This is a genomic window from Streptomyces sp. NRRL F-6492, assembly GCF_001280125.1.
Taxonomy (GTDB): Bacteria; Actinomycetota; Actinomycetes; order Streptomycetales; family Streptomycetaceae; genus Streptomyces.
In genome coordinates this window covers 1-115099 of the sequence record NZ_LGEG01000255.1, presented here as the reverse complement: position 1 = coordinate 115099, position 115099 = coordinate 1, and the positions used below count along the sequence as shown (strand labels likewise).

General features: G+C 72.9%; 95 protein-coding genes, 1 tRNA gene, 2 pseudogenes and 1 riboswitch (1 of these 99 cut by a window edge). Of the genes and pseudogenes, 59 read left to right on the top strand and 39 right to left on the bottom strand.

Going from position 1 to position 115099, the window contains the following annotated elements; genetic code table 11:
• Positions 1 to 3828, bottom strand: partial view of an HYD1 signature containing ADP-ribosyltransferase family protein gene (locus ADL08_RS29165; RefSeq protein ID WP_159043148.1) — the 5' portion only. 3210 nt of this gene lie to the left of the window's left edge; the window shows 3828 of its 7038 coding nt (coding positions 1-3828); its start codon is at positions 3826 to 3828; the stop codon falls past the left edge of the window.
• A 354-nt stretch (positions 3829 to 4182) separates the two neighbouring features.
• On the opposite strand from ADL08_RS29165, the gene ADL08_RS29160 reads away from it, so the two are divergent.
• Together ADL08_RS29160 and ADL08_RS29155 are read left to right on the top strand one after the other, a co-directional pair.
• Positions 4183 to 7506 (top strand): hypothetical protein, encoded by a 3324-nt coding sequence (locus ADL08_RS29160; protein ID WP_159043149.1) that lies wholly within the window; start codon positions 4183 to 4185, stop codon positions 7504 to 7506.
• Between the two features lie 145 nt (positions 7507 to 7651).
• Entirely contained in the window at positions 7652 to 9388 is a 1737-nt protein-coding gene (locus ADL08_RS29155; RefSeq protein WP_107092152.1) for an FG-GAP repeat domain-containing protein, read from the top strand.
• Positions 9389 to 9479: 91 nt separating this feature from the next.
• Here the strand turns inward: ADL08_RS29155 and ADL08_RS29150 are convergent, their stop codons facing one another.
• Genes ADL08_RS29150 through ADL08_RS29140 form a run of 3 tightly spaced genes read right to left on the bottom strand, consistent with a single transcriptional unit; the run spans position 9480 to position 11073 of the window.
• Positions 9480 to 10085, bottom strand: a complete 606-nt coding sequence (locus tag ADL08_RS29150; protein WP_053648245.1) for a GNAT family N-acetyltransferase — start codon at positions 10083 to 10085, stop codon at positions 9480 to 9482.
• A gap of 38 nt (positions 10086 to 10123) precedes the next feature.
• A complete protein-coding gene (locus ADL08_RS29145; protein ID WP_053648243.1) occupies positions 10124 to 10705 on the bottom strand; it encodes an HAAS signaling domain-containing protein in 582 nt (193 codons plus the stop codon).
• Positions 10702 to 11073: a PadR family transcriptional regulator gene (locus tag ADL08_RS29140; protein ID WP_053648242.1), complete on the bottom strand. Its 372-nt coding sequence runs from the start codon at positions 11071 to 11073 to the stop codon at positions 10702 to 10704. The genes ADL08_RS29145 and ADL08_RS29140 overlap by 4 nt, the downstream gene beginning before the upstream one ends.
• Positions 11074 to 11134: 61 nt before the next feature.
• Between ADL08_RS29140 and ADL08_RS29135 the strand changes: the two are divergent.
• Positions 11135 to 11638, top strand: a pseudogene (locus ADL08_RS29135) (GNAT family N-acetyltransferase); the annotation flags it as partial.
• Between the two features lie 230 nt (positions 11639 to 11868).
• Positions 11869 to 12465 carry a VanZ family protein gene (locus ADL08_RS29130; protein ID WP_053648239.1) on the top strand — a complete coding sequence of 199 codons (597 nt, stop codon included), beginning with the start codon at positions 11869 to 11871 and terminating at the stop codon, positions 12463 to 12465.
• Here the strand turns inward: ADL08_RS29130 and ADL08_RS29125 are convergent.
• Complete coding sequence (locus ADL08_RS29125; protein WP_053648237.1) at positions 12419 to 14728, bottom strand: YfhO family protein; 2310 nt, start codon at positions 14726 to 14728, stop codon at positions 12419 to 12421. The two genes, ADL08_RS29130 and ADL08_RS29125, sit on opposite strands and share 47 nt — an antisense overlap.
• Before the next feature lie 125 nt (positions 14729 to 14853).
• Here ADL08_RS29125 and ADL08_RS29120 point away from each other — a divergent pair, with 125 nt between their 5' ends.
• From ADL08_RS29120 to ADL08_RS29065, 12 genes are all read left to right on the top strand, one after another.
• Entirely contained in the window at positions 14854 to 15849 is a 996-nt protein-coding gene (locus ADL08_RS29120; protein ID WP_053648282.1) for a glycosyltransferase family 2 protein, read from the top strand.
• Positions 15850 to 15929: 80 nt separating this feature from the next.
• Entirely contained in the window at positions 15930 to 16610 is a 681-nt protein-coding gene (locus tag ADL08_RS29115) for a SurA N-terminal domain-containing protein (RefSeq protein WP_053648235.1), read from the top strand.
• Between the two features lie 19 nt (positions 16611 to 16629).
• Positions 16630 to 17589: a nucleoside triphosphate pyrophosphohydrolase gene (locus ADL08_RS29110; RefSeq protein ID WP_053648232.1), complete on the top strand. Its 960-nt coding sequence runs from the start codon at positions 16630 to 16632 to the stop codon at positions 17587 to 17589.
• 125 nt (positions 17590 to 17714) lie between these two features.
• A complete protein-coding gene (locus ADL08_RS29105; protein ID WP_078970590.1) occupies positions 17715 to 19130 on the top strand; it encodes a cytochrome P450 family protein in 1416 nt (471 codons plus the stop codon).
• A 94-nt stretch (positions 19131 to 19224) separates the two neighbouring features.
• Entirely contained in the window at positions 19225 to 20340 is a 1116-nt protein-coding gene (locus tag ADL08_RS29100) for a transglycosylase family protein (protein WP_053648231.1), read from the top strand.
• Positions 20341 to 20554: 214 nt separating this feature from the next.
• Positions 20555 to 20772: riboswitch (cyclic di-AMP (ydaO/yuaA leader) on the top strand.
• Positions 20773 to 20775: 3 nt separating this feature from the next.
• Positions 20776 to 21501, top strand: a complete 726-nt coding sequence (locus ADL08_RS29095; protein WP_053648229.1) for a transglycosylase family protein — start codon at positions 20776 to 20778, stop codon at positions 21499 to 21501.
• A gap of 364 nt (positions 21502 to 21865) precedes the next feature.
• A complete protein-coding gene (gene eno, locus ADL08_RS29090) occupies positions 21866 to 23152 on the top strand; it encodes a phosphopyruvate hydratase (protein ID WP_053648227.1) in 1287 nt (428 codons plus the stop codon).
• 90 nt (positions 23153 to 23242) lie between these two features.
• The gene (locus ADL08_RS29085) at positions 23243 to 23713 is read left to right on the top strand and encodes an FtsB family cell division protein (protein ID WP_030215997.1); all 471 of its coding nucleotides are present in this window, start codon (positions 23243 to 23245) and stop codon (positions 23711 to 23713) included.
• Positions 23714 to 23759: 46 nt separating this feature from the next.
• On the top strand, positions 23760 to 24374 hold the full coding sequence (locus tag ADL08_RS29080; protein WP_053648224.1) for a DUF501 domain-containing protein: 615 nt from the start codon (positions 23760 to 23762) through the stop codon (positions 24372 to 24374).
• Entirely contained in the window at positions 24371 to 25285 is a 915-nt protein-coding gene (locus ADL08_RS29075; RefSeq protein WP_053648223.1) for a Ppx/GppA phosphatase family protein, read from the top strand. The genes ADL08_RS29080 and ADL08_RS29075 overlap by 4 nt, the downstream gene beginning before the upstream one ends.
• A 401-nt stretch (positions 25286 to 25686) precedes the next feature.
• On the top strand, positions 25687 to 27066 hold the full coding sequence (locus ADL08_RS29070; protein WP_078968552.1) for an NAD(P)/FAD-dependent oxidoreductase: 1380 nt from the start codon (positions 25687 to 25689) through the stop codon (positions 27064 to 27066).
• 167 nt (positions 27067 to 27233) lie between these two features.
• Positions 27234 to 28535, top strand: a complete 1302-nt coding sequence (locus tag ADL08_RS29065; RefSeq protein ID WP_053648218.1) for an SAM-dependent methyltransferase — start codon at positions 27234 to 27236, stop codon at positions 28533 to 28535.
• Positions 28536 to 28599: 64 nt separating this feature from the next.
• Here ADL08_RS29065 and ADL08_RS29060 read toward each other — a convergent pair whose 3' ends face one another.
• Together ADL08_RS29060 and ADL08_RS29055 are read right to left on the bottom strand one after the other, a co-directional pair.
• A complete protein-coding gene (locus ADL08_RS29060) occupies positions 28600 to 31131 on the bottom strand; it encodes an ABC transporter permease (protein WP_053648216.1) in 2532 nt (843 codons plus the stop codon).
• Between the two features lie 76 nt (positions 31132 to 31207).
• Entirely contained in the window at positions 31208 to 31978 is a 771-nt protein-coding gene (locus ADL08_RS29055) for an ABC transporter ATP-binding protein (protein ID WP_053648214.1), read from the bottom strand.
• A gap of 388 nt (positions 31979 to 32366) precedes the next feature.
• On the opposite strand from ADL08_RS29055, the gene ADL08_RS29050 reads away from it, so the two are divergent.
• The 4 genes from ADL08_RS29050 to ADL08_RS29035 all read left to right on the top strand — a co-directional run bounded on the left by ADL08_RS29050 (position 32367) and on the right by ADL08_RS29035 (position 35664).
• Positions 32367 to 32451 (top strand) — tRNA-Leu (locus ADL08_RS29050).
• A 229-nt stretch (positions 32452 to 32680) separates the two neighbouring features.
• Positions 32681 to 34153 carry a DUF2079 domain-containing protein gene (locus tag ADL08_RS29045; RefSeq protein ID WP_078968553.1) on the top strand — a complete coding sequence of 491 codons (1473 nt, stop codon included), beginning with the start codon at positions 32681 to 32683 and terminating at the stop codon, positions 34151 to 34153.
• 183 nt (positions 34154 to 34336) lie between these two features.
• The gene (locus ADL08_RS29040; protein ID WP_053648211.1) at positions 34337 to 35221 is read left to right on the top strand and encodes a Bax inhibitor-1/YccA family membrane protein; all 885 of its coding nucleotides are present in this window, start codon (positions 34337 to 34339) and stop codon (positions 35219 to 35221) included.
• A 113-nt stretch (positions 35222 to 35334) separates the two neighbouring features.
• Positions 35335 to 35664, top strand: a complete 330-nt coding sequence (locus tag ADL08_RS29035; protein ID WP_053648209.1) for a hypothetical protein — start codon at positions 35335 to 35337, stop codon at positions 35662 to 35664.
• A 27-nt stretch (positions 35665 to 35691) separates the two neighbouring features.
• On the opposite strand, the gene ADL08_RS29030 is transcribed toward ADL08_RS29035, so the two are convergent.
• The 3 genes from ADL08_RS29030 to ADL08_RS29020 all read right to left on the bottom strand — a co-directional run bounded on the left by ADL08_RS29030 (position 35692) and on the right by ADL08_RS29020 (position 39240).
• Complete coding sequence (locus ADL08_RS29030) at positions 35692 to 36510, bottom strand: hypothetical protein (RefSeq protein WP_199837110.1); 819 nt, start codon at positions 36508 to 36510, stop codon at positions 35692 to 35694.
• A 248-nt stretch (positions 36511 to 36758) separates the two neighbouring features.
• The gene (locus ADL08_RS29025; protein WP_053648205.1) at positions 36759 to 37979 is read right to left on the bottom strand and encodes an acetyl-CoA C-acetyltransferase; all 1221 of its coding nucleotides are present in this window, start codon (positions 37977 to 37979) and stop codon (positions 36759 to 36761) included.
• A 172-nt stretch (positions 37980 to 38151) separates the two neighbouring features.
• Positions 38152 to 39240 (bottom strand): SGNH/GDSL hydrolase family protein, encoded by a 1089-nt coding sequence (locus ADL08_RS29020; RefSeq protein WP_234352303.1) that lies wholly within the window; start codon positions 39238 to 39240, stop codon positions 38152 to 38154.
• A 103-nt stretch (positions 39241 to 39343) separates the two neighbouring features.
• Here ADL08_RS29020 and ADL08_RS29015 point away from each other — a divergent pair, with 103 nt between their 5' ends.
• Both ADL08_RS29015 and ADL08_RS29010 read left to right on the top strand, forming a co-directional pair.
• Positions 39344 to 40732 (top strand): cystathionine beta-synthase, encoded by a 1389-nt coding sequence (locus tag ADL08_RS29015; protein ID WP_053648203.1) that lies wholly within the window; start codon positions 39344 to 39346, stop codon positions 40730 to 40732.
• A gap of 373 nt (positions 40733 to 41105) precedes the next feature.
• Complete coding sequence (locus tag ADL08_RS29010) at positions 41106 to 41963, top strand: MurR/RpiR family transcriptional regulator (protein ID WP_053648201.1); 858 nt, start codon at positions 41106 to 41108, stop codon at positions 41961 to 41963.
• A gap of 22 nt (positions 41964 to 41985) precedes the next feature.
• On the opposite strand, the gene ADL08_RS29005 is transcribed toward ADL08_RS29010, so the two are convergent.
• From ADL08_RS29005 to ADL08_RS28980, 6 genes are all read right to left on the bottom strand, one after another.
• Positions 41986 to 42357, bottom strand: coding sequence for a hypothetical protein (locus ADL08_RS29005; protein ID WP_053648199.1), 372 nt, complete (start codon positions 42355 to 42357; stop codon positions 41986 to 41988).
• 104 nt (positions 42358 to 42461) lie between these two features.
• The gene (locus ADL08_RS29000; protein WP_053648197.1) at positions 42462 to 42962 is read right to left on the bottom strand and encodes a roadblock/LC7 domain-containing protein; all 501 of its coding nucleotides are present in this window, start codon (positions 42960 to 42962) and stop codon (positions 42462 to 42464) included.
• Between the two features lie 41 nt (positions 42963 to 43003).
• Complete coding sequence (locus ADL08_RS28995; protein WP_053648195.1) at positions 43004 to 43786, bottom strand: hypothetical protein; 783 nt, start codon at positions 43784 to 43786, stop codon at positions 43004 to 43006.
• Entirely contained in the window at positions 43783 to 44190 is a 408-nt protein-coding gene (locus ADL08_RS28990) for a hypothetical protein (RefSeq protein ID WP_053648193.1), read from the bottom strand. The genes ADL08_RS28995 and ADL08_RS28990 overlap by 4 nt, the downstream gene beginning before the upstream one ends.
• 161 nt (positions 44191 to 44351) lie before the next feature.
• Positions 44352 to 44831, bottom strand: a complete 480-nt coding sequence (locus ADL08_RS28985; RefSeq protein ID WP_053648191.1) for an SRPBCC family protein — start codon at positions 44829 to 44831, stop codon at positions 44352 to 44354.
• Between the two features lie 4 nt (positions 44832 to 44835).
• Complete coding sequence (locus ADL08_RS28980) at positions 44836 to 46284, bottom strand: diaminopimelate decarboxylase (RefSeq protein WP_078968554.1); 1449 nt, start codon at positions 46282 to 46284, stop codon at positions 44836 to 44838.
• Between the two features lie 197 nt (positions 46285 to 46481).
• Here ADL08_RS28980 and hutU point away from each other — a divergent pair, with 197 nt between their 5' ends.
• The 5 genes from hutU to ADL08_RS28955 all read left to right on the top strand — a co-directional run bounded on the left by hutU (position 46482) and on the right by ADL08_RS28955 (position 52554).
• The gene (gene hutU / locus ADL08_RS28975; protein WP_053648189.1) at positions 46482 to 48215 is read left to right on the top strand and encodes a urocanate hydratase; all 1734 of its coding nucleotides are present in this window, start codon (positions 46482 to 46484) and stop codon (positions 48213 to 48215) included.
• Between the two features lie 17 nt (positions 48216 to 48232).
• Positions 48233 to 49453: an allantoate amidohydrolase gene (locus tag ADL08_RS28970; protein WP_063885372.1), complete on the top strand. Its 1221-nt coding sequence runs from the start codon at positions 48233 to 48235 to the stop codon at positions 49451 to 49453.
• Positions 49444 to 50784 (top strand): formimidoylglutamate deiminase, encoded by a 1341-nt coding sequence (locus ADL08_RS28965; protein WP_053648185.1) that lies wholly within the window; start codon positions 49444 to 49446, stop codon positions 50782 to 50784. The genes ADL08_RS28970 and ADL08_RS28965 overlap by 10 nt, the downstream gene beginning before the upstream one ends.
• Before the next feature lie 17 nt (positions 50785 to 50801).
• Positions 50802 to 52049: an imidazolonepropionase gene (gene hutI, locus ADL08_RS28960; RefSeq protein WP_053648183.1), complete on the top strand. Its 1248-nt coding sequence runs from the start codon at positions 50802 to 50804 to the stop codon at positions 52047 to 52049.
• A 79-nt stretch (positions 52050 to 52128) separates the two neighbouring features.
• The gene (locus ADL08_RS28955; RefSeq protein ID WP_199837107.1) at positions 52129 to 52554 is read left to right on the top strand and encodes a hypothetical protein; all 426 of its coding nucleotides are present in this window, start codon (positions 52129 to 52131) and stop codon (positions 52552 to 52554) included.
• On the opposite strand, the gene ADL08_RS28950 is transcribed toward ADL08_RS28955, so the two are convergent.
• Both ADL08_RS28950 and ADL08_RS28945 read right to left on the bottom strand, forming a co-directional pair.
• A complete protein-coding gene (locus ADL08_RS28950) occupies positions 52529 to 52879 on the bottom strand; it encodes a VOC family protein (RefSeq protein ID WP_053648181.1) in 351 nt (116 codons plus the stop codon). The two genes, ADL08_RS28955 and ADL08_RS28950, sit on opposite strands and share 26 nt — an antisense overlap.
• A 28-nt stretch (positions 52880 to 52907) precedes the next feature.
• Positions 52908 to 53261, bottom strand: coding sequence for a hypothetical protein (locus ADL08_RS28945; RefSeq protein ID WP_053648179.1), 354 nt, complete (start codon positions 53259 to 53261; stop codon positions 52908 to 52910).
• 251 nt (positions 53262 to 53512) lie between these two features.
• Between ADL08_RS28945 and ADL08_RS28940 the strand changes: the two genes are divergently transcribed.
• The 6 genes from ADL08_RS28940 to ADL08_RS28915 all read left to right on the top strand — a co-directional run bounded on the left by ADL08_RS28940 (position 53513) and on the right by ADL08_RS28915 (position 60332).
• Positions 53513 to 54589 carry a GNAT family N-acetyltransferase gene (locus ADL08_RS28940; RefSeq protein ID WP_053648177.1) on the top strand — a complete coding sequence of 359 codons (1077 nt, stop codon included), beginning with the start codon at positions 53513 to 53515 and terminating at the stop codon, positions 54587 to 54589.
• A gap of 52 nt (positions 54590 to 54641) precedes the next feature.
• Positions 54642 to 55934, top strand: a complete 1293-nt coding sequence (locus ADL08_RS28935) for a glycosyltransferase (RefSeq protein ID WP_053648175.1) — start codon at positions 54642 to 54644, stop codon at positions 55932 to 55934.
• Positions 55931 to 56764, top strand: a complete 834-nt coding sequence (locus ADL08_RS28930; protein WP_234352302.1) for a polysaccharide deacetylase family protein — start codon at positions 55931 to 55933, stop codon at positions 56762 to 56764. Before ADL08_RS28935 ends, ADL08_RS28930 begins: the two co-directional genes overlap by 4 nt.
• Before the next feature lie 138 nt (positions 56765 to 56902).
• Positions 56903 to 58831, top strand: a complete 1929-nt coding sequence (locus ADL08_RS28925) for a hypothetical protein (RefSeq protein WP_078968555.1) — start codon at positions 56903 to 56905, stop codon at positions 58829 to 58831.
• Positions 58828 to 59277: a hypothetical protein gene (locus tag ADL08_RS28920; protein WP_053648172.1), complete on the top strand. Its 450-nt coding sequence runs from the start codon at positions 58828 to 58830 to the stop codon at positions 59275 to 59277. The genes ADL08_RS28925 and ADL08_RS28920 overlap by 4 nt, the downstream gene beginning before the upstream one ends.
• On the top strand, positions 59274 to 60332 hold the full coding sequence (locus ADL08_RS28915; RefSeq protein WP_053648170.1) for a glycoside hydrolase family 26 protein: 1059 nt from the start codon (positions 59274 to 59276) through the stop codon (positions 60330 to 60332). Before ADL08_RS28920 ends, ADL08_RS28915 begins: the two co-directional genes overlap by 4 nt.
• Before the next feature lie 12 nt (positions 60333 to 60344).
• Here ADL08_RS28915 and ADL08_RS28910 read toward each other — a convergent pair whose 3' ends face one another.
• The 3 genes from ADL08_RS28910 to ADL08_RS28900 form a co-directional block, all read right to left on the bottom strand.
• On the bottom strand, positions 60345 to 62432 hold the full coding sequence (locus ADL08_RS28910) for a lipopolysaccharide biosynthesis protein (protein ID WP_053648169.1): 2088 nt from the start codon (positions 62430 to 62432) through the stop codon (positions 60345 to 60347).
• The gene (locus ADL08_RS28905) at positions 62429 to 63628 is read right to left on the bottom strand and encodes a DegT/DnrJ/EryC1/StrS family aminotransferase (protein WP_234352301.1); all 1200 of its coding nucleotides are present in this window, start codon (positions 63626 to 63628) and stop codon (positions 62429 to 62431) included. Before ADL08_RS28905 ends, ADL08_RS28910 begins: the two co-directional genes overlap by 4 nt.
• Positions 63629 to 63814: 186 nt before the next feature.
• Positions 63815 to 64714, bottom strand: a complete 900-nt coding sequence (locus ADL08_RS28900; protein ID WP_053648165.1) for an RNA polymerase sigma factor SigF — start codon at positions 64712 to 64714, stop codon at positions 63815 to 63817.
• Positions 64715 to 64933: 219 nt separating this feature from the next.
• Here ADL08_RS28900 and ADL08_RS28895 point away from each other — a divergent pair, with 219 nt between their 5' ends.
• The gene (locus tag ADL08_RS28895) at positions 64934 to 65302 is read left to right on the top strand and encodes an STAS domain-containing protein (protein WP_053648163.1); all 369 of its coding nucleotides are present in this window, start codon (positions 64934 to 64936) and stop codon (positions 65300 to 65302) included.
• Between the two features lie 100 nt (positions 65303 to 65402).
• The gene (locus ADL08_RS28890) at positions 65403 to 65825 is read left to right on the top strand and encodes an ATP-binding protein (RefSeq protein ID WP_053648161.1); all 423 of its coding nucleotides are present in this window, start codon (positions 65403 to 65405) and stop codon (positions 65823 to 65825) included.
• 151 nt (positions 65826 to 65976) lie between these two features.
• Here ADL08_RS28890 and ADL08_RS28885 read toward each other — a convergent pair whose 3' ends face one another.
• Positions 65977 to 67482, bottom strand: a complete 1506-nt coding sequence (locus ADL08_RS28885) for a peptide MFS transporter (protein ID WP_053648160.1) — start codon at positions 67480 to 67482, stop codon at positions 65977 to 65979.
• Between the two features lie 427 nt (positions 67483 to 67909).
• On the opposite strand from ADL08_RS28885, the gene ADL08_RS28880 reads away from it, so the two are divergent.
• Both ADL08_RS28880 and ADL08_RS28875 read left to right on the top strand, forming a co-directional pair.
• Complete coding sequence (locus tag ADL08_RS28880) at positions 67910 to 68587, top strand: response regulator transcription factor (RefSeq protein WP_053648158.1); 678 nt, start codon at positions 67910 to 67912, stop codon at positions 68585 to 68587.
• A 20-nt stretch (positions 68588 to 68607) separates the two neighbouring features.
• Entirely contained in the window at positions 68608 to 69879 is a 1272-nt protein-coding gene (locus ADL08_RS28875; protein ID WP_053648155.1) for an ATP-binding protein, read from the top strand.
• A gap of 21 nt (positions 69880 to 69900) precedes the next feature.
• Here ADL08_RS28875 and ADL08_RS28870 read toward each other — a convergent pair whose 3' ends face one another.
• Complete coding sequence (locus tag ADL08_RS28870) at positions 69901 to 70416, bottom strand: GtrA family protein (protein ID WP_053648153.1); 516 nt, start codon at positions 70414 to 70416, stop codon at positions 69901 to 69903.
• A 232-nt stretch (positions 70417 to 70648) separates the two neighbouring features.
• On the opposite strand from ADL08_RS28870, the gene ADL08_RS28865 reads away from it, so the two are divergent.
• From ADL08_RS28865 to ADL08_RS28855, 3 genes are read left to right on the top strand one after another with little or no spacing between them, the layout of a single operon-like run.
• Complete coding sequence (locus tag ADL08_RS28865) at positions 70649 to 71767, top strand: 5-(carboxyamino)imidazole ribonucleotide synthase (RefSeq protein ID WP_234352308.1); 1119 nt, start codon at positions 70649 to 70651, stop codon at positions 71765 to 71767.
• Positions 71764 to 72291 (top strand): 5-(carboxyamino)imidazole ribonucleotide mutase, encoded by a 528-nt coding sequence (gene purE / locus ADL08_RS28860; RefSeq protein WP_053648149.1) that lies wholly within the window; start codon positions 71764 to 71766, stop codon positions 72289 to 72291. The genes ADL08_RS28865 and purE overlap by 4 nt, the downstream gene beginning before the upstream one ends.
• Positions 72288 to 73490, top strand: coding sequence for a dipeptidase (locus ADL08_RS28855; RefSeq protein WP_053648147.1), 1203 nt, complete (start codon positions 72288 to 72290; stop codon positions 73488 to 73490). Before purE ends, ADL08_RS28855 begins: the two co-directional genes overlap by 4 nt.
• A 6-nt stretch (positions 73491 to 73496) precedes the next feature.
• Here ADL08_RS28855 and ADL08_RS28850 read toward each other — a convergent pair whose 3' ends face one another.
• Positions 73497 to 73877: a VOC family protein gene (locus ADL08_RS28850; RefSeq protein ID WP_053648145.1), complete on the bottom strand. Its 381-nt coding sequence runs from the start codon at positions 73875 to 73877 to the stop codon at positions 73497 to 73499.
• Between the two features lie 46 nt (positions 73878 to 73923).
• Positions 73924 to 74244, bottom strand: a complete 321-nt coding sequence (locus ADL08_RS28845) for a hypothetical protein (protein WP_053648143.1) — start codon at positions 74242 to 74244, stop codon at positions 73924 to 73926.
• Here ADL08_RS28845 and ADL08_RS28840 point away from each other — a divergent pair.
• Positions 74234 to 74425 (top strand): hypothetical protein, encoded by a 192-nt coding sequence (locus ADL08_RS28840; protein WP_053648141.1) that lies wholly within the window; start codon positions 74234 to 74236, stop codon positions 74423 to 74425. The genes ADL08_RS28845 and ADL08_RS28840 overlap by 11 nt on opposite strands.
• Positions 74426 to 74448: 23 nt before the next feature.
• On the opposite strand, the gene ADL08_RS28835 is transcribed toward ADL08_RS28840, so the two are convergent.
• Both ADL08_RS28835 and ADL08_RS28830 read right to left on the bottom strand, forming a co-directional pair.
• Positions 74449 to 75330, bottom strand: a complete 882-nt coding sequence (locus ADL08_RS28835; RefSeq protein ID WP_053648139.1) for an SGNH/GDSL hydrolase family protein — start codon at positions 75328 to 75330, stop codon at positions 74449 to 74451.
• Between the two features lie 292 nt (positions 75331 to 75622).
• A pseudogene (locus ADL08_RS28830) lies at positions 75623 to 75862 on the bottom strand (SMP-30/gluconolactonase/LRE family protein); the annotation flags it as partial.
• A gap of 118 nt (positions 75863 to 75980) precedes the next feature.
• Between ADL08_RS28830 and ADL08_RS28825 the strand changes: the two are divergent.
• Entirely contained in the window at positions 75981 to 76499 is a 519-nt protein-coding gene (locus ADL08_RS28825; RefSeq protein ID WP_053648135.1) for a cupin domain-containing protein, read from the top strand.
• Positions 76500 to 76566: 67 nt separating this feature from the next.
• On the opposite strand, the gene ADL08_RS28820 is transcribed toward ADL08_RS28825, so the two are convergent.
• The gene (locus ADL08_RS28820; protein WP_053648133.1) at positions 76567 to 77892 is read right to left on the bottom strand and encodes a UDP-glucose dehydrogenase family protein; all 1326 of its coding nucleotides are present in this window, start codon (positions 77890 to 77892) and stop codon (positions 76567 to 76569) included.
• Positions 77893 to 78199: 307 nt separating this feature from the next.
• Entirely contained in the window at positions 78200 to 79486 is a 1287-nt protein-coding gene (locus tag ADL08_RS28815) for an LCP family protein (protein ID WP_078968557.1), read from the bottom strand.
• A 130-nt stretch (positions 79487 to 79616) separates the two neighbouring features.
• Between ADL08_RS28815 and ADL08_RS28810 the strand changes: the two genes are divergently transcribed.
• Positions 79617 to 80150, top strand: coding sequence for an acyl-CoA thioesterase (locus tag ADL08_RS28810; RefSeq protein ID WP_053648131.1), 534 nt, complete (start codon positions 79617 to 79619; stop codon positions 80148 to 80150).
• A gap of 137 nt (positions 80151 to 80287) precedes the next feature.
• On the opposite strand, the gene ADL08_RS28805 is transcribed toward ADL08_RS28810, so the two are convergent.
• A complete protein-coding gene (locus ADL08_RS28805; protein ID WP_053648129.1) occupies positions 80288 to 81670 on the bottom strand; it encodes an LCP family protein in 1383 nt (460 codons plus the stop codon).
• A 263-nt stretch (positions 81671 to 81933) separates the two neighbouring features.
• Between ADL08_RS28805 and ADL08_RS28800 the strand changes: the two genes are divergently transcribed.
• The gene (locus ADL08_RS28800) at positions 81934 to 82953 is read left to right on the top strand and encodes a glycosyltransferase family 2 protein (RefSeq protein ID WP_053648127.1); all 1020 of its coding nucleotides are present in this window, start codon (positions 81934 to 81936) and stop codon (positions 82951 to 82953) included.
• A 79-nt stretch (positions 82954 to 83032) separates the two neighbouring features.
• Here the strand turns inward: ADL08_RS28800 and ADL08_RS28795 are convergent, their stop codons facing one another.
• The 4 genes from ADL08_RS28795 to ADL08_RS28780 form a co-directional block, all read right to left on the bottom strand.
• Positions 83033 to 84757 (bottom strand): LCP family protein, encoded by a 1725-nt coding sequence (locus tag ADL08_RS28795; RefSeq protein ID WP_420709671.1) that lies wholly within the window; start codon positions 84755 to 84757, stop codon positions 83033 to 83035.
• Positions 84758 to 84849: 92 nt separating this feature from the next.
• A complete protein-coding gene (locus ADL08_RS28790; RefSeq protein ID WP_053648125.1) occupies positions 84850 to 86613 on the bottom strand; it encodes an LCP family protein in 1764 nt (587 codons plus the stop codon).
• A gap of 300 nt (positions 86614 to 86913) precedes the next feature.
• The gene (locus ADL08_RS28785; protein ID WP_053648123.1) at positions 86914 to 88176 is read right to left on the bottom strand and encodes an LCP family protein; all 1263 of its coding nucleotides are present in this window, start codon (positions 88174 to 88176) and stop codon (positions 86914 to 86916) included.
• 221 nt (positions 88177 to 88397) lie between these two features.
• Positions 88398 to 89150 carry a TIGR03089 family protein gene (locus ADL08_RS28780; protein ID WP_053648121.1) on the bottom strand — a complete coding sequence of 251 codons (753 nt, stop codon included), beginning with the start codon at positions 89148 to 89150 and terminating at the stop codon, positions 88398 to 88400.
• A 137-nt stretch (positions 89151 to 89287) separates the two neighbouring features.
• On the opposite strand from ADL08_RS28780, the gene ADL08_RS28775 reads away from it, so the two are divergent.
• The 3 genes from ADL08_RS28775 (at position 89288) to ADL08_RS28765 (ending at position 93362) form a co-directional block, all read left to right on the top strand.
• Positions 89288 to 90985 carry a peptidoglycan recognition protein gene (locus ADL08_RS28775; protein WP_053648119.1) on the top strand — a complete coding sequence of 566 codons (1698 nt, stop codon included), beginning with the start codon at positions 89288 to 89290 and terminating at the stop codon, positions 90983 to 90985.
• Positions 90986 to 91090: 105 nt separating this feature from the next.
• On the top strand, positions 91091 to 92173 hold the full coding sequence (locus ADL08_RS28770; RefSeq protein ID WP_053648117.1) for a nucleotidyltransferase family protein: 1083 nt from the start codon (positions 91091 to 91093) through the stop codon (positions 92171 to 92173).
• A 214-nt stretch (positions 92174 to 92387) separates the two neighbouring features.
• The gene (locus ADL08_RS28765) at positions 92388 to 93362 is read left to right on the top strand and encodes a DNA-3-methyladenine glycosylase family protein (protein ID WP_053648115.1); all 975 of its coding nucleotides are present in this window, start codon (positions 92388 to 92390) and stop codon (positions 93360 to 93362) included.
• Positions 93363 to 93378: 16 nt separating this feature from the next.
• Here the strand turns inward: ADL08_RS28765 and ADL08_RS28760 are convergent, their stop codons facing one another.
• The 3 genes from ADL08_RS28760 to ADL08_RS28750 are packed head-to-tail and all read right to left on the bottom strand — an operon-like array spanning position 93379 to position 96174.
• Positions 93379 to 94683, bottom strand: coding sequence for a coenzyme F420-0:L-glutamate ligase (locus tag ADL08_RS28760; RefSeq protein ID WP_053648114.1), 1305 nt, complete (start codon positions 94681 to 94683; stop codon positions 93379 to 93381).
• On the bottom strand, positions 94680 to 95636 hold the full coding sequence (cofD, locus tag ADL08_RS28755; RefSeq protein ID WP_053648112.1) for a 2-phospho-L-lactate transferase: 957 nt from the start codon (positions 95634 to 95636) through the stop codon (positions 94680 to 94682). The genes ADL08_RS28760 and cofD overlap by 4 nt, the downstream gene beginning before the upstream one ends.
• A gap of 13 nt (positions 95637 to 95649) precedes the next feature.
• Positions 95650 to 96174 (bottom strand): cysteine dioxygenase, encoded by a 525-nt coding sequence (locus ADL08_RS28750; RefSeq protein WP_053648109.1) that lies wholly within the window; start codon positions 96172 to 96174, stop codon positions 95650 to 95652.
• 681 nt (positions 96175 to 96855) lie between these two features.
• On the opposite strand from ADL08_RS28750, the gene ADL08_RS28745 reads away from it, so the two are divergent.
• The 3 genes from ADL08_RS28745 to ADL08_RS28735 all read left to right on the top strand — a co-directional run bounded on the left by ADL08_RS28745 (position 96856) and on the right by ADL08_RS28735 (position 102875).
• Positions 96856 to 97119 (top strand): WhiB family transcriptional regulator, encoded by a 264-nt coding sequence (locus tag ADL08_RS28745; RefSeq protein WP_015033978.1) that lies wholly within the window; start codon positions 96856 to 96858, stop codon positions 97117 to 97119.
• 510 nt (positions 97120 to 97629) lie between these two features.
• Complete coding sequence (locus ADL08_RS28740; RefSeq protein ID WP_053648107.1) at positions 97630 to 101349, top strand: glycosyltransferase family 2 protein; 3720 nt, start codon at positions 97630 to 97632, stop codon at positions 101347 to 101349.
• Positions 101346 to 102875, top strand: a complete 1530-nt coding sequence (locus ADL08_RS28735; RefSeq protein ID WP_053648104.1) for a DUF5719 family protein — start codon at positions 101346 to 101348, stop codon at positions 102873 to 102875. Before ADL08_RS28740 ends, ADL08_RS28735 begins: the two co-directional genes overlap by 4 nt.
• 133 nt (positions 102876 to 103008) lie before the next feature.
• On the opposite strand, the gene ADL08_RS28730 is transcribed toward ADL08_RS28735, so the two are convergent.
• The gene (locus ADL08_RS28730) at positions 103009 to 103464 is read right to left on the bottom strand and encodes a metallopeptidase family protein (RefSeq protein ID WP_053648102.1); all 456 of its coding nucleotides are present in this window, start codon (positions 103462 to 103464) and stop codon (positions 103009 to 103011) included.
• Positions 103465 to 103783: 319 nt separating this feature from the next.
• Here ADL08_RS28730 and ADL08_RS28725 point away from each other — a divergent pair, with 319 nt between their 5' ends.
• The 8 genes from ADL08_RS28725 (at position 103784) to ADL08_RS28690 (ending at position 112546) form a co-directional block, all read left to right on the top strand.
• Positions 103784 to 104218: a DUF3499 domain-containing protein gene (locus ADL08_RS28725; protein ID WP_078968558.1), complete on the top strand. Its 435-nt coding sequence runs from the start codon at positions 103784 to 103786 to the stop codon at positions 104216 to 104218.
• A 196-nt stretch (positions 104219 to 104414) separates the two neighbouring features.
• The gene (locus ADL08_RS28720) at positions 104415 to 105782 is read left to right on the top strand and encodes a phosphomannomutase/phosphoglucomutase (protein WP_053648098.1); all 1368 of its coding nucleotides are present in this window, start codon (positions 104415 to 104417) and stop codon (positions 105780 to 105782) included.
• A 193-nt stretch (positions 105783 to 105975) separates the two neighbouring features.
• Positions 105976 to 106158 (top strand): Trm112 family protein, encoded by a 183-nt coding sequence (locus ADL08_RS28715; protein WP_053648096.1) that lies wholly within the window; start codon positions 105976 to 105978, stop codon positions 106156 to 106158.
• Positions 106159 to 106424: 266 nt separating this feature from the next.
• A complete protein-coding gene (locus ADL08_RS28710; RefSeq protein ID WP_053648094.1) occupies positions 106425 to 107573 on the top strand; it encodes an SIS domain-containing protein in 1149 nt (382 codons plus the stop codon).
• Between the two features lie 171 nt (positions 107574 to 107744).
• Entirely contained in the window at positions 107745 to 108896 is a 1152-nt protein-coding gene (manA, locus tag ADL08_RS28705) for a mannose-6-phosphate isomerase, class I (protein ID WP_053648091.1), read from the top strand.
• Between the two features lie 66 nt (positions 108897 to 108962).
• Positions 108963 to 109931, top strand: a complete 969-nt coding sequence (locus ADL08_RS28700; protein ID WP_053648090.1) for a cation diffusion facilitator family transporter — start codon at positions 108963 to 108965, stop codon at positions 109929 to 109931.
• Between the two features lie 415 nt (positions 109932 to 110346).
• Complete coding sequence (ahcY, locus tag ADL08_RS28695) at positions 110347 to 111801, top strand: adenosylhomocysteinase (RefSeq protein WP_053648088.1); 1455 nt, start codon at positions 110347 to 110349, stop codon at positions 111799 to 111801.
• Between the two features lie 130 nt (positions 111802 to 111931).
• Positions 111932 to 112546: a hypothetical protein gene (locus ADL08_RS28690; protein WP_053648085.1), complete on the top strand. Its 615-nt coding sequence runs from the start codon at positions 111932 to 111934 to the stop codon at positions 112544 to 112546.
• Positions 112547 to 112589: 43 nt separating this feature from the next.
• Here the strand turns inward: ADL08_RS28690 and ADL08_RS28685 are convergent, their stop codons facing one another.
• Positions 112590 to 113552, bottom strand: coding sequence for an RDD family protein (locus ADL08_RS28685; protein WP_053648082.1), 963 nt, complete (start codon positions 113550 to 113552; stop codon positions 112590 to 112592).
• A gap of 122 nt (positions 113553 to 113674) precedes the next feature.
• On the opposite strand from ADL08_RS28685, the gene ADL08_RS28680 reads away from it, so the two are divergent.
• Entirely contained in the window at positions 113675 to 114682 is a 1008-nt protein-coding gene (locus ADL08_RS28680; protein ID WP_053648080.1) for a stage II sporulation protein M, read from the top strand.
• The last annotated feature ends 417 nt before the right edge of the window (positions 114683 to 115099 follow it).

Sequence of the window (115099 nt, the reverse complement as noted above, 5' to 3'; positions counted from 1 at the left end):
CACCGCGGCTGTCCAGTAGTCGCCGTACGTGTGGGTGGTCTTCCACTGCGGGGCGTTCAGGGAGAGCTGGATGCTCTCCCTGACGCGGCCACGGCCGTCGTACGTCGTCTGAAGCGCTTGCGGTACCTGGTTCGGAGTGACGACGAACATCGCGGTCGTTGACAGGGCACTGCTGTTGTAGTAGGGCGCATTGGTGAGGTAGGCGCGGCCGTGCGTGTCGTAGAAGGTGTCGGTGACGACGCGGCCTGTCACACCGATGGCGTCGGACTGGGTCTGACGCGCGCGCAGGAGGGAGTCGTAGAAGGACACGCTGGTGCCCCACAGACCGTCTTCGTGGAGCTTCTTGGTGATGACGGTGGAGGGGACGGTGGCCGAGAGGTTGTAGGTGAAGGTGGCGTTGGGCTGGAGTGTCTTTGCCCGGCCGGTGCTCCACGCCTTGGTGACGCGACCCAGCGCGTCGTACTCGCTGGTGGCGGTACGACCGTTCACGTCGGTGGTGGTGAGGACGAGGCCGCGGATGCCGTCGAACGTCGTGGAGCTGTCGTGTCCCTTGGCGTTGGTGACCTTCACCGTGGTCGGCTGGGCGCCGGAGGCTGGCGTGTATGCGGTGGTGACGGGCTGGCCGTCCTGACCCTTCGCGACGAGAACGCGTCCGTACTGGTCGTAAGTGGCCTCGGAGATGGTCTCCCACGCTTGAGTGCTGTCGCTCTCGTAGCGCGCGAGTTGTTCGGCCTTGGTGACGTTGGCCTTGCCCGCGTTCGGAGCGGCGTCGAGGGCCTTTCCGTCGTAGTAGGTACGGGCGCGACTGGTGACTTCGCCGGGCCGGGCTAGGCAGGCGGCGTTGTCGGTGGTGGTGATCTCGCTGGGGTAGGAGATCAGCCAGTCGGTGGTGTCGGGGCTGACGTAGTCGGTGAGGGTGCAGCGTGCTTCGACGGTGCCGGCACCGTCGTCGGTCTCCTTGGTGAGGAGACCGTAGGTGGTGTCGTACGTGCGAGTGATGGTGAGGGTGCGCCAGCTACTGCCGTTGTCGAGGAGAGTGGCGCTTTTCTGGACTTCGGTGCCGGACAGTCGCGCCGTCTTCGCCGGAAGAGTCGGTGCTGGTGTGCCTGGCTTGTCCGGATCGGTGATGCCTTTGACGCTCTGGGTGGCCGTAGCCGCGGACTGCCAGGGGACGTACGTGGTCTTGGCGACGATTTTTCCGTTGGCGACCTCGGCGTCGTAGACGTCGGAGGTGGCGACGCGGCCGGCGAAGTCCTCGCGGTCGACGATGCCGTTGATGCTGGTGACAGCGCGGGCACTGCCGTCCGCCAGGGTGTCGCCGGCCATGCCCAGGTAGTAGGTGTTGACGGTCTTGACCCGGCTGGTATCGCCGCCGTTGTAGGTGTGGACGGTGGCGTAACCGCGGAAGACGTTCCAGGTGCGGTGCTTGTCGAGGGTGAACTCGCCGGTGTCACGGCGCCAGTGCGGACCGCTGGAGTAGGTGTAGGAGGTGACCTTGGTCTCGGAGCCGCTTCCGCCCGTGGTGTCGTTCTCGTCGATGCGGGTGACGAGGTACTTGTGGAACCAGTCCTTGACCGGGTCTACGGCGCCGTCCGGGGTCCACCAGGACGGGTAGCACCGCTTGTTGTTGCCGTCCGCTGCGGGAAGGTTCGCCGGGGTGCATTCCCTGTTGCTGTAGGTGACGAGGGTCTGGCCGCCGGTCTCGTTGGTGATCTTCGTGATGCGCTTGCGGTTGAGCGCGGGCCGGCCTTCGGCGGCGTCGACCCGGTTGGGCATGAGTTCGCCCTCGAAGAAGACCTCGTTCAGCTTGATGTCCGTGGCCGGTCCGGCCTTGGCGGTGCGCTGGATGGAGTCGAGCCACATCGAGGGGGTCGATGTGTCGCCGGTCGACGGGAAGGACTGGCTGAGAGACCAGGTGTCGACTTCCACCATGCTGGTGTCGACCAGGGAGAGGGTGTTGATGCCGGTCAGGCGCTGCTTGGACCAGAACGACGGTGAGCCTTGGAGACATTTGCCGCTGGAGGAGCAGTTCAGGTCGACGGGGGCGTCGGGCCAGTTCTCTGCGTTGGTTTCGGTGAAGGCGCAGTCGGTCGCGGTGCACCGGTTGGCGGTGGTGAAGGTGACACGACCGGCCGGGGTGGCGGTGGTGTGGGCGGCGCCTGCGCGCAAACCGTAGTCGATGCGGTTGAGATATCCGCCGCGGGTGTAGGGCTTGGGAGCGTCGGTCTTGTTGTTCTGTGCGTAGTAGCCCTGTTCCTTGGTGTAGTAGAGGGCCATGGCGTTGCCGTGGGGGTCGACGACGTAGTCGAGGTTCCAGCGCCAGCCCTGCTGCTTGGCGGAGGAGGCGAAGTCAGTGGCGTGACCCGGCTCACCGGTGTGGTTTCCGTAGACGGGCGTGGAGAAGACGGAGTTCGTCTCCTCCTTGCCGGTCGACCAGCCCGGAAGGTGGTTCTTGCCGAACCAGTACTGAGTGCCGTCGAGGGAGGTCACCTTCCAGTACTCGGAGTCCTCGTCACCGGAGTTGTTCGGCTCGGTGTCGTAGATCCGCTCGATGCGGGAGCCGTCGTCGCTCGCCAGCTTCCAGGTCTTTTGCGCGGAATCCCAGACGAGCTCGTTGGAGGAGCCGTTCAGTGAGAGGGTGGCGTTCTCCGACTTCCAGCACAGGTCGCCGGTCTTGGCGGTGTTGTTGCCGCCCTGCTTGTCGTTCTCGCAGGAGGCGTACCGGCGCTCGATGAAGCCGGGCGAGTACTCCCAACCCTCACCGATCCAGGAGGACTGGTTGTTCGTCGAGGCGGTACGGCCGTCGACCGAAGAGGAGTTGTAGGAGAGGGCGACCTTCGGCGCAAGGCCACCGGGCACAGCGGGGACATCGATGGGTACGTTCCAGCCGAAACCACCTGAGTTCCCACCCGCCGACCAGGACCCGGACAAGCCGAGCGAGCTCGCCTCGAACGACCCCTCACTGCCGCTCGTACCGGCGGTGGCCGCCAGCACGGTCGCTCCGGCCGAAGCCGCAGCAGGAACGGAAGAGACCGAGGCCGCCGCCTTCGACGGGGTGCCGATGGGCTTCACCGGGGAGACCGGGACAGGAGCGGTGAGGCTGGCGGTGAGGGTGTGAGTGGTGGTGTCGTTCTCTGTGGCCAGTGGGGTCTGCCGGCGGCACTCGGCCTTCTCCGGCGTAGTCAGCGCGCAGGCGGGCAGGGTCACCAGGCGCAGGCGCGAGGACCAGCCGGCCGCGTAGGCGCCGCGAATGGAGCTGTAGTCGACTTCCACCTCGACCGGCCTGTCGGCAGACACGGCAGTGGCGGTCGGGCGCAGGGTCATCAGGAGGCCCTCGACACCGGCGGCGCGGGCGGCGGCGCGGTCCTTCACCGCGACCTCTACGCGGGCAGGTGCGCCGGCGGTCTTCTGTGCGGTGCGAGGGGAAGAGGCTGTGAGGCGGACGAGCAGCCCGCCCACCGCAACGGCTTCCGCCGCCGCAGGGCGGAGTACGAGTTCCTCGGTTGCGGGTGCGGGCCAGGCGACAGCTGGAGCCTTCCACGAGGGAGACGGCTGTGGTCTTCGTTTCAGGCCCTTGGGTATGAAGTCGGTACCCGCGACGGACTTGGTCCGGGGCACGGACGGAGGGCCTGGGGTCTCGGCGGCGGCGGTCCATGTGGGCGCGGTGAGCAGGGAAACGCTCAGCGCCGCCGAAAGGGCGCCGATGATTCCGGTTCGCGCAGACTTCGTCAGTTTCTTTTTCCTGCGCCTGTAAAAGGGCATGGCGAAGCTATTGCGAAACAACATTGAGATCCCCACCCAGGTCTTGCGTGAAATTTTGATGATCACGCGAATCAAACACTTCCCGCGGGTGGCCGACAAGCATGATCGGGAGAAGGGTGGTCAAGTTTGTCAGGTTGGGGAACCTGCTTCTGGGTGTGACGCTCACCAAGGCGACTCAATCATCTGACCAGCGCGTTTATGGGTCATGGATGTATAAAAGCCGCATCTTCGCGTTGTTTCGCATGCGGACCTGCGGATTCCATTTTTTCTGCCGGGGGAGTCTTCTGTGTGCTGCCGAGAGTGAGTTGGGATCTGTCATGCAGGGATGTCCACTCTTCGGGTTAGAGTCCCCGCCAAAGAGAAACAGAGAGTCTTTCTCGCCCCTTGTGAAAAGCCATGCACTCCGGAAGGCACCAGTACATGCGCACCACCAGACTCAGACGTGGCAGCAGAGCGATGGCTCTGGCGATGGCCGCGACCGTGGCCCTGCCGGTCTCCGCAGCCGTCGCCCGGACCACTCTGCCCGTGGCCTCGCCCTCGGCCTTGCCCGCAGTAGCGGAGAAGACGGACGCGTCGCGGACGCCATCTGCGCTTTTCGAGGAGGCCGCGTTCGGCGAGGCTGCCAGGACGGGCAAGCAGGTCGAGATTCTCGACCGCCGGCAGGAGAACACCGAGTTCTTCGCCAACTCCGACGGTTCCACCACCCGCCGCTCTTACGGCATCCCGAAGTGGACGCGATACGACGGCATGTGGCGCCAGACTGATCCATCGCTCATACGGCAGCCGGACGGCTCGGTCGGACCGACAGCGCCCACCTTCCCGATCACCTTCTCCGGCGGTGGCAACCAGCCGCTGGCCACGATGGTCAAGGAGGGCAAAAAGCTGGCCCTCACCTGGCCCGCCGCGCTTCCCGAGCCGGTCCTGGACGGCGACAGCGCCACGTACCCGTCGGTCCTGCCTGGCGTCGACCTCAAGCTCATCGCTGAGGTCAACGGCTTCGCGCAACATCTGGTCATACACACGCCCGAGGCGGCGGCCAATCCCGCCCTGCGCAGCATCGAGCTTGGGCTGGAAACCGACGGCGTCACCCTGAGCGAGACCTCCGACAACCGGCTGCTGGCCAAGGACGAGAAAGGCGAAACGGTCTTCAGCGCTCCCGTCCCGAAGATGTGGGAGCAGCCCGCCCTCCCGGCCGAAGAGCAGCAGACCGTCGTCGCCTCGAAGACGGCCGCGCGCTCCGCTGCCGCCGGGTCCGCGCAACCCGACAGTGCGCCCGTGGCCGTGGATATCAGCGGAAACTCGCTCACGCTCGTACCGGACTCGGGCCTTCTGGCCTCGGCCGACCAGTTCCCGCTGGTCATTGACCCGGTCTTCGAGGACGGGAACCGCGAGAAGTGGGCGGTGGTCTACTCGGCCACGCCCAACGCCACCTACCCCAACGGTTCGGGATGGAACTCCTCCAACCCCGCCGACGAGCCCCGGGTCGGGTACAACGGGACCGGTGACACCGCCTCGTTCTTCGCCATGAACACCAACGGCCTGGAGAACGCGACCATCAGTGACGCCAAGTTCGCCGTCATCCAGACCCACTCCTACGTCTGCGACTCCTCGGTCGGCCCGACCGAACTGTGGTCGACGGGCAGCATCGCCACCACCCCCACCTGGAACAGTCAGCCTTGGGGCAGCAAGCTTGCCTCCGGTTCGTTCTTCGGCGGAAACGACCAGTACTGCCCCGGCGACAAGGGACACGACTTCGCCAGCGCCGCACTGACGGCCTACGTCCAGCAGGCCGCCAACAGCGAACTGGGCACCCTTTTCCTCGGGATGAAGGCCCCGAGCAACTATGCGGGCAACACCAACGCCTACAAGCGGTTTCGCAACAACCCCGTTCTCGAGGTCGACTACAACTACAAGCCCGTCGTCACCGGCAAGTCCGCCTACGAGGGCTACTACGTAGAGTCCGGCGACGGCAATGTTCCGGTCGGCTGCGGTGGACGCATCGGCAACAGCGGCATCACCCTGAACGCGAAGATCAAGGACGAGGACGGTGGGAAGGTTACGGCCCACTTCACGGTCAAGAACTCCAGCGGCACCGCCGTCTCCTTCGCGCCCAACTCCGACAGCGTGAGCGGTTCAGGCGAAACCAGTGTGCTGGTGCCCTATACGAAGTTGGGCAACGGCACCTACACCTGGAGCGTCTACGCCAAGGACAACGAGAACACGACCAGTGCCGCCACCGCATCCTGCTCCTTCAGCGTCGACCTGGTAGGCCCCAACAAGCCTGTCACCGTTCTCGACGCCGACGGAACGAAGGCTGGCCAGGCCACTGACAGCTACGCGGCCCGGGTGCCTCGCCAGTTCAAGTTCACCAACACCGTCAGCGACGTCGACGGCTACTGCTGGGCCATGGACCGCCCTCTGTCCTCTGCGACGACCCCCCGCTGCCCCAACGGCACCTGGGTCGACGCCGGCACGGATGCCAACCACACCGCGACCGTGACCATCACGCCCTTCGCCCACCCCGTCGCCAAGCTGAACGTCGTCGCCTATGACAAGTTCGGCAACCGCTCCATGCTCGCAGGAGGCGATGACCAGGTTCACCTCACCACAACGTCACCGACATTCGTATATGAAAAGGAAAATTCCGACCCCTCTATCGGCAGCAGCAAGCACGATCGGCCTGGGGACCTCAGCGGTGACGGTTTCGCAGACTTCGTTGCCACCGATCCCGACGGAAAGCTCTGGTTCTACCCCGGTAACGGCACTCTCGGTTCCATGGGGACCCGCCAGAATGCCGGCAGCGGCGGTTGGAGCGGAGCGCTCATCGCCCACCGCGGCGATTTGAAGGGCATGTCGTCCAAAGACTCGACGCCCGACGGCTACGAGGACTTCCTCGTCCGCCTGTCCGACAACAAGCTCTATGTCTACCCCGGCAATGGAGTGGGATCCCCCTGGTACTACACCCGCAAGGAACTCGCCCATCCTTCCCGGGGATCGAACTGGAGCGGTCTGCGCCAGATGCTTCTCCCCGGCGACATCGACGGCAATCAGGGCAATGACCTCATCACCGTCGAATGCATCTACGACGCGAGCAAGAACTGCGGCAACGCTCGGCTCATCCTCTACAGCGGCATCGCCGTCGGCGGCGGTGGCCAGAACCAGGCACAGCCCTTCGACTGGGGTAACCCGGTCGTCCTGGGTACCGGTGGCTGGCGCGACCTCACCAACCTCGCCGTCGACGACGTCAACGGTGACTCCTACGCAGACCTTGTCACCCGCGATCCCGGCGACGGCAAGCTCTACCTCTACCCCGGCTGCCTCAACGACGCGTCTAAGTGCCCGGGCAGTGACTACAAACTCCTTCAGCGCAGTGTCTACGGCACCGCTGGATGGACCCAGCGGCCCTTCCTGACTTCCCCCGGCAACATGCAGGGTGCCCTTGCGGACGCCACGGTCACCGTTGGACCTTCCCCCGACGCTCCGCCTGGCCCCGGCAATGAGGCCAAGACCTATGACTTCAAGCGGTTCATATCTACCGCCGGCCAGGAACAAGGCGACTTCTGGGCCACCACGCCCGCCGACCCGAACACCCCGGTTCAGTACGTTGATTCGGCGGGAAGCTGGACGAGTACGCTCTGCCCCACTGGATGCCTCCTCACTTACCCCGGTACGCCCACCGGTCACGGGTCACCCCGTCTCTCGGGTACTGCCGGGTGGGCCACTGCGATCACCGGCATCTTCTAGTCGGCCCTGATCCATTCGTCGGACGGCCGGCTTGCCGTACCTCTCAGGAAGTACGGCAAGCCGGTCCGTCTCCCGCTCCGCCACCGCCCGACCTTGCCAGGGCACCCCGACGCACCGGCATGACCACACCTTTCGTGAAGGACGTATGAGACACATAACCCGCCGGACGGCCATGCTCAGCGCGGCCACCGGACTCCTCACCGCGGCGACCCTCCTCGCCCCGCACTCCGCGACCGCCGCCGACGAGTTGCGGCTGTCCGGTTATGACGTGGTGGCGGCGCCGGGATCCGTGCCGCGCTTCTATCCCGCCGTGGAATCCGGGAGCGTCATCGGCAAGGTGGTCGTCGCCGTCGGCACGCAGCCGATGGCCGATCCCGCCGGCGCGGGCGCGGGCCTCCCCGAGGGATACGCGCTGAGGGGCAACGAGTGTGCGCAGCCCGCGGGTTACACGGGCGTCTTCGTCTGCGACGGGCCGACGTACCAGAAGCCCGACGTTCTCGTTCCCCGGGGTGCCGGGGACGCGACCCTCTACTGGGGTTTCGCCCACATGCCGACCGGTGGTGACCTCGCCGCGGCCGTGAAGGAGGCCCGCGGCGCGGGCGCCCTCCCGGCGGACGGGCGGCACGGCACCGGCAAGGTCACCGTCAAGTCCCGCGCGCACGCGCTGCTGAACACGGTCGGCTTCGACCTCCCGGCCGTTCCGGACGGCGGCACGGTCCGCCAGCAGCTCCGCGTCCACGCCAACGACACCGGGAGGCTGACCCTCCGCTTCGCCCGCGCCGAGAACCAGCTGACCCGTGACGCGCCGCCCCTCCGCATCGGCCGTGTCACCACCGGCTCCGGCGCCACCTGCGAGATTCGCTACGCGACCCTGCCCGACGACCTTCCCAACGTCGCCTGCGCGCTCGAACCCGGAGACCACGTCATCGGGTACGAGCTGACCGCCGGTCCGGGGCAGTACGCCCAGAAGCTCCAGGCCCACACCCGCTACGACATCTACGACCTGGGCGTCTGGGACGAGTCCGACGTCAAGCGGATCAGCGCTCCCTTCCTCGCCCGAGGCCGTACCGTCCAGCCGTGGCACGGTCTGCACGCCCGCGACACCACCGGCAGGCTGTGGGAGTACGACGGCACCCGCGCCGCCACCGCCCCCCTCTCCCCGCGCGACGAAACGGGCTCGGGCTGGCAGACCTACAACGCGATCAGCTCCCTCTCCCCCTACGCGCAGGGGCCCTTCTCCCGGGACGCCGTCCGTCCGTCCGCCGCCACCCGGGGCCTGGGCGACCTGGTCGCCCGTGACGCGTCGGGAACCCTCTGGTACTACGACCGCCAGTTCGTCGACGGCAAGCCGCACGCACCCCGCGTCCGCGTCGGCTCCGGCTGGAACGCCTATGACAGGGTCACCGGGGCCGGAGACCTCGACGGTGACAGGCTCGTGGACCTCGTGGCCCGTGACAGGTCCGGCGTCCTGTGGTTCTACGGGGGTACCGGCAGGCTCACCGACGGCAACCGCTTCAAGGCACGCGTGCGCGTGGGCGGGGGCTGGCAGGGCTACGACCGGCTGGCCGGCGGCGCGGACCTGAGCGGCGACGGGCGGGCGGACCTGCTGGCCCGTGACACGTCCGGGGGTCTGTGGCTGTACGAGGGCACGGGCAAGGCCACCGCCCCGTACGCGGCTCGCGTCCGGGTCGGCGGGGGCTGGCAGGGATACGACCAACTCGTCGTGACCGGAGACCTCACCGACGACGGGCGGGCCGACGCCGTCGCCCGCGACAGGACCGGGGTCCTGTGGTTGTACAGGGGCACCGGCAAGCCCACCGTCCCCTTCGCGGCCCGCACGCGCATCGGCGGCGGCTGGAACACCTACGACCTGCTCTTCTAGGGGCGTTGCCGGGGGCTGAGACGGCCTTCGTGCCGGAGTGCGGAATCGGCGCTCCGGTACGAAGGCCACAGGAAGCGGGTGTCGCGAAGGATCAGGCCCGCGGCGCGCGCCGCATCGCCCACAGGACCGGGCCGCCGCCCGGCAGGCGGAACTCGTCGCGGACGACGAAGCCGAAGTGCTCGTACACCGGGAGGTTGTCCGGCTTGGAGGACTCCAGGTACACCGGCAGGCCCGCCGCGTCGGCCTTGGCGAGGCCCGAGCGGAGCAGGGCGGAGCCGTGGCCCCGGCCCCGGGCGGCGGGGTCGGCGCCGACGACGGCGAGGTACCAGTGGGGTTCGGCCGGGCCGTGCCCGGCGGCGGCCGTGACCGCGTCGCGGAAGGCCCCGGCCCGGTCGCCCAGGATCTCCTGGAGCTCCCGGACGGTCTCCGCGTCGGGGACGGCCTTGTCGGCGCCCTCGGGCGACACCCAGAAGGCCGCCGCCGCGTCGGTCCGCTCGCACACGCCGTGGAGGCCGTACTGGCGGGTGAAGAGGGTGGAGAAGTAGCGGCCGAGGGCCGCCTCGCGGGTGGTGTCGTCGGGGAAGAACCAGCGCATCATCGGGTCGTCGCCGAAGGCGGAGGCCAGCGTGCGGCTGACCGCCGGTGCGTCCTCGATTACGGCCGTCTTCGGTGCGTTCGTCAGGGGCATACGGGTCATTCTGCACCCGTGTCGATCTTGGTCGGCCGGGGGGTGCCTCACGCGCGGGCGGTCCGGCGGGCCGCGCGGATCAGGCGGATCGCCGCCGTGACGGGGAGGACGGTCCCGGCCGCGAGGAGGACGAGCAGCTCGATCACGCCGATGCGTCCCGCCCCGCCGAGCACGACGCCGAAGACGAGCGTGAGGGGGGTGAGGGAGGTGAGGACGGTCGCGAAGACCTTGGTGCCCCGCTCCCACGCGTCGGACGTCCACAGCATGACCAGGCCCGCGATCAGCGCGACCATGCCGAGGAAGGGGTGGGCGTACCCGGCGACGCCGGTGACGCCGAGGACGACGGCCGTGTGGGTCGTACGGCTCTTGGCCGTGCCCTCGGGCCGGGGCGCGGCGACGGCGGCCTCGGGCTCCTCCGCGCGGGCGGCGGCGACGATCGCGGCGGGGCTGCCGAGCCGTTCGAGGGCGGCGCGGACCGTCTCCGGGGCCCGCTCCTCGCCGACGGCGACGTCGAGGTGTTCGCGCAGGTCCGCGACGAGCTCCTCGCGGCGCCCGGCCGGCAGGAAGGACGCCTCCCGCTCGACCGTGGCCAGGTAGTCGGTCACGAGGGGGTGCGCGGTGCGGGTCATGCGGAACCTCCGGGAGATGCGGTCAGGAAGTGGTCGACGCCGTCGCGGAAGCGCGGCCAGTCCTCGGTGAACTCGGCGAGCGCGGCCCGGCCGGACGAGGTGAGCGTGTAGTAGCGGCGGGCGGGCCCGGTGGCCGACTCGCGCAGTTCGGTGTCGACGAGACCGTCGCGGCGGAGCCGGGACAGCAGGGGGTAGATCGTGCCCTGGCTGGTGGTCATGACGCTGACGGCGGCCAGTTCGTCGAGGATCTCGACGCCGTAGCGGGGGCCGCCCCGGAGGAGCGCCAGGACGCAGTACTCCAGGACGCCCTTGCGCAGCTGTACGGCGACCTTGCCGGCCGCCTCTGACCTTGCTTCGCCAGGAACCATGTAATGCAAGATACTCCGGAGGAGGGGGTTCGATCAACGGTCCTCGTGCGACGATCCCCCGATGAGCGAACCGACCCCGGGGCCCGGCACCGTACGGACCGCACGACTCGACCTCGTCCCGCTCGCCGTCGCGCACGCCGGGGAGATGGCGGAGGTCCTGGCCGATCCCGCCCTGCACGCCTTCATCGGGGGCGCCCCGCTGAGCCCGCCCGAACTGCGGGCGCGCTACGAGCGGTTGACCGTTGGGTCACCGGACCCGGCCGTGACCTGGCACAACTGGGTCGTACGGCTCCGCGCCGAGGACCGGCTCGCCGGCACCGTGCAGGCGACCGTCACCGACGGCGGCCGGACCGCCGAGGTGGCCTGGGTCGTCGGCACGGCCTGGCAGGGGCGGGGCATCGCCCGCGAGGCGGCCGGGGCCCTGGTCGCCCTGCTCACGGCCCGGGGCGCGCGGACCGTCGTCGCCCACGTCCACCCCGGCCACGCGGCCTCCGCCGCCGTCGCCCGCGCGGCCGGACTCGCCCCCACCGACCGGGTCGAGGACGGCGAGGTCCGCTGGGAGCTGCGGACGGCCCGACCGGATGCGCCCCGACCGGACGTACCCCGACCGGACGCGCCCCGGCCAGACGCGCCCCGACCGGATGCGCCCCGACCGGATGCGCCCCGACCGGATGCGCCCCGACCGGACGTACCCCCGTCGGACCCGGTCCGGTCCGACGCGTCCCGGCGGGGGCTTGGGAGCCGGACGTCCGGGTAGCCGCCGGAGGAGAACGTTCCGGGAGGGCTGTGGTGGGAATGCACGGAGGCGAGATCCTCCTCTCCGTCTGTCTGACGGTGATCGCCGTCGTGATCGGCGCCCGGCGGGCGCGGCGGGAGGCGGAACACCCGCCGTACGCCGGCCGGGGGAGGAGCAGGGCGGTCTTCGCCGCCGTGGCGCTCCTCGCCCTCGTGCCGTTCCTGCTCGTCACGCTCTCGCACGGGTACGGGACGGAGGGCAGGATCTCGGCGGTCCCGTTCCGGGAGATCCTGGACGCGTCGGCCCACGCCGACGTGGACCTCTCGGACGTGCGGGCCGTCAACCTCGTCGGCAACGTCCTCCTGCTCGTCCCGTTCGGCGCGGCCGCCGCGTTCGTCTGGCCGGGCCGCCGCCGCGTGCTCAAGACCGCCCTCACCGGGGCGGCGCTCTCCCTCACCGTCGAGGTGGCGCAGTACGCGCTCGCCCTGGGCCGCGTCACCTCCGTCGACGACGTCCTCCTCAACACCTCCGGCGCCGCCCTGGGCGCCGTCCTGGTCCGGCGCTGGAACCGGCGGGCGCGGCCGGAGCGGCCGGGACGGCCGGGGCGGCTCAACCTGCCGATGTCCTCCGGCGCCGGAGGAAGGACCCGGGTCTGACGCGGAACAGCAGCGCCAGCCCCGCCACCGCCCCCGCCGCGAGCCCCGCCCGCAGCCCCGGCGGGCGGAAGGAGCAGGCGAGTTCCGTGCGGCCGGCCCCGAGGGGGACCGCGAGGAAGCCGCCGTACGCGCGCGCTCCGGCGCCCTCGCAGCGCCAGCCCGCCGTGCGCGGGACCGCCACGACCGCCGTGCCGCCGCCCGGCGGGAGGACGGCCCGCACGCCGGACGGGGTGACCTCGACCGAGGTCGCCGCGCGGGCGCGCAGCGCCGTGACCGCCGCGCGCAGACGGGCGTGGTCCAGACAGCCGAGCTCGCCGGGGCCCGGGAGGACCGGCCGCAGGCCGGGGGTCCGCTGGAGGCCCAGGGACACCATCGCCGCCTGCCGCTTCGGACGGCCGCCCAGGAGGCGGACCTCGCGGTCGCCCAGGCGGGCCGGGCCCGTGGCGTCCGGGGCCCAGAGGAAGACCTCCGTGCCGACCCGGCACGCGCCCGCGTGCGGAGCCTCGTACACCCGGGAGCCGAGCAGGAGTTCCTGGTTGCGGAAGGGCGAGGGGCCGTAGGCCGGGGGCGGGCCCGGCGGCCGCACCGTCACCAGCGGCAGGAACACGTCCGTACGGACCACCGCGCCGTCCCGCCAGCGGGCCCCCACCCCGGACAGCGCGTCCGTCACCGGGTTGTCCGGGCCGAGCAGGTTCCGGCCCCGCGAGGTCCAGCCGCCGCCGAGCGCGGTCAGCGTGGCCGTGAGGACCGCCGGGGTGTGGCTGCTGTAGTACGCGGCGCCCTGGCCGCCCAGGAGCAGCGGGTCGTTGCCCGCGACCCGGGGCAGGCCCGGGTCCGTGCGGTACGCGGGCCAGCCGTCCGCCGCCGCCATGGCCGCCGCCCGCCGCTCCTGCTCCGCGCCGAGCGGCGGGTAGTCGTCGAGCCGCGCGAGCCGCTCCCGGTCCGCGTACGCCGTCGTCGCCGACGCCTGCCCGAGCAGCGTGCCCGCCACCAGGAGCGCGGCGAGCACGCCGTACCGGCCCCGGCGGGGGAGGAGCAGCGCCGCCGCCACGGCCGCGAGGCCCGCGCCCGCGAGGACGAGCGCCCAGGAGGTGAGGACCGGGCTCGGCAGCGCCGCGAGCGCCAGGGCCAGGACGACCGCCGAGCCGCCCGCCACCGCCCGGCGGCCGGGCCGCCCGTGCGTCAGGGTCGTCCAGGCGGTCAGGACCAGGACCCCGGAGAGGACGAACGTCTGCCGGTACGGGCTGCCGTTCGGCGTCGCGAAGGCGTGCCAGAGCAGGTGCGTCGGGCCCCACTGCATCGACGCCGCCACCGCCGCGCACAGGCCCGGCCACAGCCACCGCTCCCGGCCCGGCACGTCCCGGCGGAACGGCAGCGCCCCCGCGAGCAGGAGGACCGCCGTGCAGACGAAGGCCGCCGGGGTCGCGAAGCCGTACGTCACCGGGAGCAGCCGGGCGAGGAAGTCCGTCCCGGCCACCGGGGCGAACTCCCGCACCAGGCCCGGGTGGGCGTGCCGGGAGCCGAGCAGGACCGGGAGGAGGAGCGGGGCCGCCAGACCCACCCCGATCCCGGTCGTCACCGCCGCCCGCGCGAGCGTCCGCCCCCGGAAGGAGCCCGTCGCCGCGAGCCGGACCAGCAGGACCAGGGCGGCGCCCAGCGTCGCCATGTACGCCGTGTAGAAGTTCGCGGTCCAGCAGACCGCCACCACCAGCGGGCCGAGCAGCGGCCGGCGCCCCTCCCGCACCCACTCGCCCACCAGGCAGAGCAGCGGGAGGGCGATCAGGCCGTCCAGCCACATCGGGTTGTACGTGCCCTCCGCGAGCGACCAGCCGCACAGCGCGTACGAGGCGCCGAGCACGGCCGCCCACCACCACGCCCCCGGACCGAGGCGGCGCAGCAGGAACGTCATCGCGGCCGCCGCGACCGCCGTCTTCAGGACGGTGATCGCGTACACCGCGTACTCGACGTCCCCGCGCGGGAAGAGCGCCACCAGCGGGGCGAACGGGCTCGACAGGTAGGTGCCGTAGTCGGGCAGGAAGGCCGTCCCCCAGCCCGCCCGCCAGTCGAGGAGGAGACCGCCGTCCGCCCGGCCCCGCAGCAGGTCCCACAGGTGCGCGTGGAACGGCGTGAACTGGTTGGCGAGGTCGTTGACGGCCCGGTGGCGCGGCCCGAAGGGGAAGACCCGGGCGACGGCGTCCCCGCCGCAGACGGCGGCGGCGGAGAGGAGGGCGGCCAGCAGGCAGGCGCGTCTGGTGTTCGGCATGACGGGTCGAATATGCCAGCGAAAACGGGTGAGGCCGGGGCCCGGAAGGGCAGTTCACGCGATGGCCTCCTGGAGGCCATCCGTCCGGACCGGTCGGGTCACCGCGCTCCGTTGTCGTGGTCCGCGTGCTGCTCTCGATCGTCGTGCCGTGCTTCAACGAGGAGGACGTCCTCGCCCGCTTCCACGACCGCGTGACCGACGAACTCGACCGCTTCGACGGCGAGTTCGAGATCGTCTACGTGGACGACGGCAGCCGGGACGGGACCCTCCCGCTCCTGCGGGAGCTCGCCGCGCACGACCCGCGCCGGACCCGCTACCTCTCCTTCAGCCGGAACTTCGGCAAGGAGGCCGCGATGCTCGCCGGGCTCCGGCACGCCTCCGGCGACGCGGTCGTGATCATGGACGCCGACCTCCAGCACCCTCCCGAGCTGGTCCACCGCATGGCCGCGCTGCACGCCGAGGGGTACGACCAGGTCGTGGCCCGCCGCACCCGCGACGGCGACCGGGTCACCCGCACCCTCACCGCCCGCCTCTACTACCGGGCGATCAACCGGCTCGTGGACGTCGAGCTGGTCGACGGCGTCGGGGACTTCCGGCTGCTGTCCCGCCGGACCGTCGACGCCGTCCTCGACCTCGGCGAGTACAACCGCTTCTCCAAGGGCCTCTTCGCCTGGGTCGGCTTCCGCACCACGACCTTCTCCTACGAGAACGCCGTCCGCGAGCAGGGCCGCTCCAAGTGGTCCTTCGGCAAGCTCCTCAACTACGGCCTCGACGGGCTCCTCTCCTTCAACAACAAGCCGCTGCGCGCCGCCGTCCACCTCGGCCTCCTGCTCCTCGTCGTCGCCCTCGGCTACGCGGCCTGGATCGTCGGCGACGCCCTGGCCCACGGCGTCGACACCCCCGGCTACGTCACCCTCCTCGTCGCCGTCACCGCCCTCGCCGGCGTCCAGATGGTGATGGTCGGGCTCATCGGCGAGTACGTCGGCCGCATCTACTACGAGGTGAAGCGCCGGCCCCACTACCTGCTGAAGGAGACCGGGGGCGAAGGAGGGGAACGCGCGGGGCGGGCCGACACCCGGGTGACGGGTGAGTCGTTGTGGGAAACAGTCGCTCCGAAGTAGTGGCTCCGGCCCCGGCGACTCCCTACCATCGATCACCGCAAGGTCGTTCAACTGACGCACGACCAGCCCGGGAGGCTCCTTTGCACCGCCGCACGCTCCGCCGCACGCAGCCCCGCCCGCACCGCCGCACGGCGCTCGCCGTCTCCGCCGCGCTCCTCGCGGCGGCCCCGCTGCTCACCGCCTGCGGCGGCGACGCCCACCCGGGGGCCGCGGCCGTCGTCGGCGGCGAGCGCATCGACGTCGCCAGCCTCCAGGCGCAGGTGAAGGACGTCCGGGCCGCGCAGGCGGCCTCCCCGGAGTCCGCGCAGCTCGTCGCCGCCACCGGCGACCTCGGCCGCCGCAAGCTCAACAGCATGATCTTCGACCGGGTCGTCGAGAAGGTCGCCCGCGACAACGGCGTCACCGCCAGCCGCGCCGAGCTCCAGCAGACCCGCACCGCCTTCGTCCGCCAGAGCGGCGGCGAGGACCGGCTCGCCGCCGCCCTCCTCCAGGAGCAGGGCGTCGCCCCCGGCCAGATCGACGGCGTCGTCCGCCGCAACGTCCTCCTCACCAAGATCGCCGCCAAGGTCGGCGCCGACGACAGCCCCGCGGGCCAGAAGAAGCTGACGGACGTCTTCACCGCCGCCTCCAAGGACCTCGCCATCGACGTGAACCCGCGCTTCGGCGCCTGGGACGACGCCCAGATCCGGCTGGCCGCCGCCTCCACGCCCTGGCTGCGGCAGATCAGCAAGGCCCCGGAGGCCGTCGGTACCGGTGCCTGAGGCCGGGTAGGTTCGAGGGGTGACTTCCGAAAGCCCCGGCCGCGTCGTCCTGCTCACCGCCAGCCACCGCGTGGCCCCCGGACTCCTGTCCTGGCCCGCGTGGCAGGCGCTGCACGCCGCGGACCGGGTGCTCTGTCCCGACGAGCACCACCCCCAGCTGCCGTACCTGCGGGAGGCGGGCGTCGCCGTCGAGCACGCCCTGCCCACCGCCGAGGAGCTGGTCGAGGCCTGCGCCGGGGGCCGCACGGTCCTGCTGCTGCCCTCCGGCGAGGGCGACCGGCGCCTCACCGACGGCCTCGCCCGGCTCGCCGGCTCGGGCCGGGTCGCGATGCCGGAGCTCGAACTGCTCCCCGGCTCGTACGACCTGCCCGGCGCCCGCCTCCTCGACCTCGTCCAGGTCATGGACCGCGTCCGGCGCGCGTGCCCCTGGACCTCGGCGCAGACCCACGAGGGGCTCGTGAAGTACGCCATCGAGGAGGCGTACGAGCTGGTGGAGGCGATCGAGGACGGGGACAGGACCGCGCTCCGGGAGGAGCTGGGCGACGTCCTCCTCCAGGTCGTCTTCCACGCCCGGATCGCCGAGGAGGACCCGGAGGAGCCGTTCTCCGTGGACGACGTGGCCGGGACCCTCGTGGAGAAGCTGATCCACCGCCACCCGCACGTCTTCGGGGACGAGACCGCCGAGACCCCCGAGGAGGTCCACGCGCACTGGCAGCGGACCAAGGCGGTCGAGAAGCGGCGGGAGTCCGTCACCGACGGCGTGCCGCTCGGCCAGCCCGGCCTCGCGCTCGCCGCGAAGCTCGCGGGCCGGGCCCGGTCGGCCGGCCTCGACGTGCCCCTCCCGGCGGACGGGGACGTCGGCCGCGAACTCCTGGCCCTCGCCGCCCGCGCGGAGGCGGCGGGCGTCGACCCGGAGACGGCGCTGCGGGCCGCCGCCCGGACGTACCGGGACGCGATCAGGGCGGCGGAGGGGCTGTGAGGCCGTAGGGCCGTACGAGGGGGAGGGGCCCCGCCCGCCGGCGTTCCGCCGGACGGGGCCCGGGGGCCCGGGCGGTCGTCCGTACGGCCGCCGGGGCGCGCCGGCGCGCGCTGTACCGTCGGGGGGTGAGTGACAGCACCGCCCCGGCGCCCGAGCCGGACCCCGCGCCGAGCCCCGTACCGACCTCCGTACCGGACCCCGCCCGCGCCCCCGGCCAGGACCCCGCCCGCGCCCCCGGCCAGGACCCCGCCCGCGCCCCCGGCCAGGACCCCGCTCCCGAGCTCTTCACCTGGGAGTTCGCGACCGATCCGTACCCCGCCTACGCCTGGCTGCGGGAGCACGCGCCCGTGCACCGGACGACGCTGCCCAGCGGGGTCGAGGCGTGGCTCGTGACGCGGTACGCGGACGCCCGGCAGGCCCTCGCGGACCAGCGGCTGTCCAAGAACCCGGCGCACCACGACGAGTCCCCGCACGCCAAGGGCAAGACGGGCATTCCGGGCGAGCGCAAGGCCGAGCTGATGACCCATCTGCTCAACATCGACCCGCCCGACCACACCCGGCTGCGGCGGCTCGTGTCGAAGGCCTTCACCCCGCGCCGGGTCGCCGAGTTCGCCCCGCGCGTCCAGGAGTTGACCGACCGGCTCATCGACGGCTTCGCGGAGCGGGGGAGCGCCGACCTCATCCACGAGTTCGCCTTCCCGCTCCCCATCTACGCCATCTGCGACCTGCTCGGCGTGCCCGAGGAGGACCAGGACGACTTCCGCGACTGGGCCGGGATGATGATCCGGCACGGCGGGGGCCCGCGCGGCGGGGTCGCGCGGTCGGTCAAGAAGATGCGCGGCTACCTCGCCGAGCTGATCCACCGCAAGCGCGAAGGCCTGCGGCAAGAAGGGGGCGACGACCTGATCTCGGGGCTCATCAAGGCCTCCGACCACGGCGAGCACCTCACCGAGAACGAGGCCGCCGCCATGGCCTTCATCCTCCTCTTCGCCGGCTTCGAGACCACCGTGAACCTCATCGGGAACGGTCTGTACGCGCTTCTCGGGAATCCGGAACAAAGGGGACTCCTCCAGGCCTCCCTCGCCGCCGGGGAGACCGGCCTCCTGGAGACCGGGATCGAGGAGCTGCTGCGGTACGACGGACCCGTGGAGATGGCGACCTGGCGGTACGCGACGCGGGCGCTGACCATCGGCGGGCAGGAGATCCCGGCGGGGGACCCGGTGCTCGTGGTGCTCGCCGCCGCCGACCGGGACCCCGAGCGGTTCGACGGACCCGACGTGCTCGACCTCGCCCGGCGCGACAACCAGCACCTCGGGTACGGCCACGGCATCCACTACTGCCTCGGCGCGCCCCTCGCCCGCCTCGAAGGACAGGCGGCGCTCGCCACCCTCCTGACCCGTCTGCCGGACCTGCGACTGGCCGCCGACCCGGCCGAACTGCGGTGGCGCGGAGGGCTCATCATGCGCGGTTTGCGCACGCTTCCGGTGGAGTTCTCCCCGTCCGTACCCCTCTCGCCCACTGACGGACCGTCAGAAATGTGATCTTCATGTGATCGAGTGGCCATCGACTTGTGACGAGCGTTCGAATGCCGCTACGTTTCGCCGCAGTCTCAGCCGTCACGCGAAAGGCGTACCTATGCGTTCCGGGAACGGACGACACCGTCGCCCCCGTCAGGCCCCCGCCCTCGTCGTCGCCGCGGGCGTGACCGGATCCGCCATGGCGCTGCCCCTGCTCGCCACCGGATCCGCGTCCGCCGCCGACGCCGCCACGTGGGACCGCGTCGCCGAGTGCGAGTCCGGCGGTCAGTGGAGCGCCAACTTCGGAAACGGGATGTACGGCGGCCTCCAGCTCACCCAGGGCGACTGGGAGCGTCACGGCGGCCTGTCGTACGCGCCCAGCCCCGACCTGGCCAGCCGCGCCCAGCAGATCGCGGTGGCCGAGAAGGCCCTCGCCAAGGGCAGCGACGCCTGGGCCACCTGCGCGCCGATCGCCGGCCTGAAGAACGACGGGAAGCCCACCGGGGTGAACCCGGGTCCGGCCGCCGCCCCGACGACCTCCGTGGCGCCCGTCCCCGAGTCGAGCTGGAACTCCGGCTCGCCGGCCGCCTCCGCGACCACGCCGTCCGCCGGGACGCCGAAGGCCTCCGTCCCGTCGACGGCCCCCGCCGCGCCCACGGCGCCGGCCACGCCGACGGCCCCCGCCACCCCGGCGGACCCGACCGTGCCGACCACTCCCTCCACCCCCTCCGCGTCGACGGGGTCGACCGACCCGGCGGACCCGACGCTCCCGGCCGGTCCGTCCGGCCCGACGGTCCCCGTCGCCCCCGAGGGGTCCGCCACGCCCGGTACGCCCGTCACGCCCGGCCTTCCGGGAGACGAGGGAACGCCGGCCACGCCCGGCACGGGCAAGCACCGGGGCGAGGCCGCCCCGGAGGAAAGCGGCAAGCCGGACAGTTCCACTGAATCCGGTAGACACGCCTCGGACAAGGACAAGCTCTCCGAAGAGGCTGATTCAGCCCCGATTGCTGACGAAGTGAAGAATCCGGGCTCGACGGACAGTCAGGGCTCTTCGGGTGAATACGTCGTGCGTCCGGGTGACAGCCTTTCGGACATCGCCCAGGCGAACGAACTGCCCGGAGGCTGGACCGCCCTCTATGACGCGAACAAGCGGACCGTGGGCACCGATCCGGACCTCATCCTCCCTGGTCAGAACCTCGAACTGACGGCGGATTCGACCCCGACGGCGGGGTAGTTCGCGGGCGTATGTCCGGTTCTGGGCGAGTGAGACATGGGTCTCTTTGCCCCAACTGGCCCACCACGCCCGCAAACTCCGCTTCCGTCACCCCTCACCTGCGCAAACAGACCCCTCCGAAGGGCAAGAAGAGGCGAAATTCGTCATATGAGCCTCTTTGAACTTCGGGGGGGTCTGTGTCTACGGTCGTCATCGCTCGCCACCGCGGGCCCCGTCGACCGAAACGCCGAATCCTGCCGTCGGCCGATGGGAACAGTCGTCGCGCAAGCGCCGTAGGCAGGAGCGGGGGACCCAAGGTAAGTGCCGGCCCCGGCCGTCGAGACAGACGGCCGACGACCGGCTTGGGGTGAAGCCGCGTGCTAGGACACGCGGCCGGGCAACTCTTCGGCCCGAACCCGACAGCTCACCTCGCAGGCGTCGGTGAGGAGAATCCCCATGCTGTTTTCCGTCAAGGGCAAACACCGCCGTCCCTCCAAGGCCACCCAGCTCGCCGCGCTCGTCGGCGTCACCGGCATCGCCGTCGCCGCCCCGCTGATGACCGCGGGCACCGCCTCGGCCGCCACGACCTCCGAGTGGGACCGCGTCGCCCAGTGCGAGTCCGGCGGCGACTGGTCGATCAACACCGGCAACGGCTACTACGGCGGCCTGCAGTTCTCGTCCTCCACCTGGGCCGCCTTCGGTGGCACCGCCTACGCCCCGAACGCCCACCAGGCGTCGAAGTCCCAGCAGATCGCCGTCGCCGAGAAGGTCCTCGCGGGCCAGGGCAAGGGTGCCTGGCCGAGCTGCGGCGTGGGCCTCTCCGGCGCCTCGTACGACGGCGGCGCCGCCGAGAGCGCTCCGCAGGAGCAGCCGAAGCAGGAGCAGCCGCAGCAGCAGGAGCGCGAGGCCGAGCAGCCGACCACCCGCAGCGAGCAGCGCCAGGCTCCGGAGGAGTCGCAGCAGGCCGGCCCCGAGGCCGCCGGGAAGACCGTCACCACCCCGACCGGCAAGACGGTCAAGAAGGGTGACGGCGAGTACGAGGTCACGGCCGGCGACACCCTCAGCAAGATCGCCGAGGCGCAGGGCGTCGAGGGCGGCTGGGCCGAGATCTTCGAGCTCAACAAGGACGTCGTCGAGAACGCCGACCTGATCTACCCGGGCCAGCAGCTCCACCTGAAGTGAGCCCGGCGGGTCGCGTGAGTCCGGCGGCTCACGCGCCCCCGACGACCCTCCCGCGGTGACCGCCCCGGTCCGGCGCGCCCTTCCCCCGTGCGCGCCGGACCGGGGTTCTCCCCTTTACGGGTCCCCTTCTTCAGGGCCGCCCTTCTTCGAGGCCCCCTTCCGGAGCCCCCGCGGCCCACCTGATGGTTACCACTCAGTAGATCTGGGGTCCTTCGTCCCCTTGTGCGTGCCCTCGGGTCCTTTTTCGTCCCAGGGGGCGGGCGCCCGGCCGGTCGGAGCCCCCGGGGCGGTTAGGCTCTTGTCGCAAGGCCGAGCGACCCCGCACCGACCTTGCGTCACATCCAGCGTCACATCCCAGAAGGAGATGCTCGTGCCGTCCATCGACGTCGTCGTAGCCCGGGAAATCCTGGACTCCCGAGGCAACCCCACGGTCGAGGTCGAGGTCGGCCTCGACGACGGCAGCACCGGCCGTGCTGCCGTTCCGTCCGGCGCCTCCACCGGTGCGTTCGAGGCCCTGGAGCTCCGTGACGGTGACCCCAACCGTTACCAGGGCAAGGGCGTCGAGAAGGCCGTCCTCGCCGTCATCGAGCAGATCGGCCCGGAGCTCGTCGGCTACGACGCCACCGAGCAGCGCCTGATCGACCAGGCCATGTTCGACCTGGACGCCACCCCGGACAAGTCCTCGCTCGGCGCCAACGCCATCCTCGGCGTCTCCCTCGCCGTCGCGCACGCCGCCTCCGAGGCCAGCGACCTCCCGCTCTTCCGCTACCTGGGCGGCCCGAACGCGCACCTGCTGCCCGTTCCGATGATGAACATCCTCAACGGTGGGTCGCACGCCGACTCCAACGTCGACATCCAGGAGTTCATGATCGCCCCGATCGGCGCGGAGTCCTTCTCCGAGGCCCTCCGCTGGGGCACCGAGGTCTACCACACCCTCAAGTCCGTCCTGAAGGCCAAGGGCCTCTCCACCGGCCTCGGCGACGAGGGCGGCTTCGCCCCGAACCTCGGCTCCAACCGCGAGGCGCTCGACCTCATCCTGGAGGCGGTCAAGCAGGCCGGCTACGTGCCCGGCAAGGACATCGCGCTCGCGCTCGACGTCGCCGCCTCCGAGTTCTACAAGGACGGCACGTACGAGTTCGAGGGCAAGTCCCGCTCGGCCGCCGAGATGACCGAGTACTACGAGGAGCTCGTCGCCGCGTACCCGCTGGTCTCCATCGAGGACCCGCTGTTCGAGGACGACTGGGCCGGCTGGAACGTCATCACCGAGAAGCTCGGCGAGAAGGTCCAGCTCGTCGGCGACGACCTGTTCGTCACCAACCCGGAGCGCCTGGCCCGGGGCATCGAGGAGAAGTCCGCGAACGCCCTGCTCGTCAAGGTCAACCAGATCGGCTCGCTGACCGAGACCCTCGACGCCGTCGAGCTCGCCCAGCGCAGCGGCTTCAAGTGCATGATGTCCCACCGCTCCGGCGAGACCGAGGACGTCACCATCGCCGACCTGGCCGTCGCCACCAACTGCGGCCAGATCAAGACCGGCGCCCCGGCCCGCTCCGAGCGCGTCGCCAAGTACAACCAGCTGCTGCGCATCGAGGAGATCCTCGACGACGCCGCGGTGTACGCCGGCCGCAGCGCCTTCCCGCGCTTCAAGGGCTGACACCTTCCGCAGAGCAGCTTCCGTACGTCCCCGTACTCGGTCCCGTACCGTGTGCGGGGACGTCCGCGTGAACAGGGGAGGCGACACGACATGGCCGTGAAGGACCGGGACCGGTTCTCGACCGCGACCCGGCTCAGGCTGCTCGGCGAGCAGACCGCCGCCCGTGTCTACCGCTCCCAGACCCGCCGTCAGGCCCGCCGCTCCCGGCTCACCGGCCGCGCGGCCTTCCTCGCCCTCGTCGTCTGCTCCCTGGTCGTGGCCCTCGCCTATCCCATGCGGAGCTACGTCTCCCAGCAGGGCGAGATCGCCGAGCAGGAGCGCCGGGCCGCCGAGGCCGCCCGGCGGGTGCAGGAGCTGAGGGACGAGAAGGCCCGCCTCCAGGACCCGGCCTACGTCCGCCGCCTCGCCCGCGAGCACCTGCACTACGTGCTCCCCGGCGAGACCGGCTTCACCGTGAACGACCCCGGCGCGGAGCAGCGGCCCCGCGCCGACCAGGGAGCGGCGGACCGCCCCTGGTACGACAACCTCTGGGACGGCGTGGACAACGCCGACCGCCGCTGACCTCCCGTACGACCGACGACCGACGACCTAGGCAACCAAGGCAGACATGCAAACGCCCCCTCCGCAGACCGAACGCACCGAGCCCACCGAGGCGGACGTCGCCGCCTTCGAGCTCCAGCTCGGCCGGCCGCCCCGCGGCCTGCGCGCCATCGCGCACCGCTGCCCCTGCGGGCAGCCGGACGTCGTCGAGACGGCGCCCCGGCTCCCCGACGGCACCCCCTTCCCCACCACGTACTACCTGACCTGCCCCCGGGCGGCCTCGGCCATCGGCACCCTGGAGGCCAACGGGGTCATGAAGGAGATGCAGGCCCGGCTCGCCACCGACCCGGAGCTCGCCGACGCCTACCGGGCCGCGCACGAGGACTACCTCGCCCGCCGCGACGCCATCGAGGTCCTGGAGGGCTTCCCGAGCGCCGGCGGCATGCCGGACCGGGTCAAGTGCCTGCACGTCCTCGTCGGCCACTCGCTGGTCGCGGGCCCGGGCGTGAACCCGTTCGGCGACGAGGCGCTCGCGATGCTGCCGGAGTGGTGGGCCAAGGGCCCCTGCGTCACCCCGTGCGCGGCGCCGAAGGAGGAGGACGGCTGGACCGTCGAGGGCGACCGGGACGGCCACTTCGCCTTCAAGCCGGTCGACGACACCGACGGCGAGGAGCGGAAGTGACCAGGGTCGCCGGAATCGACTGCGGTACGAACTCCATCCGCCTCCTCGTCGCCGACGTGCACCCGGAGACGGGCGAGCTGATCGAGCTGGACCGGCGGATGACGATCGTCCGGCTCGGCCAGGACGTCGACCGGACGGGCCGGCTCGCCCCCGAGGCCCTGGAGCGGACCTTCGCCGCCTGCCGCGCGTACGCCGCCGTGATCGAGGAGCTGGGCGCCGAGCGGATCCGCTTCGTCGCCACCTCCGCCTCCCGCGACGCCGAGAACCGCGACGACTTCGTGAACGGGGTCGTGGAGATCCTCGGCGTCGAGCCCGAGGTCATCACCGGCGACCAGGAGGCCGCGTTCTCCTTCGCCGGCGCCACCGGCGAGCTGCCCGGCACCGAGACGTACCTGGTCGTGGACATCGGCGGCGGCTCCACCGAGTTCGTCACCGGCACCGACCACGTCCAGGCCGCCCGCTCGGTCGACATCGGCTGCGTCCGGCTCACCGAGCGGCACGTCCGCCACGACCCGCCGACCGCCGAGGAGGCCGACGCGATCCGCGCCGACGTCCGGGCCGCGCTCGACCTGGCCGCCGGGTCCGTGCCCATCGGCACGGCCGACGTCCTCGTCGGACTCGCCGGTTCCGTCACCACCGTCGCCGCCATCGCCCTCGGCCTCCCGGAGTACGACTCCGAGAAGGTCCACCACTCCCGGATCACCGCCGAGCAGGTCGCCGAGGTCACCGACCGGCTCCTCGCCTCCACCCATGACGAGCGGGCCGCGATCCCCGTGATCCACCCCGGACGCGTCGACGTGATCGCCGCCGGAGCGATCGTCCTGAGGGAGATCGTCGAGCGCGTCGGAGCCCGCGAGGTGGTCGTCAGCGAGCACGACATCCTCGACGGGATCGCCCTGTCCGTCGCGTAGACCTCGATGGGAAGCCCCTATCCGTCGCATAGAGGGTCGCTATCGAGGCTTCCCGCGGGGTTCCGCCGGGAAAGTTCGTGAAGTTCTTCACAAGGAAAAGGGCCCCGAGGGTGTCCGAAGGGGGTCATTGGGCCCTCCGAGGGGCACCCCGGGGCCCTTTCGCAGGCGCGGAGGCCGATCGGCCCGGTGTTTCCATCGCGTGAACGGGGCCTCCGGTTCAGGGTTGACGGAGGCTCTCCGGTCCAGTTCACGGGGGGTGAACAACGTTCGCCACTGCACCCCGGTTCCTTTGCAGGAACATGACCTGGATCACGTGGGCGGCGGAGTGTAGCAGAGGTGTCCACCAAGCTTGTGAAGGGGCGCACGAACACACCCCCCGGGAGGGGTGGATACTCGATGGCATGAGCACCACGGAGCGTCCCAGGATCCTCGTAGTAGGCGGCGGGTACGTAGGCCTGTACGCAGCTCGGCGCATCCTCAAGAAGATGCGCTACGCGGAGGCGACCGTCACGGTCGTCGACCCGCGGTCGTACATGACCTACCAGCCCTTCCTCCCCGAAGCCGCCGCCGGCAGCATCTCGCCGCGCCACGTCGTCGTCCCGCTGCGACGCGTCGTCCGCGGAGCCGAGGTGCTCACCGGCCGGGTCACCACCATCGACCAGGACCGCAAGGTCGCCACGATCGCGCCGCTCGTCGGCGAGGCGTACGACCTGCCCTTCGACTACCTCGTCATCGCGATGGGCGCGGTCTCCCGGACCTTCCCGATCCCCGGCCTCGCCGAGCAGGGCATCGGCATGAAGGGCATCGAGGAGGCCATCGGCCTGCGCAACCACGTCCTCGAGCAGCTCGACAAGGCCGACTCGACCACCGACGAGGAGGTCCGCCGCAAGGCGCTGACCTTCGTCTTCGTGGGCGGCGGCTTCGCCGGCGCGGAGACCATCGGCGAGGTCGAGGACCTGGCCCGCGACGCCGCGAAGTACTACCAGAACGTGTCGCGCGAGGACATGCGCTTCGTCCTGGTCGACGCGGCCGACAAGATCCTTCCCGAGGTCGGCCCCAAGCTCGGCCAGTACGGCAAGGAGCACCTGGAGAGCCGCGGGATCGAGATCTACCTCGAGACCTCCATGGACTCCTGCGTCGACGGCCACGTCGTGCTGAAGAACGGCCTGGAGGTCGACTCCAACACGATCGTGTGGACCGCCGGCGTGAAGCCGAACCCGGCGCTCTCCCGCTTCGGTCTGCCGCTCGGTCCCCGCGGCCACGTGGACTGCAACGAGAAGCTCCAGATCAACGGTCTCGACTACGCGTGGGCCGCGGGCGACAACGCCCAGGTCCCGGACATGGTCGGCCGCCGCGCGGGCAACCCGAACGCCTGGTGCCCGCCGAACGCCCAGCACGCCCTGCGCCAGGCCAAGGTCCTCGGCGACAACGTGGTGGCCGGCATGCGCGGCTTCCCGCAGAAGGAGTACAGCCACGCCAACAAGGGCGCGGTGGCCGGACTCGGTCTGCACAAGGGCGTCGCCATGATCGTCATGGGCAAGGTGAAGATCAAGCTCAAGGGCCGTCTCGCCTGGTACATGCACCGCGGCTACCACGGCATGGCGATGCCGACCTGGAACCGCAAGATCCGCGTCTTCGCCGACTGGACCCTGGCGATGTTCCTCAAGCGCGAGGTCGTCTCCCTCGGCGCCATCGAGTCGCCGCGCGAGGAGTTCTACGAGGCCGCCAAGCCCGCCCCCGCCCCGGCCGCCCCGGTGCAGGAGAAGGCCAAGGCCTCCTGACGTCCCGTCCGCAGCAGTGACCCGAAAGGGCCGTCCGCCATCCGTGGTGCGGACGGCCCTTCGGTGTTTTGCCGACTCGTTGCGCCGCGACGGGACTGCGGACGCCCACGCACGGTGTTCCCCTGGTGACGGACGTTCCTGGGGAACGGATCACGGAGGTGGGCACCATGGCCGACGCCGCGCCGCGGCTGACGACTCTCGCGCAAGAGCTCCTCGGAGGACCGCTCCCGGTCCGGCTGCGGGCCTGGGACGGCAGCGAGGCCGGTCCCGCGGACGCTCCCGTACTGATCCTCCGCGACCGCCGCGCCCTGCGGCGGATGATCTGGAAGCCCGGCGAACTCGGCCTGGTCCGCGCCTGGGTGGCCGGGGAACTCGACGTCGAGGGGGACCTGTACGAGATCCTGGACCGGGTCTCCGGCCTCCTCTGGGACCGCGACGCCGGGGGCGGGGGCCTGCTCGCCGCCGCCCGCGACCCCCGGCTGCGCGCCGCCGCCCGTGAGCTGCTGCGGCTCGCCGGACCCGTCCCCCCGCCGGGGCCGCCGGCCGAGGAGGTCCGCGGCCGCAGCGGCGGCCGGCACACCCGGCGCCGCGACCGGCAGGCGATCAGCCACCACTACGACGTCGGCAACGACTTCTACGCACTGGTCCTCGGCCCGTCGATGGTCTACTCGTGCGCCTACTGGACCCCCGGCGGCACCCTGGAGGAGGCCCAGCGCGACAAGCTCGACCTCGTCGCCCGCAAGCTGGCCCTGAAGGAGGGCGACCGGCTCCTCGACGTCGGCTGCGGCTGGGGCTCCATGGCCCTGCACGCCGCCCGGGAGTACGGCGCCCGGGTCGTCGGCGTCACCCTCTCCCGCGAGCAGGCCGCCCACGCCCGCAAGCGCATAGCCGAGGAGGGCCTGGCGGACCGGATAGAGATCCGCGTCCAGGACTACCGGGACGTCGCCGACGGCCCGTACGACGCGATCTCCTCCATCGGCATGGCCGAGCACGTCGGCGCCGTGAGGTACCGGGAGTACGCCGACGCCCTGTACGGGCTCCTCAGGACCGGCGGGCGGCTGCTCAACCACCAGATCTCCCGGCGCCCCGAGCCCGACGAGGCCGCCTACGCGATCGACCCCTTCATCGACGCGTACGTCTTCCCCGACGGCGAACTCGCCCCCGTGGGCCGCACCCTGACGACCCTGGAGGACGCGGGCTTCGAGGTCCGGGACGTGGAGGCCCTCCGCGAGCACTACGCCCTGACCCTGCGCCGCTGGGTGGCCAACCTGGAGGCCGACTGGGACCGGGCCGTCCGGCTCGTCTCGCCGGGCCGGGCCCGGGTCTGGCGGCTCTACATGGCCGCCTCCGCCGTCTCCTTCGAACGCAACCGGATCGGCGTGAACCAGCTCCTCGCCGTGAAGACCCCGGCGCCGGGGACGAGCGGGGTGCCGCTGCGGACGCGGGTGTGGACCGGGGGGACGGACTGACGTACGTACGGAAGGGGCCGGCCTCCCGGGTGGGAGGCCGGCCCTTCGCCGGTGGTGCGGGCGGCTACTCGGCCTTGATGGCGGCGAGCATGTTCAGCCGGGCCGCGCTGCGGGCCGGCCACAGCGAGGCGAGGACGCCGACCAGGCCGGCAAGCAGCAGGAAGACGCCGATCCGCTCCCAGGGCAGCACCAGGGCGTAGCCCGGCAGGCTGCTCTTGAAGGTCTCGCCGATCGCCCAGCCGAGGAACGCGCCGAGGCCGATGCCGACGATCGCGCCGAACACCGAGATGACCACGGCCTCCAGACGCACCATCCGCTTCACCCGGCGCCGGTCGAGACCGATCGCCCGGAGCATGCCGATCTCCTGCTGGCGCTCGAAGACGGACATCGCGAGGGTGTTGACGACGCCGAGGACGGCGATCACCAGGGCCATGCCGAGCAGGCCGTAGACGATGTTCAGGAGCAGGTTGATCGGGCCGCCGAAGGCGTCGCGGATGTCCTTGTGGTTCATCACGGTGATGCCGGGGTTGTCACCCATGGCCTTCGACAGCGCCTCGGCGTTGGCGTCGGAGGCGCCGCCGTCCATCGCGACGTAGACCTCCCGCGTGTAGGGCTGCTGCTCGTGGGCGTTGATCAGCTTGCGGTCGATCATGACGGGGGAGACGAACTCGCTCTCCTCGTAGATCGCGCCGACGGTCAGCCTGCCCTCGGCCTTGTCCAGGTACTCGACCGGGACCGTGTCGCCGACCTTCAGGCCGCGCTTCTCGGCGGTCTTGTCGGCGACCGCGATCCGGCCCTTGCCCAGCGAGGCCAGCGAGCCGTTCACGACGTGGAGGTTGAGGACCTTCTCGATGTCGCCGGGGGTGACGCCGGAGGCCGAGACGAACGAGCCCTTCAGCTCCAGGGCGCCGGCCTGCTGCGGGGAGACGGCCGTGACGCCGGGGGCCTTCGCGAGGGCGGTGATGGCCTCCTCGCCCAGGCTGTCGCCGCTGGCCATGGTGACCATGTAGTCGGCCTTGATCTGGTCGACGGTCATCTTGTCGATGGCCGCGCCGACGGTCGCGCCGAGCACCGAGAGGCCGGTGACCAGGGTCAGGCCGATGGCGAGCGCGGAGGCGGTGGCGCCGGTGCGGCGCGGGTTGCGGACCGCGTTCAGCCCGGCGAGCTTGCCGGAGATCCCGAAGAGGCCGACGAACAGCGGGCGGATCAGGGCGATCACGGGCCGCGACAGCATCGGGATCAGGATGATCACGCCGATGAGGGTGAGGAACGCGCCGCCCGCGATGAGCATCCGGCCCTCGTCCCCGCCCTGGCCCGCGCCGAGCACGATCAGGACGACGCCGAGCGCGGTGAACGCGGCACCGACGGAGTTGCGCACGACGAGCGACTTGGTGCTCGCGGTGGCGTGCACGCTGTTCATGGCGGCGACCGGCGGGATCCTCGCGGCGCGGCGGCCGGGCAGCCAGGCGGCGAGCATGGTGATCAGGACGCCGACGGCGAACGCGGAGACGACGGGCGCGGGGCCGATGACCAGGCCGCCGGCCGGGATCTTCAGGTCGAAGGCGTTCATGGCCGACCGGAGCGCGACCGCGAGGCCGACGCCCAGGACGAGGCCGACGGTCGAGGCGACCAGACCGACCAGACCGGCCTCGGCGAGGACGGAGCGGGTGATCTGCTTGCGCGAGGCGCCGACCGCGCGCATCAGGGCCAGTTCCTTGGTGCGCTGGGCGACCAGCATCGTGAAGGTGTTGGCGATCAGGAAGACGCCGACGAAGAGCGCGATGCCCGCGAAGCCCAGGAGGACCTGGTTGAGCGCGCCGAGCCCGGCCTCGATGTCCTCGGCCTGCCGGTCGGCGAGGGCCTGCCCGGTCTGGGCGGTGGCCGCCTTCGGGACCACCTTCAGGACCTCGTCGAGCAGCTTGTCCGCCTGCGCGCCGGGGGCGGCCGTGACGGTCAGCTCCTGGAAGAACCCGGGCTTCAGGTACAGCTTCTGGGCCACGGAGGTGTCGAAGAGGACCAGGCTGCCGCCGGCGTTGACGGCGCCGTCCTCGGTGGTGAAGACGCCGGAGAGGACGTACTCCTTCACCGGGCCGTTGGTGGCCACCCGGACGGTGTCGCCGACCTCGTAGCCGCCCTTGTCCGCGGAGGCCCTGTCGAGGGCGATCTCGCCGTCGCGGGTCGGCCCGTCGCCCGTGGCGAAGGCGTACGCGCGGTCCTTGCCGTCCTTGCCGGGGGCGAAGTTGGTGCCCTTGTTGGACCAGCCGACGCCGATCAGCTTGCCGTTCTTGTCGGGCACGCCCGCGAAGCCGCCGACGCGCGGGGCGACGGAGGCGACCCCGTCGAGCCCGGCGACCTCGTCGACGTCCTTCTGGGAGAGGCCGGGGGCCTGCCGGGCCTGCTCGGGGTCGGGGTGCATCTCGACGGCGACGGCGACGTCGTCGTAGCTCTTCGCCGACTGGTTGCGGAAGGCCTGGGAGAGGGTGTCGGTGAAGACGAGGGTGCCGGAGACGAAGGCCACGCCGAGCATCACGGCGAGGACGGTCATCAGCAGTCTCGCCTTGTGCGCGAGCACGTTGCGCAGGGCGGTACGGAACATGGGGTGTCCTGAACGGAGGGTGGGACGGACGGAGGTCGGGGGCGCGGGGCGCGCTACGGGGCCGCTCCTCGCGGCGTCAGCTCGTACGGCCCTTGGCGTCGAAGGCCTTCATGCGGTCGAGCACGCCGTCCGCCGTCGGGCTCAGCATCTCGTCGACGATGCGGCCGTCGGCGAGGAAGATCACGCGGTCCGCGTAGGAGGCGGCGACGGGGTCGTGGGTGACCATGACGACGGTCTGGCCCAGCTCCCGCACCGAGTTGCGCAGGAAGCCGAGGACCTCGGCGCCCGAGCGGGAGTCCAGGTTTCCGGTCGGCTCGTCGCCGAAGATGATCTCGGGGCGGGAGGCGAGCGCGCGGGCCACGGCCACGCGCTGCTGCTGGCCGCCGGAGAGCTCGGTGGGGCGGTGGGTGAGCCGGCCGGAGAGGCCGAGCATGTCGATGACCTGCTGGACCCACTGCTTGTCGGCCTTACGGCCCGCGATGTCCATCGGCAGCGTGATGTTCTCCATGGCCGTCAGCGTCGGCAGCAGGTTGAAGGCCTGGAAGATGAAGCCGATCTTGTCCCGGCGCAGCTGGGTGAGGTGCTTGTCCTTGAGGGTGGACAGCTCGGTCTCGCCGATCCGCACGGAGCCGGAGGAGAAGGAGTCCAGGCCGGCGACGCAGTGCATGAGCGTCGACTTGCCGGATCCGGAGGGGCCCATGATGGCGGTGAACTCGCCCTGCCGGAAGTCCACGGTGACGTGGTCGAGCGCGACCACCTGGGTCTCGCCCTGCCCGTAGACCTTGGAGAGATCCGTGGCGCGGGCGGCCACCGCGGTGGCGCGGGACACGGTGGGGGAGGTGGTCACGAGGGGGACTCCTGTCACTGCGGGGCTGTTTCGGGAACCCCTCCATCGTGTCGAGCGTTCCGCCCCGGGACGTCCGTCCACGTGCCCGTTCCCGGGACAGTCTGGAGTCGGACCGGGGTCCCGGGGTCTCCTCCTGAGGTATGACCGGGCCCCTGAGAGCCGCCGGGCCGGGGGCCCCGGTCGGAGGTGACACAAATGCGACGACTTTTCGTCATTCCCCGGGGTGCGGGTTTGCGCCTGCGACCCCCATCACACTTCGGGGAAAAGGCCCTCACCTGCACTGACGCACCCTCAGGCCTCAATAAAATAAGACAACATCAGGGGCGATGTTCCGCTGAACGAGGGAAGCGCCCCGATAGGCTCACGTGCCAACGCGGAGCTTCGCGACGCCCGGATGGTGGAATGCAGACACGGCGAGCTTAAACCTCGCTGGCCTTCGGGCCGTACCGGTTCGAGTCCGGTTCCGGGCACCACCGTCGACCGTGCCGCCGACCGGCGGGACCGCCCGTTCGGCACCGGCCCCTCCGCGCCCTCCGGGAGGTCGGGACGTGCGCCGGACGCCCCGCGCGTACGGAGCGGACCGTTCCGTTTCCCCCGCCCGCGTACCCGCCCGTCCGGAGGCCCGCAGCGCCCCCGGGGCCCGCCGATCGCCCCTGTTACCCTATAGGGCCCCTCCGCCTCCTGTTAGGTTCTCATGTCGACATGAACATCCTGAACCTTTCGGTAGTGCCCTCCCAGCGGCGCGCACCGGAAGGCGGTGGCGCGGCACCCGCGGGGAATGTACCGAAACCGGCGGAGCGGTATTCGAAGAAGCCCGCACTCCTCCTTTCCGGGATTTTCTTCCTGGTCTATCTGACGCTGTCCGCCCGGCGGCACGCGATACACCTCACGACCGGATACGACCTGGGGATCTTCACCCAGATAGCGAAGTCCTACTCGGAGTTCACCGCCCCGTACGCCCCCCTCAAGGGAACCGGATACAACGCGCTCGGGGACCATTTCCACCCGATCCTCGCGGTACTCGGGCCCGTGTACAAGGTGTTCCCGTCGAGCTATACGCTCCTGGTCTGCCAGGCGGCCCTGGTGGCGGTCTCCGTCCTTCCGATCACGAGGTGGGCCCACGAGGTCGGGGGCCGGAAATTCGCCTATTGGATCGGAATCTCCTACGGCGCCTCCTGGGGGATCGCGGAACTCGTCCAGTTCGACTTCCACGAAGTGGCCTTCGCGGTCCCGCTGCTCGCGTTCTCCGTGTGCGCCGCCGGCCGCGAGAAGTGGCGCGCGGCCGTCCTCTGGGCGATCCCCCTGGTCCTGGTCAAGGAGGACCTCGGGCTCACGGTGGCCGCGGTCGGCGCGTACGTCGCGTGGAAGGGGCCCCGGCGCACGGGAATCCTGCTGGCCCTCTTCGGGATCGTGGCGACGGCCCTCGCGATGTTCGTCGTCCTCCCCTCCGTCAATCCGCTCGGCGAGTTCGCCTACTGGCCGCCCGCGGAACCCGAGGAGAAGGGCCTCCTGGTGAAAGCCGTGGCCACCTTCTGGCCGCCGGTCAAATGGCTCACGCTCCTCATGCTCGTCGCCCCCACCGGATTCCTGGCGGTCCGTTCCCCGCTCCTGATCGTCATGCTCCCCACGCTCGCCTGGCGCTTCACCTCCGATTTCCCCAACTACTGGGGAATGGACTTCCACTACAGCGCGATCCTGATGCCCGTCGCCTTCGCCGCGGCGGTCCACGCGGTCGCCTCGGGACGGATGATCACCCGCAGGCTCCTGCACGCCGCCGTGATCGGGGCGGTCGCCACGGGCGTCACCTTCTTCACCTCCCCGTTCCACGAACTCGTGCTGCCGCGGACATGGGTCGCGTCCGAGCACGTGCGCGTGACCGGCGAAATCCTCGGGAAGATCCCCGACGGCGCCACGGTGGCCGCGTCCAATCGCCTCGCGGCCCAGCTGGCGTACCGGACCACCGTCAGCGAGGTGTGCCTCTTCCCGCGTTCCTTCGAGCCGAAGGAACGGCCCCGCTGGATGGTCTACGACAACGCCGATCCGTCCGATCCGGAATGCGCCACCGGGAAGTCCCTGGAGTCCGGCGCTCCGCACGTCCCCGGCTACCGGCTCGTCGAGCGCCGGAGCGGGATCTCCCTGCTGGAACGGGTCGACGCCCCCGGCGAGCGGCCCTGAGGACCGGCCCCCGGGACCGGCCGCCCGGCCGGTCCCGGCGGAGGGGGCGTACACCCCGCGACTCCGGAGAGGAAGAGCGGGAAGATGAGGGAAAGATCCTCCCCGAGCACTAGGGAGTTTCTTTTGCCTACGCATTACCCTTGACGCAAGGCCGCGCCGTGCGGTCTGCCATGGAGGAGTGAGATGAGGAGCAGCAACCCGGTCTTCTCGCGACGGGGGTTCAGCCGCGACAACGGCTACGCGGGCTTCAACGCGCAGCAGCCGCAGGCCGGGGGCCCCGCCGTCGGAACCAACCCGTACGCCGAGGGCGCGACGAACCCGTACGCGACCAACCCGTACGCCCCGCAGGACACGCAGCTCGGAGCCCCGCAGCAGGCCCGCGGCAACGTGATGACGATCGACGACGTCGTGAGCCGCACGGCCATGACGCTCGGCACGGTCGTGCTCACCGCCGTCCTGTCCTGGCTGCTGCTGCCGGTCGACCCGGCGAACCTGGGCAAGTCCTACGGCATCGCCATCGGCGCCGCCCTGGTCGCCCTCGTCCTGTCGCTCGTGCAGTCCTTCAAGCGCAAGCCGTCGCCCGCGCTGATCCTGGGCTACGCCGCCTTCGAGGGCGTCTTCCTCGGAGTGATCTCGGCCGCCGTCTCGACGTACATCGCCGACGGCGTCGTCATCCAGGCGGTCCTGGGCACCATGGCGGTCTTCGCCGGTGTGCTCATCGCCTACAAGATGGGCTGGATCCGGGTCAACCGGCGCTTCTACGGCTTCGTGATGGCCGCCGCGATGGGCTTCATGCTCCTCATGGTGACCAACCTGCTGTTCGCCGTCTTCGCCGGCGGTGACGGCCTCGGCTTCCGCAGCGGTGGCCTCGGCATCCTGTTCGGCGTCATCGGCATCATCCTCGGCGCCTGCTTCCTCGCCCTCGACTTCAAGCAGGTCGAGGACGGCGTGAACTACGGCGCGCCGCGCGAGGAGGCCTGGCTGGCCGCCTTCGGTCTCACCATGACCCTGGTGTGGATCTACCTGGAGATGCTGCGTCTGCTGTCGATCCTCCAGGGCGACGACTGACGCACGACCCCCTGACTCGGGGGGAAGGGCCCGTCCGGCTGCGTGCCGGGCGGGCCCTTCCGCGTTCCCGGGCCCGTTGGCGGGGGGCCCCGGGCGGCGCGTAGGGTCACGGGGTGCTTGATACGAGTGACCTGACCGCCGCCGTGGAGCGGTTCGCCGACCGGCTGCGGGCCGCCCCGCAGAGCCGTCTCCAGCGGGGCGCGGCGGCCGAGGGGCTCGCCCTCGCCCGCGAGCTCGCGGTGCGCGCGCAGCGCGCCGAGGAGCCGGACCGGGAGCCGAGGACCATGCCGGACGCCGGGGTCTTCGCCGTCGCCGACCAGCTCGTGGTGGCCGGGAGCGACCTGGCCGAGGCACTGCGAACGGCCCCGGCCGGTCCCCGCGCGGGGGAGCTGGACGAGGCCGTGGGGCTCGTACGGGAGGCGGCGGAGCGCTCGGGGCTGTAGAGCGGCCCGCCGGGGCCGCTCGCGGCCCTACAGGGAGGCGATCACGCGGTCCGCGAGGATGTAGACGTTCTCCTCGTCCGTGTCGCCGTACGAGAAGGTCAGGGCGAAGGCGCCCGAGACGCCCGAGCCGCCGAGCAGGACCGGGGCGCGACCCGCGCGCAGGGCCTCCGCGAGGCGCTCCGCGGTCTCGCGGTGCCCCGGGGTCATACAGAGCGTGGTGCCGTCCGCGAAGACGTACACGTCCAGCGTGCCCAGCGGGCCCGGGCGGACGTCGGTCAGGGCCGTGCGCGTGTCGGCCAGCTCCTCCAGGCGCGCCACCGTCCGCTCGTGGTCGGTGACGACCGGGGTCTGCACCGGCACGAAGTCCGGGTGCGAGGGGTGCCGGCGCCGGGCCGCGGCCAGCTCCGGGGAGTCCTCGGGGAACTCGTCCAGCGGGTCCGCGGCGCCGTCCAGCGACGCCGCCTCGGCCTCCATGGCCTCCAGGGCCATCGCCTCCAGGCCCGCGAAGTCGGCCTGGCGCGGCACGAAGAAGGAGCCGTCCTCGGCCGGGCCGCCGAGGCCGCCGAGCAGGGACGGGGCGTCGGCCGCGTCCCGGGCCTCCTGCGCCGCCCAGAAGGCCCGCGCCTCGGCGAGCTCGCGCTCGCGCTCCTCGGCCAGGGCCTCCGCGACCGCGGCCCGTATCTCGGCCGCGGGCGTGGCACGGGCCGCGGGAACCGTGACCCCGCGCCCGGCGGCCAGCTCGCGCCGCAGGGCGGTGACCTGCCTGCGGAGACCGTGGACGGCGTGCAGGGCGGCAGCGCCCACGGCCGTGGCGGCGGCCGTGGTCAGCAGCAGGGCAAGAGGCATGGCGCTCACTGACGTACTCCCGATTCCGAGTCGATCCCCCGACTTCCTACCTCAGCTTGTCGTGAGGTGGGGGCCGCTGTCAGTGCATTACGTCACGAATTGGACAGGTATTTCTACCAGGCGTTTAGTCCCGAAACCGCTCTGACCTGGGAAAACGAACTCCCCCGGGATGTAGGTCACATCCTGGGGGAGATTCGGTCACGGCTGGGACGCGACGTGGTTGGACGCCGCTCGTGAGGAGAGCGGGATCAGCTGAGGCGCTCGATCACCATGGCCATGCCCTGGCCGCCGCCGACGCACATGGTCTCCAGGCCGAACTGCTTGTCGTGGAACTGGAGGCCGTTGATCAGCGTGCCGGTGATCCGGGCGCCGGTCATGCCGAAGGGGTGGCCGACGGCGATGGCGCCACCGTTGACGTTCACCTTGTCCAGGTCCAGGCCCAGCTCCTGGTAGGACGGGATCACCTGGGCGGCGAAGGCCTCGTTGATCTCGGCCAGGTCGATGTCGCCGATGGTCAGGCCCGCGCGCTTGAGGGCCTGCTTCGACGCCTCGACCGGGCCGAGGCCCATGATCTCGGGGGAGAGGCCGGAGACGCCGGTGGAGACGATCCGGGCGAGCGGGGTCAGACCGAGCTCGCGGGCCTTGGTGTCCGACATGATCACGAGCGCGGCGGCGCCGTCGTTGAGCGGGCAGCAGTTGGCGGCCGTGACCAGGCCGTCGGGGCGGAAGACCGGCTTGAGGCCCTGCACGCCCTCCAGGGTGACGCCGGCGCGCGGGCCGTCGTCCGCGGAGACGACCGTGCCGTCCGGCAGCGTGACCGGGGTGATCTCGCGCTCCCAGAAGCCGTTCTTGATGGCCTGCTCGGCGAGGTTCTGCGACCGTACGCCGAACTCGTCCATCTCCTGGCGGCCGATGCCCTTGAGGCGGGCCAGGTTCTCCGCGGTCTGGCCCATCGCGATGTACGCGTCGGGGACGAGGCCGTCCTCGCGCGGGTCGTGCCAGGTGGAGCCCTCGGAGGCGGCGACCTCGGCGGTGCGGGCCTCGGCCTCGGCGAAGAGCGGGTTGTGCGTGTCGGGCAGCGAGTCCGAGTTGCCCTTGGCGAAGCTGGACACCATCTCGACGCCGGCCGAGACGAAGACGTCGCCCTCGCCCGCCTTGATCGCGTGCAGCGCCATGCGGGAGGTCTGGAGCGAGGAGGAACAGTAACGGGTGATCGTGCAGCCCGGCAGGTGGTCCATGCCCATCTGCACGGCCACGATCCGGCCCAGGTTGTTGCCCTGCTCGCCGCCGGGCAGACCGCAGCCCAGCATCAGGTCGTCGATGTCGCGCGGGTCCAGCTCGGGCACCTTCGCCAGGGCGGCCTGGACGATGGTCGCGGTGAGGTCGTCCGGGCGCAGGTCCTTCAGGGAGCCCTTGAAGGCCCGGCCGATGGGGGAACGGGCGGTCGAGACGATCACGGCTTCGGGCATCACGGCTCCATGAGGGTGCGGAGTGGGCGGACTGAAAGGGAAGTTACCCGTACGTACCGCACGGGGTCACCGGGACGGGCGTGTGATGCGGACCTCTTTTCTAAGCGGTTGCTCAGGAGGCGGGGTCTCCGACGAGAACGGCGCCCGCCGGAGCTTTGTTCCCGGCGGGCGTTCACCCCGCCGGGGTCTCCGACGAGGGGACGCTGTCCGCCCGTACCTCCGGTGTCCCTCCGGCCCCTTCCGGGCCTTCCGCCGCTCCCGTAGCTCCCGTCGCCCCGGCGGCCTCCGCCGCTTCGGGCGCGACCGGCAGCCGCCGCCTGCGGCGGTGCTTGAGCAGCGCCCACGGCGCCCGGGCGCCCGTGACCTCGGTGCCCGCCTCCCGCGCCGCCTCGGCCGCCGCCTTCGCCACCGGCAGCATGTTCTCCCGGCGCGCCGGCTCCAGCCGGTCGGCCTCCGGCCACGCGCCGAGCACCGCGCAGACCGTCGGCAGGACGGCCATCGCCGCCGTCGCGTACCCCTCGGCCGACGGGTGGAAGCTGTCCACCCCGAACATCTCGCGCGGGTTCGCCGCGAACTCCGGGCCGAGCAGGTCGCCGAGCGACACCGTCCGCCCGCCCTGCTCCACCACCACGATCGTCTGCGCCGCCGCCAGCTGCCGCGACGCCCGCCGCGCCAGCCAGCGCAGCGGCTGGTAGACCGGCTCGATCGTGCCCAGATCCGGGCAGGTGCCGACGACCACCTCCGAGCCCGCCGTCCGCAGCCTCCGCACCGCCGCCGCCAGGAGCCGCACCGACTCCGTCGGCGGCATGCGGTGCGTCACGTCGTTCGCCCCGATCATGATCACGCACACGTCCGGCGGCCCCAGGGGCTGCGCCAGCAGCAGCGACACCTGCCGCTCCAGATCGTCCGAGCGCGCCCCCGACAGGGCCGCGTTCCGCAGCAGCACCGGCCGCTCCGCCACCGCCGCGAGCCCCGAGGCGAGCAGCGCGCCCGGGGTCTGGCCGGTGCGCCGCACCCCCTGGCCCGCCGCCGTGGAATCACCCAGAAGGGCCAGTCGCAGCGGGTCCTCCGTCCCGAACGCCCGGCCGTAGAGCCCGTCCGCCGCGGGCGGCATCGGAGCCGCGCCGCCCCCCACGGTCCGCTTCGCGATGTGCGCCTCGGCGAGCAGGACCCCCACCGTCGCGACCCCGAGGAGTCCGATGCTCCCGCCGCCGTACGCCGCACCCGCCGCGATCCGCCGCGCCACCCTCGCCCTCGACATGGGGCCGTCACCTCCTTCAAGCCGTTCACGGTGTAACTGCCCCGTAACCCGCTCCGACTACGCATACGCTGGCCACACCATTACGGAGACCCCGGAGATTACGGTGCAATTCCACGACTCGATGATCAGCCTCGTCGGCAACACCCCGCTGGTGAAGCTCAACCACGTCACAGCGGGCATCCAGGCGACCGTCCTGGCCAAGGTCGAGTACTTCAACCCCGGCGGCTCGGTCAAGGACCGGATCGCCCTGCGGATGATCGAGGCGGCCGAGCGCAGCGGCGAGCTGAAGCCCGGCGGCACCATCGTCGAGCCCACGTCCGGCAACACCGGCGTCGGCCTGGCGATCGTGGCCCAGCAGAAGGGCTACAAGTGCATCTTCGTCTGCCCGGACAAGGTGTCGCTGGACAAGATCAACGTGCTGCGCGCGTACGGCGCCGAGGTCGTCGTCTGCCCCACGGCCGTCGACCCCGAGCACCCGGACTCGTACTACAACGTCTCCGACCGGCTCGTCCGCGAGACGCCGAACGCCTGGAAGCCCGACCAGTACTCCAACCCGAACAACCCGCGCTCGCACTACGAGACCACCGGTCCCGAGCTGTGGGAGCAGACGGACGGGAAGATCACCCACTTCGTCGCGGGCGTCGGCACCGGAGGCACCATCTCCGGCACCGGCAACTACCTCAAGGAGGCCAGCGGCGGCGCCGTCAAGGTCATCGGCGCCGACCCCGAGGGCTCCGTCTACTCGGGCGGCTCGGGCCGTCCGTACCTGGTCGAGGGCGTCGGCGAGGACTTCTGGCCCAGCGCGTACGACCGGAAGGTCGCCGACGGGATCGTGGCCGTGTCCGACAAGGACTCCTTCCAGATGACCCGCCGCCTCGCCAAGGAGGAGGGCCTCCTCGTCGGCGGCTCCTGCGGCATGGCGGTCGTCGCGGCCCTGGAGGTCGCTCGCGGCCTCGGCCCCGACGACGTCGTGGTCGTGCTGCTCCCGGACTCCGGCCGCGGCTACATGTCCAAGATCTTCAGCGACGAGTGGATGGCCGACTACGGCTTCCTGGAGCACACCTCCTCCGCCACCGTCGCGGACGTCCTGCGCCACAAGGAGGGCGGCCTGCCCTCCCTCGTCCACATGCACCCGGACGAGACCGTCGGCCAGGCCATCGAGGTGCTGCGCGAGTACGGCGTCTCCCAGATGCCCATCGTGAAGCCCGGCGCCGGCCACCCCGACGTCATGGCCGCCGAGGTCGTCGGCTCGGTCGTCGAGCGCGAGCTGCTCGACGCCCTCTTCACCAAGCGGGCCTCCCTGGAGGACCCGCTGGAGCGCCACATGAGCGCGCCGCTGCCGCAGGTCGGCTCCGGCGAGCCCGTGGCCGACCTGATGTCCGTCCTGGGCGAGGCCGCCGACGCGGCGACCGTCCTGGTCGAGGGCAAGCCGACCGGCGTCGTCAGCCGCCAGGACCTGCTGGCCTTCCTGGCGGGCGGCGACGCGAAGTAGGTCCCGGCGCTCGCCGCGCGGGCGAGTTCGCGCAACTGGTACGAGCGCGTCACGTCCGCGCAGCACCCGCTTAACACGCGTCCGGCAGATTGTTCCTCGTCGGCGTCACGGACTTCCGGAGCGGCTCCCGGGCCTCCACAGACGCCGCGGACGCGGACCGGCCCTGACCCGGGCCCGTGTCCCTCGCGGGGACCGCCGTCGTCCCGCCCCCCGGCAACGGGGGTGCGGCGGTCCCCGCGCCAAGCTCCACGAAGGGCCCCCCGCCATCGCGGGGGGCCCTTCGCGCCTCCTCTTTCCAGGACCGCCCGCACCGGATCGTGCATATCCTTATGCAGAGTGATGTGCGAGTGAATAGGTGAAAGGGGAGGGCGACGTGAGCGACAGCCCGGCCGGCCGGCTCCAGGCCCTCTTCGAGGGGCACCGGCTGACACCGACCCAGCGGCGGATCGCGCACTGCATGGTGCGGCGCGCCGGGGACGTGCCGTTCCTGTCCAGCGTGGAGCTGGCCGAGCTCGCCGGGGTCAGCCAGCCCTCCGTGACCCGCTTCGCCGTCGCCCTCGGCTTCGACGGGTACCCGGCGCTCCGCCGCCACCTGCGCGAGGTCGCGCCCCCGGAGACCGGCGCCGGGGCCGGGACCGGCTCCGGCGGGGGCGAGGCGTTCAACGAGTACCAGCAGGCCGTGCTCGCCGAGATCGAGAACCTCCGGCACCTCGCCGGACTGCTCGCCGACCCCGGGCCCGTCGAGCGGGCCGGCCAGCTGCTCGCCCGCTCCCGCCCGCTGCCCGTGCTCGGCCTGCGGGCCGCCTCCTCGCAGGCGCGCGGCTTCGCCTACTTCGCCGCCAAGGTGCACCCGGACGTGCGGCTCCTCGACGAGGGCGGCTCGATGCTCACGGACCGCGTCGACGCGGCCGTACGGGCCGGGGCCACGGCCCTGCTCTGCTTCGCGCTGCCCCGGCACCCGCGCGAGGTCGTCGAGGCGCTGGAGTACGCGCGGGCGGCCGGGCTCGCGGTCGTGACCGTCGCCGACTCGGCGTTCGCGCCCGTCGCCGCCCACAGCGACCTGCTGATCCCGGCCGCCGTCGGCACCGGGCTCGCCTTCGACACCGCCTGCGCCCCCATGATGCTCGGCCGGGTCCTCCTGGAGGCCATGGCCGACGAACTCCCCGACGCGCAGGCGCGCCTGGAGGAGTTCGACGCGAAGGCGGCGGCGCGGGGCCTGTTCGTCGAGTAGGCGGCGGGCGGCCCTCCGGCCGTCAGACGTCCAGTTCGGCCTCGATCTTCTTCAGCTGGTGGCGGGCCATCGCCAGGTTCGCCCGGTCCTTGTGCAGGGCCAGGTAGAGGAAGAGGCCGTTGGTGTTGCGCCCCTTGAGCAGCCGGATCAGGTGGTAGTGGGTGCCGAGGGTGATGAGGATGTCCTCGATCTCGTCGTTGAGCCCCAGCATCTCCATCGCCCGGACCTTGGCCCGGACGACGTCGGTGTTGCCGGCCGCGGCCACGTTGAGGTCGAGCTCCTTGCCGCCGCCGATCGTGCCGAGCGCCATGCCGCTGGTGTAGTCGACGAGGGCAGCGCCGATCGCGCCTTCGATGGAGGCCGCTTCCTTGAGGGAGGTCTCGGTGTTCGCCATGGTGTCGTACTTCTTCCTTCTGGGGTGACGTGCTTCTCGGGTGATGGCCTCTCGGGCCGTGGGGCTGTGGGGCTGGGGGCTTCCCGGGCTACGGGGTCCCCGGGCTACGGGCTCCTCGGGTGGCGGACCTCGCGGGCCGGGGGCCTCCCCGGCAGCGGAGGGCTCCCGGGGTGCGGGGGCTTGCCGGGATACGGGGGCGGGAGCTGCCCCAGCCGGTTCGGCTCCCTGCGCTCCAGCGCGCCGTCCACCAGCTCGCCTATCCGGGCGCTGGACCTGCGGGCCTCCAGATGGAGCCGCCCCACGTTGATCCTGGGCTCCGCGAGCAGCGTCAGGACGGCCGAGCCGCCCGCCGCGTACGTCGCCACGTAGCCGCTCTCGCCGCGTACGAGCAGTTCGCGGAAGCGGCCCTGACCGGTGGCGTCGGTGAGCCGCTGGCCGACGCCGAGCGCCGCCGCGGTCAGCGCGGCCACGCTCTCCGCCTCGCCGTCCACGGTGTCGTGGGCCAGGACGAGTCCGTCGGCGCTGGCCGCCAGGGCTCCGGTGAGCTGGGGCAGCCGCGCCCGCAGCCGTCTCAGCTCGCCGAGGACCTCGGCTTCTGCCGTCATGAGCTGTCTCCTCTCGGCGCGCATGCGCAGGGCACGCCTCATCACAGGTGTGCCTCCAGGGCGTCACGGAGCCGGCGCAGCAGGGCGATGTCGGGATCGGGCACCGGCAGGACGGGTAGGAGCGCCGGCGCCGGTGGCACGGGGTCGGGGTCGGGGTCGGGCGTGAGCGGGGTCTCGACGAGCCCGGCGGCGGCGAGCCGCCGCACGTCGAGGAGCGTGTGGAAGGCGGGGCGGCCGAGCAGCCGGGCCAGCTCCGCCGGGGTCCGCTCGCCGTCGGCCGCCGCGAGCAGGGCGCGCTGCCGCGACCCCACGGTCTGGCCGGGGGCGGCGGGGCGGGGGACGACCGGGGCGGTGTCCACGGTGGGGTACGGCCAGACGGCGTCGAGGAGTTCGCGGCGGCGCACGGTCTCGCGCTCGACGGCCTCGGCCGAGACCGGCCGCACCGTGCCGAACCAGTGCCCCACCCCGTACCGGAAGCGGGTCGGGCCGCTGGTGGGGGAGAGGGCGAAGAAGGCGGCGTCGAAGACGGCGCCGAGGTGGCAGATCTCCAGCTCCCCGTCCTGGAGCCGGCCGCTGTCGACGAGGAAGCGGCCGACCGCGCGGTGGGCGCCGGCCCGGTCGACGGCCTCGTCCCAGTTCTCCCGGGGCAGCCGGCCGCCGGTGGTGAGGAGGACGTCGACGCCGGGGGCGGCGGGGCTCTCGGCGTGCACGACCCGCCCGTCCACGAGGTAGAGCGTGCCGTGGTCGCGCAGCAGGGCCCCGGTGGCCTTCTCGGCGGCGAGCCGGACCAGCATCGGGGAGACGGGGGTGGCGACGGCGCTCATCCGAGGACCAGCTTCTCGGCTATGTCGCGGAGCCTCATGCGGGCGAGGGCGAGGTTGCCGGTGTCGCGGTCGAGCCAGAGGTGGAGGAAGACGCTGCTGTCGAAGGAGGTCTCGACGAAGCGGAGGACGTGGTAGCCGGCCCGGGTGGTGACGATCAGGTCCTCGACGGGGGGGCCTTCGTCGTCCCCGGCGCCTCCGGCGTCCTCGTCCGTGGCCAGGAAGGTGTCGAACTCGGCCGCCGAGCGGGCCAGTTCGGCGGTCTCGGCGGCCGTGGTCTCGTGGTCCCCGACGGGGGAGTCGCCCGCCGTTCCCAGCGCCAGCCCGCTGGTCCAGTCGACCAGGGAGGCGCCCCGGGCACCCGGCAGGGTCATGGCCTCCGTCAGGCACTCGTCGATTCCGGGCACGCGGATTCCCCTCCCGATGCGGCGTGCGAACGTGCGGCAGTAACGGTGACGCTACTGAACGTTCCGGTCCGGGGGAGGTGTTCTGGCATTTTCCATCGGAACATGCCCGGGTCTGACGGAAATTGATCCCTTGCCCGGGGCGGAGGGATGTGGTGGGCCCGTCAGGCCCGGGACTCCACGGCGTTCGCGACGTCCGCCAGGTCCTTCGCGAGCGCCCTGGCGACGGCCTTCGCCCCGAAGCGGGCGAACAGCCGGCCGAGGAGGCCGGGGGCGCGCCCGTGCGCGGGCCGGGCGGAGAAGGTCGTCCGCAGGACGGTGGACCCGTCCCCGCCGGGTGCGAGGGTGAGTTCGGAGACGTAGTGCATGCCGTGGGAGTCGGCGGCCGTGACGTACCGGTCGGGCGGCTCGCACGCGGTCACGGTCATCTCCTCCGTGGCCTCCCGGCCCAGCATCCGCCGGGTCTCGCGCCAGCGCGTGCCCACGCCGAAGCCGCCGGGGGTGAGCACCTCCACCTTCCGGACGCCGGTCAGGACGCGGGGCAGGCCGGGCAGGTCGGTGATCGCCTCCCAGACCCGCCCGGCGGAGGCGGCGACCCGGCGCTCGACGACGACGGAGGTGGTGCCCGTACCCGTTCCGGTCATGTCTTCATGGAAGCCGGGGAGCGGGGGCGGCGCTACCGGACGACCGGCCCTCTTTCTGTTCGACCGGCGGGCGCGCCGGCGCGTCCTGTCCGGCCGGCGGGCGCGCCGGCGTGTCCTGTCCGGCCGGCGGGCGCACCAGTGCGTCCGCCAGGTCCCCGCCCGCCTCGGCGACGATCTCGTCGAGCGTCTGGGCCCCGCGCACGGTCGTGAACGCCACCGTCCCGTCGTCGGCGGTGGTGAAGCCGTGGATCCCCGGCCGGGGCAGGCTGTTGTACGCGTAGTGGTGGGCGAAGTAGTACGCGCCGGTGTCCGGCACCGCCACCACGTCCCCCGGGCGCAGCAGCGGCAGCTCGCGGCCCGTGGCGATCAGGTCCCCGGCGAAGCAGGCGGGGCCCGCCACGTCCTGGACGGCGCTCTCCCCGGTGCGGGGCCGGCCCCGCGCGTCGTACGCGAGGACGCGCAGCGGCCAGGAGTCGGGCGCGTAGACCGTACGGGTGGCGAGCTGCACGCCCGCGTGGGTGACGGCGATCGGGCGGCCCCCGGAGGTCTTGGTGTACTCCACCCGGGCGAGGACCGTTCCGTGTTTGGCCAGAAGTGAGCGCCCGAACTCGGTGACGAGGCGGTAGCGGCCGTCGAAGAGCCCGGGGACGGTGTCGGCGAGCAGCCGCGCGTACTCCGCGTAGGTCGGCGTCTCCTCGTCGGAGGCGAAGTTCACCGGCAGGCCGCCGCCGATGTCGAGGGTGTCGACCTGCCGCCGTCCCGCGGCCCGGTTGATCTCCTCGGCCAGCGCGTACGCCTCCCCGACCCCCTCCGCCATCAGGGTGAGCGGCACGCCCTGGGAGCCGGTGTGGGTGTGCAGCCGGGTCAGCCACGGGCGGTCCAGGTAGGCCTGGACGACGGTCTTGCGGGCGCCCTCGTCGCGGAGCGCCACGCCGAACTTGGAGGTGGCGGTCGCGGTGGAGAGCGCGCCGATGGAACCGGCTCCGACCTGCGGGTTCACCCGGAGGCCGAGGGTCGAGGCGGTGGGCCCGGCGGCCACGAGGGCGTCGATCCGGTCCAGCTCCTGGAGGTTGTCGGCGTTGACCGCGATCCCGAGCGCGAGGGCCCGGCGCAGCTCGTCCGGGGTCTTGGCGGGGGAGTCGAGCACGGTGCGGGAGGGCGGGATCCCGGCGGCGCGGGCGAGGGCCAGCTCGCCGGGGCTCGCCACCTCGGCCCCGATCCCGGCCTCGTGCAGCAGGCGCAGGACGGGGACGAGCGGGGCGGCCTTCACGGCGAAGGCGTGCAGCACGGGCGCGTCGGTGACGGCGGCGAAGGCGCTGGTCAGGGCGGCGGCGGAGACGCGGATGCCGGCGGTGTCGAGGAGGGCGACGACCGGTTCGGCGGGGGAGAGGAGTCCTTGGTCGACGGAGGCGCGGACGGCGAGATCGCGACGGGGGGAGGCCATGGGGTCCATCGTCGTCCATCGGGTGCGGGAGCGGGAGGGGGCCGGCTTTCGTCCGGCGGGAGGCGCGGGAGGGGGTCCGGCTTTCGTCCGGCGGGGGAGCGGGAGGGGGCGGGTCCCCTCCCGCGCCTCCCGCCCGGCCCTGTTGACTACAACTATTCATACCGCCAGGATGTGAATATCCGAACGACATTCGAGGAGGCACCGCCATGTCAGGACCCCGCCCCGTACGGGCCCCGCGCGGTACGGAACTGAGCGCCCTGGGATGGCAGCAGGAGGCCGCCCTCCGGATGCTCCAGAACAACCTGGACCCCGAGGTCGCCGAGCACCCCGACAAGCTCGTCGTCTACGGCGGCACCGGCAAGGCCGCCCGCGACTGGCGCTCCTTCGACGCGATGGTCCGCACCCTGCGCACCCTCAAGCAGGACGAGACGATGCTCGTCCAGTCCGGCCGTCCGGTCGGCGTCATGCAGACCCACGAGTGGGCCCCGCGCGTCCTCATCGCCAACTCCAACCTCGTCGGCGACTGGGCGAACTGGGAGGAGTTCCGGCGCCTGGAGCAGCTCGGCCTCACCATGTACGGCCAGATGACGGCCGGCTCCTGGATCTACATCGGCACCCAGGGCATCCTCCAGGGCACCTACGAGACCTTCGCCGCCGTCGCCGCCAAGAAGTTCGGCGGCACCCTGGCCGGCACCATCACCCTGACCGCCGGACTCGGCGGCATGGGCGGCGCCCAGCCGCTCGCCGTGACGATGAACGACGGCGTCGCGATCTGTATCGACGTCGACCCGCGCGCCATCGAGCGCCGCATCGAGCACCGCTACCTGGACGTCAGGGCCGACTCCCTGGAGCACGCCCTCGCGCTCGCCACCGAGGCCCGCGACGCCCGCCGCCCGCTCTCCGTCGGCCTCCTCGGCAACGCGGCCGAGCTGCTCCCGCGCATGCTGGCCGAGGGCGCCCCGATCGACATCGTCACGGACCAGACCTCCGCCCACGACCCGCTCTCCTACCTCCCCGTCGGCGTCGCCTTCGAGGACATGGCCGACGCGGCGGCGAAGGACCCGGCCGGCTTCACCACCCGGGCCCGCGAGTCGATGGCCCGGCACGTCGAGGCCATGGTCGGCTTCATGGACGCGGGCGCCGAGGTCTTCGACTACGGCAACTCGATCCGCGGCGAGGCACAGCTCGCCGGCTACGACCGCGCCTTCGCCTTCCCGGGCTTCGTCCCGGCGTACATCCGCCCGCTGTTCTGCGAGGGCAAGGGCCCGTTCCGCTGGGCCGCCCTCTCCGGCGAGGCCTCGGACATCCACAAGACCGACAGGGCGATCCTCGACCTCTTCCCGGAGAACGAGTCGCTGCACCGCTGGATCAAGATGGCCGGCGAGCGCGTCCACTTCCAGGGCCTGCCCGCCCGCATCTGCTGGCTCGGCCAGGGCGAGCGCGACAAGGCCGGCGACATGTTCAACGACATGGTCGGCAACGGCACCCTCGCCGCGCCCCTCGCCATCGGCCGCGACCACCTGGACTGCGGCTCGGTCGCCTCCCCGTACCGCGAGACCGAGGCCATGCTCGACGGCTCCGACGCCATCGCGGACTGGCCGCTGCTCAACGCCATGGTCAACGTCGCCTCCGGCGCCTCCTGGGTCTCCCTCCACCACGGCGGCGGCGTCGGCATGGGCCGCTCCATCCACGCGGGCCAGGTCTCGGTGGCCGACGGCACGGCCCTCGCGGGCGAGAAGATCCGCCGCGTGCTGACGAACGACCCGGGCATGGGCGTCATCCGGCACGTCGACGCGGGCTACGACATCGCGGAGCGGGTCGCCGACGAGAAGGGCGTCCGGGTCCCGATGCGCGAGGGCGCCGACGCGTCCGCCTCCGACGCGTCCGCCTCCGCCGCGTCCGGCTCCGACGCGTCCGGCTCCGGGGAAGGCTCCGCGTGAGCGACAGCTTCCACGCCATGTGGCGCTCGCTGCGGCCCCTCGGCCGCAGCGACGCCTCCGGCGGCTACCGGCGCTACGCCTGGACCGGCGCCGACGCCGACTGCCGCCTCTGGTTCCGGATGCAGGCCGAGGCCCGCCGCCTGGACGTCGAGACCGACCGCAACGGCAACCAGTGGGCCTGGCTCGGCGACCCCGCCGCGGGCGACGCCGTCGTCACCGGCTCCCACCTGGACTCCGTCCCCGACGGCGGCGCCTTCGACGGCCCCCTCGGCGTCGTCTCCTCCTTCGCCGCCCTCGACGAACTGCGCTCCCGGGGCGTCTCGTTCAAGCGCCCCCTCGCCATCGTCAACTTCGGCGACGAGGAGGGCGCCCGCTTCGGCCTCGCCTGCGTCGGCTCCCGGCTCACCGCCGGACGCCTGACGAAGGAGCAGGCGCACGAGCTGCGCGACGGCGACGGGATCAGCCTCCCGCAGGCCATGGAGGCCGCCGGGTACGACCCCGAGGCCATCGGCCCCGACCCGGAGCGGCTCGCCCGCGTCGGCGCCTTCGTCGAACTGCACGTCGAGCAGGGCCGGGCCCTGGACCTGTCCGGCGACGCCGTCGGCATCGCCTCCTCCATCTGGCCGCACGGCCGCTGGCGGTACGACTTCGCGGGCGAGGCCAACCACGCCGGCACCACCCGGCTGGTGGACCGCCGCGACCCGATGCTCACCTACGCCGAGACCGTCCTCGCCGCCCGCCGCGAGGCCGAACTCGCGGGCGCCGTCGCCACCTTCGGCAAGATCGCGGTCGAGCCCAACGGCGTCAACGCCATCCCCTCCCTCGTGCGCGGCTGGCTCGACGCGCGCGCCGCCGACCAGGGCGCCCTGGACGCGGTCGTCACGGGCGTCGAGACGGCGGCCCGCGACTACGCCGACCGCCACGGCATCGACCTCACGGTCGTCCGCGAGTCCTTCACCCCGGTCGTGGACTTCTCGCACGCCCTGCGCGACGAGCTGTCCCGGATCCTGGGCGACGCGGCCGCGGGCGCCACGGGCACCCCGGGCAAGGTCCCGGTCCTCGGCACGGGCGCGGGCCACGACGCGGGTATTTTGTCCGAATCGATCCCGACCGCCATGCTGTTCGTACGGAACCCCACGGGCGTCTCGCACTCCCCGGCCGAGTTCGCGGCCGAGGACGACTGCCTGGCCGGGGTCCGCGCACTCGCCGACGTACTGGAGGAGCTGGCGTGCCGCTGACGACCACGTACTGGCTGGAGCACGCCTGGATCGACCCCGTGGTCGAGCCGGGCGTCGCCCTGGAGGTGGCGGACGGCCGGATCGCGTCGGTCCGCACGGGCGTGGAGACCCCGCCCCCGGGCGCGGAGGTCCTGCGGGGCCTGACGGTCCCGGGCCTGGCCAACGCCCACTCGCACGCCTTCCACCGCGCCCTGCGCGGCAGGGTCCAGGTCGGCTCCGGCACCTTCTGGACCTGGCGCGAGACCATGTACCAGGTCGCCCAACGCCTCACCCCCGACAGCTACTTCGCCCTCGCCCGCGCGGTCTACGCGGAGATGGCGCTCGCCGGCATCACCTCCGTCGGCGAGTTCCACTACCTCCACCACGCCCCCGGCGGCACCCCGTACGCCGACCCCAACGCCATGGGGGAGGCCCTGATCGCGGCCGCCGCCGAGGCGGGCATCCGCATCACCCTCCTCGACACCGCCTACCTCTCCTCCGGCTTCGGCGCCGCGCCCGACCACCACCAGCTCCGCTTCACCGACGGCACGGCGGACGCCTGGGCCGAGCGGGCCTCGGCCCTCAAGGAGCGGGACGGCGTACGGATCGGGGCGGCGATCCACTCCGTACGGGCGGTCCCGGCGGACCAGCTGGCCACGGTGGCCGACTGGGCCCGGCGCCGGGAGGCCCCCCTGCACGTCCACCTCTCGGAGCAGACGGCCGAGAACGACGCCTGCCTGGCGGCCCACGGCCGCACCCCCACGCAGCTCCTCTCCGAACACGGCGTGCTCGGCCCCCGCACCACCGGCGTCCACAACACCCACCTCACCCCCGGCGACATCGCCCTCCTCGGCGCGACGTCGACCGGCACCTGCATGTGCCCGACGACCGAACGCGACCTCGCGGACGGCATCGGCCCGGCGGTGGACCTCCAGCGCGCCGGCTCCCCCCTCTCCCTGGGCAGCGACAGCCACGCGGTCGTCGACATCCTCGAAGAGGCGCGGGCCATGGAGCTGAACGAGCGCCTGCGCACCCACATCCGGGGCCACTGGACGGCGGCCGCGCTGCTCCGCGCGGCGACGGCGGACGGCCACGCGGCCCTGGGCTGGCAGGAGGCGGGCGAGCTGACGCCGGGCGCCCTCGCCGACTTCACGACGATCGCCCTGGACTCCGTCAGGACAGCGGGACCGGCACCGCGTCTGGCAGCCGAGACGGCGGTATTCGCGGCGTCGGCAGCGGACGTGCGCCACACGGTCGTGGGCGGCCGCCACGTCGTACGGGACGGGGTCCACTCGTCCGTACCGGACGTGCCGCGGGCCCTCGCCGACTCGATCGCCGCCCTGCGCGGCTGAAGGAGACACCCCTCACCATGAACACCGGCCCCGAGGCGAGGAACAGCGCGGCGGAGACCTCCGCCCCCACGAGCGCGAACAGCGCCGTGGCGACGCCCGCCACCGCCATCGTCAACATCGCGAGCCTGGTCACCAACGATCCCTCCCTCGGTGATGGAAGTCCTCTGGGTCTGATCCGGGACGCGGCCGTCGTCGTCGAAGGCGACCGGGTCGTCTGGGTCGGTGAATCCAGCAAAGCACCGACCACTGACAACCGGGTCGACGCGGGCGGCCGGGCCGTGATCCCCGGCTTCGTCGACTCCCACTCCCACCTGGTCTTCGCGGGCGACCGCACGGCCGAGTTCAACGCCCGCATGTCCGGGCAGCCGTACCGGGCGGGCGGCATCCGCACGACGGTGGCGGCGACCCGCGCGGCGAGCGACGAGGCCCTGTCGGCGAACGTCGCCCGCTACCTGCGCGAGGCCCTCGCCCAGGGCACGACCACCTTCGAGACGAAGTCCGGCTACGGCCTGACGGTCGAGGACGAGGCCCGTGCCCTGCGCATCGCCGCCGAGCACACCGACGAGGTCACCTACCTCGGCGCGCACATCGTCCCCCCGGACCACGCCGACGACCCGGCCGCGTACGTGGACCTGGTGACGGGCGAGATGCTCGACGCCTGCGCCCCGTACGCCCGCTGGGTGGACGTCTTCTGCGAGAAGGGCGCCTTCGACGGCGACCAGGCCCGCGCGATCCTCACGGCGGGCAAGGCGAAGGGCCTCCACCCCAGGATCCACGCCAACCAGCTCACGTACGGCCCCGGCGTCCAGCTGGCGGTGGAGCTCGACGCGGCGAGCGCGGACCACTGCACGCACCTGACGGACGAGGACGTCGACGCCCTGGCGTCGGGGAACACGGTCGCCACCCTCCTGCCGGGGGCGGAGTTCTCCACCCGCGCCGAGTGGCCGGACGCCCGCCGCCTCCTGGACGCGGGCGTCACGGTGGCCCTCTCCACGGACTGCAACCCGGGCTCCTCCTTCACCTCCTCCGTCCCCTTCTGCGTCGCCCTGGCGGTCCGGGACATGGGCATGACCCCCGACGAGGCCCTCTGGTCCGCCACGGCCGGCGGCGCGGCGGCCCTCCGCCGCACGGACGTCGGCCGCCTCACCCCCGGCACCCGCGCCGACCTCACCCTCCTGAACGCCCCGTCCCACGTCCACCTGGCCTACCGGCCGGGGGTGCCGCTGGTGTCGGAGGTGTGGCGGAGGGGCGTGCGGGTGGTCTGAAGGTCTGGCACGGGATCAGGAACGGCAGGTCGCCGTCCGCGGATCCCCCCGACGCCCCGTCCTCCCGACCGTTCCCACCATGGGCAATTCGAGGGCGTACGCGGTCTTCCGGACCACCGACGCGGTGACGGCGTACGCGCGGGCCAGGCGTCTGTGCGGACTGCTGGCGGAGCGGGACGACGAGGTCGGGCTCTTCGCGGAGCTGGAGACGGTCGCGGACCTCCGGCGGATGGCGGAGGTCCTGCCCGGGGCGGAGTTCAACTACGCGGGGGTGCGCACCGGGCCGACGGGGGAGCACCTCCGGTTCGACCCGGACGTCGCGGCGGCGGGCGACGACGTGCTGGAGCGCCACCTTCCGCTGTACCTCCTGGAGGACGTCCCGGAAGCTCGCCGCGCACATCGGCGGCGAGGTCCTGGGCGAGCCGCAGCCCGGCCGGTGACGGCGCGGCGCCTCGGGCGCCCGCGGCCGGTGGCCCCCCTCAGGCCCGGTGGCCGAGCACGTTGACGACCCGGCCGTCCGGGTCCCGTACGAAGAAGCGGCGGACGCCCCACTCCTCGTCCGTCAGCGGGTGCACGACCTCCGCGCCCGCCGCCCGCACCGCCGCGTACACCGCGTCCACGTCCGCCACCTCCACGCTCAGGTCCGGGGCGACGGGGGCGGTCGGGTCCGCGCCCATCAGGCTGAGCTGGGCGGCGGGGACGGCCGGCGAGGCGAGGGTCGCGATCCAGCCGTGGTCCATGACCTGCTCGAAGCCGAGGAGACCGTAGAAGTCCCTGTTCTCCTCCGGGGCGGTCGTCCGGAGGTTGGGGACGACGCGGCGCACGCTCATCGGGTACTCCTCGGCACGGGGACGGCTCTCAGCGGAACTCGTGGACCACCTGGATCTCCCCCACGATATGCGCGTTGAACTCCTCCAGCTCCTCCGCCGGCACCCACAGCTCCAGGATCGTCCGTCCGCCCGCCCGCTGGACCGGGTACCTGCGCAGGAACTCCGTGTCGACCTCGAAGCGCGTGACGAAGCCCGCGCCGCTGTGCTTCACGTTCCAGTCGCGGGCGATCCGGATCGCGTAGTCCTCGTTCATCACCGGATAGAAGATCGGCTGCTCCGGAAGCCGCGGCGGCCAGGCGCGCCACCCCGACTCCCGGACGAGGCCCAGCTCCACGGGGCCCGTGGGGCGCCAGAGGGTCGTCGTCGGGCGGGGGGTGGTCATGGCGTCGCCTTCGTTCCGGGAAAGGGACGGCCGACGGTACCGGGGGCCCTCGCGCCGTCGCCACGGGGTTTCCGGGGCGGTGGGCGGGAAGCGCCCGTACCCGCAGGGGACTTCGTCCTGTCCCCACCTTCACGGGTTGGTCACGGAAAGACCGAGTATCCCTGTCTCCGAGCGTTGCGGACCGGTACCGTCCTGTCCTGGCGGGACTCAGGGGGGAAGACCGGGGGGTCGGCAGGGTGAGCGCTGTCCGCATGCGGGTCGTGAGGCCGGGGGAGCTGAGCGCGCGCGAGATCGAGGCGTGGCGGGAGCTGCGGGCCGGGTCCGGCGCGCCCGCCAATCCCTTCATGGAGCCGGAGTTCACGCGCGCGGTCGCCGAGGTGCGGCCCCGGGCGCGGGTCGCCGTCTGGTGGGAGGGGGACGAGCCCGTCGGGTTCTTCCCGTACGAGAAGGGGCCGTTGGGGCAGGGCCGTGCCATCGGGTTCGGCGTCTCCGACAGCCAGGGGGCCGTCCTCCGGGACGGGCTGCGGCCCGGCGCGCGCGCCCTGCTGCGCCGCTGCGGGCTCGCCGACTGGGAGTTCGACAACCTGGAGGACGGCCAGCCCGTCTTCGAGGGCGCCGCCGTCGAGTCCTTCGCCTCGCCCGTGATCGACGTCGGCGAGGGGTACGCCGCCTACGAGGCCCTCCTGCGCGTCCGGTCCCCCAAGTTCCTGAGGACCACCCTCGCCAAGGAGCGGCGGCTCGCCCGCCAGGCCGGCGGCGAGGTCCGCTTCGTCTTCGACGAGCGCGACCCGGCGGCCCTGCGCACCCTCATGGAGTGGAAGTCCGCCCAGTACCGCAGGACCGGCCGCCGCGACCGCTTCGCCAAGGAGTGGATCACCGCCCTCGTCCGCCGCCTGCACGCGCTCCGCGCTCCCGGCTGCTCCGGCGTGCTCTCCGTGCTGTACGTGGGCGAGCGGCCCGTCGCCGCCCATTTCGGGCTCCGGTCCGCGACCGTCCTGTCCTGCTGGTTCCCCGCGTACGACCCCGGGTTCGCCAAGTACTCGCCCGGCCTCGTCCTCCACCTGCGGATGGCCGAGGCCGCGGCCGCCGCCGGGATCGGCGTGCTCGACCTGGGGCGCGGCGACGCCGAGTACAAGGACGCCCTCAAGACCGGGGAGCTGACCGTGTACGAGGGGGCCGTCATCCGGCCCGGCGCCCGCGCCGCCCTCCACTGGGTCGGACGCGAACCCGCCCGCCGTCTCCACGCCTTCGTCCGCGAGCGCCCCGCCCTCGCCGCCCGCGGCCGCACCGCCCTCCACCGGATCGCCCGCCTGCGGGGCGAGCGCTGACCCTCCCGGACCCGCCCGCGCACCCGTCCGCACGTCCCCCGGGAGACCCCCGTTGAACCACCCCGCTCCCCGTCCCCTCTCCGTCGCCGAGCTCGACCTCGCCGCGCCCGGGGGACCCGTCCTGTCGTTCCGGCCCGCGCCGGGCGGGCCGGAGGCCGGGAGCGGTGACGTCTACGCGCTCGTACGGCTCCGGGGACGGCCCGCCGCCACCGTCGTCGGGACCGTCGCGGACGGCGAGGACCCCGCCGAGGTGCTCGCCGCCCTCGCCCGCGAACGGCTCGCCCGGACCGCGCCCCCCTCCGACGCCGAGCGGCTCGCGCGGAACCGGGCGGAGACCCGCGACGAGTCCGGCACGGTCACCCCGCCCCGCGCCTCCGTCGTCGTCGCCACCCGTGAGCGCCCCGAGCGGCTCGCCCGCGCCCTCGACTCGCTCCTCGCCCAGGACCACCCGGACTTCGAGCTGATCGTCGTCGACAACGCGCCCCGGACCACGGACACCCGTGACCTGATCGCCCGGAAGTACGCCGACCGCGTCCGGTACGTCCGCGAGGACGTCCCCGGCCTCGCCGTCGCCCACAACACCGGGGTCGCCGCCGCCGACGGCGAGGTGCTGGCCTTCACCGACGACGACGTCATCGCCGACCCGCACTGGCTGACCGCGCTCAGCACCCCCTTCGCCGCCGACCCCGGCCTCGGCTGCGTCACCGGCCTGATCCTGCCCGCCCGGCTCGCCACCCCCGCGCAGGTCCTCCTCGAATCGCACGGCGGGTTCGCCAAGGGCTTCGCCCCGCGCCTGTACGACCCGGCCCGGCCGCCCGCCGACGAACCGCTCTTCCCGTTCACGGCCGGCGGCTTCGGCTCCGGCGCCAACATGGCCTTCCGCGCCGAGGCCCTGCGCCGGGCCGGCGGCTTCGACCCCGCCACCGGCACCGGGACCGCCGCGAGGGGCGGCGACGACCTGTACGCCTTCGTCGCCGTCCTCTCCGCCGGCTTCCGCCTCCGCTACACCTCCGCGGCCCTCGTCTGGCACCACCACCGCGACACCTGGCAGGACCTGCGGAACCAGGCGTACGGCTACGGCGCCGGCCTCACCGCGTACCTCACCGCGACCCTGGTCCGCCGCCCCCGGCTGCTGCCCGCGCTCCTCGCCCGGCTGCCGCGCGGCCTCGCGCACGCCCGTACGATGACCGCCCGGCGGGGGGAGACCGGGGACGGCGGCGTTCCCGGCGAGCACGGCACCCACCACCCCTGGCCTCGCAGCCTCTCCCGACTGGAGCGACGCGGCATGCTCTACGGCCCGCTCGGATACGCCAAGGCCCGCCTGCGGAAGGCGGGTTCCCGATGACGAGCACGTCCGGACGGCCCCGCGCCCCCCGCCCTCCCCGTGTCCTCGTACCCGTGCTGCTCTACCACGCCGTGATGGAGGACCCGCCGGACTGGATCGCCGAATTCACCGTCTCGCCCCGGGAGTTCGCCTCCCAGCTCGACGCGGTCGTCGCCAGCGGCCGCACCGCCGTCACCGTCGGCACCCTCGTCGACCACCTCGCCACCGGCGCCCCGCTGCCGCCCCGGCCCGTCGTCCTCACCTTCGACGACGGCTTCGCCGACCTGGCCGGGCCGACCGCCGAGGCCCTCGCCTCGCGCGGCCTCCCGGCCACCGCGTACCTGACCACGGGCGCCATCACCCCCGGCCGGCCCTGCCTGCTGCCGCCCGCGCCGATGATGACCCTCTCCCGGGCACCGCGCCTGGAGGAGTACGGGATGGAGATCGGCGCCCACACCGTCACCCACCCGCAGCTCGACACCCTCGCGCCGAACGCCCTGCGCCGCGAACTGCGCGAGGCGAAGACGGTCCTCGAAGACGTCCTCGGGCACGGCGTGACGCACCTCGCCTACCCGCACGGCTACAACAGCCCGTCCGTCCGGCGGGCCGCCGAGGCCGCCGGATACGCCTCGGCGGTCGCCGTGCGGCACGCGCTCAGCTCCGGCACGGACGAGGTCTACCGCATCGCCCGGCTCATCCTGCGCCGGAGCCACACCGTCGCCGACGTCGAGCGGTGGATGGAGGGCCGGGGCGCGAAGGCCGCGCCCTACCCGGACTCGCTGCCCACCGTCGGCTGGCGGACGTACCGCAGGGCCCGCGCCCTGCTCAAGGGGCCCCGGTTCGCGGGCTGAGCGACGGCGGAAGCCGGCCGGACGAGCCGGACCGGGATCGACAGGGCCCGTGCACGAGGCGGGAGCCGTACACCAGGACAGAACCGAAGCACGTTCCCCCCGCCCCGTCCGGGGGGAACAGCGGGGGGAGAACACGTCGTGCGACAGCACCACCAGGAGTCGGCACCGGTGAGGGAGGGGGCCGTGCCCGCGCGGCCCGGCGCCCCCGGGCGGGAGGACGGCGGCCGTCCGGAGACGCCCGCGCCACGCCCGCGCCGCACCCCCGTCCCGGCCCTCTCCTGGCTGCCCCCCGCCCTCCTGGTGCTCGGCCTCGGCCTGTGGGGGCTCTCGCTGCCCCTGGTCGACTTCCGCTTCATGGACGACTACGGACTCCTCGACCGGCTGCCCGTCCCCTTCTACGCCTCCCTCGTCGTCCTCACCGCGGGCTTCCTGGTGGCGCTGCGCCGCGCCGGGACCTCACCGGGCTGGCCGCTCGTCTACTGCGTCGGACTCCTCGTCGCCCTCAAGGCGGCGCCCGCCGTCCTCTACGACTCAGTGCGCTACCCGTGGGCGTCCAAGCACGACGCCGTCGTCAACACCCTCCTCGGCGCCGGTGAACTCCGCCCGCACGCAGCCCTGTCCGGCAACATGTCCGCCTACGACCAGTGGCCCGGCTTCTTCACCCTCAACGCGGCCCTCGTCCGCGCCTTCGGCGTCGAGTCCACCGCCGTCTACCTCAACTGGGCGCCCATCGTCCTCGGCCTGATCCTCCTCCCGGTGCTCGTGCTCCTCTACCGCACCTTCACCGAGGACTGGCGACTCGTCTGGACCGCCGTCTGGATCTTCCAGCTCGCCAACTGGGTCGGCCAGGACTACCTCGCCCCGCAGGGCCTCGCCTACGTCCTCCACCTGACCGTGCTCGCCGTCGTGCTGCGCCACTTCGTCCGGCCCGGCTCCGCCGGACGGCTCCGCGACCGCACCGCGCTCGACCCGGCCGCCGCCGCCGTGCCGCCGTCCACGACCACCCGGCAGCGGGCCGTCGGGGTGCTGATCCTGTCCCCGCTGATCCTCGCGGTCAACGCGGTCCACCAGCTCACCCCGGTCATGCTCTGCGTCGTCCTGGCCGCCCTCTGCCTCACCCGCCGCTACCGCAACCTCGGCCTCCTCGCCGTCACCGGCCTGATCATGCTGGGCTGGAACCTCACCATGGGCCGCCCGCTCTTCCTGGAGACCCTCGGCACCCTCAAGGACTCCCTCGGCCGGCTCACCCAGAACTCCCGCGCCGGCTACACCGGACAGCTCACCGGCCCCGGCCCCGAACTCGCCGGCAAGGCCGGCATCGCCATGGCCCTCGCCGTCGTCCTCTTCGCCGGCATCGCCGTCCTCGCCCGCCGCCGCCTCACCCGCGGCGCCCTGCCGCTGCTGCTCGCCTCGGCCGCCCCCCTGCCGCTCTTCGCCGTCAACGACTACGGCGGCGAGATGCTCTTCCGCGTCTACCTCTTCGGGCTGCCCGGCGCCGCGTTCTTCGCCGCCGCCGCGCTCGTCCCCACCGCCGCCGGCGCCCGCCGCAGCCGCGCCGCCGTCACCCGGCGCCGGGTCACCGCCGTCGCCCTCCCGGCCGTCCTCCTCGCCCTGACCGCCGGTTTCCTGCCCGCGTACTACGGCAAGGACGCCATGTACTACACCCCGCCCGCCGAGTCCGCCCTGGTCACCCGCGCCATCGACGGGATGCCGGCCGGCGGGCTGCTCCTCGCCACCTCCGGCTCCTTCCCCCAGGCCCTGCACCGCTACGACGAGGTCGAGCACTGGTGGTTCTGCGAACAGGACCCCGCCGAGAACGAGAAGATGCTCGCCGACCCGGCCCGGTACCTCGCCGACCGCATCCCGCGCGGCGTCACCGCCCAGGTCGTCCTCACCCGCACCCAGGACGTCTACACCGCCGGCGAGGGACTGCTCCCGGCCGGCGGCTTCACCGTCCTGCGCGACCGGCTCAAGGCCTCCCCGCTGTTCAGGACCGTCGAGGAGCACCCGTACGGGATCGTCCTCGCCTACACCCCGTCGACCACCACCCCGGGCGGTGCCTCGTGACCGTCGACCCGACCGCGCCCGCCCTCCGGACCCGGGGACACCGGGTCAGGGCCTCCGTCGCCGCCTCCGGCTGGCTCGCCCTCGCCGCGACCCTCCTCCCCGACGGCCTCCCGCTCCGCTGGGTCCCCGTCCTGCTCTTCGTCTGCCTCGGCCCCGGCCTCGCCCTGCTCCACCCGCAGCCCCGCGGACTGCGCCCGGGCGCCCGCCTGGAGGCGTTCGCGCTCGCCGCCCCGCTCAGCCTCGCCCTCGCCGCGCTCACCGCCACGTTCCTCTTCCTGATCGGAGGTTTCTCCGTGCCCGCCTTCCTCGTCCCGCTCGCCGCCTTCACCACGGCCGCCGCCCTCCTCCCGGGCCTCCCGCTGCCCGCCGCCACCAAAGGCGCCGTCGCCCCCGCGGACGCCGAGTCCTTCCTGCCCCGCGAACGAGGGCCCGGTGGGGGCCGGTGACCGGCGACCGGCACGTCCGGGGCACCGCCCCCGGACGCCTCGCGGTCGCCCTCGCCGCCGTCGGCGCGCTGACCGCCGGGATAGGGGTGTGGGCCACCGTCGCCGAGGGCGGCGACCGCTGCGCCCCCGACTCCCGGCTCGTCGCCCCCTGCGGAGCCTGGTGGGGCGCGTACCTCCCCTACGACCAGGGCGGTTCGCTCACCCGGCCCGTGTACGCCTTCGAGCGGAAGATCGGCCGCAAGCTCGACCTCGTGTACACGTACCATGACATGTCGGGCAACGCGCTCGACGGCACCCTCCTCACCGACGACGAGCGCGAACTCGGCCGCGACCGACTGCTGATGCTCGCCTGGGAGTCCACCGTGTGGAAGGAACCCCACCACGCCGGCTGGACCGAGACCCAGCTCGGCTGGAAGAACATCGCCTCCGGGCGGTACGACGCCGAGATCGTCGACCCGCAGATCCGCCGCGTGAAGGAGTACGGCAAACGGGTCTTCCTCTCCTTCGACCAGGAGGTCGACGCCCGTATCAAGGAGGGCGCCGGCACACCCGCCGAGTACGTCGCCGCCCACCGCCACCTCCACGACCGCTTCCGGGAGCTCGGCGCCGACAACGTCGTCTGGGTGTGGACCGTCTCCGGCTACCTCGGCATGGCCGACGAGATGAAGCGCCTGTACCCCGGTGACCGGTACGTCGACTGGATCGGCATGGACCAGTACAACTACTACCGCTGCCACGGCACCGACACCTGGCGGGACTTCGACGCCAGCCAGCGCCCCGCCTACGACTGGCTCCGCGCGAACGTCTCCGACCGGAAACCGATCATGCTCGCCGAGTTCGCCACCGTCCCCGATCCCGGGGAACCCCAGCGCCAGCGCGACTGGTACGCCGAGATCCCGCGGATCGCGCCGACCCTCCCCGAGGCCAAGGCGTACGTCCACTGGAACCGGCCCGTGCCGGGACCCGGCTGCGACCTCACCGTCGACTCCGGGCCAGGACTCGACGGCTACCGGACGGCCGGGCAGGACCCGTACTTCAAGCAGCCCCTGCCGTGACGCTGAGCCCGCTCAGGACCGCAGGCCCCGGATCGCGTACACCGCCATCGTCACGCCGGACAGGCCGAGCAGCAGCGGGAGCGGTCCGGTGGCGAAGGACTGCTGGGCCGCCCAGCCGGCCCACGTCAGCACCCACACCGCCCCGGCCGTGATCCGCCCGCCCGCCCCGAGCAGCCGCAGCAGCACCGCCGCGAGCACCAGGCACAGGCCCTGCGCCACCACCGGCGCGAACCGGGCCGCCGGGCCCGTGCCCAGCAGCTCGGCGCCCGGGCCGGCCGCGACCGGCGGCAGCAGGCCCAGGAGCGCCGGCGCGGTGTGCAGGGCGAGGAAGGTGGCCAGCAGCACCGCGCCCGCGTACCCGCCGCGGAAGGCGCGCGGGCCGACCGCCGCGCCCTGGAGGCCGACCAGCACAAGGCCGGCCAGCAGGGTCGGCACCGGGAGCGCCGCGAGCAGGTCCCGGCCGGAGGGCCGGGCGGCGTCGAGCGGGGTGGCGAACGCCAGCGGCAGCCAGAGGGCGAGCGCCGCCCCCGCGAGCAGCGCCCAGCGGACGGCGGGCAGCGAGCGGTTTCCCACGGCCGGGGGCCGCGCGCCGGGTACGGGCCCGGGGGCGCGCGGCCGGGGCACGTACACGGGGATGCCGTACGCGGGCGTCACCGTGTCCTGGGCGGCCGTGGAGCGCAGGTAGGCGCTCTGCCGCGCCCAGCTGGTGCCGTACCCGTCGTCGTCGGAGGCGACGGGCGCCGCCGCGACCTCCGGCTCCCGCCCCTTCAGCACCGCCCGCAGCCCCGGCACGCACGCCGCGGCCATCACCGTCATCCCGCCGAGAACCGCCCAGCCGGCCCCGCTGATGCCGTACGGGCCGAGCAGCACGGCCGCGCTGCCCAGCACCAGGACGCACATGCCGGCCTGGACGGCGGCGAGCGCGCCGGTACGGCCCTGGACGCGGAGGACGCCGATGTACAGCTCCACCACGACCCGGGGGAGCGCCCCGGCGGCGAGCAGCCGCAGCACCGTGGAGCCGTTGTCGGCGTAGCCCTGGCCGAAGGGGGCGAGGATCAGCGGCGCGAAGACGACCAGGACGAGGACGACCGGGACGAGCAGCAGCGCCATGCGGCGCAGCGCGCCCCTGACGCCCTCGGCGAGGGAGTCGGGGCTGTGCGAGGCGTGCGCGGTGAGCGAGGAGGCCATGTTGATGGCCATGAACTCCATCGTGCCGCCGACGGTGTAGGCCGTGTAGAAGAAGGCGTTGTGGGCGGCGTCGAAGCGGACGGCGACCATCACCGGCAGCAGGTTGATCATGGCGAGGCTGAAGAGCGCGCCGACGGAGTCCCCGGCCATGAACCGGCCGATCTCGCGCAGGCCCGGCGGCTCGCGGTCCCGGTCGGCGCGCGCCTGCCGGGGGATGAGCCGCCGGAGGACGAGCCAGGCGAGCGGGACCACCGAGAGGGCGATCGCCGCCGACCAGGAGACGAAGACGCCGAGCACGGGCACGGCGGTGGCCAGGGCGACGAGCAGGATCAGCTTGCCCAGCGAGAAGACCGCGTTGCCGACGGGGACCCAGATCGCCCGCCGCAGGCCGGTGAGGACGCCGTCCTGGAGCGTGAGCAGTGCCCAGCCGACGCAGGAGGCGGTGAAGAAGAGCCCGGCGGACAGCGTGCCGAGGGGGGCGTACGAGGGCCCCCACCGGTCCAGGGTGAGCAGGAAGACCCCGCAGGCCACGGTCACGACGACCGTGCTGACCAGGTACAGGCGCAGCACGAGCGGCCCGGTGGCGCGGCCCGCCCGGGGCACGTACCGGACGACCGCGCCGATCATCGTGGTCGCGGTGAGGGAGGCGAGGAGCCGCTGGGCGGCGATGGCGGCGGAGCCCTGGCCGACGGCCTCCTCGGAGTAGTGGCGGGCGGCGACCAGCCAGAAGCCGAGGCCCAGGGCGGCGGAGACGCCGGTGGAGAGCATCAGGGCGTACGCGTTGCGGAACATGGAGCTCTCGCCGGAGCCGTCGCCGGAGCCTCCGGGGTCCTCCGGGGGCGCGGCGGTCTCCGCGGGGGCGTCGGCGTCCGCCGCGCGGTCCGCGCCCCGCAGCCGTACGGTCTCGGTCACCGGGCGCCCCCGAGGGCCGCCGACGGGTGCGCGGGCCGCAGTCCGGCGGTCCGCAGGGCGGCGAGGGCGGCGTCCGCGCGGCGCGGGTCCACGGGCAGGGCGTGCCGGGCGAACCAGGCGGCCCGCTCCGGCGCGGGGGAGGGGTCGGTGAAGCGCCCGCCCGCGTAGGCGTCGAGCGGCGGGTCGTAGAGGTAGCCGGTGGTGATCCGGCGCCGGGCGAGGGCGGCGACGGCCGCGTCCCGGTCCTCGACGAGCAGCGGCACCCGGAAGAGGGGCCGGGCCTCCGCGCCGGCCTCGCCGGCGGCGGAGCCGTACTCGCTGGCCAGGAGCCGGGCGGTGCCCGCCCGGTGGGCGTCGAGGACGGTGTCGAGCCGGGCCAGGCGGCGGCCGGTGCGGCGGAGCCTGGCGGCGCTCGGCCGGAGCCGGTAGTCGTGCATGTCGACGCGGATCCAGGAGTGGAGGGGTTCGAGCGCGGGCGCGGCCGGGAGGGCCCGCGCCAGGGCGTCGGGGCGGAGCGGCATCCGTATCTCCTCCCGCTCCTCCAGGCCGAGCGTCCGCAGCGCGGCGCGGGCGGCCCCGGTCAGGCGCAGCCCGCGCACGGCGGCCTCCGCGTACGGCCTGGCCAGGTAGGCGAGTTCGGCGGTGGCGCGGGTCGGGTGCAGCAACGCGTCGCGGGCGGCGGCCAGTTCGTCGCGCAGGGCCGGGTCGGCGAGGGCGAGGAAGCCGCCCGTCCCGGCGCGGACGTGCTTGGAGAGGCTGAAGACGGACGCCTCGCCGTAGGTGCCGACCGGGCGTCCGCCGACGGTGGAGCCGATCGCGTGGGCCGCGTCCTCGATCAGCGGGATGCCGAGCCGGTCGCAGCGCTCCCGCAGCTCCGGTGCCGGGTCGGGGTTCCCGTACAGGTTGGTGGTGAGGACGGCCGACAGGCCGCTCCAGACGGAGTCGGGGACGGCCGCCGCGTCGACGGAGCCGTCGCGCGGGTCGAGCGGCGCCTGCACCGGGCGCAGGCCCGCGGCGAGGACGACGAAGAGGATCACGTCGTCGTTGACCGGTGACATCAGCACCCTGCCGCCGGGCGCGCACCAGTGGCGCAGCGCGAGGTAGAGGCCGAAGCGGCACGACGGCACGTAGAGGCACTCCCTGCCCCCGAGCCGGCCGCGCATGCGTTCTTCCACGTCCGCGTACGCAGAAACCATGTGATTCCCCCCTGAACCCCGGGCTCAATGTGGCCCATTCCGGACGGCGCGTCAACAACGCGCCCCGGTCGCACGCGTGGTGGTGCGCGGAAGGGCCCGTCCAGGGTCGGCAGACCGTGAACGGGCCCTTCCGCGACCGTTCTCACGGCTGCGGCCATTTTGGCGGCTCGGGGCGGGAGGCGGAGGTCATTCCTCCAGAGTGAGGCCCTTGCGCAGCCGGCCGAGCGTGCGGGCCAGGAGCCGGGAGACGTGCATCTGGGAGATGCCGAGCTCCTCGCCGATCTCCGACTGGGTCATGCCGGAGACGAAGCGGAGGGAGAGGATCTGCCGCTCGCGGGAGGGCAGCGAGGCGATCATCGGCTTGAGGGAGGCGATGTACTCGATGCCGACGATGCCGTTGTCCTCGTAGCCGAGCCGGTCGGCGAGCGCGGCCTCGCCGCCTCCGCCGTCCTCCTCGGCGGGCTGGGCGTCGAGCGAGCTCGCGGTGTACGCGTTGCTCGCCGTCATGCCCTCGACGACCTCCTCCGGCGCGATGCCGAGTTCCTCGGCGAGCTCGGCGACGGTGGGGGAGCGGTCCAGGCGCTGGGAGAGGTCGTCCGTGGCCCGCGCGAGGTCGAGGCGGAGTTCCTGGAGCCGGCGGGGTACGTGCACGGACCAGGAGGTGTCGCGGAAGAAGCGCTTGATCTCGCCGATGATGGTCGGCATCGCGAACGTGGGGAACTCGACGCCGCGGGAGAGCTCGAAGCGGTCGATGGCCTTGATGAGGCCGATGGTGCCGACCTGGACGATGTCCTCCATCGGTTCGCTGCGGGTGCCGAACCGGGCGGCGGCGAAGCGGACGAGGGCGAGGTTGAGTTCGACGAGGGTGTTGCGGACGTACGCGTGGTCGTGGGTGCCCTCCTCCAGCTCCGCGAGGCGGGCGAAGAGCTGCTTCGACAGGGCGCGCGCGTCGACCGGTCCGATCCGGTCGAGGGGCCGGTCGAGCAGCCGGTCGGCGAGTTCGTCGGGGAGGGGGGTGGTGTGGTCGACGGAAAGGATTGCCGACGGCGCGTCGGGGGTACGCGTGGCGTCGAGCCGGGGTGACATGGGTCTCCTTCGGGTTCTTCTCGCAGCGGTTTGCGGCGCCTCCGAGCCGGCCGTTTCGGGTGTTCTCTCTAGCCCTACCTGCTCGACCCTGAAGGTTGCAAGTGCCAATAATCCCGTTTGTCGCGTTATGAGATGGACCCTGTGTGCATCAGAGGCCAAGCCGCTTGTAGTGTTCGAGGACGTCAGTCGGCATCCGCGAGAGCGAGAAGAGGCACGGCCATGGACCGCGAACACATCGGCAGCGCACTGCCCGCGCGGCTGCGGGTCGAGACGCGGACCGTGGGGGAGAGCGAAGTTCTCACCCCGGTGGGCGAACTCGACCACCACACCGCGGAACTCCTGCGCGAACCCCTCGACGGGGCACTGGACGCGGGCCGTTCGCGGCTCGTCGTCGACTGCTCCGGCCTGGAGTTCTGCGACTCGACCGGACTCAACGTGCTCCTCGGCGCCCGGCTGCGGGCGGACGCCGCCGGCGGCGCGGTGCACCTGGCGGGGATGCGGCCCGCGGTGGCCCGGGTGTTCCACATCACGGGTGCGGACACCGTCTTCACCGTCCACGAGACGCTCGCGACGGCCCTGCCCGAGTGAGCCGGGCCCGCACGGGCCCGCCGCTCCGGCACGCCGTCCGCCGCGGCCCGGCCCCGCACGTCCTGCCCCCAGTCCCGTCGATCGGTGAGGTGAAGCGCTGATGGACCAAGCTTCCGACGTCCGTACGCTCGCCCTCGGCGACACCAGCGGCACGGTGCCGCTCGCCCGCGACTTCACGCGGACGGCGCTCCACGAGTGGGGCTGGCTGCCCGCCGACACCGCCGACCGCAGGGCCGCCGCCGAGGACGTCCTCCTGGTCGTCTCCGAGCTGGTCACCAACGCCTGCCTGCACGCCGACGGGCCCGAGAGCCTGCGCGTCCTGCGGCTGGACAAGGTGCTGCGCCTCGAAGTCACCGACCGCGGCGCCGGCCAGCCCGCCCCGCGCACCCCGCACCGCGCCGGACGCCCCGGCGGCCACGGCATGTTCATCGTGCAGCGGCTGTGCCGCGACTGGGGCATCGACCGCACGCCCGGGGCCCCCGGCAAGACGGTCTGGGCCGAGCTCTCGGCCCCCGGCGACTGAGCGGGCGCACAAAGGGCCACCGAGCAGCCGAAAGGCCGCCGACCGGCCCGTCAGGACCGCGAACGGCGAAGGCCGCCGCACCGGATCGGTGCGGCGGCCTCCGTGCGTGCGGCCCGGCGTCACAGGCCGCCGGGCCGGTTCACGGACCCGATCAGCTGACGTCGCCCATGAGCGCGCGGATCTTCTTGCCCGCGGTCATGAAGGCCAGGCCCGCGGCGACCGCCACGACGGCCCACAGCGAGTAGTACAGGGCGTCGCCCAGCGGCTCGTTGAGCTTGGTGGTCCAGCCGTTCAGGGCGTTGCCCGTCGCGGTGGCCAGGAACCACAGGCCCATGATCTGGCCGACGAACTGCTTCGGGGCCAGCTTCGTCGACAGGGACAGGCCGACCGGGGAGAGGCACATCTCGCCGATGGTCTGGACGAGGTACACGCTCAGCAGCCAGAAGACGGTGACCTTGCCGGTCTCGCTGTTGGCGGCGGCGGCGCCCGCGAGGCCCATGATGGCGAACGAGCCGCCGATGAGCAGCATCGCGAGGGCGAACTTCATGGGGGCGCTGGGCTCGCGGTTCCGCTTGGCCAGCTTGACCCACAGCGCGGCGAAGACCGGCGCCAGGACGATGACCATCATCGGGTTCACCGACTGGTACCAGGAGGCCGGGAACTCCCAGCCGCCGATCATGCGGTCGGTCTTGCCGTCCGCGAACAGGGTGAGCAGCGAGCCCGACTGGTCGTAGATCATCCAGAAGAGGACGGCGGTGGTGAAGAACCACGCGAACGCCTTGATCTTCGGCTTGTCCTCGGCGGCCAGCGCCGGGTTGCGGTACATCGCGACGAAGTACACGACCGGCACCACGATGCCGAGCACCGCGAGCACGTTGACGATGTGCTCGATGTCGTACGTGCCGAGCGCCAGGTCCACGAGGAGCGCGGCGACGGCCAGACCGCCCCACAGCAGCACCTTGCGCAGCGCGTTCCGCTTCTCCTCGGGCGTCGCCGGGGTGCCCGGCTCCTTGCCGACGTCACCGAGGTGGCGGGAGCCCAGGACGTACTGGACGACGGCGAGCGTCATGCCTATGCCGGCGACGGCGAAGCCGAGGTGCCAGTCGACGTTCTCGCCGAGGTAGCCGACGACCAGCGGGGCGAGCATGCCGCCGATGTTGATCGACATGTAGAAGAGCGTGAAGCCGGCGTCGCGGCGGGCGCTCGGCTGCCCCTCGTACAGCCCGCCGACCATGGCCGAGATGTTCGGCTTCAGCAGGCCCGTACCGGCGGCGATGAGGGCGAGGCCCGCGAAGAACGCCGTGTCCGAGGGGATGGCCAGGGTGAAGTGGCCCAGGGCGATGACGATGCCGCCGACGAGCACGGCCTTCCGCGCGCCCCACAGGCGGTCGGCGACCCAGCCGCCCGGCATCGCGGCCATGTAGACGACCGCGTTGTACACGCCGTAGATGGAGGCGGCCAGCGCCTCACGCTCTTCGAGGGGACCGTCGAGGACGGCCGCGACCAGGTAGAGGACCAGAATGGCGCGCATTCCGTACCAGGAGAAGCGCTCCCACATCTCGGTCATGAAGAGAGTGGCCAGACCACGGGGGTGGCCGAAGAACGTCTTCTCGGAACCGGGGGTCCCGGCCGAAGACGTCGTCAGGCTGGACGCCATGTCGATCCTTGCTCTGTCGGGACGCTCGCCTTGTGAGCGGGGTGCGCCCGGTGGGGGAGGCCGGCACCGGCGGAATCGTGGAACTCCGCCGGGATCCACGCCCCGGAAGGCGCGTCTTCACGCCCCGGGACCCGGCCCACAGGTCATTCGGCGCCGCCGAGGACGGCCGGGCCGGCCTCACGCAGAAAAGAGGACCCCGACCCACCAAGTCGGCCAAAGGTCCCCGAATACCGCTACAGACGCCTCAACACCATACGACACGACAGTGCCGGATATGGAAGGACTTGAGACATGGATCACAGGCAGGAATGCAACCGTACAGGCCCATTCGAAGGTCACACACAAGATGCCCACAAGATCCGCAGGGTCCACCCCGGCCCCGCGGATCGCACCCCGGGCCGGGCGCCCCGCGGTCTACCATCACCCCATGACCCGTGTACTGCTCGCCGAGGACGACGCATCCATCTCGGAACCGCTGGCCCGCGCCCTGCGGAGAGAGGGGTACGAGGTCGAGGTCCGCGAGGACGGCCCCACCGCCCTCGACGCCGGTCTCCAGGGCGGCGTCGACCTGGTCGTGCTCGACCTGGGGCTCCCCGGCATGGACGGCCTGGAGGTCGCCCGGCGGCTGCGCGCCGAGGGGCACGCGATCCCCATCCTGGTGCTCACCGCGCGCGCCGACGAGGTCGACACCGTCGTCGGGCTCGACGCGGGCGCCGACGACTACGTCACCAAGCCCTTCCGGCTCGCCGAGCTCCTGGCCCGGGTCCGGGCCCTGCTCCGGCGCGGCACCACCGAGCCCGTCGCCGCCCCCTCCACCCACGGCGTGCGGATCGACGTCGAGTCGCACCGCGCCTGGATGGGCGAGGAGGAGCTCCAGCTCACCGCCAAGGAGTTCGACCTGCTCCGGGTCCTCGTCCGGGACGCCGGCCGGGTCGTCACCCGCGACCAGCTGATGCGCGAGGTCTGGGACACCACCTGGTGGTCCTCCACCAAGACCCTCGACATGCACATCTCCTGGCTGCGCAAGAAGCTCGGCGACGACGCGGCGAACCCCCGCTACATCGCCACCGTGCGCGGCGTCGGCTTCCGCTTCGAGAAGAGCTAACCCCCAGCGAAAGAGCCTCCGTGCGCCGCCGTCTGATCAACTCCACGCTCGCCGTGGTGCTCGTCGTCATCGCCGTCTTCGGCGTCTCCCTCGTCATCGTCGAGACCCGCACCATCGCCGGCAGCGCCCAGGAGAGCGTGGACTCGGAGGCGCTGCGGATCGTCTCCATCGTCGACAGCCGGCTCATCGGCGGCGAACCGGTCAACCCGGACATCCTCGCCGAGCAGAGCGGCGCCAAGCGGTACGCGCAGATCCTCATCCCCGGCCGCGACCCCATCTCGATCGGGGAGCGCCCCCGGGGCGAGGTCATCCGCGGCAGCGCCGAGGGGGAGCGCGGCGAGACCGTGATCGTCGAGGAGTCCCGCTCCGCCGTCACCGCCGAGGTCGGCCGCACCCTCCTGATCATCGGCGCGGTGGCCCTGCTCGCCGTCGTCGCCGCCGTCCTCCTCGCCGTACGGCAGGCCAACCGGCTCGCCTCCCCGCTCACCGACCTCGCGGAGACCGCCGAGCGCCTCGGCTCCGGCGACCCGCGCCCCCGGCACAAGCGGTACGGAGTGCCCGAGCTGGACCGGGTCGCGGACGTCCTCGACGCCTCCGCCGAGCGGATCGCCCGGATGCTCACCGCCGAGCGGCGGCTCGCCGCCGACGCCTCCCACCAGCTCCGCACGCCCCTCACCGCGCTCTCCATGCGCCTGGAGGAGGTCGCCCTCGCCGACGACCTGGACACGGTCAAGGAGGAGGCGACGATCGCGCTCACCCAGGTCGAGCGGCTCACCGACGTCGTGGAACGGCTCCTCACCAACTCCCGGGACCCCCGCACCGGCTCCGCCGTCGCCTTCGACCTGGACGAGGTCGTCAAGCAGCAGATCGAGGAGTGGCGGCCGGCCTACCGCAGCGCGGGACGGGCCATCGTGCACTCCGGCAAGCAGGGGATGCGGGCCGTGGGCACCCCGGGCGCGGTCGCCCAGGTCCTCGCCGCCCTGATCGAGAACTCGCTCATGCACGGCGGCGGCACGGTCGCCCTGCGGACCCGGGTCACCGGCAACCAGTCCGTGATCGAGGTCACCGACGAGGGGCCGGGCGTCCCGGCCGACCTCGGCGCGCGGATCTTCGAGCGGGCCGTCAGCGGCCGCAGCTCCACCGGCATCGGCCTGGCGGTCGCCCGCGACCTCGCGGAGGCGGACGGCGGCCGCCTGGAACTCCTCCAGCAGCAGCCGCCGGTCTTCGCGCTCTTCCTGGGCCGCGAGGGCAGGAGCGTCCCCGACCGGCCGTCGGACCGCCCCGTACGCTGAGGAAACGCCGGTCGGACCGGGTCAGACCCGGTCGGGCTGGCGGCGGGTCGCCTGTCGCGGGGCCTGCTCCAGGAACGATTCGGCGGTCTGCACGGCCTCCTTCGCCGGCAGCGCGCGGAAGACCCAGGTGCGGTACGACCAGAAGCGGAACAGGGTCGCGATCCCGATCCCGAAGAACTTGAAGAAGTTGCTGGCCAGCGGGCCGTCCCAGCCGAAGCCGTACGTCGCCGCGTAGAGCAGGCCGTTCTGGATCACCAGGCCGATCAGGCTGAAGACCAGGAAGAGGGACATCTCCTTGGTGCGCCTGCCCTTGTCCCGGTCCCGGTAGGTGAAGTAACGGAAGCCGACGTAGTTGAACGCGATGGCCACCACGGTGGCGATGACGCTCGCCCGTACGACCGGCAGGTCCGAGAAGTGGCGCACGAGGTTGAACACCCCGAGGTCGACCAGAACTCCCACGGCGCCCACGGCCCCGAACTTGGCGACCTCGCGGAAGAGCCGGTCGAGTCGCGTGCGCAGCGCTCCGGGTTCACTCATGGTGATGGCTCTGTCCCGTCCGTCCGGGTGACGTCCGGGTGACGTCAACCAGTCCATGCTAACCAGGGCCTCTGGCACATGCCGGTGTACCGCGCGAACCATGGCCGGACCTCGCCCCGGCTCCGTGCTCCCGCCCGGGCGCCTTCCCTTGATCCTTGTGCCAAAACACAGCCGGACGCGTGTTCCCCGATGGTGCGGATACCCTAAGGGGGTGACGTTTCCGGTAGTCGGCATGGTCGGTGGCGGTCAGCTCGCCCGTATGACCCACGAGGCGGGCATCCCCCTCGGCATCAAGTTCAAGCTCCTCAGTGACACCCCGCAGGACTCCGCGGCCCAGGTGGTGAGCGAGGTCGTCGTCGGCGATTATCGCGACCTGGACACGCTGCGTGACTTCGCGCGCGGATGCGACGTGATCACCTTCGATCACGAGCACGTCCCCACCGAGCACCTGCGGGCCCTGGAGGCGGACGGCATCCCCGTCCGCCCGGGGCCCGACGCCCTGGTGCACGCGCAGGACAAGGGGGTGATGCGCGCCCGGCTCGACGCGATCGGCGCGCCGAGCCCCCGCCACCGCATCGTCGCGGACCCGGCGGACGCGGAGGCCTTCGCGGCCGAGGTCGGGGGCTTCCCGATCATCCTCAAGACCGTGCGCGGCGGCTACGACGGCAAGGGCGTCTGGTTCGTGCGTTCGCCCGAGGACGCCCGCGACCCCTTCCTGGCCGGCGTCCCGGTCCTCGCGGAGGAGAAGGTCGACTTCACGCGCGAGCTGGCGGCGAACATCGTCCGCTCCCCGCACGGCCAGGCCGTCGCCTACCCGGTCGTGGAGTCCCGCCAGGTCGACGGCGTCTGCGACACCGTGATCGCGCCCGCCCCCGACCTGTCCGAGGAGCTGTCCGGACAGGCGCAGGAGCTGGCGCTGCGGATCGCCCGGGAGCTGGGCGTCGTCGGCCACCTCGCCGTGGAGCTGTTCGAGACCGCGGACGGCCGCGTCCTCGTCAACGAACTGGCGATGCGCCCGCACAACTCCGGCCACTGGACCCAGGACGGCGCGATCACCTCGCAGTTCGCCAACCACGTCCGGGCGGTCCTCGACCTGCCCCTCGGCGATCCGCGCCCCCGCGCGCGGTGGACCGTGATGTGCAATGTCCTGGGCGGCGACTACCCGGACATGTACTCCGCGTACCTGCACTGCATGGCCAGGGACCCGCAGCTCAAGATCCACATGTACGGAAAGGACGTGAAGCCCGGCCGCAAGGTGGGCCACGTCAACACCTACGGCGACGACCTGGACGAGGTGCTGGAGCGCGCCCGCCACGCCGCCGGCTACCTGCGAGGAACGATCACCGAATGAGCACCAGCCCCGTCGTCGGCATCGTCATGGGTTCGGACTCCGACTGGCCCGTCATGGAGGCCGCGGCCCAGGCCCTGGACGAGTTCGAGATCCCGTACGAGGTCGACGTCGTCTCCGCGCACCGCATGCCGCGCGAGATGATCGCGTACGGAGAGGAGGCCGCCGGGCGCGGGCTCAAGGCGATCGTCGCGGGCGCGGGCGGCGCCGCCCACCTGCCCGGCATGCTCGCCTCCGTCACCCCGCTGCCCGTCATCGGCGTGCCGGTGCCGCTGAAGTACCTCGACGGCATGGACTCGCTGCTCTCCATCGTGCAGATGCCGGCCGGCGTCCCGGTCGCCACGGTCTCCGTCGGCGGCGCCCGCAACGCGGGCCTGCTCGCGGCCCGGATCCTCGCCGCGCACGACCCGGCGCTGCTCGACCGGATGCGCGCCTTCCAGCAGGAGCTGAACGACCAGGCGACGGACAAGGGCAAGCGGCTGCGCGCCAAGGTCGAGGGCGCCGAGTCCTTCGGCTTCGCCCGGTGACCGCCGCCGACCGCCTGGCCGAGGCGCGCGAGCTGCTGGCCGGCCACCCCGTGGTGGACGGCCACAACGACCTGCCGTGGGCCCTGCGCGAGCAGGTGCGCTACGACCTCGACCGCATGGACATCGCGGCCGACCAGAGCGCCTCGCTCCACACCGACCTCGCCCGCCTGCGGGCCGGCGGCGTCGGCGCCCAGTTCTGGTCGGTGTACGTGCCCTGCCGGTTCACCGGGGACGACGCGGTCAGCGCCACCCTGGAGCAGATCGACGTGGTCGACCAGCTCCTGGAGCGGTACGCCGCCGACCTGGCGCCCGCGCTGACGGCGGACGACATGGAGGCGGCCCGGAAGCAGGGCCGCATCGCCTCCCTCAAGGGGGCCGAGGGCGGCCACTCGATCAACAACTCCCTCGCCACCCTGCGCGCGCTGCACGCCCTGGGCGTGCGCTACATGACGCTCACCCACAACGACAACAACGACTGGGCGGACTCGGCGACCGACGGCCCCGGCGTCGGCGGGCTCTCCGCCTTCGGCCGGCAGGTCGTCCGCGAGATGAACCGCTCCGGCATGCTGGTCGACCTCTCGCACGTGGCCGCGACGACCATGCGGGACGCCCTCGACGCCACCGCCGCGCCGGTGATCTTCTCGCACTCCTCGGCCCGGGCGGTCTGCGACCACCCGCGCAACGTCCCGGACGACGTCCTGGAGCGGCTGCCCGCCAACGGCGGCGTCGCGATGGTCACCTTCGTGCCCAAGTTCATCCTCCCGGCGGCCGTCGAGTGGACCGCGCGGGCGGACGAGAACCTGCGGGAGCACGGCTTCGACCACCTCGACACCACCGCCGAGGCGATGGCGCTGCACCGCGCCTTCGAGGAGGCGCACCCGCGCCCGGTGGCCACCGCCGCCACGGTCGCCGACCACCTCGACCACATGCGCGAGGCCGCCGGCATCGACCACATCGGCATCGGCGGTGACTACGACGGCACGGCCTTCACCCCGTCGGGCCTGGACGACGTCGCCGGCTACCCGAACCTGGTCGCGGAACTCCTCCACCGCGGCTGGTCGCACCCGGACCTGGCCAAACTGACCTGGTCCAACGCGGTCCGCGCCCTGCGCGACGCGGAGGACGTCTCCCGCGACCTGAGGGACCGCACGGCCCCGTCGAACGCGACCATCGAGTCCCTGGACGGCCGGGGGGCCTGACGGCTCCTACCGGTCCACGCAGAGGCAGAACGGGTGCCCGACCGGGTCCGCGTACACGCGGAAGTCACGGTCGGGATCACCCGCGTCGAGCAGCTTGGCGCCGAGCGCGAGCACCTGCTCCTCGCCCCGGTCGAGGTCGTCCACGGTCAGGTCCAGGTGGAACTGCTGCCCGCCCTCCTCCTCGGGCCAGTGCGGCGCGACGTAGCCGGCGACCTCCTGGAAGGCGAGCTGGGTGCCGTCGTGCCCGGAGAGCATCACCCAGGAGTCCCCCTCCTCGGAGTCCTCCGAGACCCGGGGGGAGCCGCCGAGGATCCCGGCGTAGAAGGTGGCGAGGGACATCGGATCGGGACAGTCCAGGACGACGGACCGCAGGGTGGCGACGGGCATGGTTCTCCTCGTGCTCGTACGGGTGGGACGTTCCCACCGTCCGCCCCTACCCGCATCCGCGCACGGCAAGGCCACCCACGCGCGCGTACCTCCGCCGGGCCCGCCGCCGGGCCTCGCAGCGCGCGGCGAGCCACGGTTGCCCGTGGACGTCGCGCGCGTCGTACGCGACGAGCCGGAGCGCGTCGTCCCGGAAGCGTACGGAGAGGTACGGGTCGTCCCCGGCGCTGCCCTGCCAGGCGGCGGCCACCGGCTCGCCCACGGCCCGGGTGACGCGGTGGCTGGAGGGCGCGGCGCTCTCGGCCGGGGACTCCCGCGGGTTCGTCCACGCGACCGCCGAGGAACCGTGAGGAACGCCGATGGATCGCATCACCCGGGAAGACGCCTTCCGCGGCGAGGGCGCCAACTGCTCCCGCCTCGGCACCGACGCGGACGGCAACGGCCACATCGCCGTCGCCGGTCAGGAGGACGTCTGCCCGACCGACGGCGGCGAAGCTCTCCGTACCCTCGTCCGGGACGTCGAGGCGGGCGAGGCCGACCACCTGTTGTGACCCGGCGAAAGGCCCTCGCCCGGTCAGCGCGCGGCGGCGAGCACCGCGTCGGCCATGGCCTTCTCGCCCGCCGCGTTGGGGTGGAAGGGCGCCGCCGCGTCGGTGACGAGGGGTTCCATCCAGCGGGTCCCGGCCGGCTTGCAGGCGTCGTGGCCGATGGACTTGGTGTACGTGTCCACGTAGACGGCCCCGTGCGCGGCGGCCTGCGCGGCGATGACGGTGTTGAGCCGCTTGTGGATGTCCCGCAGCCAGGGCGCGTCGCCCTTGGCGATCGTCGCGACCCAGGGGCAGTTGGTGCCGTCGTCGGGAAGGATCGCCGGGTAGCCGGTGACCAGGATCCTGGCCTGCGGGGCGCGTTGGCGGATGCCGTCGAGGGTCGCGGCGATCTTGGGGGCGGTGGCGTCGACCGTGGCGGCGAGCCGGTCGGTGCCCGTCCAGGTGTAACTGCTCTTGCAGGGCGAGCCGCCCAGGTTGAACACCCCCAGGGTCACGCAGCGGACGATGATGCTGCCGAAGCCGACGTCGTTGCCGCCGATGGTGAGGGTCACCAGGTCCGTGTCGGCGCTCAGCGCGTCGAACTGCGGCGGCGCGGACGCGTTCTGCGCGGAGGTCATGTGGACCGTGGTGGCCCCTCCGCAGGTGACGTCCTTGTGGGCGGCGGGGGAGAGCGCGGCGTTCAGCAGGGCGGGGTAGTTGCGGCTGGAGCGCGTACAGGCGGAATCGGTCTGGTCCGGTACGCCGGCTCCCGACGCGTAGGAGTCGCCCAGGGCCACGTAGCGGTCGAACGCGGTGTCGGCGGCTGCGGCGGGGCCGGCGCCGAGGCCGGCGACGGTGGTCAGCAGGGCGGTGGCGGCGGTGACGGCGGCGGCGGCGCGGGTGCGGCGGCTCGGCGGAACTGATCGCATGGCGGTGCCTCTCGTGACGGGGTGAGGGGCGGGCGCCTCCTGGCCGTCGGGGAGGCCAGTCGGCGCGCCGGACCGGCGGCAGAACGGTCCCGTTCGTCTGCCGCCGGACGTGCGAGGGTGCTGCGCGCAGTGTTACCGGTCGGTCGTACTCGCCCGTAATATCGGGCCGACGTGACGAGCCGTCAAGATGTTGCGCATTGAATCGGGTTCGCGGCGGTGCGCGACCCGGTGGCCGGGGCTTCCCGGCGGGAGCCGGGAAGCGGGAGCCGGGAGTTCGTGTCGGCCGGGCGCCTCAGCGCGTCGGACCCCGCCAGGACCTCCGTCCCGGTCCCGTCGGGCGGGTCCCCGTGACGGCCATGAGCACCGAGGAGAGGCTGGTCTCCGCCGTGATGAAGAGACGGTTCCGCTTCGCCCCGCCCCAGGCGATGCCGCACACCGCCTCCGGCACGTTCAGCCGTCCGATCGGCGTGCCGTCGGGGTCGTGGCGGTGCACGCCGTCCGCCATCGCGGCGGCCCGGAGCCGGCCGCCCTCCCCGTGGGTCGCCGGTCCGACGGACGACCCCAAGATCGTCCGTTGGTCCGATGCCCGTCCTCAGGGGCGGGGGCCATCATGCGGACGGAGACCGACGGACCCACCGAAGGAGCGCACCATGTCGTACCCCGAGGACTTCGCGTACCCGGAGCCCCGCTACCACGGCGACGAGGGCGAGGTGAACGCGACCTTCCGTCCCGCCGACACCCCGCCGGACATCTCCTCGCCCGGCGGCGCCACCCACTACCTCGCCACCCACGCCTCGACCGGCGGCGAGTTCGGCTTCTACAAGGTGGACCTCGGTCCCCGGGCCGCCGGCGCCAAGCCCCACTTCCACAAGGCCATGTCCGAGTCCTTCTACGTCCTCTCCGGCGAACTGGAGCTCTACGACGGCGACAAGTGGGTCACCGGCCGCGCGGGCGACTTCCTGTACGTACCGGTCGGAGGCCTGCACGCCTTCAAGAACGCGACCGAGGAGCCCACGTCCATGCTCATGCTCTTCTCCCCGGGCGCTCCGCGCGAGGAGTACTTCGAGCGGGTCGCGGAGGTGGCGCGGCGCGGCGGCGAGGAGCTCAAGCGGTTCCGCGTCCGGCACGACAGCTACTTCGTGGAGGACTTCGAGTCCGGGGCGGAGTAGCGGGTCCGGGGCGGAGCAGCGGGCCCGGCCCGGGCCCGGAACGAGCCCGGCGGGGCCCCGCGGGGCCCTACGCCCGCGGCCGCCCCATCGCCCGGTACGTCCAGCCCGCCCCGCGCCACCGCGCCGCGTCGAGCGCGTTGCGGCCGTCGAGCACGATCCGGGCGGACACCGCCCCGCCCAGCTCCGCCGGGTCCAGCTCGCGGAACTCGCGCCACTCCGTCAGGTGCAGCACCACGTCCGCCCCGCGCACGGCCTCCAGGGCCGAGTCCGCGTACCCCAGGGTGGGGAAGAGGCGGCGGGCGTTCTCCATGCCCTTCGGGTCGTAGACGGTGACCTGGCCGCCCTGGAGGTGTATCTGCCCGGCCACGTTGAGGGCGGGGGAGTCGCGGACGTCGTCCGAGTCCGGCTTGAAGGTGGCGCCGAGGACGGCGACCCGGCGGCCCAGGAAGGAGTTCCCGCCCAGGACCTCGCGGGTCATCTCGACCATCTGGCCGCGCCGCCGCATGTTGATGGAGTCGATCTCGCGCAGGAAGGTCAGCGCCTGGTCGGCGCCCAGCTCGCCCGCCCGGGCCATGAACGCCCGGATGTCCTTCGGCAGGCAGCCGCCGCCGAAGCCGATGCCGGCCCGCAGGAACTTGGCGCCGATCCGGTCGTCGTGGCCGATGGCCTCCGCCAGCTTGGCGACGTCGCCGTCCGCGGCCTCGCAGACCTCCGCCATCGCGTTGATGAAGGAGATCTTGGTGGCGAGGAAGGAGTTCGCGGCGGTCTTCACCAGCTCGGCGGTCGGGAAGTCGGTCACCACGAACGGCGAGCCCTCGCCGACCGGCACCGCGTACACCTCGCGCAGCAGCTTCTCGGCCCGCTCGCCGCGCACGCCGACCACGATCCGGTCCGGGTGCAGGGTGTCGCCGACGGCGAAGCCCTCCCGCAGGAACTCGGGGTTCCAGGCCAGCTCCACGCCCGCCGGGAGCAGGGCCGCGAGCCGCTCCGCCGAGCCGACCGGCACGGTCGACTTGCCGACGACGAGCGCGCCCTCCCGCACGACCCCGGCGAGGGAGGTGAAGGCGGCGTCCACGTAGCTCATGTCACAGGCGTACTCGCCGTGCTTCTGCGGAGTGTTCACGCAGACGAAGTGCACGTCGCCGAAGGCGCCCACCTCCTCCCAGGAGCTGGTGAACCGCAGCCGGCCGCTCGATCCCTCGATGCCGGCCACGTGCTTCGCGAGCAGCTCTTCGAGCCCCGGCTCGTACATCGGGACCCGGCCGGAGGACAGCAGCTCGATCTTCTCGGGGACGACGTCGAGGCCGAGGACCTCGAAGCCCAGTTCCGCCATGGCCGCGGCGTGGGTGGCGCCGAGGTAGCCGGTGCCGATCACGGTGATCTTGAGGGCCATGCGGTACTCCAGAGAGGTCGGGCGGAATGCCTGCCCGAGCATAGCCGTGCCCTGGTCGGGGGCTCGGGCGCACCCTGTCCTCCGGGCCGCCCGGCGCCCCGCCGGGGCCCGTCACCCCGCGCGTACGGGGCCCGTCACCCCGCGCGTACGGGGCCCGTCACCCCGCGCGTACGGGGCCCGTCACGTCCCGCGAGCCCGGGGCCCGTCACCCCGGCAAGCACGGGGAAGGGCGCCCGCGAGCACGGGAAAGGGCGCCCCTCGCGGCGGGGCGAGGGGCGCCCTTCTCCGTACGTCAGGTCCGGCCCGGTCAGCGGTTCGACTCGACCGTGACCTTCTCGTCGTTCCTGATCTGCTCCACCAGCTGCTTCACCTTCGGCATGTCCCACTTCAGGGAGCCCTGCGGCGCGCTGCCCGAGATCGGCATGTTCATGGACTTGCCGTCGCCGCCGCTGATGCCCTTCATCGCGAAGAACATCTTGCCGAGGTCGTACAGCGACATGTCCTTGTCCACGACCAGCGTGTCCAGACCGGCGCCCAGCGTCGGGTACAGCGCGAACGGGTTGAGGATCGTGCCCGGCGTCGCCGCCTGGTTGGCCAGGGCGGAGAGGAACTTCTGCTGGTTCTTCGTCCGCGCCAGGTCCGACTCGGCGAACGCGTACCGGGTGCGGACGAAGGCCAGGGCCTGCTCGCCGTTGAGGGTCTGCTCGCCGGCCTGGAAGTTCGCTCCGGACTTCTTGTCCTTGAAGCCCTTCTCGATGTTCAGCTCGACGCCGCCGAGCGCGTCCACGATGTTCGCGAAGCCGGCGAAGCCGATCTCCGCGTAGTGGTCGATGCGCAGCCCGGTGTTGTACTCCACGGTCCGCACGAGCAGCTCGGGGCCGTCCATGGCGTACGCCGCGTTCAGCTTGGAGCCGCCGCGGGCCTCGTACTTCCTGCCCGACTCGGAGCCGACGAACGACGGGATCGTCACCCAGGAGTCGCGCGGCAGCGAGATCATCGTGTTCCCGCTGGAGCAGGACGCGAGGATCATCATCGAGTCGGTCCGCTTGCCCTCGGCGGAACCGGTGTGCAGCTTCTTCTTCTCCTCGGCCGACATGCCCTCGCGGCTGTCGGAACCGACGATCAGGTACGTGGTGCAGTCGCCCTCGGACGGGCGCTCGATGACCTTGGAGAGGTCGACCTCGTTGCGCATCTGCGAGCTGGCCCAGGCGTACGTGCCGATGCCCCAGGCGAGGACGGCGACGACCAGGACGACCGAGCCGACCTTGATCCGCCTGCGCCAGTCGGGGGCGGGGCCGGTGCCGGAGCCGCCGGGGCCCGGGGGCGCGTACTGCGGGGGGATGCCGCCGCTGCCGTCGCCGCGGCCGCCGCCCTGGGGGGTGCCCCGGTCGCCGCCGTAGACCTGGCCGGTGTTGTAGCCGGAGTCGTAGCCGGTGCCCCGCGCCTGCGTGAAGCTCGGGTCGTGGCCCTGGTCGTAACGGGGCGGCTGCTGCGGAACCTGCGGGCGCTGCACGTGGCTCATCCTGCGGGGACCCTCGGGCTGGGGGTTCGCGGGGCCGCGGCCGTATCCGCCGTCATCGGGCCAGTCATTCATGGGGAACAGTGTGCCGGGCAGGGGTTTCCGGGCGACAGACCGGGTGGAGGATCGGGGCGGTGCTGTTGCCAAGCTGATGCAAAGCGGACCGAACGGGGGCGTCGCGGAGGTCCGGCATAAGGTGGAGGGCATGACAGATCAGGGCGATATCCCGGACAAGCCCACCTCGGCCTCCCGCACCACCCTCAGCCACATCATGACCAGCCACGACACCAACCTCCTGGGCACGGTGCACGGCGGCGTGATCATGAAGCTGGTGGACGACGCGGCGGGCGCCGTCGCGGGCCGGCACTCGGGCGGGCCCGCCGTGACCGCCTCCATGGACGAGATGGTCTTCCTGGAGCCGGTCAGGGTCGGCGACCTGGTGCACGTCAAGGCCCAGGTCAACTGGACGGGCCGGTCCTCCATGGAGGTCGGCGTACGGGTCATGGCCGAGCGCTGGAACGAGTCCACGCCCGCCACCCAGGTCGGCTCCGCCTATCTGGTCTTCGCGGCCGTCGACGCGGAGGGCAAGCCCCGCCCCGTCCCGCAGGTCGTCCCGGAGACCGAGAAGGACAAGCGCCGCAACCAGGAGGCGCAGATCCGCCGCACCCACCGCCTGGCCCGCCGCCAGGCGATCAAGGAACTGAGGGAGCGCCGGGTGGCGGAGGGGTACGAGGACTGAGGGCCACGGGGCCGGATCCCGGCCCCGCCCCCGGTCACGGTCGTACGCCCCGGCCGCGGGCACCAGCCCCGTCTAGGTCTGCGCCCCCCGCCCGGCCACGGGCACCAGCCCCGTCTACGTCGGCGCCCCCGCCCCGGCTACGGGCACACCACCTGGTCCCCCGTCACCGCCTCGAACGGCTTCTCCGGCTCCTCCGCCCGGACCGCCCGCACCCCCTTGTAGTCCGCCCCCACGATCACCCGCAGCGTCCCGCCCCTGCCCGCCACCGCCTTCAGTTCCGCGCCCGGCAGGGCCGCCGCCAGGGACTTTGCCGAGCGGTCCCAGCGCGGGTCGTACTCCACGACCGTGCGCGCCCGCACCGCCCCCTCCGCCGTCCGCGGCGTCCGGGTGGTGACGAAGCCGGTCCCGCGCAGCGCGTCGTCGACCTTCCGGCCGAGGCCGTCCGTCCGGGTCCCGTTGTAGACCTGCACCCGGACCGCGTCCGGCGCCACGTCCACCACGACGTCCTTCGGCGCCTTCGCCGAGGCCGCCGAGGCCGCCGCCTTCCGCGGGGCGATCGGCCGGTCCTCGCGCAGCGCCTGGAAGAGCTGCTGCGCCCTGGCCGCGTCCCACTTCACCGTCGAGCCGATGCCCTTCACCGGGAAGCCCATGTCCCCGACCGGCACGGACACGAACTCCGACGACGCCGGGGTGAAGTCGCGCATCGCCTTGGAGAGCGACAGCATCTGGTCCGTGCCGAAGCCCTCGTCGGCCCGTACGGAACTCAGCATGCTCGTCGCCACCGCCCGGAACCGCACCGGGTTGAACAGCACCCCGCCGCTCGTCACCCGCTCCACCAGCGCCGCCAGGAACTTCTGCTGCCGCTGCATCCGCCCGATGTCGGCGGCCCCGTCGATGTGCCGGGAGCGCACGTACTGGAGGGCCCGCCCGCCGTCCAGCTCGTGGGTGCCGGGCGCCAGGTCGAGCCCGGTGTACGCGTCCTTCAGCTGCTTCGTCGTACAGATCCGCACCCCGCCGACCGCGTCCACGGTCCGCATGAAACTGGTGAAGTCGACCTCCAGGTAGTGGTCGATCTTGACGCCGGTCATCGACTCGACGGTCCGCACGGTCAGCGCGGGCCCGCCCTCCGCGTAGGCCGCGTTCAGCTTGACCGGGTGCGCGTGGTGCTTCTCGCCGGTGGTGAGGTCGGTGTGCTCGGGCATCTCGGTGTACGAGTCGCGGGGCAGGCTCACCACGCTCGCCCGGTCCCGGTCCTGTGAGACGTGCACCAGCATCACCGTGTCGGTGCAGTTGCAGGGCGCGCCGCCGAGCCGGTACTTCGCCCGCTCCTCCGCGCTGATCCGGTCCCGGCCGTCCGTGCCGACGACGAGCACGTTCATCCCGTGCCCGGCCTGCGGCCGGTTCTTCATGTCCTTGAAGGGGTCGACCCGGGTGAGCCCGGTGTCCAGGCCGGTCACCAGGGCGTGCCCGATCCCGCCCGCCGCGAGGACCGTCACGGAGAGCGCCGTCGCCATCCGCATCCCCCACCGGGGCCGCCGCCGCGCCGGTCGCGCCGGTACGCGGCGGGCGACGGGCCGGGGACGGGGCGTGCGGGGCGGTGTGGGCACGGACGGACACCTCCGCGGGTGGGACAAGGGGGCCGTGAGCACCGTAGGCCCATACGATCAGCGCAAGGGGGCGCCACCCGTGCGGCGCGCACCCGTGTCCCCCGTTCGCGGTAACGTGGCGGGCGAAAACACCGTCTCCGTCTCGCGGGGGACACCCCCCGCACCGCCGAGGAACCATGCTGCCCCCCGTCTCCGTGATCATGCCGGTCCTCAACGAGGAGCGGCACCTGCGCAACTCCGTCCGCCACATCCTGGAGCAGGAGTACGACGGCGAGATGGAGGTGGTGATCGCGCTCGGCCCGTCCACGGACCGCACCGACGAGATCGCCGCCGAACTCGTCCGGGAAGACCCCCGCGTCAAGACCGTGCCGAACCCCACGGGCCGTACGCCCGCCGCCCTCAACGCGGCGATCGGCGCCTCACGCCACCCGATCGTGGTGCGGGTCGACGGCCACGGGATGCTCTCCCCGAACTACATCGCCACCGCCGTACGGCTCCTGGAGGAGACCGGCGCGCAGAACGTCGGCGGCATCATGCACGCCGAGGGCGAGAACGCCTGGGAGGACGCGGTCGCCGCCGCGATGACCTCGAAGATCGGCGTCGGCAACGCCGCCTTCCACACGGGCGGCGAGGCGGGCCCCGCCGAGACCGTGTACCTGGGCGTCTTCCGGCGCGAGGCCCTGGAGCGACAGGGCGGCTACAACGTGGAGTTCATCCGCGCCCAGGACTGGGAGCTGAACTTCCGCATCCGCGAGGCGGGCGGCCTGATCTGGTTCTCGCCGGAGCTGCGCGTCCAGTACCGCCCCCGGCCCTCGGTGAAGGCGCTCGCCAAGCAGTACAAGGACTACGGGCGCTGGCGCCACGTGGTGGCCCGCTACCACCAGGGCTCCATCAACCTCCGCTACCTGGCGCCGCCGACCGCCGTCTGCGCCATCGCCGCCGGCGTGGTCGTGGGCGCCCTCGTCACCCCGCTCGGCTTCGTGGTCCCGGCCGGCTACCTCGCCGCGATCACCGCCGGCTCGGTCCCGGCGGGCAAGGGCCTTCCCCTCAAGGCCCGCCTCCGGATCCCCGTCGCCCTCGCCACCATGCACATGTCCTGGGGCTACGGCTTCCTCACCAGCCCCCGCTCCCTCGCGAGGAAGGTCATCGCGAGCCGCCGCCCGGCGGTGACGGCGGGGGAGACGGAGACGGTCTGACGGCCGCACGCGTCCGTGCGAACGGCGACGGCCGGGCCCCGGAAGGGGGCCCGGCCGTCGCCGTGTTCCGTGGGGCGGGTCAGCTCTTCCCGTCCCACTTGTAGACCGAGTAGACGTCCATGCAGTCCGCCTTGTCGTCGGCGCCCTCGGGCAGGTCGCCCGCGGTGTGCGTCGGCCGCTTGTAGACCGTGCCCTCGCGCCAGTCGCCGCCGACGATGAGCTTGATGCCCTCGGCCTTGGCGTCGATCCGGACCGCGGAGTCGGGCAGTCCGAGCGCCTTGGCCACCGACTGGGCGTTCGCCTTGCCCTGGTCGCCGTCGTCCTTGGGGTAGACGACCACGGTGTCCTTGCGGGGGCCGCCCTCGTGGGAGGACTCGGTCTGGGTGAAGCCCTTGCCCTGGAGGGTCTCGGCCAGCGTGCGGGCGCGGCCCTGGACGGCCGGCTCGCCGTTGCCGTCGGTGCCGTTGACGATCGTCACGCCGAAGGAACCGGGGGCGTCGGCGGGCACCTTCGGCTTCGCGGACGCCGTCGGCTTCGGCTTGGCACCGGCCTTGCCGCCGTTCTTGTCGAAGGCGACGTCGTCACGGAGCATCGTCCACATCTTCTCGGCGGACGCCGGGACCATCTCCAGCCACGCGTCGGGATTCGAGGGATAGGGCTTCGTCGGGATCGTCGCCGTCGTCAGACGGTCGAGCTTGACGTTCTTGAGCTGCATCGACAGGTCGAAGAGCCTCTTCACGCTCTTGATCTCGTCGGAGACCTGGAGGGCCCGCGTGGCGGTGTCGGCCAGGCCCATCAGACGGCCGCTGTCGCTCCAGGCGTTCTGGCTCTGGAGCTTCTTCATCATGCCGTTCATGTACATGTGCTGGGCCTTGGCGCGGTTCTGGTCGCTGCCGAACGCGTGCCGGGTGCGCAGCCACTGGAGGGCCTGCTCGCCCTGGATCTCGGTGGTGCCCGCCTTCAGCTTCAGACCGGAACCGCCCTTCACCAGCCTGGTCGACTTGTCGTGGACGCCGGTCTTCACGCAGACCGGGACGCCGCCGACCTCGTCGGCCATCGCGACGACACCGGCGAAGTCGACCATCATCCAGTGGTCGATGTAGACCCCGGTGAGGTTCTCCCAGGTGGTGAGGGTGCAGCCGGGGCCGCCGCGCTGGAGGCTCTCGTTGATCGGCCGGTTGGTCGTGGCCGGGTAGGACGTGCCGTCCTTGTCCTTGCACTCGGGGATCGGGACGACCGTGTCGCGCGGGACGGAGACGATCGAGGCGTTCTCCCGGTCCGCCGAGATGTGCAGCAGCATCTGCACGTCGGCCAGCGGCTTGCGGTCCCTGTCGTTCTTGCCGCCGCCCAGGGCGACGTTCTTCTCGTTGGCCCGGTCGTCCGAGCCGATCATCAGGATGTTCAGCGGGGTGTCGCCCAGCGCGTTCGGCGCGGCCTTCTTGACGCCGCTGTTGCCGCCCGCGCGGCTGCCGCCGCGGATGTTGCCGTTCAGGTGCTCGTAGTACAGGTATCCGGCGCCGGCCGTCCCGAGTATCAGGACCGCCAGGGTGATCGCCACCCAGCGCAGCGTCTTGCGCTTGCCGGGCTTCTTGCCGGAGCCGTTCTTCCCGGCGCCGTTCCTGGGGCGCCGACGAGAGCCGCCGCCCCCGCCGCGGCGGCCGCTACGCGCGTCACCGCCCGCCGCTCCGCGCCGGCGTTCCGCGCGGGTCGTGCCGTCCGGGGACCCGGCGGGGGCGTCGGCGCCGGTAGCCTCGCCGGCTCCGTGCAGGTCGTCGTCCCAGCCCAGTTCACGGGCGCGGGGCACCTCTCCCCGCGTTCCCTCCCCACGTACGCTGCTCTGTCCCACCCCAGGTCCCCTCGTGAATCAGGAGTGCGCCGAGTCCCGGTGTTTCCGGGTCACTTGGCGCACACCTGCTGGTCAGCTGCTACCTTCTCGACGTCCGGCGCCTTTGCCGGACCGGTGACGGGCACCCCCGCGCCCTTGAAGTCGGCGCCGAGGACGAGCGTCATGGGCTCGCGTACCCCGGCATCCTGAGTGCCAGGCTTCAGTGCCGTGGCGGGCAGACCCATCAGGTCCGCGAGCTTGCGGGCCTGGTCGGCCTGGTTAGGCGCATAGGTGAGCGTGGTCTTCGCCGCCTTCTCGGGGGCGTTGCTCTTGTTGGTCGAGCGGAGCACGCCCTGCTCGTTCTGCAGCCAGCTGAGGGTGGACTGGGCCGCCCCCCGGACGCCGCTGCCGTTGTAGACGTCGACGCGCACGTCGGCGGCGGTGGACCGCGTGCCCTTGAGGAGCGCGGCCTGCGCCTGCGACTGGGCGTTCTTGGCGTCCTGCTGCTTCTTCTTCACCTCGGTGAAGGAGACGTCGTTCTGGATCATCCCGAACACCTGCGGAGCCTTGGTGGGGTCGAGGACGACCGTCGCCCTCCTGGCCGGCGGCTCGTCCGGGTTGTCGATCACCGGAACGGTCATGAAGCTGATGTTCTTCAGATCGACCTTGCCGATCTCCTTGGCCAAGGAGGTCAGCTTCAGCGGGCTCCCTATCCCCTTGTCCACCGTGAGCGCCTCGGTCGCCGCGTTCGCGACCGAGAGGAGCCGCGTCGGGCTGCCCAGGGTGTCCTCCTTCAACTGGCGCATCATCGACGCGAGGAACTGCTGCTGCATTTTGATGCGGTCGAGGTCGCTCTCGTTGCCGAGGCCGTGGCGGTTGCGCAGGAACGCGAGCGCCTGCTCGCCCTGGATCCGTTGCTCGCCCGCCGGCAGGTCGAGCTTGGAGTAGTCCATGTCCCGGATGGGCTTGGTCAGACAGACCTTCACGCCGCCGACGGCCGCCGACAGCGTCTTGACGGCGTTGAAGTCGACCATCATGAAGTGGTTGATCCCTATGCCGGTCATCTCCTTGACCGTGCGCATCGTGCAGCCGGGGTCGCGGCCGTTCACGCCGAACGACTCGTTGAACTTGGTCTTCTCGAGCGAGCCGGGGATGACCTTGGTCGAACCGTCGGGCTGCTTCGTGGGGCAGTCCGGGATCTCGATCTTGAGGTCCCGAGGGATGCTCAACGCCGTCGCGTTGGTCCGGTCCTCGGAGATGTGAATGAGGAACGTGGTGTCGGCGTGCCCGGTGACGTTGGTCTTGTTCCCGTAGCTCTCGTTCCCCTCACCGGTACGGACGTCGTTGCCGATGATCAGGATGTTGAGCGGGCCGTCCATGCCGGGCGTGTCGACCGCAGCGTCGCCGACGTCCACCGTGCCGATGTTGCCGTTGAGCTTGTTGTAGATCAAGTACGCGCCGGTGGCGCCGCCCACGAGGACGAGGGCCATCGTGCCGCCGGTCCACAGCAGGGCCTTCTTCTTGCGCGAGGCGCCCTGCTTGGGCCTGCGGCGGCTCGCGGGCGCCGGCCGGCCGCCCCGGGTCTGCTCGGGGACCCTGCGCCGGCGCTGGCCGGGGACGGGGGCCTCGGTGGCGGTGTCCTTCACGGGGGCGTCGGTCGCGGGGCCTCTACCGGAGGCCGCCGTGGGGGCGGAGGATCCGCGGGGCCGGGACGGAGCCGCCGGCTGCTCAGCGGAGTGTTCCAGTCGCAGTTCGTAGTTGCCCGTCTGCGGGTTGAGCACCCACTGGTCGGCGGGGTCGATCTCGTCCGCCCGTCCACGGCTGTGCGCGTCCACGGTTACTCGAGTCCTCCGTCGGTGCCACGCGAGGCGCCTTCCCCACGGGGCGCCGCTCTCTCGGTCGTTCGATCCCTGGTGAGGTGTGACGACCACGTGGTCGGGGTACACCGGATCGGGTCACAGTATCCGCCCAGTTCAGCGCGGGGCGACGTCCGTGACAAATTCCACGCCCCTTACAACCGGGCAATCCGCTCAAACCGCATCCCTCCCCGCCCTCCCCTTGGTTCGCCCTTTACCCGCCCTCCCCGCGACTCCCGTCACACCTCCCCCGTCGCATCCCCCTCGCCGCACCCCCGATCAGGAGCACGCCCCTTCCGCCGCGTTCCGTCCGGTGAACGTCGGCGTCGGGGCCGGGCTCGGCGGCGCCTCCGCGTCGTCGGGCTTCCGGTCCTGGGCCTTCTCCCCGGGCTCCCCGGGCTCCCCGGGCTCTCCCGGCTCCCCGGGCCTCACCACCACGGGCCTGTCCTCCCGCAGTTCCCGGAAGAGCTGGCTCGCGGCGGGCTGCACCAGTTCGTCTCGGTTCGCGTTGTGCGCGTACGGGCGGCGGGGGACCGTGAGGAACTGCACCCGCTCGGTCGGGATCGCCCGCATCGAGCGCGCCAGGTCGTACAGGTCCCGCAGCGAGTCGAGCCCCGCGTCGGTCGTGATCGACTTCGTGGCCGCGTCCAGGACCGGATAGAGCCGGGCCGGGTTCAGCAGCACCCCGTTGCTCTGCACCTTGTTGACGAGGGCGCCGAGGAACTGCTGCTGGCGGTCCATGCGTTCGGTGTCGCTGCCGTTGCCGAGCGACTTCCGGGCCCGTACGAAGCCGAGGGCCTGCTCCCCGCGGAGCGTCTGGCGTCCCGCCGACAGCTTCAGGTGCGCGTCGGCGTCGTCCACGGACTCCTTGAGGCAGACCTCCACCCCGTCCACGGCGTCCACCATCTTCTTGAAGCCCTGGAAGTCGATCACCATGTGGTGGTCGACCCGCGTCCCGGTCAGCTTCTCGACGGTACGGATCGTGCACGCCGTACCGCCGACCTCGAAGGCCAGGTTGAACTGCGCGAACTGCTCCCGGGTGCGGGTCCCGTCGGCCTCGCGGCAGCTCGGGACCGTCACCATCAGGTCGCGGGGGAGGGAGACGGCGGTCGCGCTCCTCCGCCCCGCCGACAGGTGCAGCAGGATCATCGTGTCGGAGCGCTGCGTGCCCTTGTCCCTGCCGTACCGCCCGTTCCCCTCGCCGGACCGGGTGTCCGAGCCGATGAGCAGGATGTTCCGGGCGGCCGAGGAACCGGCCGGCGGCCGCTCCTTCTCGTACCTGCGCAGCTCGTCGGCGGCGGTGGTGTCCGTGGTGATGTTGCCGTCGAGCTTCCGGTAGAACCACCAGCCGGCCCCGGCCGCGCCGAGGACGACCACCGAGACGCCGAGGGCCGTCCAGCGCAGCCAGTGGCGGCGGGGCCCGCCGGCGGCCGGCCCCTGCGGGCCGCCGCCCGCCGCGTCCTCCGCCCCCGCGCCCCCGGGCTCCCCGTCCCCGTGCGCCGGGGGGTCCGGTTCGGCGGGCGTGCCTGAGCGGTCCGTCACGTCTGCGTCCGTCCTTCGTGGCGTCGGCGGCGCGTCGGACGGCCGCCGGCCGTGGAAGGAGACGGCCGGGCCCGACGCGTGGTGGTGCGGAAGGAGGCGACTCCCCCCGGCCGATCATCCACCGGACCGGGCGCGCGAACCCGGGGACCCGGCCCGTCACTGGGCCGAACGGGTGCGGTTCCACCGGGTCGTACGGCAGCGGGGGCCGTGAAGCACCGCGGTCACACGGCGGTGCCCGTCACCCGCTCGCTCTCCACCCGCTTCTCGAACGCCTCGGGCGCGAGCCGGTCCAGGTTCCGGCAGAGCACCACCGAGCCGCCGGCGGCGAGCGGCGCGTACAGGCCGGTCGAGACGCCGGCCCAGTCCCCGTAGCCGAGCCCGGAGAGCAGCCGGGAGCCGGGGGCGAGGCCGAGCGTCGCCGCGTCCACGCGGGCCTGCTCGACGAGCTCGACGCCACTGCGCTCCGTGCCGTCGACGACCAGGGCGGGGGCGTCCGGATCGACCGGTACGAACGGGGCGAACCGGTCGCCCTGGCTCGGCACCTCGACCGCGTAGTCCGCGTAACCGGCGGGCGGCGCGGGGAACCGGCGGCCCAGCGGCGCCAGGGAGAGCGCGATCCGCTCCCCGGAGCAGGCCAGACCCGCCTCCAGCGCCTCCGGGCCCGCGACCACGACGTCCGCGCCGGCCGGGTCGCCGCCGAGTTCGGCGGTCACGCCCACCGAGGAACAGGCGAGCAGCCAGACGGCGGTCTGCCAGTGCGCGGGCAGCAGCAGCGCGACCCGGTCGCCGGGTCCGGCGGACAGCTCGCCCTGGATCAGGTTCGCCGTCTTGGCCACCCAATTGGCGAAGGTGGCGACGGACAATTCCACCCGTTCACCGGTGGCGTCGTCGTAGAAGGTGACCAAGGGGCGGCCGGGGTCCGCGGCGAGCGCGGATCGCAGCAGGTCGGCGGGGGTGCGGTCGCTGGCGTTCACGCCGGACAGCGTACGCGGCAGGGCCCGCCGGGGTCCGCCGTACCGGTGACGCCGTCCACCGGTCGGACCGATCGGCCGCCGCTTTCCGGGCGGTGTCCCGCCGCGCGGAACGGCCCGGCGCTACGCACGATCGGCCCATGCGTGCCTCACTCGCCTCCTCGATCGCCGTCACCTGCGCGGCGGTACTCGCCCTGCCGGTCTCCCCCGCCGCATCCGCGGCGGCCGAGGTGCTCGCGCAGCCACCGGCGGCCTCCGCGCTGCCCCCCGCGCCCGACCTGTCGGGCTCCACCCAGTCCCTGCCGCTCGCCCCGCTGGGCCCCTCCTCGCGGGCCGGCGGGCCGGGGGAGCAGGGGCTCACCCGACGCGACGTCAAGCCCTTCTCGCTCGTGGGCGTGGTCTGGGACGACCCCAAGGCCCCGCTGCACGGCACCGTGCAGGTCCGCACCCGGGCCACCGGCACGGACACCTGGTCGGAGTGGCAGGACGTGGAGACCCACAACGACGAACACGGCGCCGACCCGGACACGGCGGAGGGCGCCTCCCGGGCGCTCCGCGGCTCCACGGCCCCGCTGTGGGTGGGCGACTCGGACGGCGTCGAGATCCGGGTACGGGCGGAGGCGGGCGAGACGGGCGGCGCGCCGCCGCTCCCGGCCGGCCTGCGCCTGGAACTCGTGGACCCGGGAGAGGGCCCGGAGACGACGGACACGGAGCCGGTCCTGGACACGGAGCCGGGCCCGGAGCCGGGCGTGGAGCCGGGTACGGAGGCCGAGCCGGTCGCGGACCCGTACGCCGACGCGTTCACGGAATCGGAATCGGAATCGGAGCCGGAATCGGAGACAGAGCCGGAGCCGGAGACAGAGCCGGTAGCGGCGTCGGAGTCCGGTCCGGCGTCGGAGTCCGGTCCGGTGTCGGAGGCGGCCCCGCCCCGGACCCGTACCGCCGCGGCTCCGGCCGCCGCGGCTCCGCAGGTCCCGCCGCCCCCGGCCCCGGCGCCGACCGGGTCGGCCGCACCGGCCCCCTCCCCGTTCCCCGCGGGCCTCGCGGGCCTCGCGGATCTCGTGGACCTGGACGCGATCGGCTCCCCGCTCGCCCCGTACGCCGCGCCCTGGCTCCCGGTCCTGTCGAAGGAGGCGGCCGAGGCCGTGGCCCCGTACCTGCCTCCGTTCCTGCCCCGCACCCCGGCCTCCGGCTCCGAGGCGCAGGAACCGGCCCAGGCCCAGGCCGCGCCGTACATCGGCCCCCGTCCCGCGATCGTCACCCGCAAGGGGTGGGGCGCGGACGAGTCGATCCGCGAGAAGACCTTTGTCTACACGAACACGATCAAGGCGGCCTTCGTCCACCACAGCGCCACCGGCAACAACTACACCTGCGCCCAGGCGCCCTCCGTCCTGCGCAGCATCTACCGCTACCACGTCCTGAGCAGCGGGTGGCGGGACTTCGGCTACAACTTCGCCGTCGACAAGTGCGGAAACATCTACGAGGGCCGGGCGGGCGGCGTGGACAAGCCGGTGCTCGGCGCGCACACCCTCGGGTTCAACACCAGCACCATGGGCATCGCCGTCCTCGGCACCTTCAGCAAGACCGCCCCGCCGGCCGCCTCCGTGACCGCCGTCGCCCGCCTGACGGCCTGGAAGCTGGGGCTCCACGGCATCAACCCGAAGGGTTCGGTGACCCTGACCTCGGGCGGCGGGAACCTGTACGCGAAGGGCACGAAGGTCAAGTTCCACGCCATCGCCGGACACCGTGACGGATTCGCCACGGACTGCCCCGGATCGCTTCTGTACGGCAAGCTCGGCACGGCCCGGACGAGCGCGGCGTCGTATCAGGGGAGGTAGAGGGGACCACGGAGGCAACCCTCTGCATAAACTGACCGGTCATATCGCAGGGACGGCCGAAAACGGACGTGCCGACGGCCCCGGACAGGAAGCAGAGACGACAAGGTGACAGAAGCGATCCTCCTGGTCGGTGGCAAGGGGACAAGGCTGCGGCCCCTCACGGTCAACACGCCCAAGCCCATGGTCCCGGCGGCGGGCGTCCCCTTCCTGACGCACCAGCTGGCCCGCGCCCGCGCCGCCGGCGTCGAGCACATCGTGCTCGCCACCTCCTACCTGGCCGAGGTCTTCGAGCCGCACTTCGGCGACGGCTCCGCGCTCGGCCTGAGCCTGGAGTACGTCACCGAGGAGGAGCCGCTGGGCACCGGCGGCGCGATACGCAACGTGGCCTCGCGCCTGCGCTCGGGGCCCGACGACCCGGTCCTCATCTTCAACGGGGACATCCTCACGGGCCTCGACATCGGGGCTCTCGTCGACACCCACTCCGCCTCCGGCGCGGACGTCTCGCTCCACCTCACGCGGGTCGACGACCCGCGGGCCTTCGGTCTCGTCCCCACGGACCCCACCGGCCGCGTCACGGCCTTCCTGGAGAAGCCGCAGACGCCGGAGGAGATCGTCACCGACCAGATCAACGCGGGCGCGTACGTCTTCCGGCGCTCGGTCATCGACACCATCCCCACCGGGCGGCCGGTCTCGGTGGAGCGCGAGACCTTCCCGGAGCTGCTCGCCTCCGGCGCCCACCTCCAGGGCATGGTCGACTCCACGTACTGGCTGGACCTCGGCACCCCGCAGGCCTTCGTGCGCGGCTCCGCCGACCTGGTCCTGGGCCGCGCGCCCTCCCCGGCGGTCCCGGGCCGCTGCGGCGACCGCCTGGTGCTGCCGTCGGCGCGCGTCGCCCCGGACGCCAAGCTGACCGGCGGCACGGTCGTCGGCGCGGACGCGGTGGTCGGCGAGGGCGCCCGCATCACGGGCTCCACGCTCCTCGCGGGCGCGGTCGTCGAACCGGGCGCGGTGATCACCGACTCCCTGGTCGGCGCGGGCGCCCACATAGGCGCGCGTACGGTCCTCAGCGGGGCGGTCATCGGCGACGGCGCCCGGGTCGGCGCCGACAACGAACTCCGCGACGGCATCCGCGTCTGGTGCGACGCCACCCTCCCGGCGGGCACGGTCCGCTTCTCGTCGGACCAGTAGGGGGCGGGGCGGGGGCCCTGCCTGCCGGCCGGGTGCCGCAGCGGCCCCCCGCTCCGTCACCACCGTTGTGGGCACCCGTTCCGCAGGGCGGAACGGGTGGGCACAACCCCCCGGCGCGGCGCCCGTTCCCCTGCGGGCCCACCCCGAGGGCCCCGGCCCCGGCCCCGCACCCGGCCGGCCCCGCCCACAGGCTCCGCCCGACTACGCTCGTCCCATGGCCGGCCGCTTCCCCCAGAGACCCACCGCACCCGCACGGGCGACCGGCCGCACCCCCGGGCCCGCGCCCCGCACCCGCTCCCTCCCCCTCCCTCCGGGGACGGACCTCGGCCTCACCCTCGGCCCCCTCCGCCGGGGCCCCGCGGACCCCGCCTTCCGGGCGGTCGGGGACGGCTCGTTCTGGCGGGCCTGCCGGACGCCCGAGGGCCCGGGGACCCTCCGCGTCACCGCACGGGACGGCGTCGCGGAGGCGCAGGCGTGGGGCGAGGGCGCCGCGTGGCTCCTGGACCGCCTCCCGGCGCTGCTCGGCGCCGAGGACGACCCGGCCGCCTTCACGCCCCGCCACAAGCTGCTCGCCGCGGTCCACCGCCGCCGCCCCGGCCTGCGCCTGGTCCGCACCGGCCTGGTCCTGGAGTCGCTGATCCCGTCGATCCTGGAGCAGAAGGTCACGACGGACGAGGCGTACCGGGCCTGGCGGCTGCTCGTGCGGAAGTACGGGGAGCCCGCGCCGGGCCCGGCCCCCGACGGCATGCGCGTCATGCCGGACGCGCGCGCGTGGACCCTGATCCCGTCCTGGGAGTGGCACCGCGCGGGCGTGGACGACAAGCGGGCCGCGACCGTCCTGCGCGCGTGCCGGGTGGCCCGCCGCATGGAGGAGGCCGCGGACATGGACCCGGCCGGGGCGCGCGGGCGCCTGGAGCTGGTCCCGGGCGTCGGCCCCTGGACGAGCGCCGAGGTGGTCCAGCGCTCCCACGGCGCCCCCGACGAGGTCACCACCGGCGACTACCACCTGCCCGGCATCGTCGGCTGGGCCCTGGCGGGCGACCGCACGGCCGACGACGCGGCCATGCTCGACCTCCTGGCCCCCTACGAGGGCCAGCGCCACCGGGCGGCCCGCCTGATCCTCCTCAGCGGCCGGATCCCGCCCCGCAGGGCGCCCCGCATGACCCCGGGGAACATCGCGGCCCTCTGACCCCGAGGGGCCCGGCTCAACGCACCTCGACGAACTCCGAGGCCGTCCGCGCCGCCCGCTCCCGGGGCGGGGCCGCCGGATGCCCGACCGCGACCGCGCCGAGCGGGTCCCAGTCGTCCGGCAGGCCGAGGACCTCCCGTACGACGTCCGGGCAGAACATCGTCGAGGACACCCACGCCGAGCCCAGCCGCTCGCCCGCGAGCGCCACCAGGAAGTTCTGCACGCCCGCGCCCGCCGAGACCAGGAACATCTCGCGCTCGGCGGTGTCCCGGCGGGGGTCGCCGTAGTGGTGGGAGCCGTCCATGACCAGGCACGGCACCGCGAGGTAGGGCGCATCGCGCAGGACGTCCCCGCGCCGGACCCGCTTCTCGATCGACTCCTCGGACCTGCCGTCGCGCCGCAGGTCCGCGATCCACGCCTCCCGCATCGCGTCGAGCAGCCGCGTCCGCGACCGCGCCGACTCCAGGAGCACGAACCGCCACGGCGTCGTGTGGTGCGGGGCGGGCGCCGTCACGGCCGCGGCGACCGCGCGCCGCACCGCCCCCGGATCGACCGGCTCGGCCGTGAACTCCCGTACGGTCCGCCGCAGCGTCACCGCCTCCCGCACGGCCTCGGAGGTGCCGAGCCGGAACATGTCGTCGGCGGCGGCCCGCACGAGCGCGCGTGCCCCCGGTTCCCCGTCCCCGCCCACCACGTGCGGCAGGCCCCGGACGACGGCCACCGGCAGCCCGGCCGCCTTGCCCTTCACCAGGTCGCCGGCGGCGGCGAGTTCGTCGGCGGTGGCGACCACGGTCGCGCTCAGCGGGTTGCCGTGCGCGTCGGTCCCGCCGCGCAGGTCGTCCAGGACCCGCACCCCGGCCGCCCCGATCGCCACGTCCGTGAGCCCGCCGCGCCAGGGGCGCCCGAAGGTGTCCGTGACGACGACGCCCACGTCCACGCCGAGCGCCCCGCGCAGCCCCTCGCGGATCCGGCGGGCCGAGGCGTCCGGGTCCTCGGGCAGCAACAGCACCGTCCCGGCCGGGGTGTTGGAGGCGTCGACCCCGGCGGCGGCCATGACGAGCCCCTGCCGGTTCTCGACGATCCGCAGGGCGCCGCGCCGCGCCACCACCCGTACCGTCTCGGCGTCGATGGCCTCCTCGCGGTCGTCGGCGGCGACCACCCGCCCCTCCGCCTTGCTCACGATCTTGGAGGTGACGAGCAGCACGTCCCCGTCGGCGAGCTCCGGGGAGACGGAGGCGATCAGCTTGGCCAGGTCGTCCCCGGCGGCCACCTCGGGCAGTCCGGGCAGCGCCCAGACCCGGTACGAGGGGGCGGCGCTCACCCCCGTACCTCCTCGGCGAGCGCGAGCGCCTCGCGGGCCATCGCGGCCGTCGCCTCCACGTCCGTCATCATCAGCGGCACCGCGCGGCAGGCGATGCCCGCCGCCTCGACGTCCGCGACCGCGTCCGCGTCCACGGTGTCCACGAGCCAGCCGTCGAGCAGTCCGGAGCCGTAGTGCCGGGCCACCGCCGCCGCCGTGGACTCCACGCCCACCGCCGCGAGGACCTTGTCGGCCATGCCGCGCACGGGCGCGTCCCCGACGATGGGGGAGAGGCCCACGACCGGCGCCGCCGCGGCGGCGACCGCCTCGCGGATCCCGGGCACGGCCAGGATCGTGCCGACGGACACGACCGGGTTGGACGGCGGGAAGAGGATCAGGTCCGCCTCCGCGATCGCCTCCAGGACGCCCGGCGCCGGCTTCGCGGCCTCCGCGCCGACCGGCACGACGGCCTTCGCGTCCACGGAGGCGCGCAGCTTCACCCAGTACTCCTGGAAGTGCACCGCCCGCCGCTCGCCGTCGACCTCGATGGCCACGTGGGTCTCGACGCGGTCGTCGGACATGGGGAGCAGCCGCACGCCCGGCCGCCAGCGGGCGCACAGCGCCTCGGTGACGGCGCTCAGGGGGTAGCCCGCGCCGAGCATCTGGGTGCGGACGATGTGGGTCGCGAAGTCCCGGTCGCCGAGGCCGAACCACTCGGGCCCGACGCCGTACGCCGCGAGCTCCTCCTTGACGGTGAAGGACTCGTCCGTACGCCCCCAGCCCTGCTCCTCGTCGATCCCACCGCCGAGGGTGTACATCACCGTGTCCAGGTCGGGGCAGACCTTCAGCCCGAAGAGATGGATGTCGTCACCGGTGTTGCCGACGACCGTGATCTCCGCGTCCGGCACGGCCTGCTTGAGGCCGCGAAGGAAACGGGCACCACCGATGCCGCCTGCCAGAACCACAATGCGCATGTACGGCAGTGTGTCAGGCGACGATCACTCCCGGCGCGGCCGGGGCGGGCGCCACCGGGGCGCACTGCGCGCGGAGCGACTCGTGCATGGGCATCTCGGTCAGGCCCGGGAAGTAGACGTGCAGGCTGACGGCCGGCTCCAGGGAGTCGTTGACGACCTCGTGGACGTATCCGGGCGCGAACACGCGCTGCGCGCCGCCCGCGAGCGTCCGCACGCCCCGCTCCGTGCGCTCCGTCAGCTCGCCCTCCAGGACGGTGAGGACGCCGGAGGAGACGCCGTGGTCGTGCAGCCCGCTGCCCTGTCCGGGGACCCAGGAGAGCAGCCAGACCTCGTAGCCGGGGCCGGTGCGCAGGCGGTGGTACCAGCGGGTGGTGGCGTCGTACTCGACGTGCGGGGCCCACTGGGAGCGGTCCTCGGCGATGGAGCGCGCGAGGCCGACGAAATCGGCCACGGTCACGGGGTGGACGCGCTCGGGCTGGAGGAGGTGGGGGACCTCCATGATGTCGCCGGCGATCTGGAGGTCGCTGTCCATGTTCATGGGGTGGGGTGGTTCCTCAGCAGAAACAGAAGCGGTGGGGGGTCACGGGAGAGCGGTGACACGGATGACGCGGGTGACGCTGGGGGAAGAGGCTGGAGCTCTGCGGCATCAACAGCTGGGACAGCAACAGCAACAGCGCGCCTGGACAGCGCGGCGGAACCCACGGATGTGGGTCGCGGCGGGCGCTGCGGTCGCTGGCATGCCACCAAAGGTGGCCGGAGAGGCACCCGACTGTCAACTCAATGCCCGATTTGGTGGCAATGTTTCACCTCATCCGGTTGCCCTCTCTGGAGAAAGGTTTGCTCATGCGCGGACCAGGAGAGATGGCGCTTCGACCATGCCCGTGAACGTGGCGGCGCGCGCGTGTCGGTCCGGACAGGGGGCGGCTCGTGACCGGACTGTGATCCGGATCGCTTCCGCGGCTGGATCGCAACAAGATCCAACTCTCGGACGTCCTTCTTCGTGAAGGCGTGCCGCACGCTCGCGCCGATGGCATGTGTCACGGTTTTTGGTGATTTGAACACTTAGCGCATACGCTTGGTTCCGCAGAGTGAATACGGGGCCCAATAGCAGATCTCGGCTTGACTCGCACAGAGCACGAACTTGTAATTTCACTCGTGTCGTTCGGCCGTATCCGCACGGCAACACCACGGGGACGCACAGAACAGACGAGGGGCGCACATGACCGAGTTGTTCCAGGAACTGCTGGTCGAGGACGCGGACGAGGAACTCGGCTGGCAGGAGCGCGCGCTGTGCGCCCAGACCGATCCCGAGTCCTTCTTCCCCGAGAAGGGCGGCTCGACCCGTGAGGCCAAGAAGGTCTGCCTCGCCTGCGAGGTCCGCTCCGAATGCCTCGAATACGCCTTGCAGAACGACGAGCGCTTCGGCATCTGGGGAGGCCTCTCCGAGCGGGAGCGGCGCCGCCTGAAGAAGGCCGCCGTCTGAACCGCCGCCCGAGGCGCCGCCCGGACCGCCGGCACCCGACCGCGTACGGACCCCCGAGCCGGGACGCGTCCACCGGGACCGCGCCGAGGCGCACGCACCAGGACGGCCCGAACGGTCCGCCCCCTGTGTTCAGGTCACAGGCGGCGGACCGTTCTGCGCACCCGGCCCCGGCCGCGCCGGCCTCTTCGGCCCCGGCTCCGGATCCGGATCCGGCGCCGGCTCCGATCCCGACCCTGGTCACGGCCCCGGCCGTCCCGGCCGCCCCGGCCTCTTCGGGCCCGGTCCTGCTGACGCCCCGGGCCGCCCCGGCCCCCTCCGCCCGCCCCTGATCCCCGCCCCTGATCCCCGGTCCCTCCCCGCGACCGTTCCGTCCGCTCTGTCCACAGGGGCCCGGGAGCTCTGTCCACAGGGCGGCGGACCGCTCCGCGCACAGCCGTTAGTGTGGGCCTCCGTCCGAGACGCTCCCCACGCCCCCCGCGGGCGACCCCCGGCCGGAGGGCCCGTAGCTCGATGTCCTCAACTCCTGAGTTCCCGCGACACGTCGTCACCGCCGTGCTCGTCACCCACGACGGCGCCCGCTGGCTGCCCGACGCCCTGGCCGGCCTGCTCGCCCAGGAACGCCCCGTGCAGAACGTGGTCGCGGCCGACACCGGCAGCGCCGACGACTCCGCGCGGCTCGTCGCCGAAGCCGTCGGCGACGACCGCGTCCTGCACCTCGCGCGCCGCACCGGCTTCGGCGCCGCCGTCGAGGAGGCCGCCCGCACCGCGCCCGTGCTCGGACCCGAGGACCTGCCCTACCTGAAGCGCCCCAGCGGCTGGGACCCCGTCAGCCGCACCTGGAACGACGAGGCCTACGACCTCCCCGAACTCCCGCACGGCGAACCGGTCCAGTGGCTCTGGCTCCTCCACGACGACTGCGCGCCCGAGCCCGACGCCCTGGCCGGACTCCTGCGCGTCGCCGACTCCGACGCGCACGCCGCCGTCGTCGGCCCCAAGCTCCGCGGCTGGTACGACCGGAAGCAGCTCCTGGAGACCGGCGTCTCCATCGCCCGCAGCGGCCGCCGCTGGACCGGCCTCGACCGCCGCGAGCAGGACCAGGGCCAGCACGACCAGGTCCGCTCCGTCCTCTCCGTCTCCACCGCCGGCATGCTGATCCGCCGCGACGTCTTCGAGGAGCTGGGCGGCTTCGACCGGCGCCTGCCCCTCATGCGCGACGACGTCGACCTGTGCTGGCGCGCCCACGCCGCGGGCCACCGCGTGCTCATCGCCCCGGACGCCGTCCTGCGGCACGCCGAGGCCGCCGCCCGCGAGCGCCGCACCGTCGACTGCGCCGGCCGCACCGCCGCCAACCCGCACCGCGTCGACAAGGCCGGAGCCGTCTACACGCTCCTCGCCAACACCCGCGGCGCCGCCCTCCCGTACGTCTTCGCGCGGCTCGTCCTCAGCACCCTGTTCCGCACCCTCGCCTACCTCGTCGGCAAGGTCCCCGGGCAGGCCGTCGACGAGGTCATGGGCCTCCTCGCCACCCTGCTGCGGCCCGAGAAGATCCTCGCCGCCCGCAAGCGGCGCAAGAACCCCGCCGTCCCGGCGAGCGAACTCCGCCCGCTGTTCCCGCCGCCCGGCGCCACCGTCCGCGCCGCCGTCGAGCAGCTCACCGCCGACTTCGGCGGCAACGAGGCCGACTCCGGCGGCTCCCGCCACGGCGTCGTCGAGTCCGGGCCCGGCGGCGACGACGCCGACTACCTGGAGGTCGAGCAGTTCGCCCGGCTCAAGAAGATCGCCCGCAGACCCGGCCCGGTCCTCTTCGCCCTGCTCCTCGTCGTCGCCCTCGTCGCCTGCCGCAACCTCTTCTCCGGCGGCTCCCTGGCCGGCGGCGCCCTGCTGCCCGCCCCCGACACCGTCTCCGGGCTCTGGTCCCGGTACGCCGACGCCTGGCACCCCCTCGGCACCGGCGGCACCCAGTCCGCCCCGCCCTACCTCGCCGTCCTGGCCGCGCTCTCCGCGCTGTTCCTCGGCTCCACCTCCACCGCGCTGACCCTGCTGCTCGTCTGCTCGGTCCCGCTCGCCGGCTTCACCGCGTACTTCGCCTCCCGGGGCATCGTCGAGTCCCGGCTGCTGCGCGCCTGGGGCGCCGTCGCCTACGCCTTCCTGCCCGCCGCCACCGGCGCCCTCGCCACCGGCCGGCTCGGCACCGCCGTCCTCGCGATCCTGCTCCCGCTGATCGGCCGCGCCGCCGTCGCCGCCCACGGCTTCAACCGGCCCGACCGGGGCAGCTGGCGCGCCACCTGGGCGTACGCGCTCCTGCTCACCTTCACGACCGCGTTCACCCCGGTGGTCTGGCCGCTCGCCGTCCTCCTCGGCCTCGGCGTCCTCGCCGTCCGCCGCTCCGACCCCCTCGCGTACGGGCTCCGCTTCCTCGCCGCCGTCGGCACCCCCCTGCTCGTCCTCGCCCCCTGGTCGCTCACCCTCCTGACCGACCCCGCCGCCTTCCTGCGCGAGGCCGGCGTCGACCTCCGCACGGGCACCGCCACCGCGCTCGACCTGCTCGGTGCCAGCCCCGGCGGCCCCGGCACCACCGGCGGCCTGCTCCTGATCGGCCTCGTCCTCGCCGGCCTGGCCGGGCTGCTGCGCGAGGAGCGCCGGCTCGCCGTCCACGCCGCCTGGGCCGCCGCCCTCGCCGGACTCCTCTTCGCCGTCCTGACCAACGGCGCGGGCGGCACCGGCTGGGCCGGGCCCGCCACCCTCGTCTACGGCGCCGCCCTCATCGCCGCCGGCCTGATCGGCGCCGAGGGCGGACGCACCCGCGTCGCCGCCCACGGCTTCGGCTGGCGCCAGCCCGTCGCCGCCCTCGTCGCCCTCGCCTGCGCCGCCGGCCCCGCCCTCGCCGCCGCCGGCTGGATGATCGGCGGCGCCGACGGCCCGCTGACCCGCCGCGACCCGGTCCAGGTCCCGGCCTTCGTCGCCGAGGAGAGCACCACCCGCGACCAGCCCCGCACCCTCGTCCTCGGCGGCTCCACCCCCGGCGAGGTCGCCTACACCCTGGTCCGCGGCTCCGGCGCCCGCCTCGGCGACGCCGAGCTCACCGCCACCGCCGAGGGCGACCCGCACCTCGACCGGGTCGTCGCCCTCCTCGTCGCCGGCTCCGGCGCCGAGCAGACCGAGCAGCTCAGCGGCTACGCGATCCGCTACGTCCTCGTACGGGACGGGGCACCGCGCCAGATGAGCCGGGTCCTCGACTCCACCCCCGGCCTCAGCCGCCTCAGCCAGATCGACGGCAGCGCGCTCTGGCGCGTGGACCGCGAGATCGCCCGCGCCATGATCGTCCCGCCCGCCGCCGAGGCCGGGGCCCCGGCCGCCGGAGGAGCCGCCGGGGAGACCGCCGCCGACGTCGCCGTCGCCGCCGGCCCCGTCGAGGTCCACACCGAGGTCCCCGCGGGCCCCGCCGGCCGCGTCCTGCGCCTCGCCGACCGCGCCGCCGAGGGCTGGACCGCCACCCTCGACGGCAAGGAGCTGAAGCGGACCACCGTCGACGGCTGGGCCCAGGGCTTCGAGCTCCCCGCTCAGGGGGGCCGCCTCGACGTCACGTACGACGAGCCGTTCACCCACAGCGCGTGGATCTGGACCCAGGTCGCCCTCGGCGTCGTCCTGCTCGTCCTCGCCCTGCCCGGCCGCCGCCGCGAGATCGACGACGACCTGCCCGAGGAGGAGCTCGCGATCCCCGCCCAGGCCGCCGAGGGCGACGGCCGCCGCGCCCGCCGCCTGCGCGCCGCCGCCGACGCGGAGGCCGAGGCCGTGGAGCAGCCCCCCGCCGACGCCCCGGAGCACGGGCCGGTCCCGATCCCGGAGCAGCAGTCCCACGCACCCGGGGACCGGGACTGGGACGGCGGATACGACCCCGCCCACGCCCGGGCCCGGGACCACGGCCAGGAGCACGGCGAGCACGGCCGGGAAGGCACCCAGGAGCAGCCCTACGCCGACCGGGCCCCCTACCAGGAGTACGCGGCCGACCCGTACCAGCAGCCGTACGCGTACCCCCAGCAGGGCTACGAGCAGCAGCAGTACGACCCGCAGGGCTACGACCAGCAACAGCAACAGCAGCAGTACGGCGGACAGGGCTACGACCCGCAGCAGGGGTACGACCCGCAGCAGTACGACCCGTACGGCTACGGCTACGGACCCGCCCGGGGCCACGAGACCGAGCAGCGTCCCGACGGGAGCAGCAACCAGTGAAGCGCACGACCCTCTCCCTGATCGCGGGCGCCACGGCCCTCGCCGCCGTCACCGGCCTCGCCGCCCTCACCGCCCCCGAGGGCACCGCCGTCCCCGGGGCGACGAAGGCCACCACCCGGCTGCCGGTGGAGCGCGTCGGCCTGGCCTGCCCGGTCCCGAGCTCCTCGGAGGTGGCCGAGACCGTCTACACCTCGTACACCCCGACGGGCACCGAGACCGGCAAGACCCCGGGAACCGGCAAGGACGGGGCGCAGCGGCCCACGGCCCTCCTGAAGCCCGCCACGGGCGCGACGGCCACCGGCGGGACCGGCAAGAAGCCCACGGCGCCCAAGGCCCCCGCCACCGTCACGGCCCCCGGCAAGCCCGTCACCGCCGAGGCGAACGGCGCGTCCGTGCCCGCCCTCACCGGCTCGGCCACCGGCGCCCTCGCCCCCGGCTGGACCGTCCAGCAGACCACCGTCGTCCCGGCGGGCGGCTCGCGCGGCCTCCTCGGCCTCACCTGCGGCGCCCCCGACACCGACTTCTGGTTCCCGGCGGCCTCCACCGCCAAGGCGCGCCACGACTACGTCCACCTCACCAACCCGGACGACGCGGCCGCCGTCGCCGACATCACGCTGTACGGCCCCGAGGGCGTCCTCAAGTCCCAGTTCACCGAGGGCATCCCGGTCCCCGCCCGCTCCACGGTCCCGGTCCTCCTCCCGACCCTCACCCACGAGGCCGCCCAGCGGGACGTCACCGTCCACGTCACCACCCGCAGCGGGCGGGTCGGCGCGGCCGTCGGCGTCGCCGACGACAAGCTCGGCAGCGACTGGATCTCCGCCTCGGCCGACCCGTCGGGCAGCGTCGTCCTCCCCGGCATCCCGGCCGACGCCACCTCGGTGCGGCTCGTGGTCTTCGCCCCCGGCCAGGAGGACGCCGACCTGAAGGTCAAGCTGTCCACCGCGAACGGCGCGATCGTCCCGGCGGGCGCCGACACCCTGCACGTGAAGTCCGGGATGACGACCTCCATCGACCTGCCCGACCTCACCCGGGGCTCGGCGGCCTCGCTGTTCCTCAGCCCGGAGAACGCGAAGAGGCCCGTCCCGGTCGTGGCCGCCCTCCAGGTGGTCCGGGGCAAGGGCGACAAGAGCGAGATCGCCTTCATCCCGGCGGCGGGGGCGATCTCCGCCCGCGCGACGGTCGCCGACAACCGCGCCAAGGCCTCGACGCTCTCCCTGACCGCCCCCGACGCCGACGCGAAGGTCAGGATCACGGCCTCGGCGGGCTCCGGGGCGGGCACGCCGGCGTCGAGGACGGTCACGGTCAGGGCGGGCACGACGACGCCCGTCACCGACCTCGTCCCGCAGGGCCTCAAGGGCTCCTACGCGCTGACCGTCGAACCGGTCTCCGGCGGCAAGGTGTACGCGGCCCGGACGCTCGCCGTGCCGCAGGACGGCGTCCCGATGTTCACCGTCCAGACCCTCGCCGACGACCGGGGCACGGTCGAGGTCCCGTCGGCCCGCCAGGACCTGGGAGTACTGGACTGACCCCGGCCCCCACGGGGGAGACCGGAGGGACGCGAGCGGTACGGATCCGGCCGGCCGGGCCCGGTGGCCGTACGACCGCCCGGTTCTGCCGACCTCTGCCGGCTCCTGTCGGCCCTTGCCGGTCCCGTCCGGCTCAGTCCTGCCCGTACCGGGGGTCGACCGACTCCGGGGAGAGCCCCAGGAGCTCGGCGACCTGCTCCACGACCACCTCGTGGACCAGGAGCGCCCGCTCGTCCCGGCTCTTCGAGCGGATCTCGACCGGCCGCCGGTAGACGACCACCCGGGCGGGCTCGCCCTTCTCCGCGGAGAGCGAGCCGCCCAGCGGCACCGTCTCGCCCGGCACGGCCGGCGGCACCTCCAGCACCAGGAACTCGACGTCGGCCAGCTGCGGCCAGCGCCGCTCCAGACGCTCCACCGAGTCCAGGACCAGATCGCGGAAGGTGTCGGCCCGGCTCGCGGAGAGCGGCACCTGCGGCGGCGCGACGGGACCCCGCATCCCGCGGCCGTGCCGGTCGCGGCGGCGGACCCGGGGCTCCGCCGGGGGCTCCGCGGGGCGGTGCTGGGGGCTCGGCGGCACAGGACTGTCCATCACTGACGCAGCGTAACCCTCATCGGTCCTCCGTACCGTGGCGCGTCCTCGCCACCTTCTCCGGAGCCCCGGCCCGTTTCCGCCCCGCCCCCGCCCGACCTCCGCTCCTTCTGTCGCAACCTGAACGTTCCGGCCGGTCGCGCGCCCGATTCGGCGTCCCGTCGCGATCGGCCATCTGGCCCTGATTGACCGGATTCGTATCCCGAACTGTCCGAATCGCCACCTGCCCCGGGACCCGTGCGATCCCTTCCCCGCAGGTCGGAGCGGCCGCCCCGCACGGGGATATGGCGGAGCTCACACCGCGACACGGTGGAGTGACCTGAGGGAGAGTCGTCGCGGCCCGCTCAAGAGTGCGGTACCGTCCAACGTCGTGAGCCCTGTACGTCGCTGTTCGCGCACCGCGTGCGGCCGCCCTGCCGTCGCGACACTGACGTACGTCTATGCCGACTCGACTGCGGTCCTCGGCCCGCTCGCCACCTACGCCGAGCCCCACTGCTACGACCTGTGCGCCGAGCACGGCGAACGCCTCACCGCCCCGCGCGGCTGGGAGGTCGTGCGGCTCTCCGACGGATCCGCCCCCACCCGCCCCAGCGGCGACGACCTCGAAGCCCTGGCCAACGCGGTGCGGGAGGCGGCCCGCCCCCAGGAGCGCGCGGCCGGAGCCGGCGGCAAGGGCGGCGGAGGACGCGGCGGCGACCCCATGGAGGTCGGGCGCCGCGGACACCTCAGAGTGCTCCGCTCACCCGACAACTGACCCGACACCCGGGCCGACGATTGACCCGACACCCGGGCCGACGACCGACCCGGCCGCCGGGTCCGCACGGCCGACACGGGCGGTCAACCGGGCGCAACCGGCCACCGTCCGCATCCCCCCGCCCCACTCCGGGTAGTTTTGACGTTCCGTACACGCGCCGCACACGCGTGCCCAGAATCATCAGGAGGGTGGATCCGTGACTGCCGATCTGTCGCAGATCGTGAAGGCGTACGACATCCGCGGAGTGGTCCCCGACCAGTGGGACGAGCCGCTCGCCGAGCTCTTCGGCGCCGCCTTCGTCCGGGTGACGGACGCGGACGCGATCGTCGTCGGCCACGACATGCGCCCCTCGTCGCCCGGACTCGCGGGCGCCTTCGCGCGCGGCGCGGCCCGCCTCGGCGCCGACGTCACCCTCATCGGCCTCTGCTCCACCGACCAGCTGTACTTCGCCTCCGGCAGCCTCGGCCTGCCCGGCGCGATGTTCACGGCCTCCCACAACCCGGCCCAGTACAACGGCATCAAGATGTGCCGCGCCGGAGCCGCCCCCGTCGGCCAGGACACCGGCCTCGCCGACATCCGCGCCCTCGCCGAGGAGTGGTCGGAGAAGGGCGCCCCCGAGGCCGCCGCCACCCCCGGCACCGTCACCGAGCGGGACACCCTCGACGACTACGCCGCCCACCTCAAGGGCCTCGTCGACCTCACCGGCATCCGCCCGCTCAAGGTCGTCGTCGACGCGGGCAACGGCATGGGCGGCCACACCGTCCCCACCGTCTTCGCCGGCCTCCCGCTCGACACCGTCCCGATGTACTTCGAGCTGGACGGCACCTTCCCGAACCACGAGGCCAACCCGCTCGACCCCAAGAACATCGTCGACCTCCAGGCCCGCGTCCTCGCCGAGGGCGCCGACATCGGCCTCGCCTTCGACGGCGACGCCGACCGCTGCTTCGTCGTCGACGAGCGCGGCGAACCGGTCTCCCCGTCCGCGATCACGGCCCTCGTCGCCGCCCGCGAGCTCGCCAAGCACCCCGGCGGAACGATCATCCACAACCTGATCACCTCCTGGTCCGTGCCCGAGGTCGTCCGCGAGCAGGGCGGCGAGGCCGTCCGCACCCGCGTCGGCCACTCCTTCATCAAGGAGGAGATGGCGAAGACCGGCGCGATCTTCGGCGGCGAGCACTCGGCGCACTACTACTTCCGGGACTTCTGGAACGCGGACACCGGCATGCTCGCCGCGCTCCACGTCCTCGCGGCCCTCGGCGGCCAGGAGGGCACCCTCTCGGAGCTGGTCGCCGCCTACGACCGCTACGCCTCCTCCGGCGAGATCAACTCCACCGTCACCGACCAGGCCGCCAGCACGGCCCGGGTCAGGGCGGCGTACGAGGGCGGGGACGGGATCACCCTCGACGAGCTCGACGGCCTCACCGTGACCGCCGCCGACTGGTGGTTCAACCTCCGCGCCTCCAACACCGAGCCGCTGCTCCGCCTCAACGTCGAGGCCCGCGACGAGGCCACCGCCGCCCGGGTCCGCGACGAGGTCCTCGCCCTGGTCCGGGCGACGGACTGACCCCGCGCCGGTCGCCGGGGGACGGGGCGGCCCCCGTCCCCCGGCGGTAGGCTGACCTGGCCCGAAGGCCGCCCCGAGGGAACGGCCCGAAGGCCCGGCCCGAAGGCCGCCCCCCGGGGGACCGGTCCGAAGACCCGGCCCGCGGGGCGGCACCACCACCGTTCGCCCGCAGTTCGTCCGAAGGGACCACCCCATGCCGCTCGAAGCCGGCCTCCTGGAGATCCTGGCCTGCCCCGCGTGCCACGCTCCGCTGAACGACCGCACCGCGGACGAGACCCCCGAACTGGTCTGCACGGCCGACGACTGCGGCCTCGCCTACCCGGTCCGCGACGGCATCCCGGTCCTCCTCACGGACGAGGCCCGCCGCCCGGCGTAACCGGCCCCGAGGACGACGGCCGCCGACCGCAGCCGGGAGCCGCCACGAGCGGCGGACGCCGACGGCGGGTCCCCCCACGGGAGGACCCGCACCCCCGTACACCCGGCGGTACGGCCCGCACCTCCGCACACCCGGCCGTACGGAGTGACGCGGACGGCGCGGGCGCAGGACGAGGGGGCCGGGCGCGCCCCCGCCCCGCACCGCGCCGGCCGCCCCGCCCCCGCCCGAGGGGCTCCCACCGAACCCGCTCACCCGGGAGGCACCAGATGCTCGACGAGACCCTCCTCGACGCCCCGGACGACCTCGCCCTGGCCGACCGCCGGGGCCTCCTCCGCGGCGCCGCCGAAGCCGGCGCCCGGGTACGGACCGCCACCCGCCACGCCGCCGAAGCCGGCATCGCGGACCTCCGCCCCGAGGGCCGCCCCCGCGCGGTCCTCGTCGCGGGCCCCGGCACCGCCGCCACCGGCGTCGCCGACCTGATCGGCGCCCTCGCCGGAGCCTCCGCCCCCGTCGTACGCCTCCGCCCCACCGGCGTGGCCCCCGCCGCCGGAGCCCTGCGCTGGGCGCTGCCCGGCTGGGCCGGTTCCGTGGACCTGCTGCTGCTCCCCACCACCGACGGGGCCGAACCGGGCCTCGCCCTCCTCGCCGAGCAGGCGTACCGGCGCGGCATCACGGTCGTCGCCGTCGCCCCCCAGGGCTCCCCGCTCGCGGAGGCGGTCGGCGGCTCGCACGGAATGTTCGTCCCGATGGCCGTCGCCCCGAACGAGGCGCCCGACGAGTACGCCGAGAACATCGGGGCCAGCCCCGGCGCCCTCTGGGCCCTGTTCACCCCGCTGCTCGCCCTCCTCGACCGCGTCGGCCTCCTGGAGGCACCGCCCGAGGCCCTGGAGAAGGTGGCCGACCGCCTGGACCGCACGGCCGCACGCTGCGGCCCGGCCGTCGCCACGTACGGCAACCCGGCGAAGACCCTCGCCGCCGAGCTGGCCGACTCGCTCCCGCTGATCTGGACCGAGGGCAGCGCCGCCGGCCCGGCCGGCCGCCGCTTCGCCGCCGTACTGGCGGAGCTCGCCGGACTGCCCGCCCTCGCCGCCGAACTCCCCGAGGCCCTGCCCGCGCACGGCGTCCTGCTCGCCGGCGACTACGCGGCGGGCGCCGACCCCGACGACTTCTTCCGCGACCGGGTCGACGAGCCGCAGGCCCTGCGGGCCCGGGTGGTCCTGCTCCGAGACCGGCCGGCCGGCGGCCTCAGCGCCGCCCCCGCCGCCCGGGAACTGGCCCTCGGCCACGAGACCGCCGTCAGCGAGCTGGAGCCGGAGGAGGGCGGCGACCTGGAGACGCTCGCGGAACTCCTCGCCGTCACCGACTTCGCGGCCGTCTACCTGGCCCTGGCCACCCGGAGCACCCCCGCCCCGTAGCCGCCGGGCCGCGAAACCGCCCGCGCCCCGCACCGGGCGCCGCGGCGCGGGCCACCCACCCCGTGCCGTCCACCGCCCCGACACCCACCCGTCATCCACCCCCTGTCGTCTGTCTCCCGTGTCCCCCGACACCCGCACACCCGTCACCCACCCGAGAAGCTGGCAGGCACCATGGACCGCCTCGTCAACACCGTCCGCCCCTACGCCTGGGGATCCACGACGGCCATCCCGGAACTCCTGGGCACCGCCCCCACCGGCGAGCCGCAGGCCGAGATGTGGATGGGCGCCCACCCCGGTGCCCCCTCCCGCACCGAGCGCGGCCCGCTGAACGAGCTCATCGACGCCGACCCCGTACGCGAACTGGGCGAGCGGACCGTCGAGCGGTTCGGCCCGCGCCTCCCCTTCCTGTTCAAGATCCTCGCCGCCGGCGCCCCCCTGTCCCTCCAGGTCCACCCCGACCTCGACCAGGCGCGCTCCGGATTCGCCGCCGAGGAGGCCGCGGGCATCCCGGTCGACGCCCCGCACCGCACCTACAAGGACGCCCACCACAAGCCCGAGCTGATCTGCGCCCTCACCCCCTTCGAGGGGTTCTGCGGCTTCCGCGCCCCCGTTGACGCCGCCGACCTGATCGCCGCGCTCGGCGTCGACTCCCTCAAGCCGTACGTGGACCTGCTGCACGCCCACCCCGAGGAGGCCGCGCTCCGCGAGGTCCTGACGGCCCTGCTCACCGCCGACCCGGAGGAGACGGCGCACACCGTCGCCGAGGCCACCGCCGCCGCCGACCGCCTCGGCGGCGACCACGCCCCGTACGCGCGCCTCGCCCACCACTACCCGAGCGACCCCGGCGTCATCGCCGCCATGCTCCTGCACCACGTGCGGCTCCAGCCCGGCGAGGCCCTCTACCTCGGCGCCGGCGTCCCGCACGCCTACCTCGACGGCCTCGGCATCGAGATCATGGCCAACTCCGACAACGTCCTGCGCTGCGGCCTCACCCCCAAACACGTCGACGTCCCCGAACTCCTCCGGATCGTCCGCTTCGACCCGGCCGACCCGGCCGTCCTGCGCCCCGAGGCCTCCCCGTCGGGCGAGGAGGTCTACGAGACCCCGACCGAAGAGTTCCGCCTCTCCCGCTTCGTACGGGCGGAGAGCGCCGCCCCCAACGACCTCACCGCCCCCACGCCCCAGATCCTGCTGGCCGTCGCGGGCCGCCCGGCGGCGGGCGACATCCCCCTCGCCCCCGGCGAATCCGTCTTCGTCCCGGCGGGCGAGCGCATCCAACTGACCGGAGCGGGTACGGTCTTCCGCGCCACCGTCACGGCCTGATGCGACAATGACCGGCCGAACCGCGGCGATCGAGCCGGAGCACCGACGAAGGGAACCCGTACACCCATGAGCGCGTCAGGCGGAACCAAGGCGATCGTGGCGGCGCTCGCCGCGAATCTCGCGATCGCCGCAGCCAAGTTCGTGGCGTTCCTCTTCAGCGGTTCGTCCTCGATGCTCGCGGAGAGCGTCCACTCGCTCGCCGACTCCGGCAACCAGGGCCTGCTGCTCCTCGGCGGCAAGAAGGCCAAGCGCGAGGCGACCCCGCAGCACCCCTTCGGCTACGGCCGCGAGCGGTACATCTACGCCTTCCTCGTCTCCATCGTGCTCTTCTCCGTCGGCGGCATGTTCGCCATCTACGAGGGCTACGAGAAGATCCACGACCCGCACGAGATCAAGGCCTGGTACTGGCCGGTCGGCGTCCTCGTCTTCGCGATCATCGCCGAGGCCTTCTCCTTCCGCACCGCCATCAAGGAGTCCAACCCGCTCCGCGGCAACCTCTCCTGGAAGGAGTTCGTCCGCCGCGCCAAGGCCCCCGAGCTCCCCGTCGTCCTCCTGGAGGACCTCGGCGCCCTCGTCGGCCTCATCCTGGCCCTCGGCGGCGTCGGCCTCGCCCTGCTCACCGGCAACGGCGTCTGGGACGGCATCGGCACCCTCTGCATCGGCGTCCTGCTCATCCTGATCGCGCTCGTCCTCGCCGCCGAGACCAAGTCGCTGCTCCTGGGCGAGTCCGCCGGCACCGACGAGGTCAAGAAGATCGAGGCCGCCGTCGTCGACGGCCGGACCGTCACCCGCCTCATCCACATGCGCACGCTCCACCTCGGCCCCGAGGAACTCCTCGTCGCCGCCAAGATCGCCGTCGCGCACGACGACACCGCCGCCGAGGTCGCGCACGCCATCAACGCCGCCGAGGAGCGCATCCGCGCCGCCGTCCCGATCGCCCGGGTCATCTACCTGGAGCCCGACATCTACAGCGAGAAGGAGGCCGCGGCGGGCCCCGACCCGGCCGCGACCCCGGGCGGCCCGAGCCACCACTGACCGGCCCGGGACGCCGACCGACTTGAGGCGCCGACCGGCCCGAGGCGCCGACCGGTCCTTGAGACGGGCCGCCGGTTCAACGGCTGGATCCGGCCATCGCACCACCCCACCGAGCCCCCGGCCCGCACGACGGACCGGGGGCTCGGCGCGTCCGGCCCGGCTCCGGGGCTGTCCGGGAGCCGCCCCGGCACCCGACGCGGACTGTGGCCCACCGTGCCGATCGGTGTAGATTCGTGACCAGCCAGACGTCGCTGCTGATGGCGGTCGGGCGGTCCGGAGGACCGGCCGAGGGAGAGAGGGCCTCCGACGACGGCACCATGGAAGTCCCGGGCATCCGTATGCCCGAGGGACCCCCACCGTGGTGCCCGGCGCCCCGAACGACCCTCGCACCCGACCCATGAGGAGCAGCCCCGTCATGACGACCGCAGCCCACGAGGACTTCAAGGTCGCCGACCTCTCCCTGGCCGTCTTCGGCCGCAAGGAGATCACCCTCGCCGAGCACGAGATGCCCGGCCTGATGTCCATCCGCCGCGAGTACGCCGAGCAGCAGCCCCTCGCCGGCGCCCGCGTCACCGGCTCCCTGCACATGACCGTGCAGACCGCCGTCCTCATCGAGACCCTGGTCGCCCTCGGCGCCGAGGTCCGCTGGGCCTCCTGCAACATCTTCTCCACCCAGGACCACGCCGCCGCGGCCATCGCCGTCGGCCCGAACGGCACCCCGGAGAACCCGCAGGGCGTCCCGGTCTTCGCCTGGAAGGGCGAGACCCTGGAGGAGTACTGGTGGTGCACCGAGCAGGCCCTCACCTGGCCGAACTCGCCCACCGGCGGCCCGAACATGATCCTGGACGACGGCGGTGACGCCACCCTCCTCGTCCACAAGGGCGTCGAGTTCGAGAAGGCCGGCTCCGCCCCGGACCCGGCCACCGCGGACAGCGAGGAGTACGCCCACATCCTGCGTCTCCTCAACCGCACCCTCGGCGAGAACCCGCAGAAGTGGACCCAGCTGGCGTCCGAGATCCGCGGCGTGACCGAGGAGACCACCACCGGCGTCCACCGCCTGTACGAGATGCACCGCGACGGCACGCTGCTCTTCCCGGCGATCAACGTGAACGACGCCGTCACGAAGTCGAAGTTCGACAACAAGTACGGCTGCCGCCACTCCCTGATCGACGGCATCAACCGCGCCACCGACGTCCTCATCGGCGGCAAGACCGCCGTCGTCTGCGGCTACGGCGACGTCGGCAAGGGCTGCGCCGAGTCCCTGCGCGGCCAGGGCGCCCGCGTCATCATCACCGAGATCGACCCGATCTGCGCGCTCCAGGCGGCGATGGACGGCTACCAGGTGACGACGCTGGACGACGTGGTGGAGACGGCGGACATCTTCATCACCACGACCGGCAACAAGGACATCATCATGGCCGGCGACATGGCCCGGATGAAGCACCAGGCCATCGTCGGCAACATCGGCCACTTCGACAACGAGATCGACATGGCCGGCCTGGCCAAGATCCCCGGCATCGTCAAGGACGAGGTCAAGCCCCAGGTCCACACCTGGAAGTTCTCCGACGGCAAGGTCCTCATCGTCCTGTCCGAGGGCCGTCTGCTGAACCTCGGCAACGCGACCGGCCACCCCTCCTTCGTCATGTCGAACTCCTTCGCGGACCAGACCCTGGCCCAGATCGAGCTCTACACGAAGCCGCAGGAGTACCCGACCGACGTCTACGTCCTCCCGAAGCACCTGGACGAGAAGGTCGCCCGCCTCCACCTGGACTCGCTCGGCGTCAAGCTGACGACCCTCCGCCCGGAGCAGGCCTCCTACATCGGCGTCGAGGTCGAGGGTCCGTACAAGCCGGACCACTACCGCTACTGACGGACCCCGCGGAGCACGTCCGCGGAACACCTTCGCAGAGGATCCAGGCAGGCCCCCCGCACCCCCGTGCCGGGGGGCCTGCCCCGTCCCGCCCCCCTTGCCACCGCTCCTGGAAGCCACCCGAGGACCCATGCCCCGCGGCCGTTATTCGCTCCATGACCCGCACGATCACACCCCCCTCGGCGAAGAACACTTCCACTGCGCGCCGGGCCCCTCCGGCTGGCGCTACGTCGCGCAGACCACCACCCCCTCCGGTGATCACCGCGGCTCCGTCGACCTGGCCGTCGACGAACTGGGCCGCCCCATCCGCCTCGAACTGCACGCCGCCGGCTGGCAGGTCCGCGGCGCGGCCCTCGACGGCGTCACCTGGGTCCGCACGGACCCCACCGGAGCCGAGGCCACCGAAGGCAACGTGCGCGCCCACTCCTTCACCGGCGGCTCCCCGGCGTTCCTCGTCGCCCTCACGCGACTCCTGCGTCTCACCCCCGATTCCCCCGAGACCCGTGTCAGGCTCGTCGCCTTCACGGACCCGGTGCTCGCCCCCCTCACGGTCGACCAGTCCTGGGCCCTGCTGAGAAGTGAAGCGCACCCCACTGACAACGGCCCCCTGACGGTGGACGAGTACCAGGTCAGCGCCCTGGACACGGGCGAACGCCACACCGTCCACATCGCCGGGGACGTGGTCCTCGCGGCCCCCGGCATCGAACTCGAAGACCTCGACACCCCACCCTCGGTCTTCCCCTGACCTGCTGACCTGCTGACCCGCCGACCCGGAAGACCGCCGGACGTCAGGCGGGCGGGGCGAACCCGGTGGCGGACGACCCGTCCTCGGGGGAGGGCCCGCCGCCCGGGGGAGCACTCGCGGGAGGAACGGCCGGGGGAGCGTCGGAGGGCGGAACGACCGGAGGAACGGCCACCGCCGGAACACCGAAGGCCCGACCGGCCTCGAACCCGGCCCCGGCCCCGGCCCCGGTCTCCACCCCGGCCCCGCCTCCGGCCCCGGCCTCGGTGAACGCCCGTCGCATGTCCCGCGCCTGCCGCTCGGCCACCACGCCCGCCAGATACGCGTAGGCCGGCACCCCCGGCGGCGCGGGCGCCCCCGTCCGGGCCACCAGTTCGTCGGCCAGGCGCTCGGCGAGCCGCCGCCCCACGGCCGGATCCAGCTCACGCGCGCGCGTGAGGTACTGGCGCACCTCCAGCCACAGCGCCTCCGGCACCGCCGAGAGATCGAGCCCGGCGAACCGCCCCACCAGCCACGGCGGCGGCGGAGGCACGGGCAGCACCCGCGCCGCGGGCATCCGCTCCCGTACGACCAGCGTCCCCGCGAACACGTCCCCGAGCCGCCGTCCGCGCTCGGACACCAGCGACGCGACACAGGCGACGACGCCGAAGGTCATCAGGATCTCCACGACCCCCATGGCCCCCCGCACCAGCGCGTGCCGGAACCGGATCGGACCGCCGTCGTCCCGTACGACCCGCAGTCCACAGGCCATCTTCCCGAGCGACCGCCCGTGGGACAGCGTCTCCACCGCGATCGGCGCCCCCACGAGGACCAGCAGGAAGGCCGCGACGGACACGGCCGCCACCGCCGCCTCGTCCAGCGAAGCCGTGGCGGCCGCGAGCCCGACCATGACCAGCAGGTACGCGGCCCACACCACGGCCAGATCGACGAGCACCGCGAGCGCCCGGCTCGGCAGCCGCGCGGGCTGCAACCCCAGTACGACGGCATCGCCCGTCACCACACCACTCACGGCACCCGCCCACCCTTCTCCGGTCTTCCCGACCCCTCCGAACGCCAGTCTGCCAAGCTGACCCCCAGCGCGCCGCAGTAGTACGGACCCGTCCGAAGCCAGTCCTGGAGCAGCAGCCGATCATGGACCTCGACGTCTACGTCACCGCCCACCGCGCGGAGTGGGAACGCCTCGACCACCTCCTGCGCCGGGGCGGGAAGCTGACGGGCGCCGAGGCGGACGAACTCGTCGCCCTGTACCAGCGCACGGCCACCCACCTCTCGATCGTGCAGTCCGGCCTCCCGGACCCGATGCTCACGGCCCGGCTCACCCAGCTCGTGGCCCGCGCCCGTGCCACCGTGACCGGCACCCGCCGCTCCTCGTGGCGCGACGCGGCCCGCTTCCTCACGGCCGGCTTCCCGGCGGCCGTCTACCGCTCCCGCCACTGGTGGATCCCCACCGCCGTCCTCTCCACCCTGCTCGCGGTCCTCATCGGCTGGTGGATCGGCACGCACCCGGAGGTCCAGGCCTCGATCGGCGCCCCCGCCGAGCTGCGCGAGATGACCCGCCCCGGCGGCCAGTACGAGACGTACTACTCCAGCCACCCGGCGGCCTCCTTCGCCGCCCGGGTCTGGACGAACAACGCCCAGGCCGCCGCCATGTGCCTGGTCCTGGGCGCCTTCCTGGGGATCCCGGTCCTCTGGATCCTCTTCCTGAACATGCTGAACCTCGGCGTCGGCATCGGTCTGATGACCTCCGCGGGCCGCCTCGACGTCTTCCTGGGCCTGATCCTTCCCCACGGCCTGCTGGAACTGACCGCCGTCTTCGTGGCCGCCGGCACCGGCCTCCGCCTCGGCTGGACCGTCATCGAACCGGGCCCCACCACCCGCCGCGCCGCCCTCGCGGAACGGGGCCGTGCGGCTCTCGGCATGGCCATGGGCCTCGCCCTGGTCCTCTTCGTCTCGGGCCTGATCGAAGGCTTCGTCACCCCTTCCGGCCTGCCCACCTGGGCCCGCGTCACCATCGGCATCGCCGCCGAACTGGCCTTCCTCGCGTACGTCTACGTCCTCGGCGGCCGTGCCTCCCACGCCGGCGACCTGGGCGACCTGGAGGAACCCGACCGCAACGCCACGCTCCCCACCGCGGCCTGATGTGCGTACGGCCCTGCTGAGCTGCTAGTCTCCTCCGGTGCCCGCAAAACCTGTTGACACGGCGATTGCGGGGAGGTAGATTTGAACAGTTGCCTGGAGCTGGACAGCTCGGCAGCAACCAAGTAAAGTCTGACTCACTCCGGTTCGGGAATTTCGATTCCCCGGAGTCACTTCGATTCTTATCCGAATCACGAAAGCCACCGATTAGGTCGGCCGAAATGAATCTGATAAAGTCGGAACCGCCGGAAGGGCCCGGAGCGAAAGCGAAAGGGACCGGAAAGCACCGAGGAAATCGGATCGGAAAGATCTGATAGAGTCGGAAACACGAAAGACCGAAGGGAAAAGCCCGGAGGAAAGCCCGAGAGGGTGAGTACAAAGGAAGCGTCCGTTCCTTGAGAACTCAACAGCGTGCCAAAA

Bases quoted from the DNA above. Each gene is read 5' to 3' on its own strand.
- ADL08_RS29160 (WP_159043149.1), top strand. From the start codon at position 4,183: ATGCGCACCACCAGACTCAGACGTGGCAGCAGAGCGATGGCTCTGGCG.
- ADL08_RS29155 (WP_107092152.1), top strand. From the start codon at position 7,652: ATGAGACACATAACCCGCCGGACGGCCATGCTCAGCGCGGCCACCGGA.
- ADL08_RS29150 (WP_053648245.1), bottom strand. From the start codon at position 10,085: ATGACCCGTATGCCCCTGACGAACGCACCGAAGACGGCCGTAATCGAG.
- ADL08_RS29145 (WP_053648243.1), bottom strand. From the start codon at position 10,705: ATGACCCGCACCGCGCACCCCCTCGTGACCGACTACCTGGCCACGGTC.
- ADL08_RS29140 (WP_053648242.1), bottom strand. From the start codon at position 11,073: ATGGTTCCTGGCGAAGCAAGGTCAGAGGCGGCCGGCAAGGTCGCCGTA.
- ADL08_RS29130 (WP_053648239.1), top strand. From the start codon at position 11,869: ATGCACGGAGGCGAGATCCTCCTCTCCGTCTGTCTGACGGTGATCGCC.
- ADL08_RS29125 (WP_053648237.1), bottom strand. From the start codon at position 14,728: ATGCCGAACACCAGACGCGCCTGCCTGCTGGCCGCCCTCCTCTCCGCC.
- ADL08_RS29100 (WP_053648231.1), top strand. From the start codon at position 19,225: ATGCGTTCCGGGAACGGACGACACCGTCGCCCCCGTCAGGCCCCCGCC.
- ADL08_RS29095 (WP_053648229.1), top strand. From the start codon at position 20,776: ATGCTGTTTTCCGTCAAGGGCAAACACCGCCGTCCCTCCAAGGCCACC.
- eno (WP_053648227.1), top strand. From the start codon at position 21,866: ATGCTCGTGCCGTCCATCGACGTCGTCGTAGCCCGGGAAATCCTGGAC.
- ADL08_RS29085 (WP_030215997.1), top strand. From the start codon at position 23,243: ATGGCCGTGAAGGACCGGGACCGGTTCTCGACCGCGACCCGGCTCAGG.
- ADL08_RS29080 (WP_053648224.1), top strand. From the start codon at position 23,760: ATGCAAACGCCCCCTCCGCAGACCGAACGCACCGAGCCCACCGAGGCG.
- ADL08_RS29070 (WP_078968552.1), top strand. From the start codon at position 25,687: ATGAGCACCACGGAGCGTCCCAGGATCCTCGTAGTAGGCGGCGGGTAC.
- ADL08_RS29065 (WP_053648218.1), top strand. From the start codon at position 27,234: ATGGCCGACGCCGCGCCGCGGCTGACGACTCTCGCGCAAGAGCTCCTC.
- ADL08_RS29060 (WP_053648216.1), bottom strand. From the start codon at position 31,131: ATGTTCCGTACCGCCCTGCGCAACGTGCTCGCGCACAAGGCGAGACTG.
- ADL08_RS29045 (WP_078968553.1), top strand. From the start codon at position 32,681: ATGAACATCCTGAACCTTTCGGTAGTGCCCTCCCAGCGGCGCGCACCG.
- ADL08_RS29040 (WP_053648211.1), top strand. From the start codon at position 34,337: ATGAGGAGCAGCAACCCGGTCTTCTCGCGACGGGGGTTCAGCCGCGAC.
- ADL08_RS29030 (WP_199837110.1), bottom strand. From the start codon at position 36,510: ATGCCTCTTGCCCTGCTGCTGACCACGGCCGCCGCCACGGCCGTGGGC.
- ADL08_RS29025 (WP_053648205.1), bottom strand. From the start codon at position 37,979: ATGCCCGAAGCCGTGATCGTCTCGACCGCCCGTTCCCCCATCGGCCGG.
- ADL08_RS29020 (WP_234352303.1), bottom strand. From the start codon at position 39,240: ATGTCGAGGGCGAGGGTGGCGCGGCGGATCGCGGCGGGTGCGGCGTAC.
- ADL08_RS29005 (WP_053648199.1), bottom strand. From the start codon at position 42,357: ATGGCGAACACCGAGACCTCCCTCAAGGAAGCGGCCTCCATCGAAGGC.
- ADL08_RS29000 (WP_053648197.1), bottom strand. From the start codon at position 42,962: ATGACGGCAGAAGCCGAGGTCCTCGGCGAGCTGAGACGGCTGCGGGCG.
- ADL08_RS28995 (WP_053648195.1), bottom strand. From the start codon at position 43,786: ATGAGCGCCGTCGCCACCCCCGTCTCCCCGATGCTGGTCCGGCTCGCC.
- ADL08_RS28985 (WP_053648191.1), bottom strand. From the start codon at position 44,831: ATGACCGGAACGGGTACGGGCACCACCTCCGTCGTCGTCGAGCGCCGG.
- ADL08_RS28980 (WP_078968554.1), bottom strand. From the start codon at position 46,284: ATGGACCCCATGGCCTCCCCCCGTCGCGATCTCGCCGTCCGCGCCTCC.
- hutU (WP_053648189.1), top strand. From the start codon at position 46,482: ATGTCAGGACCCCGCCCCGTACGGGCCCCGCGCGGTACGGAACTGAGC.
- ADL08_RS28970 (WP_063885372.1), top strand. From the start codon at position 48,233: ATGTGGCGCTCGCTGCGGCCCCTCGGCCGCAGCGACGCCTCCGGCGGC.
- hutI (WP_053648183.1), top strand. From the start codon at position 50,802: ATGAACACCGGCCCCGAGGCGAGGAACAGCGCGGCGGAGACCTCCGCC.
- ADL08_RS28955 (WP_199837107.1), top strand. From the start codon at position 52,129: ATGGGCAATTCGAGGGCGTACGCGGTCTTCCGGACCACCGACGCGGTG.
- ADL08_RS28950 (WP_053648181.1), bottom strand. From the start codon at position 52,879: ATGAGCGTGCGCCGCGTCGTCCCCAACCTCCGGACGACCGCCCCGGAG.
- ADL08_RS28945 (WP_053648179.1), bottom strand. From the start codon at position 53,261: ATGACCACCCCCCGCCCGACGACGACCCTCTGGCGCCCCACGGGCCCC.
- ADL08_RS28940 (WP_053648177.1), top strand. From the start codon at position 53,513: ATGCGGGTCGTGAGGCCGGGGGAGCTGAGCGCGCGCGAGATCGAGGCG.
- ADL08_RS28930 (WP_234352302.1), top strand. From the start codon at position 55,931: ATGACGAGCACGTCCGGACGGCCCCGCGCCCCCCGCCCTCCCCGTGTC.
- ADL08_RS28905 (WP_234352301.1), bottom strand. From the start codon at position 63,628: ATGGTTTCTGCGTACGCGGACGTGGAAGAACGCATGCGCGGCCGGCTC.
- ADL08_RS28900 (WP_053648165.1), bottom strand. From the start codon at position 64,714: ATGTCACCCCGGCTCGACGCCACGCGTACCCCCGACGCGCCGTCGGCA.
- ADL08_RS28895 (WP_053648163.1), top strand. From the start codon at position 64,934: ATGGACCGCGAACACATCGGCAGCGCACTGCCCGCGCGGCTGCGGGTC.
- ADL08_RS28890 (WP_053648161.1), top strand. From the start codon at position 65,403: ATGGACCAAGCTTCCGACGTCCGTACGCTCGCCCTCGGCGACACCAGC.
- ADL08_RS28885 (WP_053648160.1), bottom strand. From the start codon at position 67,482: ATGGCGTCCAGCCTGACGACGTCTTCGGCCGGGACCCCCGGTTCCGAG.
- ADL08_RS28880 (WP_053648158.1), top strand. From the start codon at position 67,910: ATGACCCGTGTACTGCTCGCCGAGGACGACGCATCCATCTCGGAACCG.
- ADL08_RS28870 (WP_053648153.1), bottom strand. From the start codon at position 70,416: ATGAGTGAACCCGGAGCGCTGCGCACGCGACTCGACCGGCTCTTCCGC.
- ADL08_RS28865 (WP_234352308.1), top strand. From the start codon at position 70,649: ATGGTCGGTGGCGGTCAGCTCGCCCGTATGACCCACGAGGCGGGCATC.
- purE (WP_053648149.1), top strand. From the start codon at position 71,764: ATGAGCACCAGCCCCGTCGTCGGCATCGTCATGGGTTCGGACTCCGAC.
- ADL08_RS28850 (WP_053648145.1), bottom strand. From the start codon at position 73,877: ATGCCCGTCGCCACCCTGCGGTCCGTCGTCCTGGACTGTCCCGATCCG.
- ADL08_RS28840 (WP_053648141.1), top strand. From the start codon at position 74,234: ATGGATCGCATCACCCGGGAAGACGCCTTCCGCGGCGAGGGCGCCAAC.
- ADL08_RS28845 (WP_053648143.1), bottom strand. From the start codon at position 74,244: ATGCGATCCATCGGCGTTCCTCACGGTTCCTCGGCGGTCGCGTGGACG.
- ADL08_RS28835 (WP_053648139.1), bottom strand. From the start codon at position 75,330: ATGCGATCAGTTCCGCCGAGCCGCCGCACCCGCGCCGCCGCCGCCGTC.
- ADL08_RS28825 (WP_053648135.1), top strand. From the start codon at position 75,981: ATGTCGTACCCCGAGGACTTCGCGTACCCGGAGCCCCGCTACCACGGC.
- ADL08_RS28820 (WP_053648133.1), bottom strand. From the start codon at position 77,892: ATGGCCCTCAAGATCACCGTGATCGGCACCGGCTACCTCGGCGCCACC.
- ADL08_RS28815 (WP_078968557.1), bottom strand. From the start codon at position 79,486: ATGAATGACTGGCCCGATGACGGCGGATACGGCCGCGGCCCCGCGAAC.
- ADL08_RS28810 (WP_053648131.1), top strand. From the start codon at position 79,617: ATGACAGATCAGGGCGATATCCCGGACAAGCCCACCTCGGCCTCCCGC.
- ADL08_RS28805 (WP_053648129.1), bottom strand. From the start codon at position 81,670: ATGCGGATGGCGACGGCGCTCTCCGTGACGGTCCTCGCGGCGGGCGGG.
- ADL08_RS28800 (WP_053648127.1), top strand. From the start codon at position 81,934: ATGCTGCCCCCCGTCTCCGTGATCATGCCGGTCCTCAACGAGGAGCGG.
- ADL08_RS28775 (WP_053648119.1), top strand. From the start codon at position 89,288: ATGCGTGCCTCACTCGCCTCCTCGATCGCCGTCACCTGCGCGGCGGTA.
- ADL08_RS28765 (WP_053648115.1), top strand. From the start codon at position 92,388: ATGGCCGGCCGCTTCCCCCAGAGACCCACCGCACCCGCACGGGCGACC.
- cofD (WP_053648112.1), bottom strand. From the start codon at position 95,636: ATGCGCATTGTGGTTCTGGCAGGCGGCATCGGTGGTGCCCGTTTCCTT.
- ADL08_RS28750 (WP_053648109.1), bottom strand. From the start codon at position 96,174: ATGAACATGGACAGCGACCTCCAGATCGCCGGCGACATCATGGAGGTC.
- ADL08_RS28745 (WP_015033978.1), top strand. From the start codon at position 96,856: ATGACCGAGTTGTTCCAGGAACTGCTGGTCGAGGACGCGGACGAGGAA.
- ADL08_RS28740 (WP_053648107.1), top strand. From the start codon at position 97,630: ATGTCCTCAACTCCTGAGTTCCCGCGACACGTCGTCACCGCCGTGCTC.
- ADL08_RS28730 (WP_053648102.1), bottom strand. From the start codon at position 103,464: ATGGACAGTCCTGTGCCGCCGAGCCCCCAGCACCGCCCCGCGGAGCCC.
- ADL08_RS28715 (WP_053648096.1), top strand. From the start codon at position 105,976: ATGCCGCTCGAAGCCGGCCTCCTGGAGATCCTGGCCTGCCCCGCGTGC.
- ADL08_RS28710 (WP_053648094.1), top strand. From the start codon at position 106,425: ATGCTCGACGAGACCCTCCTCGACGCCCCGGACGACCTCGCCCTGGCC.
- manA (WP_053648091.1), top strand. From the start codon at position 107,745: ATGGACCGCCTCGTCAACACCGTCCGCCCCTACGCCTGGGGATCCACG.
- ADL08_RS28700 (WP_053648090.1), top strand. From the start codon at position 108,963: ATGAGCGCGTCAGGCGGAACCAAGGCGATCGTGGCGGCGCTCGCCGCG.
- ahcY (WP_053648088.1), top strand. From the start codon at position 110,347: ATGACGACCGCAGCCCACGAGGACTTCAAGGTCGCCGACCTCTCCCTG.
- ADL08_RS28690 (WP_053648085.1), top strand. From the start codon at position 111,932: ATGCCCCGCGGCCGTTATTCGCTCCATGACCCGCACGATCACACCCCC.
- ADL08_RS28680 (WP_053648080.1), top strand. From the start codon at position 113,675: ATGGACCTCGACGTCTACGTCACCGCCCACCGCGCGGAGTGGGAACGC.